Raw genomic sequence first — 115,343 nt, forward strand, 5'->3', positions numbered from 1 at the left:
AAAAACAAAGCAGGTGAGCATAGCAGTGTGACCATGAATGAACTAGCCCGCAGCTTAAAGCGAGCCAATGTTCTAGTGACTAACCTGCTCAATACTAAAGAATTTAAAGCTGTCTTGCAGAACGATAGAGGGGTACTGAATGACAGTGCTAACAATCGTGAATTGCTCGGCTATGCTCGAATTTTTAGTTTGTGCCAACAAGCTAATCATCTGCGTCATATTGAAAAACTAGCAAAAGCCGTTCATTCCAAAGAAGGTAAAATGGAAACCATCAAGGCAATGATCGCGGCTATTTTAGAAGAAGACGGTGTGCAACCACCAAGCTCTAGCCTGAGTCGAAATCGGGTGGAAGATTGGATTAAGGAATGCCATCTTATTAAAGAATTTGACGTTATTCGTCCAGAGTTCGCAAAATTGGAACAAGCCGAACATCAGTTAAATCAAACTGAACATCGTTTGTCGCAGTTGCAACATCAATTTGAATTAGATACCAGCGCATTAGCCGCAAGTGTGGTTCAAAATGAAAGTCAATTGGACGAGATTCAGCTTACTAGTAAAAAACTAGATGCAGATTGGACGCAACAACGAGATGAATTGAATCAAAGTTTGTCGGTTGCAAAAGCGGATACAGAAAAATTCGAATCCGACCTCGAACAAATAGAAAATGAATACGACGATTGGCAATCACAGGATATTGAAACTCTACAGAGTAATTTACAACAATTACCGCAGTGGGAAAGTGAGCTGGAGACATCGTCGAGTCGATACGCGTTGTTAACTGAAAAGCATCAGGATGTAGAAGCCAGTTTTAACAAGCGCATGGCGCAAATAAGTGAAAAACTGAATCTTGAATTAGAAGATTACTCTGAACAAAAAGCTCAATTACAAGAGACACTTGGCGCACAAAAAAATCAAGAACAACAAACCTTAGCGCAAATCCGCGAAGATTATCAAAGTCAGCTCAGTGCAGTTGATGCTGAGTACCGTCAACGTGCAGATGAATTGAAGGTGCAATATACCGAAGTTGCAGCTTCGCTAAAAAATGCAGGGTTTGATGAATTTGAACAAAGTCAGCTAGATATTCTTGATGCAACGGTGAAAGAGGCCGGTATCGCAGAAGATGCAGCGCGAGAAAAACATCGAAAATCTCAACAAGATTTCAATCATGCAGTGCAATTACGAAATAAAGCCAATGGGGTGTTGGAAGAGTCGCGACGTGCTCAATTAGAAGCGCAACATCAATTGGACAAAATTGATGGCATGCTTTATCCGGGAGAAAACAGCCTGTTAGAATTCTTGCGCAAAGAGCGACCGGATTGGCAAAATAATTTAGGCAAAGTGTTACACCCTGAATTGTTTAAACGCAAAGATTTGAAACCAACGATGGACAAGGCGTCAGACAGTTTATTCGGCGTGAAATTGGATTTGCATGCGGTTGATATGTCGGAGTTCGCGGAATCAGAAATACAGCTTCAACAAAAATTAACCGAAGCTCAACAAGTACTCGATAAAACTCTAAGCAAACAAAATGAAGCAGAGCTTGAATTAGCCAAAGCCAGTGAAGAAGTCCGCAATAAAGAGTTGGCTCAAGCGAAAACAGAAAGTGCCTGTAAAACTGCTGAGGCAAGCCGTCGAAGAGCGCAACAGGATAAAGATCAGGTCCAGCAAGAATATGCGCATGCATTGTCACAGCGCAAACTACAAAACAAAAAACGTTTGAGTAGTATCGAGTCTGAACAAACAAAGTGTACTTCACAACATACCCAAGCTATCGCTGAAGTAAAAGATCAGCAGCGTGAATCTGAGACTGAACATCAGTTTCATTGGCAACAACTTATTCAAGACTTGCAGGCCAAAATCGATGTTGTCGACAGTCACATAAAGAAAGCCAAAGAAATAGCAGTCGAAGACAAACAGAAAATAGAGCAATGGAAAGAAGATGAGTTAAACAATCGCGGGGTTGATGTCGACGATATTGGCAGCTTGCAAAAACGCATCAAACAATTGCAGAAAGATATTACTTATACAGATACCCATCGTCATAAAGTCAAAGACTACGAACGTTGGTATAACACCTATTTTGTTGGTTACAAAGTTACCTGGCAACAAAGTTTAACCGCTGCCAAAAAGGCAGCCAGTAAAGCAGAACGTGCACTAAATCAAAAGCACGCTGATTTCAAAGAGCAACGTCAGAAATGCAAAGATCAACAGGTTCAACTTGAACAGGATTTGCGTACTGCACGTGAGCAAAATATTGACGTTCAAAGCATTATTCGGAGTCTTGTTAAACTAAAACTGGCAAAGTCGGACAATAATGAGAATGCGGGTGTCAATACCAAACCTGATACTGTCAATATAGGCCAGCGTATATCAGAGGGGCAGGAACTTTTGCAAACCCGTGATCGCTTGCTTGGTGATATCAAAGTGTATGTGGAACATTTTGATCAACTGATAGCGGCTCAATCCGGTACTGGTTTAGCAGATATATGGGAGCGTTCTCGCGACGAGTGTGCGGTCGTCAATGACCAAGGTATTCGAAACATAGATCACAGGCGTATGGTGGTGCACTTATCTCAACTTCTTAATGAAGTGGTACCGCAGAAACTTCACGGATTACGAGAACAGGGTCGAATATTTGGGGCAGACCTTACTCAGTATTACAATGTTCTGGAAGATATTGATAAGCGAATTGCCAGTCAAAGCAAGCGCATTAGTAGGGAAGTCGATGAAGAGTTATTCCTTGATGGAGTATCAGATTCGGCGGTGAAGATTCGCTCTCGAATTTCAGAATTGGAGTTTTGGCCTGAATTAGCACAATTTAACAAGCTTTATCAAAGTTGGATGAAAGGTGGAGCGGTTGAGTTACCTGACGATGAATATGCCTTGAGCATGCGCAAAGTACTAGACATTTTAGGGCGCGCAGCCCTAAGTGGTGGGATAAGCAAGTTGTTGGATATTGAGCTACACATCAAAGAAGGGAATTCTAATCTTATAATTCGTACTGACCGACAATTGAACGAATCTTCCAGCCACGGTATGGCTTACCTAATTTTATGTAAGTTTTTATTGGCATTTACGCGCCTGCTACGAGGCGATGCCGATGCCACCATCCATTGGCCAATTGATGAATTAGGTACGCTTCATCAAAGTAATGTGAAGAAAATTTTTGATGCCTGCCAAAACAATAACATCAGTGTGGTTGGCGCATTTCCTAATCCTGAATCTGAAGTGCTGACGTTATTTGACAATCGTTATTTGATCGACAAAAACACGCGAAAATTGCAGGTAGTGCAGCCTAAAGTCAGTGCCATTGCTGAACATATTCAAAAACGAAAGCAAGCAGAGCAGGAGGTTAGCGCATGATTAGTGAACAAGGGCGTATACTCGAAAGCTTATTATCTGGTGCATTCATATGTCAGGTTAGTGATGAGGATGGATGGCGATTTCTTAAAACAACAGGTAATAGCGATAAGATTGAGTCTCAACTGAATATGCTCAATCGTACCTTAGCGAGTGCCGCGGAAGGTGAGGTGTATTACGCTGCCTATCAAACGCTAGGTGACAGCGAACGTAAAGTGCTAACTAGCCAGTTTCAAGATATTTCGGGTCACTTAGTGCCACTGGTTGAATGGCTATTGTTGGTACAGCAAGCGGGTGGAACGGATGTGCCGGTTACACAAGGGACGGCGATTCGCTTAGCTGAAATGCAACTTACTATCGAAGACACGCCGGCGTTTGCAGAACAGTTGGCAAAAATTTCCCATTACAAACTTTTTGGTTCCACCAGTGTGACGGTAGATGGCCAAATAAAACAAGTTTTTAAGCGGTTAACGGATTTAGGTTATATGTTGCGTCCCAATCAAGATAAACAAATTTATATTGCTACTGGTAAAGTGGAATATTTATACGAGGTAATTAAGTTTATTGACGAAACCGAGTCACTTTCATTGGCGGAGCAAGCGGATAGCGCCGTTAAGCAAGGTAGTCTGATATGAACCAGAACCTGCATCAGGCTGGGGTCAAGCTTCTTAATGCACTAAGTAGGCATGCCGACTTACTTATGCAAGTGTATCTTTCAGGCACAGTTGATGAAGCGAAGTTCAGCCCCAAAGTAATCGACAGTTTGGTGCAAATGGGCATTCTCTGGCGTCCGGATGCCGATGCTGATTTACGCTTAAAAAATGCCGTACGACAATTACTTGAAGGTAGTTTGCACGACGAGCGGAATCGCCAAATTGATGCGAATATAGGCTCTGCTTTAGCCGGCCTCAAAACACTGGCTGGTCATTATAAAGAAGCACTCCAAAATCAACGTTTTACAGAGTCGCATGCGCATTTGTCCGATTTGACCGAACACGTTTATGCGCTGACTGAATCGCTGGAAAACAATGTGAGAGTGTTGTTTAGTCGGATCAATAACGAATTCGGTTATGTCTCTTCAATTGATGCAAAGATTCGCGAGAATCAATTAGCGCAATCTCAAGTTTCAGAACTGCTGACTCAGTTGGAAATGTTTAGGTTCGACGAATTGAGCGACATTGCTGCTAGCAATCGCGAGTTACGTCACTTGTTAATTGTCACCTTGCAACACAGCTTTTCACGTGTAACCCAAGAGTTGTCAATTGTGCAGGCGCGATTGTTGTCTTTGTTAGGCCGTTTCAGAGAGTTACGTGGCCGAACTCGCCTGTTAAAAGGGTTTCTGCTGCATATGGAACATTCGCCTAGCTTTGTGCCTGTGAATTACTGCGGTCTTTCACAAGTTCCTATGCTGTTTAATCAAGCCAGTCCGGTAATTAAACCTGCGTCTGTTGATGTCACTCGCATAGAACATGAACAAGAATTGCAAAATTTAGTCAGCGCGATAAAAACCTTGAATCGTCCTGTTAAAGCCTATCAACCAGAGCGTGCAGCACATCAAATTCATGTTGAAAAACAAAGTGAAGTCGAATTTGCGGAAGATAAACTTAAAAAAGCAGTTGAAGCGTACTTCTGTCAGATAATTGATACGGGTGAACGCTTAACGGCGCTTGACTATTATCAACAACAAAACTTGGATTTTGATACTGAGGCGTGGCTATATCAAGTCATTGGAGGATATCAGGGCTTAACCTCCGAAGAACAATCTTATTTTGCTATTGAGCAAACCGGCGAACCTCATCCCATCTACAATGGTAATTTCATTATTCGAGATGTTGAGCTGGGGTTAAGATAATAAAGTAACAGTAAGGCAGCATAAACCATGGTGCCTTACCGACTATGTCCTCCAATCTTCGTTTAAGGCATAACTTTCATAAAATTATTGAATTTGTCTTGCCCCTTGACGACCCATTCAGGCGTTGACTCTCCCGTTCCTGCCAACTCAAGATTAGCGTGCAGGCTTGCTACTTGTTCTACAATTTCAAGTTGTTCGTCGGTCGCATCGACAAAGAAAATGTGTTTCCCATCTTGGAGCAATTTTTGAAATTGTTTAAACTGGTAGTTGGGGACTTGGATGCCAATCAATCCACCTTCCCAAGTACAAAAACCTAAAATAATTGCAGCAAGAAAACCAAAAGGAATCCAGCCTGCCGGGGATTGATGCCATTGCATGCTATAGGCCAGCAGTAAAACCAAAGCTGCGCCAATAACGCCGACTAAAGCGCCTAACTCAGTTGATCGCACCACGTCTTTTTTTAAAACAGATTCTATTGCATGTAAATGATGTTTTTCGACTTCAGCATCGTTTTCACTTAGCACATGGAGTTGTGGTGAGCTAAAGCCTCTTTGTTCGAGTTCGTTTTGAATGATTTTCAGGTCATTTAAGTCATCACTTATATAGTATTGTCTTTTCATCTCAAGTACCCTTTGGCTGTCTTACAAATGTTTTCGTGCTAATACAAGACTAGTACAAAAAGTAAAAAGTTGATTAATTTTTATTCAGTTTGGGTGTTGAAGAGAACATGTTAATCGTCAGGCATTGATGCGAAGTTTGCCATTCAAGTAGATAACCCAAAAAAGTTGTCGTTTTATGAACTAAGTGAGAAATAAATGAGTGTGTTGGGTTCAACAATGATCTTTTTAGCGGCAGCCGTGGTTGCCGTCCCGATATTCAAACGTTTGAAGTTGGGTGCAATACTGGGCTATTTAGTCGCTGGTATGGTCATTGGTCCATCCGTTATGGATTGGGTATCAGAACCTGAGACTATATTGCATTTTGCAGAGTTGGGGGTGGTATTGCTGCTCTTTATCATTGGCTTGGAATTAGAGCCTGAAAAGCTATGGAAAATGCGTGACCAAATCATTTTTACGGGCGGTGGCCAGTTGTTTCTCAGCGCCACTGTTATTGCCTTTTCAGTTAAATATATTATCGGTATCGATTGGACCGCAGCGATTGTTATTGGTCTTGCGGTCGCACTCTCTTCTACAGCGTTCGCCATCCAGTTAATGGATGAGCAAAATATTCTCAAAACCACGCCAGGACAAAAAGGGTTCTCTATTTTATTAATGCAGGATTTGGCGGTAATCCCGATTCTACTTTTGGTGCAAGGTTTATCAACCGTATCCACAGTTGATTCACCTGAATGGTGGATTAGTGTTTTAGCTATTATCGCGGTGTTGATCATCGGCAAGTTTCTGATAAATCCATTTTTGCGTTTAATTTCCCACTACGGTAGTTCAGAAATTATGACCTCGTCAGCCTTACTTATCGTAATTGCCACTGCCTTGGGTATGCAAGAAGCGGGATTGTCCATGGGCATGGGCGCATTTGTTGCGGGCATGCTGTTAGCCAACTCTAGCTTTAAACATCAATTAGAAGCCGAGATCGAACCTTTCAAAGGCTTATTATTAGGCTTGTTTTTTATCGCTATCGGGATGAATTTGGATTTGGCTCTATTTATGGAGCAGCCGTTACTCATCATTGGTGCGGCATTAGCGTTGATCGTCATTAAAAGTGTGATTATTTTTGCCATTCTTAAATTATCGAAACAGTCCAAAACGGATTCTGTACGTATTGCCCTGATGCTATCACAAGGAGGGGAGTTTGCGTTTGTGGTAATGGGCGCGGCTAGCGTAGGCAACCTACTCGAGCCGATAATTGCAAGCCACGTGACGCTGATTGTAGGAGTGTCGATGGCGTTAACCTCGCCACTGGTTATATTGCATAGTATTTGGTTTAACAGTCGTAATTGTCCGCCAGTATACGATTCGCAAAGCGACATGTCTGAGCCAAGGGTTATTATTGCGGGCTTCGGACGATTTGGACAAGTAACAGGGCGTATTCTAGCGGCTAACAAAATTCCGTTTACTGCACTAGATAAAGACGCGGAGCATATTGAATTCGTGAAAAAGTTTGGTAATAAAATTTTTTACGGTGATGCGACCCGTTTGGATATATTAAAAATCTCAGGCATCGAACAAGCGTCGATACTGCTGGTTGCTATAGATAATGAACAAGATACCTTAAAAATTGTTTCCCTTGTGAGTGAACATTTTCCGCATGTGAAAATGGTGGCTAGAGCGCGCAATAGAGATGCGGTTACGCGCTTATCCAAAGTTAAAAACCTACATTTTGTTAGAGAGCTATTTTGGGGTGGATTAAAGGCGGCGAAGCAAGTGTTACAGGATTTCGGTATTGAAGAAAAACAAGCTACTAAAATGTGCGAAATGTTCGAACAGCATGATGAAAAGATATTACGAGAAGTGATAGAAGCCGATTCTGATTTGACTGAGATGATCGCGTTGAGTAAAAGAGGCAGAGCAGATTTGGAAACATTATTCGCAAACGACATAAAAGAAATTGGTCGTTAGTCATTTATGAGTTACCTAAAAGGCAGAAATCTTAGGAGATTAATAGTTTCTTTGAATCGATTTAGATGTCAGGATTGAACAAAAGCAGCTAGTTTGACTTTAAATGATGCAATATTGAGCAGTCTTCTATTTTATGATTTGCACAAGATGTAGCCAGCGCAGATAGGGTTTTTTCTAATATGGCAAGTTCTCGTTGAGTTTGTTGAATTCGGTTCAATTGTTTTGCAATCATGTCATCTATAAACGCACAAGATGCATTGGGATTTTGTTGTGCATCTAGAAGCTGTTTTATATCACCAATGGCAATATTCAGTTCTCTACAACGGCGTATAAATACCAGTGTATCTATATCCTTGATTCGATATTGACGATAGCCGTTATCGTTTCTGCGAGCAGGTTTTAACAAACCCACTTGTTCATAATAGCGAATTGTTTTCGCGGGGACATTTGACGCTATTGCGAGTTCACTTATTTTCATCTTGACCTTCCAGTGACTGTAAGCTTTAGACTAAGTATATCATTTATTTAATCTGTAAAAATCAATCTATGTTTCCATTTTCCCGCTTAGCTCTACTGTTTTTAGCTTTCTCCCCTGTTGCCGTGAGTTACGCCAATCAAGATGATTCTTCACATCCCGAACATGAAAAGGGAGTAAATCCGCAACATAATCAACATTCAGAACAAGATAATCACGAACACGAACATGCCGAAGAAGTTGAGAAAATTGTTGTTCAGGCAACTCGCTCTGGGCGAATTGCAGATGAACAACCTATTCGAGTTGAACTTATCAATCGTGAAGAAATTCTGGAAAAAGCCACCATGCGTCCGGGAAATATATCAATGCTTGTGGCAGAAACGGGCGGAGTTCGAGTACAAACCACATCTCCTGCTTTAGGCAGCGCTAATATCAGACTCCAAGGAATGTATGGAAGATATACGCAATTATTGGCTGACGGTTTGCCGCTCTATGGAAATCAGGCTGCATCGATAGGTTTGCTACAAATCCCCCCGACTGATCTAGGCAGAGTAGAAATTATTAAAGGTTCAGCATCTTCGCTTTATGGTGGCTCGGCATTAGGTGGAGTGATCAACTTAGTATCAAGACGTCCCGGCGATGAATTTAATGGTGAGGCGTTAATTAACTTAACTACCCGCGATGGGCAGGATTTTACTACTTATGTTGAATCACCGTTATCGGATGCATGGAAAGGATCAGTAACCGCTGGTGCACACCATCAAAAAAGTGAAGATATCGATAATGACAACTGGATCGATTTGGCCGGATACGAGAGATATACCGTTCGTCCTCGACTTTTCTGGCAAGGAGAAAATGGCGAGAGTCTCTATGTAACCGCAGGTTACATGACTGAAGATCGCACAGGTGGAACAGTTACAGGAGCTGTTGTCGCAGATGGTAATCCTTTCCAGCAATCTCAAGAATCTGAGCGCACCGATGCTGGGCTGGTGTTTTCCATGCCAGTATCTGATGTATTTACCTTGTCTACCAGAGCATCGGCAATGGTACAGCAGCATGATCATATTTACGGTAACACCGTTGAAGATGATAAACATGAAAGTTATCTGCTTGAAAGTAGTTTGTCTGGATATAGTGAAAAAAGTGATTGGGTTGTAGGTGTGGCTTATCAATCTGATAAGTATCAATCCAATACGTTTCCAGAGTTTGATTATTCTTATGAAGTGCCGGGCATATTTGCTCAATTAGACTATGAATTAACTACCAAATTAACGACTTCTTATAGTATTCGCATCGATGATCATAACGAATATGGCACGCAGGCAAGTCCGCGAGTCTCAGTGTTATACCGCCCCGGGGATTTGACTATAAGAGGCTCATACGGTCAGGGTTTTTATGCGCCTACGCCATTTGTCGAGGAGATAGAAGCCGCAGGACTTTCCAGACTTGAGCCAATTCAGCAACTACGTGAAGAACAAGCTGAGACAGCGTCGCTGGATTTCACCTATAGATTTGACAGTATTGAAACCAGCCTGACCTTATTTGGTTCTGACGTAGACAATGCCACAGAGTTAGAAGCGTTTTCATCAACCGAAAATGGAACGCTAGACAGGGTAAGGTTGATCAATGCTGATGGAGTCAGTCAAATACGCGGTTCTGAAGTTTTGCTGCGCTACTATTGGAAAGATATTAAGCTAACCGCGAGCTATTTGTATTTGGATGCGACCGAAGAGTCCATGGATAACGGAAGCAGGAAAAAGATTGCGCTTACCCCACAACACTCTGCCGGATTGGTGGCTATGTGGGAACAACATGATAGTTTTCGTTTGGGATTTGAAGCCTATTATACCGGTTCGCAGCAGTTGAATAATAATCCGTATTTAGAAGAATCTAACCCTTATTGGCACTTAGGTTTAATGGGCGAAATTACCCTCGGACGGGTAAGTTGGTTTATAAACCTGGAAAACCTTTTAGATGTGAAGCAAAGTGATGAACATCCTCTGCTTCTGCCTGCTAGAGCCCCAAGCGGCCAGTGGACAACAGATATCTGGTCTAGAAACGATGGATTTATTGCTAACGCGGGAGTGCGAATCAAGTTTAGTGATTAAACGTTCCACTAAAGACATTTAAAAGTGGTTGGTATTTTCATCATACCGCCACTTTTAGTTGCTTATCAGCTTCGCGTTATTATTCTTATTCTAGATCGTTTAAATAGTTGACAAGGATTTCACCTGCATCCCTGATGTGAGCTTTAAGAATGGCTTGCGCATGTGAGATATTTTTTTCGCTTATGGCATTTAATATTTGATAATGCTCGTCTTGGCTGGTGTTGGAATATTGTAGCTTTTGGCTGTGGTAACCAATATATCTGCCGCATTGTTGATGTAAACTTGCAATAGTTCCGAATAAAGTAGGACGATTTGCTGGTTCATATAAACAGGCATGGAATTGCCAATTTAATTCACCGTTTTCTTCGATGCTTAAGTCTTTATTGTTATCAAGCTTTGTTAATATATCAGCAGCTTTGCCTAACATTTGCTGGTTTAAATTGGGTATCGACTGAGCCAAAATCAGCGGCTCCAAATACATTCTCATCAAATATAAATCTTCTGCTTCTGTGGCGTTTAGCTGCGGAATCATAACGCCCCTTTTACCGCAGGGTATTAGCCACCCCTCGCTTTTGAGCCGATGTAGTACGTCTCTGACGGGGATTCTGCTGACATTATAGCGCTGTGACAGCATTTCCTGTTTTAGCGCTTGACCGACAGGCAAGCGATTTTCTTGAATATCCGTTTTGATTTGGCTATACAGGAGTTGCGCGGGTTGTTTAGGCATATCGTTACACTCTCTTACTAAGGTACATTGCTGTCATACCTATAATTACACCCCAAAACGCGGATGCGATTCCAAAAAAGCTAATGCCTGAAGCTGTCATTAAGAAGGTTAACATAGCGGCTTCTTTTTCCGAATCTATATTTAGTGCAGCTTTTAAACTCGCTCCTATGGTAGTTAATAGCGCCAACCCCGCCAATCCAGCAATTAAAGCTTGAGGAAAGGCTGCGAATAAACTCACCACTGCAGTACCAAATACACCGGCAAGGATGTTGAATACGCCAACCGAAACGCCAGCGATATAACGCTTTTCCGGATTCGGATGAGATTCGTCACTGGTGCAGATAGCCGCAGTAATCGCTGCTAAATTAAAGGTAAAACCGCCAAATGGCGCAAATAATAGCGTAGTTACACCGGTAGTAGTGATAACGGGCGAAATTGGTTGATCTTGGTAACCACTGCTTTTAAGAATGGCAACACCGGGTAGGTTTTGCGATGTCATGGTGACAATAAACAAGGGTAATCCAATGCCGATGATTGATGACCATGAAAAAGTTGGAGTTACCCATTCAGGTGAAGCCAAAGCAAGAGATAGATTTTGAGTTTGAATTGTTTGATTAAACAAACAGAAGGTCACACCGCATGATAATACCAACGGAATGGCGTATCTAGGAACGAGACGTTTAGCTATCAGATAAATCAAAATCATCGATATGATCAAAAACGGTTGTGTTTGCATCGCGCCAAACAAACTAAGTCCAAACTGTACTAAAATTCCGGCCAACATGGCAGATGCTATCGATAGAGGGATAAGGCGCACTAATCGATTGAAAACGCCTGTCACACCAACCAAAGTAATCAGCACCCCCACGGTTAAAAATGTGCCTGTTGCTGTGGCTAAATCTGCATCTGCAGTGCCTGTCGCAAGTAACGCTGCACCTGGTGTAGACCAAGCAATAATAAGTGGACGCTTGTACCACAATGAAAGACCTAATGAACTAAGCCCCATCCCTAGCCCTAAAGCCCACACCCAGGATTCTATTTGCTGACTATTGGCACCGGAGGACACAGCCGCTTGAAATACGATTGCCATGGCACTGGCAAACCCAACTAGAACCGCAATAAAACCTGCAGCAATGGCTGAAAGCGAGCTATCTCTAATGATTGAGTTAAACATAAATGTATACATAAATTAATTTGTATACATTTTACTGGTTTTCAGTGAATAAGGAAGATGTTTTTTGTAACAATGCTTATGGATTAAAGTGAAGCCTTTAGGCTAATCAGCGCAAAATGTCTTTTGAGTGATTCTTTACTAATAATCTATCGCGCTTTTTAGTAAAGTCACAGACATACCAAATGTTGAGGAAAATCAGGTTATGCAAATTCTAAAAGAGGTTGTCGATTTAGACACGGTGACCGGAAAAATGCGCTGTTACATTTATCGCCCAAATAGGGAAGGGGCGTTCCCTGCGATCATTTTTTATTCAGAGATTTTTCAACAAACGTCACCTATAAGTCGCTCTGCTGCGATGATGGCTAGCCACGGATTGGTAGTCATTGTTCCAGAGATATTTCATGAACTTAATCCAATGGGTACTGTTTTAGCTTATGATGATGAAGGTAAGGATAAAGGGAATGACGATAAGTTGTGTAAGCCGTTAATCGATCACGATAGTGATACTGTGGCACTGATTGATTTTATTCAATCCGCTACTTATTGTTCCGGCAAAGCAGGTGCTATGGGTGTATGCATTGGTGGACATTTAGCATATCGTGCTGCGTTGAACCCCAATATAAAAGCGGCTTTTTGTTTATATGCTACTGATATTCATAGCAATACGCTGACTGCTGAAGCCAGCCAACAGAGTCTTGCGCGTATGTCTGACATCAAAGGTGAAATACACTTTGTGTGGGGAAAACAAGATCCTCATGTTCCAAAAGAAGGTAGGTTGGCTATTTACCAGAAATGCTTGGAAACAGGCATAAATTACCACTGGATTGAAGTGAATGCAGTGCATGCATTCATGCGTGATGAAGGTGATCGATTTGATGGCGCGCTTGCCATACAAATGTATCAACAAGCGGTCGCGCTGTTTCAGCGGGTATTATCATAATCGCACAACAGGAAGTAGCGGTTTAGCGGTCGATGCCCAATGATATTTTTATGGCAGCATCAATATGTTGCCAGTCTTTTAACCCCTTATTTGGGTTTAATTGGGTTAGGTATACGACTGCTACTTTGTCTTCTGGTCTTACGTAGTATTGAGAGTGATACGCTCCGCCCCATTCGTATTGCACAACTGTATCGGAGTTTGGTTGTTTAGTCAGCGCAAAAGCGTAGCCGAAACCATCATTCCAATCCATTTCGATATACGGAATTTGATCCCTTGTCATAGCCGATACTGACTCAGCTGAAATAATACGTTGGCCATCTAATATCCCCATATTCAACAACATACGTAAAAATTGTGCATAATCTTGAGCCGTTGATACTAAGCCTGCGCCTCCCGAAAACGCCTTTTTAGGTCCTTTTGCATAGTGTCCCTGACTGACCATGAAATTTGTAGTTTGATTTGTATCTGGGGCTCTGACAATGCGTTTGTCAGTCGCAGAGTAAACGGTGGCTAATCGTGACAGCTTAGAGTCAGGCACATAAAAATGTGTATCTTGCATGTGAAGTGGGTCAAAAATAAATTGCTTAAAAAATACATCCAACGTTTGAGCTGACACTTTTTCTACAATTGCGCCGAGTAAATCTGTGCTATGACCGTAGACAAAGCTTTCCCCCGGATGTGCAAGGTGAGGAATATCGGTTATCCCAACAAGCGCTTCTCCTACAGATTGTGTTTTATCTGCAAAATACCAACCGAACATATTGGCATCTTTCCATTCCTGTTCATTTGGTCCCCATCCATAACCAATGCCTGATGAGTGAGTCAACAAATCGTGTATGGTGATTTCTCGCTTAGCTTCGACAACTTTCGCATTCTTATTTTCGTCTAATTCGAGTACTGTGGTCGTGCTAAAAGACGGTATGAATTTAGAAACCGGATCGGTTACTTTCAGCTTACCTTGTTCTTGCAAAATCATTATCGCTACTGAGGTGATTGCTTTGGTTTGAGACGCAATACGAAACATGCTGTTTGTTTGCATGGGTATGCCGGCTTCTACGTCTTGTTGACCAGTCGCATAATGCAGTACGGTTTTGTCGTCTTTTAATACCAACACCACGGCACCTGCCAATTTCCCCTCATTAACATAACCATTGAGTATACTTTTCGCTGCAGTAAAGTCGTATTCTGTTGCTTGTAAAGCGGTGCTAAATACTAATGGAAGCAGATACCAATAGAGTGACTTAATAAAACGATGGTTGAACATAGCGCAATTGATCCTCGAGAAGGATGTCTAATAGTGGTGATTTTAGATTAGCGGCGCGCTATTGGCAAAATTGACAAGCGCCCAACTTAATCAGCTCATGTTTTTTAACCATGAAAGAGGAGCAACGCGCAGAATTGGTTGTAGCACTGCCCACGGCCAGCGCGGAACATAGCTGTTAGCGCCTTCTTTTTCGATTGCTTTGACGATAGCTTTGCATCCTGTTTCGGTGTCCACAATAAAAGGGACTTTTTTGACTTTTTCATTGATTTCGCTGCGAATAAACCCCGGATGTACGGTAGAAACCTTAATTGGTGTATCTAAAACGTCAATTCTTAACCCTTCGCTTAGTGAGCTTAGTCCTGCTTTGGTAGCCGCGTATACGTTGATCGCTCTTCTGCCACCACGGATTGCACTTATCGAAGAGATCGTGACTAAATGACCTGCGTTTTGTTGTCTGAAGATTTCCATCGCGGCTTCGCACTGCGCCAATGCTGATACAAAATTGGTCACAGCGGTTTGCTTATTAGCATAGAAGTAACCCGTGCCTATCGAAGCACCTTTGCCCATACCTGCATTTACTATCACTCTATCGAGATGCCCAAACTCTTGCTGAAATTCTTTAAAGACTTCGAACACTAGGTCGTGGTTGTCGACGTCTAGTGATTTAATCACTACCTTGATCTCGGGGTTAATCTTGAGTAATTCGATCTTCAGCTCTTGCAGGCGTTCCATACGCCGTGCGCAAAGCGCTAAATTTCTGCCCATTTTAGCGAATTCAATGGCCATGCCTTTGCCTAAACCTGAGCTGGCACCGGTAATTAATATGTTTTTTCTTATCATTGTAGATTTCATCTCTTTTTGGTTGGCGTAAACATGCTTATTTGTATGTAATTAAGGCTTTATCTTCACTCTCAAAATGACTGTGTTCATTTAAGGTTGATAAAAATACTCGAGATTGAGTGGCAACTAATTTAGTCACACTACAATTTACTAAGGTCCAATTAACTTGCATTACGTTTTTCGCAGCTATCCCTAACAAATATTGGCTGACAACAGAAATCGGCCCCCCTGAGGTGAAGACTGCTACTTTTTTAGCGCCTTTGCAGTTGGTAATTACATTTTCCAAGGCGACTTTAATTCGTGTTTGATACACATCCCACGATTCAATATAGTCGCTACAGTGCATTGCAGACATCCATCTATTCATAGCATCGTTAAACAGCTTTTCAAATGCTGCTTTAGGGTTAGGTTGAGTTAATAACCAATTTTTGACCGATGGTGCATCGGCAAACTGAGGTCCCATTTGCGCAATGATGTCATTGTGATCATATTCGTTCCAAGCTGAGTCAATATGCCAACTGGTTTCGTCATATTCTACTGCCATGCCAGTAAGACAATTTTCTAACGTTTGTTTATGTCTTAACATGCTGCCTAGATAGACTTTGTCAAATTTTCCAATTCGAGCTCCTAACGCTTTACCCAACAAAAGGGCTTGTTGGTGCCCCATATTAGACAACATGTCGTAGTTTTGCTGTCCAAACGAAGCTTGACCGTGTCTAATTAAATAAATCGCTGTCACATCTCATCCTTTAACTCTAGTAAGCATAATTTTTTGCAGTTTGGGTAATAAGTGTAAGTTTAAAGTGCTAAAAGCTGGGTCATAATCCTGAATCAATAATTATATGTTTTAGTGATACAGGACTATTTTTTTATTACTCGTATTATTCCAAACTGCTATCCATGTCAGTTGGTTTAATTATTCGCATACTTTTTGAGTTCGATACGCGTCACCATGCCCTGATGCACCTCATCCGGACCATCCGCTAATCTAAGTGCACGAGCGCCGGCGGCAAATCGCGCAAGCGGGAAATCGCTGCACATGCCTGCACCACCATGAAATTGGATTGCCATGTCTACCACATTTTGTAACATTCTTGGCACAACAACCTTGATCGCGGAAATTTCCGTCATTGCATTCTTCACACCCACCGCATCAATCTTCCACGCCGCGTTTAAGGTAAGCAACCGAGCTTGGTCAATTGCCATACGTGCTTCGGCAATGCGTTCTTGGTTACCGCCTAATTTTATCAAAGGTTTACCAAAGGCTTGGCGAGATTGGCCTCGCAGAATAGCCAGTTCAAGGGCTTTTTCGGCCATGCCAATTGCGCGCATGCAGTGGTGGATACGACCTGGGCCTAATCTGCCTTGTGCAATTGCAAACCCTTTGCCCAAGCCCATGATGATATTTTCTTTTGGTACTCTAACATCAGTGAAATGCATTTCTCCATGACCATATGGCGCATCAAAATCGCCATAGGCAGTCAACATGCGTTTTATTTCGATACCTTTACTATCTAAGGGAACTAGTACCATGCTGTGTTGTGCATGTCTGTCATTTTCAGGATTAGACAATCCCATAAAAATAGTCACTTTTGCATTTGGATGTCCTAGTCCAGTACTCCACCATTTTTTCCCGTTGATAACAGCTTCGTCACCATCGATTTCAATAGTGGCCGCCATATTGGTCGCATCAGAGGAGGCTACATCAGGCTCTGTCATGCCAAAAACTGAACGGATTTCACCAGCCAATAAGGGGTCAAGCCACTGCTGTTTCTGGGCATCTGAACCAAAGTGATAGAGAACTTCCATATTGCCCGTGTCGGGTGCGTTACAATTAAATATTTCGGGAGAAAAAGGCACGCGTCCCATTTCTTCAGCCAAAGGTGCATATTCCAAACAGCTTAAACCTTTTCCTAACTTGGCATCAGGTAAGAATAAATTCCATAAGCCTTGTTCGCGCGCTTTGTGTTTTAACTTTTCAACATCAGGATGCAATTTCCATTTTTGCCACTCCCCAGTAGGATTGATCTCTTCCATTTCGGCATAGATTTTTCGCTCAATTGGGTAAATGTTTTCTTGCATAAACTTTTTAAGACGTGCGAGATAGTCCTGGGCTTTTTGGCTATGTTCGAAATGCATGGTTAAATCCTTCTCGTTTTAAATTAACAAGCAGCATATACACAGTTGCTCATTGAATAAAATGAAATATACTTCAAGTCTAGTATGAATTTAGTTCATGGTGAGAGATTGGCTGAGATTAAACAGATCCAAAGGTTAGATTTGAACCTTCTTAAAGTATTTGAAAGTCTATACTTGGAACAAAATATGACCCGAACGGCAGAAAGGCTGAATATTACGCCATCTGCAGTAAGTCATGCTGTGAAAAGGTTGCGAGACTGTTTGCAGGATCCATTGTTTGAGCGCAGTCAGAACAAAATGCTGCCTACCCCAGCTTGCAAGCGTATGGCACCACTGATTATTGATAATTTGAGTCGCCTTAGGCAAATTCTGCAGCAATGGGGAGACTTTGATCCAGCGACTAGTCAGCATCACTTTCGAATCGCTATGCATGACGCTCTTGAACCAGCAATTTTACCCAGTATTGCCAAGATGCTGTTCGAAACTGCACCAAATGCTACTTTTGCAAGTGTAAAAGTAGAGCGAAACCAGTTATCTAGAGCGTTGGCATCTGGACAATTTGATTTGGCTTTCGATGTGGCTATGCCGCTTAAGCCGCCGATTCGTCATCTCAATGTACGTAACGATAATTTCGTGATTTTGTTAGACCGTCAGCATGCTTTGAGCGATGCTATTGGGCAAGCACAGGGCGACTTTTCAGGTAACAAGATAAGCCGGGAAACCTATTTTACATCTGAACATATCAGTGTTTCACATCGTCCTACCGGTGCGGCTTTAGAGGATATCATGCTGCAACAGCAAGGTTTTACCCGGAACGTTGCGGTACGTTGTCAAAATTATTATGCAGCGAAAGAAATGCTAAAAGGCTCGCCATTTTTGCTCACGTTACCCCGCTCTTTGGCAATTCAGTTATTGGATACTAGTTTGGTATCTGTGCCAATTCCTTTTGAAATGCCGTTAATCTCTACACATATGTACTGGCATCAAAATACGGAAGATGATCTTGCTTTACGTTGGTTTAGAGAGGCAGTGAAGCAAATAATGATAGATAATAATCAATTCAAAAACTGATTCAGTAATGTGGAAAAGACGTGCCAGAACCGCTCAAAAATTTATTTAGTATCGAACTTATTACTTCAATGGCTAATCATTTTGCAATCCATCATGCTGCTTTTGATCGCGAAGCATTTTTATCTTTTGCTTGTGCTAACTTGGCGAAGTTGGAATTAAAACAACGTTCTAATCAAATTTTAGAAGCGATAAAACGCGGTATGCCTGATGACTTTGAGCAAACCGCCGAAATTATGCTAAAAAGCTTGGCCGAAGAGGAAGTCTGCGAAAAAAAACAAGATCCAGATATGGCAATTGGATTAAAAGGGTGGGCAATCATGCCAATGGCTGAATTTGTCGGTTTATACGGACAAGCACACTTTGACACCTCCATGACTTTGTTGCACGCCTTTACCAAGCGATTTACGTCAGAATTTGCTATCCGGCACTTTTTCTTAGCGTGTCCGGAAAAAACGCTTAATAAATTTCAGCAATGGAAAGGAGATAAAAATTACCATGTGAGACGCTTAGTCTCAGAAGGCTGTCGGCCACGACTACCTTGGGGAATGCAACTTCCAATTTTTATTCAGCAACCTCAACTGATAATGCCGTTATTGGAACATCTTAAAGATGATAGCGAAGATTACGTTAGACGGTCAGTGGCAAACAATCTTAATGACATTGCTAAAGATCACCCTGATGTTGTAGCTCAGGTAATGGCTGATTGGTCGCAAGGAGCTAGCACTAAGCGGCAAAAATTAATTCGTCATGCCGGCCGCACGTTACTCAAACAAGGCCACCCGCTGGCATTACAAAGCCAAGGGTATTTGCCGCCCAAACTAAAAAAGGTCGCGCTTTCTATCGCAGAAAATGTGCTAGAACTGGGCTCAAAGTTGCACTTTTCGCTACAAATAGAGACTTGTTCGCAACAGGAACAATTACTAATGATCGATTTTGCCGTACACCATTTAAAAGCGAACGGGAAATTATCTGCAAAGGTATTTAAATGGAAGCGTGTTACTTTGCAAAGTGGAGAGGTGTTATTATTGACTAAATCCCATGGGATTAAACCTATCACAACGCGCACTTATTATCCGGGGACACATAAACTTGAGGTGATCATTAATGGCGTGAGTGTGGCAATCAAGAACTTCGAACTCCAAATGAATATAAGCAGCTCGTGATGGATTAGGAAATTCGATATGCTGGCACATCCACGTTTTCGACACTAAGACCGCGCATTTTTAACGTGCCTAAATACCGCTCTTCTCCGGTGCTGGAAAATTCAAACGAAAACTCTGTATACCAATCCAGTTTAGCTTTAAATAGGATTACTCTGGTTTTGCTTCGAGCGATACTTATCAATTGCAACCCATTGAGTTCACAGTAATTTTCTAAATAAACTTTTGCTTGTTCTGATATCGCTCGAATTCGCCAAAATTGAAACATAATTGCCGCAATAATGAATAACACGAGTATGTCGGTAAGATTGATATTCATTTACTAATCCTGATTTTTATGGCTCGAAAATAAATGACCTACCGCGGCAGATAATTGTTTCGATTTATTCGGGTACCTTAACATTGCTAAAACGTCGTCTCTGATATCAGGTAGTTGCACTAAATCCTGGAAAATGCCTTGGAATAGCGCGAAACTAGGATCTGCCGCTGCAACTTTTTCAAAAAATGATATTCGTATTGCTTCTGAGTCTAGGTAATGCCAAAGGCGCCCAGAAATAATAACCAATAGGTTGCTATTGTCAGATAATGTGCTGTTTAACACCAATTCAATCGCCTCAGAAACCGCCTTTTTTCCTGTAGTTTGAGCAAACGCTCTTAGCCCATGTTGCCATTTAATGGCGTCGTCTTGATGCTCATGCATCCATGCCATAATGCAATTTGTGCATGAGTCAGGGACGGGATGATTCTCCATGCTTATCAACAATTGATACTGTACTTGCACCGGAAACACATGAAAATACTCACTGATGTTGTTTTGGATATCGTTATTATCAAGATCGGCAACGATGTCAGCTAACCCTTGTAATGCAATGGTTTGCCAATCTATTACCATGGGAGATGCAATATAGGTTTTAGCTGCGTCATAATATTGAGAAAAACCTAATGATATCGCTTTTCTACTCTTACTATTAAAATCAGCCAATTGATTTTGATTGGGTAGAAATGAATAGGGATTTTCAGGTAGTTGACCATTCTTTTTATCCGCATCTTGCAGCTCAGATCCTAGTGCATCAACAATAATCTGCAAGAAATGGTTGCGACAGGCTGAAACGACCAGCCCAGTTTCATCAATTGGTAATTTAACAAACCAAATATATTGTTGTTCCGAACGCGTTTTATCCCAGAAAATAATGCCATACCAAGCGTGTTGAGCTCTCGTGAATGAAGGCTTCGCTTGTGCATTTTCTTGCTCTAAGAATTGCTGACTCGATATTTCGCGAATTGTTCTGCCCATATCAAACACGCGATAATTTGTTCCTGCGTGTAATAAAAATTCACTAATTGATGATATTTGGTTTTTGCTCATAATCAGGTTGCGGTAATATGCTCTGTATACAAAATGTAAGGCCGCAGAGTATAGCGTTTTGCGTAAGCTTTAAAAAGAAATCGACAACGAAATCCTCAATTTTTACTAACCCTAAATAATATTTTAACTAAGGTGTTCCAGTTGCATGCATTTAGATATTCTGTATCAAGATGAATATATTGTCGCAGTAGATAAACCTGCTGGTCTACTAGTTCATCGAAGCATGATTGACAGACATGAAACCCAATTTGCAATGCAATTGTTACGTGATCAATTAGGGCAACACGTATTTCCCGTCCATCGATTAGATAAACCAACTTCCGGTGTGTTGCTATTTGCGCTGTCTTCAGAAATTGCCAAAACATTAAATCAACAATTTGCGGATAAGCATGTCAGTAAGACCTACTTCGCGATTGTCCGAGGTTATTCTCCAGAAGCGGGGCAAATTGATTATCCACTAAAAGAGAAGCTGGATAAAATTGCAGACAAAAAGGCACAGCAAGACAAACCTGCACAAGATGCGGTGACTGATTATCAATGTTTACAGCAATTTGAGTTGCCTTTTGCCGTAGGGCGGTATCAAACCTCACGCTTTTCACTTGTAAAGCTACAGCCGCTTACGGGACGAAAACATCAATTACGTCGGCATATGGCACATATTAGACATCCTATTCTAGGTGATACAACTCATGGTGATGGCAAGCAGAACGCATTTCTGCGCCATCAATTTAACTTACAGGGTTTAGCACTTAGTTGTTCTGAAATGGTGATAAGCCACCCGGTAACACAATTACGGCTGAAATTGGCAGCTCAATTTGATATAAGACTGGCTGTCCTTTTAGAACAATGGGGCTTGAGCCTCAAGCAAATACAGAATCTTACTAATTTAAATAATGATTAATCAATCTTAGGAACAATTCATAATGGTAGACGTGGGAATTTTTGTTGGCTCTGTTTACGGTAATGCTCAGCATGTTGCCGAGCAAGTGGAAGAAATGTTGGCTGAAAAAGGCCACAATGTAGAGCTATTTACAGAGGCAACAATTGATGATTTTAAACAGACCAAGTCTGTGCTGTTTATCAGCTCGACTACTGGTCAGGGGGATATTCCACCTAATTTAGAGTTTTTGATCATGGATATGCGCGATACTATGCCTCTTATGGAACAAAAACCATTTGCCGTTATTGGCTTAGGTGATAGTAGTTATGGCGACAGTTATTGTGGCGCAGGAAAGCAAATATTTGAATTGCTTGTCGAATTACAAGGGCGGCCAGTTTCGGATCTTTTGATTATTGATGCTATGGAGACGTTAGAGCCTGAATTAGAAGCAGTACCATGGGTAGAAAAGGTATTGCCAAAGTTGATTATCACCCAGTAACGTTGCGTCTAGAAGTTTGCCTCAACATAGAGATAAATGCGAAAGAATAGCTAATTGAAAAGTGCATGGTTATTTTTTCCGCTATCTTTTTGGCGGGAAATCACCGTATACTAAAAATCGATATATTAATATTTGCGCTTTAACTCTATATTTACAGTCAATTAAGACGTCAAACTTTGTGGGAGTAAATCACGCGTACATGATAAAAAAAGCAAGAGACTTCGCAATTGAATCTCACGGCGATCAAAAATATGGTAAGCATCCATACTCATTTCATTTAGATCAAGTAGCTGAAAAGGCTAGGGCATTTGGTGAAGAAGCCGAAGTTATTGCTTATTTGCATGACGTTGTTGAAGATACTTCCGTTACCATTGAAGATATTGAAAGTCAGTTTGGTAAATTAGTCGCTATTTGTGTGTCAGTGATTACTGACGAAACAGGCAATAATAGACAAGAGCGTAAAGCAAAAACCTATCGAAAAATGGCAGAGGTGAAAGGCGACGCTGAACTGGGACTAATCGTTAAGGTGTGCGACCGATTGGCTAATGTAAGCACTAGTATCAAAAACCACAATGCTAAAATGTTCAATATTTATTGCCAAGAACATCCGGTTTTTAAGAAGTCTGCTTTTCGGCAGGGGTTATGTGACGATTTATGGCTAGAATTAGACAACCTTATAGACACATCTAACAAAATCTAAACGCGTTTCAATCTAGGTGGCCGTTCTGTTTTGTTTATAAATAAGAAAACCCTGTAAAAACAAATGTTTTACAGGGTTTTATTGACTCAACAATTGAATTTTCTGTTGCTACTCAGCGGCACGTAATAATGCGTTAATACCAACTTTAGAACGTGTTTGAGCGTCTACCTTTTTCACAATTACAGCAGCGTAAAGACTGTACTTACCGTCTTTACTTGGCAGGCTTCCTGATACAACTACTGAACCCGCTGGCACTCGGCCGTAATGTACTTCGCCGGTTTCACGATCGTAAATTCGCGTGCTTTGTCCAATATATACGCCCATTGAGATAACACTGCCTTCTTCAACCACAACGCCTTCTACAATTTCTGAACGCGCGCCGATAAAACAGTTATCTTCAATAATGGTTGGATTTGCTTGTAACGGTTCTAGAACACCACCAATACCAACACCACCTGATAAATGCACATTTTTACCTATTTGCGCACAAGAGCCAACAGTGGCCCAGGTGTCAACCATAGTGCCTTCGTCTACAAACGCGCCTATGTTGACATAAGATGGCATAACTACCACATTTTTGCCTACAAACGAGCCGGTTCTTACCGCTGCTGGTGGCACTATTCGAACGCCTTCCGCTTCAAATTGTGCTTTAGTGTAGTCAGCATATTTAAGCGGAACTTTGTCGAAAAAGCGGCTCTCAGCTCCATCCATTACATCATTATCATTAATCCGAAAATACAGTAACACGGCCTTTTTCAGCCATTGATGTACAACCCATTCACCGGCTATTTTTTCTGCGACCCGGGCTTTACCCGAATTTAATAATTCAATCGCATTTATTACTGCTTGTTTCGTTGCATCGTCAACTGAGGCGGCTGTAATCGACGCCCTATTTTCAAATGCTGCTTCTATTTGGTTTTTTAACTCTGACATGCTTCACCGCTAGTTGGAGGTTGATCTAATAATTGGATTAATCGTTTTTTAAGTTGAACTTGTTGCTCAGTGGTTAATGCATGCTCTTGTTCATTGGCAATAATGAACAAATCCTCAGCACGCTCACCGATAGTAGAAATTTTTGCCATATGTAACGTAAAGTTAAGCTCTACAAATAGATGACCCACTTTGGCCAGTAAGCCAGGAGCGTCTAAGGCTTCAAGCTCCACCATAGTGACATCTGAGCTACTTTGATAGAAACGCACTTTAGTGGTGACATCTAGTTGCTTCATACGGCGTGACATTTTACGTCTATTATTGTGCTCTCGACCTGGCTTAGCAAGCTGATCTTCTATAGCTTCTAGCAAACTTTTCAAGCGGCTAGGGGAAGAAATGCGAGACCCATCTTGTTCTAACAGAATAAAACTATCGAATACATAGCCGTCGTTAGTAATAGTAATTTGCGCGTCATGAATGGAACAGTTTCGGCTGTCTAACACCGAGGCAATTTGTGCAAATAGTGCAGGACGATTTTTCCCATAAACGAGTAATTCTGTCCCCGCTTTTGCGGTTGAATCATTTAGTGCAATAGTTAATGCGTTTTCATCTTTGGTGGCGGCTTTTGCGACTTCTTTGGCGTGCCAAGCTAGTTGCATCGGACTAAACCTAGCAAAATAGTCATTATTTAAGCGGTGCCAAAAATGGTCAATATCGGCAGCGCTAATACCATGTTTATTCAACATTTCGCGGGCTTCAATTTGGTGCTTGTTGACCCTTTCCAATAAAGTCACGCCGCATTGTAAGCCGTTATCTAAGGCTTTTTGAGTTAACAAATATAATTCGCGAATTAATGATGCTTTCCAATCATTCCAAAGATTATTATTGGTGGCGCGAATATCTGCCAAGGTAAGCGCATACAAATGCTTGAGATGATTTAGACTTTTAACTGCACGTGCAAAGTCACCGATAATTTCCGGATCATAAATATCTCTGCGTTGTGCCACTACGGACATCAACAAATGGTTCTCCACTAGCCATCGAATCAGTTCGGCATCTTCTCCATCAATACCGTGTGCTTCACAAAATGTGACGACATCTGCCGCACCTAATACTGAGTGATCGCCATTACGACCCTTACCGATATCATGAAAAATAGCTGCCAAATAAAGTAGTTCAGGCTTATCTGTTTCTTTCACGATTTTTTTACAGCGTGGAAACTCGATATTGTCGTCGCAATGATAACTATGAACATATTTAACCAAGCGATGGGTGTGCTCATCCACAGTATAGGCATGGAAAAGATCGAATTGCATCATGCCCACAATGTGGTCCCATTGGGGTAAGTAGGATTGCAAAATACCGTGCTTATGCATTAAATCCCAACCGAGTCCAAAAAAGTTTGGATGCCGCATTAGTTGCATAAACAACTCGCGACATTCGGGAATTTCACAATAATATTGAGTATTGAACTTCCTGCGAGCATTACGCAATTGTCGTAAGCAGCCAGAATGTAATCCAGTGCAATCTGGTGTGTCAGCAATCAATAGTAGAAATGACAGAATATCTTTTGGAGATTTAAAAACATCTTCTTCCCGCGGGTTAATCAAACCATCGGATAACTCAAAATTATCATCGATAACCTGCAGGTTTTTCACCTTCAACTCGAGAATATCTTGCTTGAAATACTGAAGAAGCATGACATTTAGTTCTGACACACGACGCACGGTTCGGAAAAATGATTTCATCATTTTTTCAACAGCTTCTTTGCCTTCACCGTAACCAAGTCGTTCAGCTACATCGGTCTGATAATCGAATAAAAGTCTATTCTCACTGCGTCCCGAGATTAAATGCAGTGCAAATCTAATTTGCCATAAATGTGAACGACACTCGATTAACTCCGCCCATTCACTTTCAGTAAAGTAGCCATGTTCAACTAGTTCGTGTCCGTTCCACACATTAAAATGCTGTTTTGCTACCCAGCCAATAGATTGAATATCGCGAAGACAGCCAGGATTTTCTTTGACATTCGGTTCGAGATTATAAGATGTATCGTTAAATTTGCTGTGGCGTTCTTTTTGTTCTTCATATTTGGCCGTGAAAAAGTCTTTACTAGACCAATAACTTTTACTTTTGATTTTGCTTTGTAAGGTTGCAAAACTATCTGAGCAACCCACCAACAATCGTGATTCAACTAGATTTGTTGCAATAGTGGTATCGGATTTGGCTAAACTAAACGTTTCTTTAATGGTTCGAACAGACTGTCCAATATCTAATTTGATGTCCCATAATAGGGTAATGAATAAACTAATTTTTTCTTGAACTTTTGCATTAATGGTTTTGTGACTAAGAATCAGTAGGTCTACGTCAGAATGGGGTTGTAGTTGACCTCGGCCATAGCCTCCCACCGCCACTAGTGCTAGCCCTTTTTGTTCGTTTAGCCCACCTAAATCCCATGCTTTAATTAATAACTTGTCAATGAAAACAGCCCTATCATGTACCAGCTTATCTACCGGTACTTTAGTGAATTCTTGCGACAACCAATCATAACTGTCACTCACACACTTTTTGAAACTGCGAATGTCATTGATATCAGTAATTTTTTGGATATTTTCTATGAGCTGGTCTAATGACAAACGAGATACCTCAAAAACAAGCTAGTAAAGGACAATGAAACTTGAATCTATCTATTCGGTGTTACTTTGAATCTACAAAGTGTCTAATAACCTAAAGTGCTTAGCAAATAACTAAATCACGTTAGTCATAATCATTCATAATAAGTAAAACAATGAGATCTAGTGCGATATCACTCTGTCGATCGTTTCATCATCTCGCAGAGTCAAGATTTCAACTCCGTCTTTTGTGACTAATAACGTGTGTTCCCATTGTGCACTTAAACTGCGATCTTTGGTGACGACAGTCCATTGGTCAGGCAGTATTTTGGAGTAGCGTTTTCCTGCATTGACCATAGGTTCAATGGTTAAGCACATGCCTTCTAATAGCTCTACACCGGTATTTGGACGTCCATAATGCACAACTTGCGGCTCTTCATGGAAGTTTGCTCCAATGCCATGCCCACAATACTCGCGAACAATCGAATAATTGTGTTTCTCGGCATGCTGCTGGATCACATGACCAATATCGCCTAAGCGCGCGCCAGGCTTTACCAGTTGAATGCCTTTATACAAACTTTCCTGAGTCACTCTGATTAAACGTTCTGCCAAAATGCTTGGTTTACCGACCACAAACATTTTTGATGTATCACCGTGATACCCGTCTTTAATGACTGTTACATCAATATTTACAATGTCACCATCTTTAAGTTTTTTATCTGATGGTATGCCATGACAAATCACATGATTGACTGACGTACAAATCGATTTAGGGAAAGGGGGGTGTCCATAATTTAAAGGTGCAGGAATACCTTGCTGTTCATTGACAATATAATCATGACAAATTTGGTTTAGCTCATCAGTGGTCACCCCTTTTTTCACATGGGGACCAATCATTTGCAACACGTCGGCAGCTAAACGGCCGGCTACACGCATTTTCTCAATTTCGTCTGGGGTTTTTATCGTAATTGTCAATTTTGCTTCCTAATAAAACACGGCTTAATGCATTAATGCGCGGAATTGTAACTTTTCAGCCTAAAAATGTATAGCTACTAGCAATAATTGCCATTTGCAAAGTATCGAAAGTAGTTAGGTATAAATCTGCCCATTTAAGCGTTTTTACTTGCGCATGACTGGGCTGCGTGGTATAAAGCGCACCGCAAATTCAATAGCGTCAATTTTGGCCTATGGATTCTTGCGAAATTAACTAAATAACACACATACATCGACACATTTGTCGGGGTGTCTGTTTCGGGTTTGCCGCCTGAACGGATCGATAGATGGGATGTATGGAGGCCTAACCCCAATTTGAGGAAATTAATAATGGCAAACGTATCTATGCGTGACATGCTCCAGGCGGGCGTGCACTTCGGACACCAGACTCGTTACTGGAACCCAAAAATGAAACCTTTCATCTTTGGTGCTCGTAACCGAGTTCATATCATCAACCTTGAAAAAACTGTTCCTTTGTTCAATGAAGCATTGAACTATATTAGCGGTGTATCTGCTAAAAAAGGTAAAGTTCTTTTTGTTGGTACAAAACGCGCAGCAAGCGACGCAGTTAAAGAAGCAGCACAGAAATGTGACCAATTCTATGTTAACAAGCGCTGGTTGGGTGGTATGTTGACTAACTGGAAAACAGTTCGTCAGTCTATCAAACGTTTGAAAGAACTAGAGCAACAGTCTCAAGACGGTACTTTCGATAAGTTGACCAAAAAAGAAGTGTTGATGTTACAACGTGAAATGACCAAGTTAGAAAGCAGCTTGGGTGGAATCAAGGACATGGGCGGACTTCCAGACTGCTTATTCGTAATTGATGCAGATCACGAACACATTGCAATCACTGAAGCACGTAATTTGGGTATCCCAGTTATCTCTGTTGTTGATACTAACTCAAACCCAGATGGTGTTGATTACATCATTCCAGGTAACGACGATGCAATTCGTGCTGTTCAATTGTACTTGAACGCTGCAGCTGACGCTGTAAGTCAAGGCCGTGAACAAAATCTTGAAGTACAAGCTGAGCAAGACGATTTCGTTGAAGCAGCTGAGTAATTAAAGTTCGCGACTGTCAGGTCGCGACCTTGTCATTTTTCTGTGACCTTGGTCAGGTAAAATGACATCTATCTCATCAGGGGCGGTAAGTTTTTTACGGCCCCTGTTTCATAAGTTAAGAACTATTTATAAATGCTGAGGAAACCAAAATGGCAGTGACAGCAGCCCTAGTAAAAGAACTTCGCGAGCGCACAGGCGCAGGCATGTTGGATTGTAAAAAAGCATTGGTAGAAACCGACGGTGATGTCGAGCTAGCAATTGAAAATATGCGTAAATCTGGCCAAGCTAAAGCCGCTAAAAAAGCGGGTCGTATCGCAGCTGAAGGTGTGATTATGACTAAAGTTGCTAATGGCGTAGCAACTATGATGGAAATTAATAGTGAAACTGACTTCGTAGCACGTGATGAAGGTTTCTTAGCTTTTGCCAACAAACTTGTTGATCTTGCTTCAGCTAATAAAATCAATGATATTGATACCTTGAACGACAGTGAAATCGACGGTGTTAAAGTATCTGATGCACGCGATACGCTAGTTGCTAAAATTGGTGAAAACATTTCAGCTCGTCGTGTCATCTCAGTTGAAGGTGACAACCTAGGTGCATACGTGCACGGTGGCCGCATTGGTGTTATCGCAATACTGAATGGCGGTAATGAAGAATTGGCAAAAGATGTTGCTATGCATATCGCAGCAGCAAGCCCTCAATTCGTTAAGCCTGAAGATGTACCAGCTGAAGTTGTTGCAAAAGAAAAAGAAATTCAACTTGAAATCGCGATGCAATCTGGCAAGCCAGCTGATATCGCAGAGAAAATGGTTTCTGGTCGTATGAAGAAGTTCACTGGCGAAGTTAGCCTAACAGGTCAACCGTTTGTGAAAGATCCTTCAGTTACTGTTGGTCAACTTTTAAAATCTAAAGATGCTGATGTTATCAACTTCGTTCGTTTCGAAGTAGGTGAAGGTATCGAGAAGAAAGAAGAAGATTTTGCTGCAGAAGTTGCAGCTCAAATGGCCGCAGCCAAGAAATAATTGAGCCTTTCGCTTTTGCGTAAAGCCAATGTCATATAAACTAACGGCACCTCAAATTGAGGTGCCTTTTTATATGTACTATTTACGTGGATAAAAACAAGGGTTTAACCCTGCATCCCATAACGAAGGAATAGCCAATAAATGAGTATTGCCCCAAAATCTGCATATCGAAGAATTCTGTTAAAATTAAGCGGTGAGGCCCTAATGGGTGACGAAGGATTCGGAATCGATCCTAAAGTGCTTGATAGAATGGCCCAAGAAATTAAAGAGCTGGTTGAAATGGGCGTGCAGGTAGGGTTGGTGATCGGCGGCGGAAATTTATTTCGTGGCGAAGGTCTCGCAAAAGCAGGTATGAATCGCGTTGTGGGTGACCACATGGGAATGTTAGCCACCGTTATGAATGGCTTAGCGATGCGCGATGCCTTGCATAGAGCGTTTGTAAACGCCCGATTAATGTCAGCGATACCGCTTAATGGTGTGTGTGATGCTTATAATTGGACGGAAGCCATTAGCTTATTGAAATCAGGGCGTGTTGTTATTTTCTCAGCAGGCACTGGAAATCCATTTTTTACGACCGATTCAGCAGCCTGTTTACGTGGCATTGAAATTGAAGCTGATGCAGTATTAAAAGGGACTAAAGTTGACGGAGTCTATAATGATGATCCGGTCAAAAATCCAGATGCAGTTTTACTTAAAAACGTAAGCTACCAAGAAGTACTGGAAAAAGAATTAAAAGTAATGGACTTAGCAGCCTTTACCTTGGCTCGAGACCATAGCTTGCCCATCCGTGTTTATAACATGAATACACCAGGCGTGTTGCGTCGTGTAGTGATGGGTGAAGATGAAGGAACCACGATTTCTCATCAAGGCACCAACAATCAATAATAATTATCTAAAAAACGATTAGTAAAAAGAATTAGGGAGATTGCAGTGATAAATGACATTCATGATGATGCAAAACAACGCATGGAAAAAAGCATTAGTGCACTGAAAAGCCAATTAAGTAAAATTAGAACGGGTCGCGCACATCCTGCGCTTTTAGACAGTATCATGGTGCCGTATTACGGTGCAGATACGCCATTGAAACAATTAGCCAATATTTTTGCTGAAGATGCAAGAACCTTAGCCCTCACTGTATTTGATAAGAGCGCTGCGGGTGCTGTCGAAAAAGCCATTATGCAGTCAGATCTTGGGCTTAATCCAATGAGTTCAGGTACAGCAATTCGCATACCTTTGCCGGCATTGACGGAAGAGCGTCGTAAAGATCTTATTAAAGTGGTAAGAAATGAAGCTGAGCAAGGCCGCGTAGCAGTACGTAATATTCGCCGTGATGCAAACGCGGATATAAAAGAGTTGGTTAAAGAAAAAGAGTTAAGCGAAGATGAAGGTCACAAGGGTGAAGAGTTAATCCAAAAATTGACCGACGAGTTCGTAAAAACAATAGATAGTGCATTACAAGATAAAGAAAAAGAGTTGATGGAAATTTAACCTGTCTTCGGTTAATTCCTTTTACCTTATGAGTAAACTAAATATCCCCAAGCATGTTGCCATCATTATGGATGGCAACGGTCGTTGGGCAAAAAAGAAAGGCAAGATTCGAACATTCGGGCATAAAGCTGGTGTCGAATCAGTGCGCTCTGCCGTTCGTTTTGCCCGTCAAAATGGTATTGAATCCCTGACGTTGTTTGCGTTTAGCAGTGAAAACTGGAATCGTCCTGCTGAAGAAGTAGGGGTGTTAATGGATTTGTTTAATTTTGTATTAAACAGCGAAGCCAAAAAACTCAACAAAAATGACGTACGTCTCAAGGTTATTGGAGATACCTCTCGTTTTGATAGTAAATTGGTTGAAAAAATTAATAAAGCCGAACAACTAACAGAAAATAACAACGCGTTGATCCTCAATATTGCAGCCAACTATGGTGGGCGCTGGGATATCTTGAATGCGGCTAAATCGTTCGCAAAACAGGCAGCAGCTGGAAGTTTGGATGTTGATAATGCAGAAGAAGCCGACTTAAATCAGTTTATGTCTCTTGCAGAGCAACCTGAATTAGATTTGCTTATCCGCACAGGTGGGGAACATCGAATCAGTAACTTTCTTATGTGGCAATGCGCATATGCAGAACTGTATTTTACCGATACCCTGTGGCCAGATTTCGACGAACAAGCATTTCAGCTTGCCGTGAATGATTATTCCGACCGTCAACGTCGGTTTGGTATGACTGGTGAGCAGGTGGAAACTAAATGATAAAGTTCTCCATTGGGTTCAAAGGCACCTTATGTTAAAACAGCGAATAATTACTGCAGTTATATTAGCTCCAATAGCACTTATCTGTATTTTGTTTCTACCTTTGTTTGGGTTTGAGCTATTTATTGCCTTGGTGGTCGGTTTGGGTGGCTACGAATGGGCGAATATGTCAGGTATTCAACCACGACCACAAAAAGCCATTTACGCGTTATTTGTGCTTTTTTGTTGTCTGTTTCTGGTCTATTGGGTTCCCACAGATGTCATATGGTATCAAGGCGCATTAAATAGTTTGTATATATACATTCTTGGTGTGGCGGCTATTTGGTGGTTTGTATCATTATTGATGATTCTCGCTTATCCGCGCTTTAATAATTTCTGGAAAAATAGTAAAGCAATTCGTTGTTTATTTGGGTTGTTTACCCTTATACCAACCTTTGTATCCGTGGTTTCGTTACGCTCCCACATGTATGATATTGACCCCTTATACGGCGTATCTCTTATTTTTTATGTGTTGGGTATTGTGTGGGCGGCAGATATTGGCGCATTTTTCGTTGGCGTAAAGTTTGGTCGTCATAAATTGCGTCCAAATGTGTCTCCAGGAAAAACCCTAGAAGGGTTGGCCGGAGGGATTGCGGCCTCAACTGCCATTATCGCGTTTGCTGCACTGCACTATCAGGTTGATCCCGGCAGAATATGGATGCACGTGTTAATCGGTGGATTGACCGTTGGTGTGTCTGCTTTGGGTGACTTGAATGAAAGTATGTTTAAGCGCTGTGCGGGAATTAAAGATAGCGGTAAAATACTCCCGGGACATGGCGGCTTGCTGGACAGAATTGACAGCCTAACCGCGGCATTCCCAATATTCGCTTATTGTTATGTTTTGTGGATGGCATAATGCAGAACATTGCAATTTTGGGCGCAACGGGATCGATTGGCCAAAGCACGTTAGATGTTATTAGCCTGCATCCTGATAAATACAATGTGGTGGCATTAACCGCCCACTCAAATGTGGAAAAGCTAATTACCCAGGCGATACAATTTCAGCCTGACTATTTGGTAATGTCCGACCTAAATAACTACTCCGTTATTAAACAAGCTGTTCAATCTGCCAATCTAAGTTGTGAAATTTTGGTTGGCGAAGCAGGTTTATGTCAGGTTGCCTCCGCTCCAAACGTGGATAGTGTGATGGCCGCTATAGTGGGTGGGGCTGGTTTAATGCCAACTTTATCGGCTGTTAAAGCAGGTAAAAAAGTCATGCTTGCGAATAAAGAATCATTGGTGATGTGTGGTGATATTTTTATTCAAGAAGTGAATAAAACCGGAGCTCAGTTATTACCAATTGATAGTGAACATAACGCCATTTTTCAATGCTTACCCAATCAGTTTGAATATGGCAATTTAGCCGCGTCGGGCATTTCTAAAATTCTTCTAACTGGTTCTGGCGGACCTTTTTTAACCCGCTCATTAGATAGCTTTGACGAGATCACACCTGATCAGGCCTGCGCGCATCCTAATTGGGATATGGGGCGCAAGATTTCAGTCGATTCAGCTACGATGATGAACAAAGGTTTAGAATTTATCGAAGCTAAATGGTTGTTTGGGTTGAACTCTGAAGATATTCAAATAGTCCTCCATCCGCAAAGCATTATTCATTCAATGGTGCAGTACGCCGATGGTTCTGTGTTAGCACAAATGGGCAATCCGGATATGAAAACGCCAATAGCGCATTGTTTGGCGTACCCCAATCGTATACATTCGGGGGTTAAGCCTTTAGATTTCTCGCAACTAGCTGACTTTAGTTTCCAGGTTCCTGATTTATTGCGTTATCCAAACTTAAAAATTGCAATAAATGCTTGTGAAGCAGGACAATATGCAACCACTACGCTTAATGCCGCTAACGAAATTGCCGTAGAGGCTTTTTTATCTAATCGCATTGCTTTTTCGCAAATTGCACACGTTAATGATGAAATGTTACAAGCGGTTGAGTCGCAGAATTTGCACGACATCGAAGGCGTGTTGGCATTGGATAAGCAGGTAAGAGCCCAAGCCAAAAAGTTTATAGGAATGTTAGTTTGATTTTTGAGTTTATTCGTAACCTATCTGCATTTGTTGTTGCTCTAGGAATTTTAGTTGCTGTACATGAATGGGGACATTTTTGGGTTGCACGCAGATGCGGTGTCAAAGTTGAAAAGTTTTCTATCGGCTTTGGTAAAGCATTGTGGTCACGCAAAGATAAACTAGGCACGGAATATGTTGTTGCTGCCATTCCTTTGGGCGGTTATGTGAAAATGCTAGATGAACGGGTTGAGCAGGTCAGTGAAGCTGATCTACCTTACGCGTTTAATCGTCAACACGTACTTAAACGCATTGCGATTGTAGCCGCCGGGCCCATCGTCAACTTTCTCTTTGCCATTCTTGCCCTGTATATCATGTTGCTCATAGGCCAACAAACGGTTAAGCCTATTGTCGGTAACATTGAAGCCGACTCAATTGCCGCTCGGGCGGGTTTTGCTGAGCAGGACCAAATTATTCAAATCGCCGGTCATCAAACTAATGACTGGCAAGCGGTTAACTATGAAGTGATGCGGTTAATTGGTAATGACAGCGCTGATGTGCAAGTTGTGAGTAAGGAGGGTTACAAAAAAGCGCTTGAGCTTGACTTAACAGACTGGCAATTTGACCCTGAAACCACTTCGCCACTGGCGAGTTTAGGCTTTGCCCCGTATCGTACAAACCCGACAAAACAGCTCGCTTTCGTGAGTGAATCTTCACCCGCAGCGGAAGCTGGACTGCAAGTAAACGATATTATTCTGCAGTTTAATGGAACTACTGTGGGAAATTGGGAACAAATAGTGGAGCTGATTGAGCAGCAGCCTAAACAAAATGTTACTATCACCATCGAAAGAGACGGAATAGAACAACAGGTTGTGGCCACAATTGGCGTGAAGCCAGATGATCCCGAAAAAGGTTTGCTCGGAGTCGTCACTTATTTAGAACCTTATCCGGAAGCATATTTATTTAATAAACAATATGGTCCGATTGATGGTCTTGTTGAAGGAATAAATGAGACTTGGCGTTTAATCACATTAAGTTTTGACATGATCGGTAAACTGTTTACCGGTGATGTATCGGTGAAAAGCTTGAGTGGGCCTATTTCAATCGCGCAAGGTGCGGGTATGACAGCCAGTGCTGGAATTGTCGCATTTTTGAGCTTTTTAGCGCTGATTAGTGTGAATTTAGGGATTATTAACCTTTTCCCGCTTCCAGTGCTTGATGGCGGGCACTTACTCTATTATTTTATAGAGCTTTTGACTGGACGGCCGGTCCCCGAGTCAGTACAGGAAGTCGGTTTTAAAATTGGTGGAATCATCTTGTTGCTGTTAATGACAGTGGCTTTTTACAATGACATTGCGCGTTTATAGTGTGGATGACACAAGTTACATTGCCGAAATCGGCTATGAGTGCTTAGGAAGAATATTAATAAATGAAGTTTAAACAGTTAGTTGTAGCCGGATTTATGTGGTCCAGTGCTAGCTTAGCCTTAGCTGCTACAGACCAAGAATTTGTCGTTTCTGACATCAAAGTTGAAGGCTTACAAAGGGTAGCATTAGGTGCGGCTCTAACGTATTTGCCTGTTCAAGTTGGTGACAGCATGAATAGTTTCCGCACGGCACAGTTAATTCGAAGCCTTTATTCATCTACCCACTTTGAAAGTATTGAAATACTGCGAGACGGCACGACTTTGGTGATCAAAGTCAAAGAGCGTCCAACCATTAGTAATATCATTTTTGATGGCAATGACGATATTAAAGACGAGCAATTGCAAGAAAGCTTGGACGGCAACAATATTCGTGTTGGTGAGCCACTTGATAAAACCGTTTTAACCGGTATCGAAAATGGACTAAAAGACTTCTTTTATAGCATTGGTAAATACAATGCTGATGTTAGTGCTATCGTAACGCCTCTTCCACGTAATCGGGTTGATTTGAAATTACTTTTTGAAGAGGGTGATTCAGCAAAAATTCAACAAATAAATATTGTGGGTAACGAAGTGTTTTCTGATGCTGAATTACTTAACCAAATGGAATTGAAATTTGATACGCCTTGGTGGGACTTTTTATCTGAAACTCGCTATCAGAAGCAAACGCTTTCCGGTGATATTGAAACCTTACGTAGTTATTATTTAGATCGTGGTTATTTACGTTATCAAGTGGATTCAACTCAGGTATCAATGACACCAGAAAAAGATGGTATTTATGTCACCTTAAATATTACCGAAGGTGAACAATATACGATCTCTGAGGTGGACTTGATTGGTGACCTTTTGGGCAACGAAGAATACATGCGTGCAGTGCTTCCATTGACTCCTGGAGAACTTTACAATCAGGCAGAAGTAACTTACACCGAAGAGTTTTTCAGTAAATATTTGGGACGCTTTGGCTATGCTTATCCTACCGTCACCACTATTCCAGAAATTAATGATGAAGACAAAACCGTTAAATTAACCTTGTCAGTTGATCCCGGTAGACGAATTTATGTTAACCGGATTACCTTTGAAGGAAATACCGTTACCGCTGATGAAGTCCTTCGACAATCGGTTAGCCAAATGGAAGGTACGTGGCTATCAAACAGTTCTCTGGAATCATCAAAAAATAACTTGTCACGTTTAACCTATATGGAGGAAGTTGATTTTGAAACAGTTCGACTTCCAGGCGAAGACGATAAAGTAGACGTAATATATAAGGTTAAAGAACAGCCATCAGGCTCATTTAATGCTGGTGTAGGTTACGGCGACAGAACAAAGTTAAGTTTGCAAGCAGGTATACAACAAGACAACTTCTTGGGTACTGGTAAGCGATTAGCATTCAATGTAAGTACAGTTTCATTCCAAAAGAGTGTGCAACTCTCCTATACCGACCCCTATTTCACCATAGATGGAATCAGTTTAGGTGGAACTATATCTTACAGTGAGTTTGATGCGGGAAGTGCAAACTTAGTCCAATATAACAGTAAGCAATATACAATAGGTGTCAATGCTGGTTATCCTATTGATGAATTTAACCGTATTAATTTTGGAATTAGTTACAGTGACGTCGAATTGTCGCGTCGTAGTAACTTTGAACAAACCGACAGATTTTACAATCAATTTATTGATCCAAATAATCCAGATGCGCCAATTGATTACTCAAGTTTCTTGACTTCGATATCTTGGTCCCGTAGTACCTTGAACCGTGGTATTTTCCCTACAGCAGGGTCGTCACAAAACGCTTCATTTAGTATTACCACGCCGAACTCTGATGTTAATTATTTTAAATCAATTTTTGATACTAAATTTTACTTCCCGCTTAGCCGAGATCAACGTTGGTCTGTCTTAACGCGTCTTCGTGCGGGCTACGGAAATGGTTACGGTGAAACTAATGGCATAGAACAGATATTGCCATTTACGCAAAACTTTACAGCGGGTGGTAGTGATACTCTTCGTGGTTTTGAAAACAATACGGTAGGGCCGCGTGGTGTGCAGTTATCTCCACAGAGCATTATTGGACCAGATGGCGACACTATTTTACTCGGACCTGAGTCGGATCGTGTGGCAGTATCTTCACGTTCTCTTGGTGGTAATGCCATGTTACTTGGTGGCGTAGAGTTAATCGTGCCCACGCCGTTTGTAGGTGAAGAGTTCGACAATTCAGTACGTTCTAGTGTATTCATTGATGCTGGTAACGTGTGGGATACCGAATTTGATTATGATCTTTATCGAGATTTAGATTCGATTAGTGAAGACCCAGTAGCAGATTATGGTGATTGGACACGCTATAGAGCTTCCTATGGAGTTTCTGTACAATGGCTTTCACCTATGGGACCAATGGTGTTCAGTTTCTCTAGAGCATTACAAGATCGTGTTGGAGATGATGTGAAATTCTTCTCATTCAACATTGGACAAACATTTTAAACATAAGTTAGCTTGAGCTAATTAGCAAAATAAAACAGGAAGGAGTATCCCTTGAAACAAGTATTAAAAACTTTAGTCGTTACAGCACTTTTAAGCAGCGCATTATTGAGTTCGGTTGCCTATGCTGAACAAAAAATTGCCGTTGTAAGTCGCGAAGCGGTTATCCAGCAGATGCCTCAGGCCATTGCTAGTCAGCAAGCATTGCAAATTGAATTTAAAGATGAAGGTTCGAAAGTTGATGCAATGCGTCAACAGATTGCAACTGATTTGGAATCGTTGAAGAAAAATGCACCGACAATGAGTGAAGCTCAAATTAAGGCAGAGCAAGAACGTTTACAAGCAGCAAATGCTGAATTTGAAGCATTAGCTAAGCCTTTACAAGAAAAGCTTCAGCAACGTAGACAAGAAGAGAATTCTAAAATCGTAACTATGCTACAACAAGCTATTCAAGCGGTTGTGACGGAAGAAAAAATTGATTTGGTGCTAGATAGACAAGCTGTTGTGTTTGCCTCTCCTCAGTACGATATATCTGAAAAAGTATTGAAAAAAGTTAGCCAAATGAAGTAACAAACCGGAGCCTGTATGCAGTCACTCAGTTTACAACAATTAGCAGATTTAATTGGAGCTAGTCTCCATTTGTCTGGTAACGACTCTGAAGATACTCAAATACATAGCATGAGTACTTTGGCGAATGCAGGCATTGGTCAGATTTCCTTTTTGTCAAATAGCAAGTATCGTAGTCAACTCTCTGACACGAGAGCACAAGCTGTTATTTTACATCCAGATGAGTTATCACATTGCCCAACTACGGCACTTGTTCATGCAAACCCGTATGTCGGGTTTGCGTTGGTGGCTCAAGCGCTCGACACGACACCAGATGCGGCTACCGGTATTCACCCAACCGCTGTTATCGCCGAAGATGTCAGTATGGGCGAAAACGTGAGTGTAGGAGCTAATGCGGTCGTCGAAACTGGGGTAGAGCTAGGCGATAATGTACAGATTGGAGCCGGCTCGTTTGTGGGCAAGAATTGTCAAATAGGCAGGCATACTAAACTTTGGGCTAACGTCACCGTTTATCATAATTCGGTAATAGGTGAACATTGTTTGGTGCAATCGGCTACTGTTATCGGTAGTGATGGTTTTGGCTATGCAAATGACAAAGGCAAATGGATTAAAATCCCTCAATTGGGACGTGTTGTTATTGGTGACCGTGTAGAAATTGGTGCGAGCACAACTATAGATCGCGGCGCTCTTGAAGATACGGTTATCGCTGATGGCGTAATAATAGATAATCAGGTGCAAATTGCTCATAACGTAGAAATAGGTGAAAACTCAGCTATGGCAGCTTGCTCAGTAATTGCTGGCAGCTCAAAGTTGGGGAAAAATTGCAGTGTTGCAGGCTTATGCGGATTTAATGGTCATATTGAGATATGCGATAATTCTCATTTTACCGGAATGAGCATGGTGACCAAGAGCATTACGGAACCCGGTTTATATTCCTCAGGTATGCCAGCAATATCCAATTTAGAGTGGCGTAAAAATGCGGTGCAACTCAGAAAAATTTCGTCTATTGCTCAACGTGTCAAAGATTTAGAGAAACAACAATCTAAAAAGTGATTGGGTTGGTTCCCGTCATTTATTAAAGGAGATCAGCCGTTGGCCGACAATTTGAACACCATTGAAATCGAAGAAATCATGGAGCTTTTGCCCCATAGATACCCATTTCTATTGATCGATAGAGTTACCGAGTGCACCTTAGGTGAATCGATAAAAGCGTTTAAAAATATTACGTTCAATGAACCCTGTTTTACCGGACATTTTCCTGGAAAACCTATATTCCCTGGAGTTTTGATTCTTGAAGCAATGGCCCAAGCTGCCGGTGTTTTAGGTTTTAAAACGGCAGGTAATAGTGATGAGTTATATTTGTATGCAGGAATAGATAATGCGCGTTTCAAACGACCTGTTGTGCCTGGCGATAGACTAGATTTCGATGTTTGTGTTGTCAAAGAAAAGCGTGGAATATGGAAGTTTAAAGGTGTTGCAAGTGTCGAAGGTCAAGAGGCATGTGTTGCCGAATTTATGTGTGCCATGAGGAAAATGTAAATCGTGATCCATGCTACTGCGATTGTCCATCCGTCTGCAAAATTAGCAGATGACGTACAAGTAGGCCCTTATTCTATTATCGGCGAAGATGTCGAGTTGGATAGTGGTTGTGTCGTCGAATCTCATGTTGTTATCAAAGGCCCAACTAAAATTGGTAAAAATAATCGTTTTTTCCAATTTTCTTCAATTGGTGAAGAATGCCAAGATAAAAAATATGCAGGTGAAAGAACCCATTTAGAAATTGGTGATAATAACGTTTTTCGTGAGTGTGTTACTGTGCACAGAGGAACTATACAAGATCAATCTCTTACACAAATTGGTTCTAACAACTTACTGATGGCGTACGTTCATGTAGCCCACGATTGTGTTATCGGTAATGATAATATTCTAGCTAACAACGCGACGCTAGCCGGTCATGTACATGTTGGAAACTGTGTTATTTTAGGTGGCACTACAGCCGTTCATCAGTTTTGCCATATTGGCTCTCACAGTTTTACTGGGGGAGGGTGTATCGTGTTGCGTGATATACCGCCATTTGTGATGGTCAATGGTATTGACCATACACCTGCTGGAATTAATGCCGAAGGACTAAGGCGCCGCGGTTTTGATAAAGACGTTATCATGGATATCAAACGCGCATATAAAGTGCTTTACCGTAGCGGAAATCGTGCGGAGGAAGCAGTAGAAGAGTTACGTAAAATGGCTGAAACCACAAAAGAAGTGGGCATGATGGCTGAATTCGTAGCTTCTTCTAAACGAGGAATAATTCGCTAAAATTTTTTAGCCATATTCGCTAACAGCGAGCCAATCTGATATGTCCAAGCGTCCACTTAAAATTGCTATCGTTGCCGGAGAAGCCTCAGGTGACGTATTGGCGGCTGGCATGATGAAACAAATCTTAGCCATTCATCCCGATGCTCAATTTGAAGGTATCGCTGGTCCAAACATGCTCAAGCAAGGATGCACTACATTATTCGATATGGAAGAGTTGTCGGTAATGGGGTTAGTCGAAGTCTTGTCTCGAATTCGTCGATTATTATTTATCCGCAAGACTGTATTGCAGCACTTCACCGATAATCCACCAGATGTTTACATTGGTGTCGATGCTCCCGATTTTAATTTACCTTTAGAAAAGAAATTAAAAAAGCGCGGCATTAAAACTGTGCATTACGTAAGTCCAACCGTGTGGGCGTGGCGTGAAAATAGAATTTACGGAATTGCTGAAGCGACGAATCTAGTCCTTAGCATCTTCCCATTTGAGAAAGCAGTATACGACAAGCATGGTTTCCCCTGTCAGTATGTCGGGCATACTATGGCTGACTCGATTGCGATTTATCCTGATCAGTTGTTAGCACGACAAGAACTTGATGGCGTGCAGTTAGACAAGAATGCAAAAGTGCTAGCACTGCTGCCCGGTAGTCGTGGGGGTGAAGTCAACATGTTGCTGGAGGTTTTTTTGCAAAGTGCAAGTAAACTCTGTGCAACGCTCGACGAGTTACACGTGGTTATCCCTGCGGTAAATAAAGTAAGAAAAGCGCAAATAGAAGAGATAGTCGCAAACTTTGTTGATTCTGCAAGCTACGCTTCCAACATGCGAATATCTGTACTGATGGGGCAATCTCGTAATGTAATGATTGCTGCTGATGCAATATTACTCGCCTCTGGCACTGCGTCACTTGAAGCTATGTTATGCAAACGACCTATGGTCGTCGCCTATCGATTAAAGTGGTTAACCCATCAGATCATGAAAAAGATGTATAAACCGGCTTATTTTTCATTACCCAATGTGTTGGCAGACAAACCGATTGTGCCTGAATTGCTGCAAGAAGATGTTAATCCAGTCACTATATCTGAATATCTTATCCCCATGTTTGCAACCGATGCTGTAAAAGTACCGCAAGAATTTGTAGCATTGCATGAAGTGCTCAAACAGGATGCGGATAAACAATCGGCAACTGCGGTATTGAATTTAATTGGAGCAAGTAGTGAGTAATGCGTATTTGATTGCTGGAGTTGACGAAGTAGGGCGCGGTCCACTGGTTGGGGACGTCGTTACAGCAGCTGTGATACTCGATCCTGCTCATCCCATTGTTGGTCTCACAGATTCAAAAAAATTGAGTGAAAAGAAACGCGATTTACTGTTTGATGAAATCAAAAAAAATGCACTGAGTTGGTCTATCGGACGAGCCAGTCCTAAAGAAATTGACGAACTCAACATTCTGCACGCCACTATGTTAGCAATGAAGCGCGCGGTTGAAGGATTAACGATTCAGCCCGACTTAGTTCAGGTGGACGGTAATCGTTGTCCTGATTGGTCATATAAAAGCGAGGCTATCGTCAAAGGTGATGGCAGTATTGCCGAAATTTCAGCTGCGTCAATCATTGCTAAAGTCACCCGTGACAGAGAAATGGCTGATTTACATTTACAATACCCAGAGTACGGTTTTAACCAGCACAAAGGCTATCCGACCAAGGCACATCTGCAACGCTTAGCCGAGCTTGGACCAACCAAAGAATATCGAATGAGTTTTAAACCCGTGCAACACGTTTTGTTGCAGCATAATGGAGTTATCCATGCAGTCTGAATCCACAGAGTCGTCTGTGAAGTTTATACATTTGCGCGTCCACAGCGACTACTCGATGATGGATGGCTTAAATAAAGTTAAACCCATTCTGAGTAAAGTAAAAGAAATGGGAATGCCAGCCTTAGCCATTACAGATCAGATGAATATGTGTGGTTTGGTCAAATATTATGATGCGGCCCATGCCAATGGAATAAAACCAATAATCGGTGCAGATTTTTGGGTGCAAAGTGACGAGCTAGGAAATGAAATTTTCAGGCTTACATTATTGGCAATGAATAATCAGGGTTATAAAAACATAACGTTACTTATATCCAAAGCATATCAACGTGGGCATGTACAAAATAGAGCCGTTATAGACAAACAATGGTTAGTTGAACATAAAGCTGGAGTGATTATTTTGTCCGGTGGCCTATCTGGTGACCTTGGACAGGTGTTAACCAAAGGTAATATGCCGTTAGCCGCACAAATATCCCAGTTCTATCAAACTCACTTCGCAGATTGCTATTATTTGGAGCTTAATCGCACCGGTAGGCCAGGAGAACAAGAGTATATTCAGCGCGCTACCGACTGGGCGATGCAAAATGAACTGCCGGTAGTGGCAACAAATGAAGTCTGCTTTATCGATAAGGAAGGTTTTGATGCCCATGAAATACGCGTTTGTATTCATGATGGCTATACATTAGATGATAAGCGTCGTCCTAAACGATATAGCGAACAACAATATCTGCGTAGTACAGAAGAAATGTGCGAACTTTTCTCTGATATTCCAGAAGCGCTTCAAAATTCAGTCGAGATTGCTAAACGGTGCAACGTTACAGTGACATTAGGAGAGTACTTCCTGCCTAAGTTTCCTACTGGCGGAATGTCTGATGCAGACTATTTAGTCAAAGTGTCTTGGGAAGGTTTAGAGCGACGCTTAAAGTTTTTATTTCCTGATGAACAAGTACGTGCCGAGAAGCGTCCGGAATATGATGAACGGTTGGAAATAGAATTAACGGTTATCAATCAAATGGGGTTTCCTGGATACTTCCTGATCGTTATGGAGTTTATTCAGTGGAGTAAAGACCACGGTATTCCTGTTGGGCCGGGAAGGGGGTCAGGTGCCGGTTCGTTGGTCGCTTATGCGCTGGATATCACCGACTTAGATCCATTGGAATTCGACTTACTATTCGAACGATTTTTGAACCCTGAGCGGGTATCCATGCCCGACTTCGATGTTGATTTTTGTATGGATAGGCGTGATGAAGTTATCGATCACGTTGCTGATATGTATGGAAGGCAAGCCGTATCACAAATTATCACCTTCGGTACTATGGCAGCTAAAGCTGTTGTTCGGGATGTGGGACGAGTGTTGGGTCACCCTTATGGTTTCGTCGATCGTATTTCCAAACTTATTCCATCAGATCCAGGCATGACCTTAGAAAAAGCGTTTGCCGTAGAACCAAGGTTACCCGAGCTGTATCAGCAAGATGAAGATGTCAAAGACCTAATCGACATGGCCCGTATCCTTGAGGGGGTGACTCGAAACGCAGGTAAGCACGCGGGGGGAGTGGTAATTTCTCCTACCGAAATCACAGATTTTGCACCTTTATATTGTGACGATGAAGGTAAAAACCCGGTTACCCAGTTCGATAAAAACGATGTTGAAACTGCAGGGCTAGTGAAATTCGATTTCTTGGGCCTGCGCACGCTGACAATCATTCAGTGGGCAATTGATATGATTGCCGAAGGCCGTGGTAAGCAGATTGATATCACCACTATTCCCCTTGAGGATCCTAAAAGTTTTCGAACGCTATTAAATGCAGAAACGACTGCGGTATTCCAATTGGAATCCCGCGGTATGAAGGATTTGATAAAACGTCTTAAACCGGATTGTTTCGAAGATATTATCGCATTAGTAGCGCTATTCAGACCAGGACCTTTGCAATCAGGCATGGTTGACAACTTTATTGACCGAAAGCATGGTCGTGAAGCTATTTCATATCCTGATGCTGAATATCAACACGAATGTTTGCAGGAAATTCTAGAACCCACTTACGGCATTATTCTTTATCAAGAACAGGTTATGCAAATCGCGCAGGCGATGGCGGGTTATAGCCTCGGAGGTGCAGACATGCTGCGTCGTGCCATGGGTAAGAAAAAACCAGAAGAGATGGCCAAACAGCGTAGTGTGTTTGCAGAAGGATCAAAAGGGAATGATATTGATCCGGAATTGGCGATGAAAATCTTCGATCTGGTAGAAAAGTTTGCGGGTTATGGGTTCAACAAATCTCACTCTGCGGCATATGCATTGGTGTCGTATCAGACGTTGTGGTTAAAAGCCCATTACCCAGCAGAGTTTATGGCTGCGGTTATGTCAGCAGATATGGACAATACCGATAAAATTGTTACCTTGGTAGACGAGTGTAATCGTATGGGACTCACCATACTGCCGCCCGATTTAAACGCTGGTCAATATAAATTTACAGTAGATGAACAGGGACGAATTGTTTACGGCATTGGCGCGATTAAGGGAGTAGGTGAAGGGCCTATTGAAGCGATAATAGCGGCACGTAAAAAGCACACTAAGTTTACTGATTTATTTGATTTTTGTGCCAAAGTGGATTTAAAGAAAATAAATAAACGGGTGCTTGAAAAACTCGTTATGGCCGGTGCCATGGATAATTTAGGTCCACACCGTGCTTGCATTATGGCAACGCTACCCGAAGCACTAGCCGCGGCAGATCAGCATGCTAAAGCGGAATCCCATGGGCAGTCAGATATGTTTGGGTTGCTAACTACAGAACCCGAACAAGTAGTACAAGCGTTCTCTAATGTACCTGAATGGCCGGAAAAAGTGTGGTTAGACGGAGAAAAAGAAACTCTTGGCCTATACTTAACTGGACATCCAATAAATCAGTATGAACAAGAACTTAAACATTATAGTTCTGCAAGGTTGGTGGATTTAAAACCAACGAATAAAGATACCACTTCAGTTGCCGTAGGATTGGTCATTGGAGTAAGAGTGATGACCAACAAAAAGGGACGTCGCTGGGCAATTGTGACATTGGATGATAAAAGCGCACGCATGGATGCTAGGTTCTTCCCTGATATGTATGAAAAATACGAAGAACTTCTGCAACCTGATCGAATATTGCTTATTTCTGGACAGGTCAGCTTTGATGATTTCTCAGGGGGCAATACAATATCGGGTCGTGATGCTATGGATATAGTGCAGGCGCGAGAGAAAAATGTAAAATGCTTAGGTTTGGAAGTAGAATCTGACTGGTGTAACGACGAAAGAGTGGCTAAACTGCAAGCAATTCTACAGAATTACCAAGGCGGAAGCTGCCCGGTGAATATGCGGGTTGTGCATCCAGATGCAGAAATGGTCTTAGCATTTGGCGCACAATGGTATGTGACACCAGAAGACCAGTTAATTTATGAATTGCAACAAATGTTACCCAAACAAGCGGTAGAGTTGCAGTTTAGTTGACACCAATAGTGTGTTTGAAAAACAAATATAAGGTTTGGAATGAGTTTGAATTATCTTGATTTCGAGAAACCTATCGCTGACTTAGAAGCAAAAATTGAAGAATTGCGTCTAGTGAATCAAGGCGGTGAGTTTGATGTCGGTATTGAAGAGTCGATTACTAAATTACGTGAAAAAAGTGCGGAATTGACCGCTAAAATTTTTTCTGATTTAGGCGCTTGGCAAGTTTCGCAAATAGCCAGACATCCGATGCGACCTTACACACTCGATTACATCCCACGTCTTTTTGAAGAGTTTGATGAGTTAGCTGGTGACCGTGCCTTCGCAAACGATAAAGCGATAGTGGGCGGTTTAGCTGACTTCGATGGTCAGCCAGTGATGGTGATTGGCCATCAAAAAGGCCGAGATACCCACGAGAAAATTCGTCGTAACTTTGGTATGCCAAAACCTGAAGGTTATCGTAAAGCATTGCGTTTAATGCACATGGCTGAGCGTTTCAATATTCCGATTATTACCTTTATTGATACTCCAGGGGCCTATCCGGGAGTGGGAGCGGAAGAGCGTGGTCAAAGTGAAGCGATTGCTCGCAACTTAAAAGAAATGGCAGATTTAAGCGTACCTATAATCTGTACTGTTATCGGTGAAGGTGGTTCAGGTGGAGCACTTGCGATAGGGGTTGGTGACCGTGTCAACATGCTGCAATACAGTACTTATTCTGTAATCTCTCCTGAAGGTTGTGCATCCATTTTATGGAAAAGTGCTGAAAAAGCGCCACTAGCTGCCGAAGCTATGGGAGTGAGCGCTGGCCAGATTAAAGAGTTAGGGCTTATTAATAACATTATTGAAGAGCCTCTAGGTGGCGCACATCGCAATCATGATGCAATGGCAGCCAACCTTAAAGCGACACTTAAGCAGCAACTGTCACAATTGTTGAGCTTGTCAAAAGACGAGTTATTGGAGCAGCGTTACGAACGTATCATGTCGTTTGGTTATTGCTAAGTTAGTATTACAACCACTTCAACAGCCGCTTTGTTATTGCAAGGCGGTTTTTTCGTTATGAATCTACAACAAACTGTTACCAATTCTGTTCGAGCATTTCTTGAAGGCAAGCCAAAACAGGTGGTTGTCGCATACAGTGGCGGCGTTGATTCCCACCTAATGTTGGCTACCGTAGCTGAATTAGCAACTGAATATCCTGCCAATCAATATCTTGCCGTACATGTTAACCATGGTTTAAGTCCTAATGCTGATAAATGGCAACAACATTGCCAAAAGGTATGTGAAGAATACCGTTTCCCGCTGAAAATTCAGCAGGTCAAAGTACAAGCAAGTGGCAATGGCGGAGTCGAAGCTGCTGCTCGTAAAGTGCGATATCAAGCAATAGAGTCTGTCACTCAACACAAAGGGGTGATTTTATTGGCGCAACATGTTCAGGATCAACTGGAAACTGTATTACTGCAACTTAAGCGTGGAGCAGGACCGAAAGGCTTATCAGCTATGGGGCAAACCCTAGAAAAAGAAAATGGAATTATCCTTGCGCGCCCATTTCTGCAAATTGAAAAACAACACATTTTGCAATTAGCCAAACACAAAAATTTGCAATGGATTGAAGACGAATCTAACCAAGACAGTCGTTTTGATCGGAATTTTTTGCGAACTCAAATTGTACCTAGTTTAATTGCTCGATGGCCTAATTTGGCTGAAGCAGCGCATAGAACGGCAAAGCTGTGTGCGGAACAGCAACGTCTACTAGATGAAGTTAACGAACAACACTTACAAGGCATGATTAATCAACGATTCGCAATTGATATACCTAAGTTGCTCAGTTTATCGCAGGCGTGGCAGAATCAAATTGTTCGATATTGGTTAGCCCAACAGCAACTAACCATGCCTTCATACTCAGTGCTAGATGAACTGCCTAAGTTGTTTCATGCGAAGCAAGATGCAAATCCGTCAATTGAGATAGACGATTATCAACTACGTCGCTTTAGGGATCATTTGTATTGCGTTAGGAAAAAAAACGTCGAGGTATTCAGTGAGCGTAAGTTAATTGCACGAAATACTATTTTGCCTAACTTCCTGGGGCAGCTAAGAATCGCCGATAATTTGATTGGCGAATTGACGATTAAATCGCGCGACAATAGTCTTACCTTTAAACCAAAAGCTGCACGCCACTCTAAACCGTTAAAGCAGTGGTTCAAAGAATGGAATGTGCCTGTCTGGGAAAGAGAACGTAGTTTAGTTGTGTATCTGCATGAGCAGGTTATTGCCATAGTGTGCGACCAACAGATATTTTTCGCTGACAATGTCTCAGATGATGTGGCGTCTTCAATCCATTTCGAAGCGAGCCCTCCTAAACTCTAATTATGCTGGCTGGGGTAGGAGCAGTTAACTTCTTTTATAACTAATTCATGAAAACCACATTTTTATCCTTACAAGGCTAGTGTTTGACTATGCTTCTAGCGTAAAATCCTCAGATAATTCAAATTTGGATTTTAAAATAATCCTCTTTGGTTGAATGACCTTATTCGTATTTTGGAGATTTAAGACTGTTATGGCTGCATTTGGAACCGTTTTTATGCCTGAGATGGCGCTTACTACCTTTGAAAATAATCAGTGGAGTGAGGCTAAGTTTGTCAGTGCGGATAGTATTCAAATGCACCCAGGTGCCCACGTCTTACACTATTCAAGCACCTGTTTTGAAGGATTAAAAGCGTTTCGTCACGCTGATGGCAGCGTCAATATATTTCGCATGGACGAAAATATTAAACGTATGGCGCAAAGTTCTGAATTATTGTTTTTACCTAAATTCGACTCAGAACAGTTGAGTCAAATGATCAAAGATATCGTGAAAAAATATGTCGATGAAGTACCTGCGCCTCCGGGCTCTATGTATATTCGGCCAACACATATAGGTACTGAAGCGTCAATTGGCAAAGCTGCGGCTCCTTCTGGCACTTCAATGCTGTATGTTTTGTTATCTCCGGTAGGCGATTATTTTGCTGGTGGTGCGCGCCCTTTGCGTCTACTCTTAGCTGAAGACGGTATGCGCTGTGCAGCGCATATGGGGATGATTAAAAGTGGTGGAAATTATGCCAGTGCATTAGGGCCGATTTTAGCCGCCAAAGCTAACGTCAACGCGGATCAAATTCTGTTTTGTCCAAATGGAGACGTACAAGAAACTGGCGCTGCTAATTTTATTCTTATTGATGGCAATGAAATTATCACCAAAGCGTTAGATAGTTCTTTCTTACACGGTATTACCCGTGCATCTTTACTGACCTTAGCGGCCGACTTAGGCATGACAGTCAGTGAGCGTGAGTTATCAGTAACGGAATTATTAGAGCGTGCTGCTAAGCCAGAAACAGAAGCTGCGTTATCTGGTACCGCTGCCGTGTTAACCTCGGTGGGTACGCTGATTCACAATGATAAAGAAATCAAAGTAGGCAGTGGCGAAGCCGGGCCTAAAGCAACGCGGTTACGCCAAGCACTAAATCAAATTCAGTGGGGGCAAGTGCCAGATACCCATGGTTGGTTAACCAAAGTTTAATTGTAGCAAAGTTCAGGTTAACTAACCTGAACTTGATAAGCATTCATCTTGTGCAGCTGTAACCAGGCTGCATTTTCATTTAAGGCCTCTATGCCAATGATTTTGATAACTCGTTGGTAACTTTCTATATTGTCTGTTTCAGAGTCGTGGGTTTCATCTAATAACGACATTCTATTCATCGCTTGTTGGAAGAAATAGCCAGTCCGCAAATAACGCTGACTAAGCTCTTCAAAGCCCATTTGCACTGCAAAGGTTTTTAGCAACGCAGAGCTGATAAACGACATCGCGATAATAATGAACAAAATTGATGTAGAGAAAGCCGGAATAAGGTTAAATTGGATTTTCGCCACACTAAAAAACATCAATGCAATTGCTAAACAAAACAGAAAAATTGAATTGCGTTGATATTGTTTTGACTTGTTAAGTAAAGCAAATGCTCGGCCTCGTTCACCCCTTTGGCCATAAAAGTAATTTCGTTGATCTAATATCCAAACTTTACGCACATAATGAATATGTTGTTTGTTGGGTTTTGGCACTTGTAACATGAGCTTATTCAGATTATCCACAATCCAATCCATCTCATATAATTTTGTTGTGCGATAGTTATTTGCGCTGTGATCGGGAATACCGGACAAATGCCAGAAAATTTGCACTCGTAGATCTTCTGCAAATACTCGCCATTCTACATACTGTTCTTCTTTTGATTCTGATCCCACGAAAAAGAGCCAATATATGCTTACAACCACCCCGACCAAAAACACATGGATTAAAAACCAACTTACTGTGGCATAAAGGCCTACATAAATTTGCTGGGCGAAGATGGCAAAGAAGGATAGGGTAGTGATCCATTTCAACGATTTTAACCTTTGCTGTTGACGGATTTGTGCCAGACAATCGGCGACACAGTAGGCGTCAACTAGGTGTTTAATCGCAGCCAACGATTCCGTTGGCGGTTGTTCCCCAATAAGGTGAGCCAAACTCTCAGCTTTGTCTTTCTTTTTGATACGAAGCGCACCCGTATTAAAGCGCTCCGTTTTCGCTAAAATTTCATTAAACAAGTCAACATTTTGCACACCATAAGCATCTATTGTCTTCCAACTGCCAATGTCTTTTTTGCTGCCCACACTTACAGGTAAACTTGCATGACGACTTCGTGTACTGACCAACCATTTACAATAGGTTTTGTTGGGTTTAGAAAATAACAGGCTGCTTTCGTCTACTAATCCTTCAATACACATTCTTACTACGTCGGCAGTGCCTCCGGGTTTTACTGCATAGGAACTTGAACCTTTATTGTGGTCTATTACACCATCCCATATGGCGATCAAATAATCAGAGCAACCGACTAATGTTTTGCCTAGTGCAGTATACCCTTCCACTCTTGGTGAATTGGCTTCACGTTGGCAAATCTTCACTTCGGAACATTGTTCAAAGAGTCTGCGAAAGGTTTCTAACGATTGAGGAGACCTAAAGTCTTTTTCATATTCTTGTACGTCAAAGGGCAATACAGCTGTCACTTTCAATTTGAGTTTCAAAGCGACTTTAACCATTAATTGGTCAGCTCCCTCTGCAAGCCCAGATAAAATTTGAATTGTACTTCTAGGACATTTTTTTTGCAGCGAGGTAAGTTCTTCAAGCAAGGCTTTTTCTAGAATGGGAATATCATGTTCTGGAATATCGCGATGACCAGTAACCCCTATGTTAATTGTGAGAGCTGAAGACATCAGTCGTTATTCCTTAACACTAAAACCCATGAATAGTATAAATTATCATCAATAACCCATTTGTTAAACCTGATTTTTATCTCAATGGATAGAGATTATCGGCTTGATAAAATCCATGTTCCCTTTTCTTTCATAAGCTAGTTGTATACTATTTGAACACATGTTGCTGTTGTAAATGTTATGTTCGCTCTTTCAATCTGACTCTGAGGAATAAAATGCAATACAGCGCATTTATTAGTTACAGCCACAAAGATGAAAAGTCGGCTCGTTGGCTTATGCGTAAATTAGAAGCTTATCGAGTGCCAGCTAAAATAATTGGCCAACCGAGTGAGTTTGGTATTGTTCCGCGTCGAATCGGAAAAATTTTTCGTGACCGTGATGAACTTCCAACAGCAGGTAATTTGAGCCGAACGGTCAATCGAGCGTTACAAAATTCTGCAGCGTTGATTGTCGTATGCTCTCCTGCGTCTGCTAAATCTAAATGGGTGAATTCCGAAATCGCCGAATTTCGAAAAATGGGTCGTGAAGACCGTATTCTATGTTTCATTGTAAGTGGCAATCCTCTCAGTACTGATCCTGACACTGCCTGTTTTCCCCCTGCTTTGTTGAAACCTGATGTCAGCGGTGAACCCGAACACGAACCACTTGCAGCAGACGCTAGGGCTGATGGGGATGGTAAAGACCGAGCGTTTTTGAAACTGGTTGCAGGTTTATTAGGCGTAGGATTTGATAGCCTAGCTCAGCGAGATGCTCAGCGCAGAAATAAACGTTTAGCATTAATTAGCGTAGGCTCTTTTACAGGGATGGCTTTTGCCACTGCATTGGCGATAACTGCTGTCATTGCCCGTAACGATGCGCAACGTCGTCAAGACCAGGCTGAAGATATTGTCGGCTTTATGTTAGGTGATTTACGTGAGCGCTTACAAACTGTAGGACGTTTGGATTTAATGCGTTCGGTGGATGATAAAGCGACTAGCTATTTTTCAAAGCTTAACAAGCGGGATTTATCGGACCGCGCATTAGCAGAGCAAGCGCGTTCACTAACAGGTATTGGCGAAGTACGATTAAATGAAGGTGACTATCAATTGGCTATGGCCGCCTTTCGTGAAGCTTATGAACGCTCTAAGGCTTTGTATGAAAGAGATACCTCAAATGCAAAACGATTGTTCGATTTATCACAAGCTGAGTATTGGCTTGGTAACGTGGCTTGGCAGCAAGGGCGCTTAGATGATGCTGAAACATGGCTAAGTCATTACCGAGATAGCGCGATTAGATTGGCAGCAATGGACACGAGTAATCTAGATTGGCAAATTGAGGCTGCATATGGTTATCAAAATCTGGCGATATTAGATAAAAGCCGTGGCAAATTTGAAAAAGCGGAAATAGCTATGGGGGAAGTGCGTGACCTTTATATCACTTGGTCAGAGCAAAACCCAAAAGACCTCAATTTGCGCTATGAGGCAGCTAATGCAGCGTCTTGGTTAGGGAGTTTAGCCATGCAGCAAGGAAATTTGCGGCAAGCTAAAATCTATTTCTTGGAACAACATGCTGCGATTAAAAAGAACCTTGAAGATGACCCCGATAATACAATTTGGCGGGAGGACTATTTATATGCCAATATTTTATTGGCCAATGTAAAAATCCAGCTTGGTGAAACTCAAAGTGCTAATCGCTTATTTCTAGAAGCAACGAACATTGCTGAAGCCCTGTATCTGCAAGATCCGGAGAATGCTTATTGGATGTTGGATTATGGTCGCTGCTTATGGTATCTGGCATTAATTACGCCCAGCAATGCGGAGAAGCATTTAAAACAAGCGGAAAACTTGATTGGAAAAGCGTTCTCGCTTAAACAAAGAGAAGGCAGAACGTTACATTTCTACGGCGATTTAAAAATCGCTCAAAGCGAATATGCGCTATTAAATAATCAGTTAGATTTAGCTACGAATTACATGCAACAATTTGAACAGAGTATCGTTCCAGCCTGGCAAGATTTAGACATGGAAAAAACCGAAGACTTTCGTTTAGTGTATTCTCGTGGACTTATTTTGAAGGGCAAGCTCGCGTCATTTGCATCTCAACCGGATACTGCTCAGAGTTTGTGGAAACAAGCATTGGGCGTGCTTATGGAGGATGAGTCCGATAACCTACCTTTTATTCGCCTATATGAGTTAACTAAAGTGCTAAACCTTCTTGGCGAAGAACAGCAACGAAAAGTACATCAACAACGACTCGACGAATCCGGATTTATTGCTTTTAATGCATTTTCATTTGATTAATATTTGTACTATTTGAATTTGCGATTAGACTAATAATTGAACAATTATGTTCTCAAAAGGCTCGTACTCTTTGAAAATATACTACTTTCATTGTGCGGGAGATTAATCTAAATCAAGGAAATGGACTATGGATGTTACAGTTACGTTAGATGTGAGAAACTTTCCAAGCGCTGAAGGCAGCGGTTACACCAATATCGAAGCATCAAATAAAAATACCTATAGCTATCGCTTCACGGGGGGGCCGACTAATGACGGTAATGTTAGTGAAATTACAGGGACCGGCCCTGCAAATATTACCGTCCAGGTGCAAGCCGATCCCAGATACCATATTAATAATATTACTTTTGCTAATAATCAAGCGAATGATTTGTCATGGAATTTAACCAATCCTCCTTATATTGCAACTATAACGGATACCAATGTAGACAATATTGATTCGGAGTATTCGGTTAATATATTAGATACGGTGGCGAATGCGACTGTGTTATGTGATCCCTCAATTAAGAATCGACCTAATCGGTAGCCAAAATTAGGTTTAATGCCCTTCTAATAGAAAATGTTCAATGCGTTCAACCCGGCGAGGTTTGCCGGAAATCACAATAACATCATTAGGCTGTAAGGGCTCTGTATAGTCAGGTTCTGCAATTTCTAGGTTTTTGCGACGTAAGCCATGAACGCTAATTCTGCGTTTTATCAAATCTAATTGTTCCAAAGTTTTACCGACAGCGAATGCATCTTTGGTTAGCAAAATAGCATGCATAAACTCTAATTTATCTTTAGTACCATGGCTTATCAAGGTTGTTTCGCCGGGAAAAAATCCGTGCATATGGCGGTAGTGATCTTTTCGTTCAGACCGGACTCGTTTTAAGATTCGCGCCATAGGAATTCCGGATAGATGTAATATCTGTGAAACCAACATTAGGCTGCCTTCCAGAATTTCCGGAACGACTTGGCTTGCGCCTGCGGCATATAATTCTTCAAGGTGATAGTCTTTTCTGGTGCGTACAACAATCGGTAAGTGCGGATGCATCTCTGCTATGATCTTAATGACGTTTAGTGCGCGTTGATGTTCATCAAATGTAATTAATACCAGTTTAGCCGAATCAATGCCCGCCGCTTTTAGAATATCAGGCTGAGTCACATCGCCAAACACCACAGGTTGCCCTGCGTTTCGACTTTCATTTACGCGAACGGGGTCGAAATCGACCACAATGAAAGGAATAGCTTCGATTGTGAGTAAGCGGCTTACCGATTGTCCAACACGGCCAAACCCTAGAATCAACACATGATCTTGCATTTCTGGATGGTAATTATCTTCATCCATCGGATCTAAGCTTAATTGTGGATTTTTAATTATGTGTTTTGCTAAATTCAGGCTATTTTCAACCAGCCATGGAGTAAGTGCCATACTTAAAACGCCGATGGCCATCAGTACCGAACCTTGCTCCGCAGTTAATAGTTGGTGATTAACTGCTAACGCGGCAATGATAAAACTGAATTCACCTATTTGACAAAGCTTCAAACCAGCGGACCAACCATCGAGTTTGTCGGCTTTGAAAACCCATGCACATGCGCGAATTATCAGGGTTTTGACTAGCATAATAATGGCTAGCCCAAGCACTATCCAATGTAAATGTGACCACAGAGTTTGCATCTCTAAACGCATGCCAACGGTAATAAAAAATAGCCCCATTAGAATATCTCTAAAAGGTCTAATATCCGCTTCAAGCTGATGACGGTATTGGCTTTCACTTAACATCATGCCTGCCAAAAATGCGCCTAAAGCCATAGACAGTCCAAATGAATAAGTTAAACCCGCCGCAATTAACGCCACCAATATCGTTGTCAGTACAAATAACTCGTCAGTGCGCGTGCGTGCGACCTCATTAAATATTTTAGGCAGAAGCCATTTGCCAACCGACATCAATATGCCGACCACAACCGTTCCTTTTAGCAACGCCATGACAATGGCTAGCCACAAACTATTGTGAGATTGGTCTGATAATAATGGTACTAAAATTAATATTGGGACAACCGCAAGATCTTGAAACAGCAAGATACTTACTACCATTTGTGCGCGAGTGGTGTTGAGCGTACCTTGCTCGCTCATTTGTTTGATTACTATAGCGGTTGAAGACAGCGCGATCATGCCTCCGATAACCACTGCTGCTTTAACGTCAAAACCGAAAAGACTCGCCAGCGCTGTGAATATCAGGGTGGTGACCAACATTTGCCCCAGGCCTATACCAAACACTAAATGGCGCATTGCCAATACTTTAGGTAAAGAAAACTCTAATCCTAAGGAAAACAAGAGAAACACAATTCCCAACTCTGCTATGAAATGAATTTCTTCTGGATTATCAATGATTGCCAACATATGTGGCCCTGCGACTACGCCACAGGCTAAGTAAGCTAAGATGGGGGGTAAATTTACGCGTTTAAAAATCCATACCGTAAAAACGGCAACGGTCATCAATATTAAAATACTGGCGAAACTCACGTGCATAAATTTTCATTTCCGTTGTTCAACAGTGTCTAATCAATCCACTATTAATAATAGCAGTAATCAATGGCACAGGGATTGCTAATTAAATACTCATAAAATCATTTTTATCTTATTTATACACATATTCGCCAAAATTTTGGCAGGAGCATGCGCTTTGGAACACATGACACAGCTATATGATACTGCGTTAAACGACAGTAATTTGTTTAGCACCGACCCATACAAGGGTGGCTTAAGCCAACATGAGTCTCATCAAGTAATGCAACAATTAGCGTCAAGTATTGATTTGCACAAACTTTCAAGTGTGTTTTATCGTCAATTAAAAGCTAAGTTAAATCTGGATGCTCTGACGATCAACTTTTCAGATGGACTCGTGTCGCTTGGAGAAGCTGCTTCTTCCAATAATATAAAAACACTTGATCAGGTTAATCAGCATACTATTTTCGCTACCTTAGTGTACTCATTTTCTAAAGTACTCAGTTTGCGGGAAGCCGCTATTCTCAACGAGTTACATCGATTGTTTAAATATCCGCTTAAAAATGCGTTGGAATTTCATAGTATTAAACAATTAGCACTGAAAGATCATCTTACTTCTTTGGGAAATCGTGCACATTATCAAGAATCGGTTGCGCGATTGCTAAGTCAGGCCAAACGAAATGGGGAAGGGTTTGGTTTGCTCGTTATTGATATGGATAAGTTTAAAAACATTAATGATACCTATGGTCATCAGGAAGGCGACAAGGTGCTTATGGCGACTGCGGATGTGTTACGACAATCTTTACGAGATACAGACTATGCATTTCGCTTTGGTGGGGATGAATTTTGTTGTTTGTTGCCAGGAGGCGACAGTGCGACCAATGGTCTAATCGCAAAACGTATTCAAAGACTGATGACTGAGTGCTCAATATTAGCTAAGCACCATATCTCTTGTAGCATTGGTAGTGCCGTTTACCAGTTTTCTGATTGCGAAAATAGCATATTTAATCGCGCTGATAAGGCGCTGTATATCGCTAAGCAAAATGGAAAGAACTGTTACAATGCGGCTTAACTTAGTCGTAAGCGGCAAATAATTGCAGTCCTAACCGTTCTTAATCGGATGTTAAAACTCGATTTGCATGCCTTCTGCGGCCGCAAATACCGTTAGGTTGTCTTCAGCAATAGCGATGACTTCTTGGCAATGAGACTCTATTGCAGCAATATCATCGTCTGTTCTAATATGGTCGTGGCTATACAAAGCTAACCGTTGAGCTCTACTTGCCAGCGCTAATTTTACCGCTTCTTCTGCTACTGAATGTCCCCAACCGGATTTGGCTGGCATATCTGATAGCATGTACTGCGCGTCATGAATAACAATATCTGCATTCATGGAAAATTCTACCCACTGCAAAAAGTCTGTTTCTTTGCGGTATGGCGGGTAAAGTTCATTGTCAGTGATGTAGGCAATTTTGGCTCCGTCGGCTTCAATCAAATACGAGCTGCCACTGCCTGGATGGTTCATCGCATGTCTAGATATTTTAGCTGAGCCAATTTTCCAACTACTAATATGTTGCGGATAAGAGACTAATTCGATGTTGGATTGTAAAGATTTATAATGAACAGGGAAGTAACTTCCGGTCATTTGTTGCAGTATGGCGTCGTTTTCATCAAGGGTGGTCATGCCTGGAGTAATGAAAATATTCCTGCCCGGTTGATAAATAGGCGAAAAAAATGGAAAGCCTTGTATGTGATCCCAATGGTTGTGAGTCAAAAGTAGATGTACGTCGTTTTTTTTGGAAATTAACTTTTGACCGAGGTTTTTTATGCCTGTGCCGGCATCTAAAATTATATCCGTGCCATCATCCAATTCTACGTGTACACAGGCTGTATTCCCACCATACTTAACATAATCGGGACCCGGTGCGGGAATGGAGCCTCTAACACCGTAAAACGTTAATCGCATAAATCATCTCTTTATTCGGTATTTAGTCCGTGCGAACTTTTGGTTTACAGATATTAGCATAGCGTATCACCTGATAATTCAACAAATAAGATACTAAGTTATTCAAAGTTATTGAAAATCATATGGAAATAAAATAGAGCCTAGTTAAATACCAACCCAAAGGTTGGTATTTTTTCAGGTTTATATTTTTAGCAGTCTGCTACTAGACTTAGCACATTGTCAATTTCAACAAGTTGTTTTTCACCTGAACGGCGATTTTTATATTCAACTTTGTTTTCATCTAAATTACGCTCGCCAATCACAATAGTGTGCGGGATACCGATGAGTTCCATATCGTTGAACATAACACCAGGACGCTCTTTACGATCATCAAATAGCACTTCTATACCCGCAGATACTAATTGCTCATAGAGGGATTCGGCAACTTGCTGGATACGATGTGATTTGTGCATGTTCATGGGAATTAATGCAACTTTGAAAGGTGCAATTGCGTCTGGCCAGATAATGCCATATTTATCATGGTTTTGTTCAATTGCAGCAGCAACGATTCTAGAAACACCAATGCCATAGCAGCCCATAGTCAATATTTGATGTTTACCTTGCTCGTTTAGTACACCGCATCCCATGGCACTTGAATACTTTTCACCTAATTGGAATATATGACCCACTTCTATCCCACGTTTAATCTCAATCGTGCCTTGGCCATCAGGTGATGGATCGCCTGCTTCAATATTGCGGATGTCGGCAATTTGATAATCAGCGATATCTTTATCCCAATTAACACCGGTTAAATGGGATCCAGTTTCATTTGCTCCGCAAACGAAATCTGTTAAGTGGGCTGCGCTTCTGTCTACTATAATCGGAATTGGTAAACCAATCGGTCCAATTGAACCAACCTCACAGTTTATCTTTTCTAGGATTTGAGCATCTGTTGCCATCGTTAGAGGCGCATAAACCTCTGCTAATTTTTCGGCTTTAATATTATTTAATGAGTGATCACCACGTAAAACCAGTGCAACTAAATCTTGTTGACCTTTTTCATTCTCAGCACCTAAAACCACAATGGTTTTCACCGTTTTATCTGCAGTGATATTAAAATGTGAGCATACTTGTTGGATCGTTTTCACGTCAGGAGTTGCAACTTGGGTTTTAACCGACATCGCTGGAACCTGTTCGGTTACTGGCGCTATTGCCTCAGCCATCTCTACGTTAGCAGCGTAATCTGAACTATCACTGAAGGCGATAGCATCTTCTCCTGACTCTGCTAAAACATGGAATTCATGTGACACTGCGCCACCGATTGAACCCGAGTCAGCAATTACCGGTCTAAATTCAAGACCTAAACGTTCGAAAATATTACAATATGCTTGAAACATTCCTTGATAGGTTTGCTGTAAAGATTCGTCTGAAGTATGAAAAGAATAGGCGTCTTTCATGGTGAACTCACGACCACGCATAATGCCGAATCTAGGACGAACTTCATCCCGGAATTTTGTCTGGATTTGATATAGATTTATAGGTAGTTGTTTATAGCTACTGATTTCGTTTTTAACTAATGAAGTAATGACTTCTTCGTGTGTTGGACCCAATACAAAATCACGGTTATGGCGATCTTTTACGCGCAGCAATTCTGGGCCGTACTCGTCCCAACGTCCGCTCTCTTGCCAAAGATCTGCAGGTTGCACCACTGGCATCAACATTTCGATTGCACCGGCTTTGTTCATTTCTTGACGAACAATATCAGCCACTTTGTTCAACACTCGCAGTCCGCTGGGCAACCAGGTATACAAACCTGAAGCAAGTTTACGAACCATACCAGCTCGCAACATTAATTGATGACTCACTACTTCTGCATCAGCAGGAGTTTCTTTTTGAGTAGATAACAGATATTGGCTGGTACGCATCAGCTTTGTGGGTCCTTATTTTGCTCTTAAATCGTAAACGGCGGCCATTCTACCAGCCCCCTGTCAAAGGCAAAAGGGATATTTAATTAAGAAACAACCCCACTTAGGCAAACTATTACTGAGCGCGTAAATGTCACCCTAGAATGATTTATTGTCTAAAACGTAGCTATCTTCCTTTAGAAGATATTTTTGAAATATTTTCGACTACACAGGTTTGTAATGTTACTCGCCATTGAACATTAAATTCATAAAGCTCCACACCATATAAGCGCTCACTGGGCGTACCTTTGTGGTAAGCCGGCCGAGGATCTTGACTTAATATTTGTTCAATAAGTAAGCGTAGATCCGGATACTGATTCTGCAATGCTTTCATTTGCTGTGCTGCAGACTCGCAAAAGGTGACGCTTAACAGTTCTTCAGGCTTGTTTTGGGCATAGCCAGCGCTAGCATCAGGAACACAATCCGAATAGGGAACATAGGGTTTTATATCGATAATAGGTGTGTTGTCGAGTAGATCCATACCAGATACTTTTAAGGATAGTTTACCTGTGTCAGAATTTACCCCTTCGAGTTTCACTGCGCTCATTCCCAGATTGTTAGGTCTGTGAGTACTGCGTGATGCAAACACGCCAATTTTTTTATTACCGCCAAGTCGAGGGGGTCGAACAAGAGGAGAGGCTGATTTGTTAGCCGTTTGGTGGAACTGAAAAATCAACCAAAGATGGCTAAATTGTTCAATACCTCGAAAGAATTCTGCCGAGTTAAATTCGTCTACAAATTCGATATGCCCTTTTGCTGCTGTAGCTAACCCTGGTTGTCTGGGAATGGCAAACTTCTCTTTATATGGCGTTTTGATATAACCAATGGGTTTAATCTCAATGGGCATAAGGGCTACAACACATTTTCATAAGTTGATTGAATCATAAAACACATTTTGCAACAGTTTAGGTTCATTTTGAAAAGATTATGACACACCTTATTTGTTATGGTGAGGATGTTCATTTCCCGAACCAACTTTAGACTTAATTTCAGGATAACTGAGTTAAGTCTTTTTTTTGGGGGGAAGACTACAATACGTAGATAATGCTTATGCTAAAATGTATTGGCTTTAGTCTGGGATTTTAATAAACTTTCTTGGCAGTCTTTGCGAGCCGAACAATCGCTTATAATTCTTAAAAATTTCTAATTGTTCGTTTAAATTCTTGAATTCTTTTTTCTGAGTACCATATCCACTAGGAAACAGGTGAACTCACTGATCATAATGGGAATAACATGATCTATGTAAAAAATTTAACCAAAATTTTTGGTGATCACGTTGCTGTGAATCATCTAAATTTTGACATCCAACCCGGAGATGTAGTTGGTTTTTTAGGTCCCAATGGTGCGGGCAAATCAACCACAATGAAAATGCTAACTGGCTTTATTACGCCAGATGACGGCGAAATATTGATTGACGATTTATCGATCTTTGATGACCCTAAAAAGATTAAACAAAAGATTGGTTATTTGCCAGAGGGTGCACCGGCATATGGCGACATGACACCCTTACAGTTTTTAAATTTTATTGCCGCGATTCGGGGACTAAAAGGCGACCTGAAACGTCAACGCATTAGCCATGTTATTAATAAAATTGATTTGCAGTCTGTATTGGATAAACCGATTGATAACTTGTCTAAAGGGTTTAAGCGTCGAGTGGGGTTAGCGCAAGCGCTGCTACATGATCCGCAAATACTGATTTTAGACGAACCTACTGATGGTCTTGACCCAAATCAAAAGCATCAAGTAAGAGAACTGATTCAAAATCTAGCCAAAGATAAAATTGTTATTATTTCTACGCACATACTCGAAGAAGTGACGGCATTGTGTAACCGGGTGATGATAATCGCTGCAGGACAAATGAAATTTAATGGCACCCCGAAAGAGTTAATCGCTAAATCTAAATACCATAATGCCATCACGCTGCATCTTAGTTATCCCTCAGACACCTCTGGTTTTCTGGATGTACCAGGAATACTAGAAATTCTGCCTGATAGAGCAAATGGTAAGGTCACCTTAATCATACAACCTGGATACGATATTCTGCATGAGGTGAATAAACACATTCATGAACGCAAGTTACCGGTAGATACTCTGTTTGTAGAGCAAGGCCGCCTTGATCAAGTTTTTAGAGAGATGACCCAAGGAGCAGAGGTGTAATGGGCATGGTTTGGACTTTATTGAAACGCGAAATTGCTAGTTTTTTTGCTACGCCGGTCGCGTATGTTTTTATTACAATTTTCCTCATTTTATCAGCTGTATTCGCGTTTTTTATCGGCAGTTTATACGAGCGTGAACAAGCTGATTTATTGCCATTTTTTAACTTTCACCCATGGTTATATTTGTTTTTAGTGCCGGCTATTGCAATGCGTACATGGGCAGAAGAGCGTAAAAGCGGCAGTATCGAGCTGTTAATGACGTTACCCATTAGTACACTGCAAGCAGTGGTCGCAAAATTTTTAGCGGCTTGGGCGGTATTAGGCCTTTCGCTATTACTCACCTTCCCATTGTGGCTGACCATTAATTATCTGGGGAACCCAGATAACGGTGTGGTGGTAGCAGCTTACGTTGGAAGTTGGTTAATGTCTGGCGCATTTTTAGCGATTGGAATGTGTATGTCGGCGCTAACTAAGAATCAAGTGGTCGCCTTTATTCTAGCAGTCGTTGTTTGCTTTTTATTCGTGGTAAGCGGAAGCAATATTGTCTTAGATGCATTTAAAGGATGGGCTCCATCCATAGTCATCGACACTGTCGCTTCATTTAGTTTTTTAACCCATTTTGAATCGATAGCTAAAGGCGTAATAGCGCTTAATGACGTAGGCTATTTTTTAATTTCAATCGTAATTTGGCTGTATGCTAGTTTACTTATCATTGAACGTAAAAAGGCGGACTAGTAGCATGAGTAAGTTTTCCACCTCTTTAATTCTTATTTTGTTGGGCGTGTTATTTTTTGCGCTAACCGTTTTGAACAATCAGTTCTTGAGTCCCGTTCGTCTGGATTTAACTGAGAATCAAGTTTATTCGCTATCCACAGGTAGCAAAGAGATAGTGTCTAACATTGATGAGCCGATTAATTTATATTTTTTCTTTTCGGATAAATCTTCTAAAGGTATGACGTCTTTGCGCAACTACGCGAACCGCGTAGAAAGCATGTTGCAAGAGTATAGCAAAGTTGCTGATGGTAAAATTAACTTGCGTATTGTTGACCCTGAGCCGTTTTCAGAAGCCGAAGATCAGGCTGATGAGTTTGGCCTCACAGCTGCTTCTATTGGTGCAATGGGAGATTCCATTTATCTGGGCTTAGCCGCGACTAATTCGCTTGATGATCAGGAAGTTATTAGCTTTTTTGACCCACAAAAAGAAAAGTTTCTTGAGTATGAAATAAGTAAATTAATTCATAAGTTGTCTCAACCTCAATCGGTTAAAGTGACTTTGGTGAGTGATTTACCCCTTGCTGGTGGTCAAAACCCAATGACCGGCCAATTTGATCCTGCGTGGACGTTTTATATTCAGTTGCAACAATTGTATCAAGTTGAACAAATACCCAATGCAGCGGACGCTTTACCTGAGGATACTGATGTCCTCATGTTGGTTCACCCTAAATCGCTAAATGAATCTTTGCTTTATGCAGTCGATCAATACGTTATGCGTGGTGGAAAATTAATTGTTTTTGTTGATGCAAACAATGAATCAGATCCGATGGCGATGATGGCTGGCATGGGGGCAGCGACTGAAAACCATTCTAATCTACCTCGCCTATTTGAAGCTTGGGGATTGCAATTTAATGATAGCCAAGTGTTGCTTGATGCAGAGTTAGGTTTGGATATTCGAACTGCTGATGGGGGCGTTGCTAGGCACTTCGGATTTGTTGGTATACAGTCGCAACAGCTTGACCGGGATGACGTAACCACTGCAAGTTTGGAAATCATCAATGGCGCTTCTTTTGGAACCTTTTCTAAATCCCAAGGTAGTAAATTACGTTGGACGCCACTTATGCGCTCTTCGGCTAATTCGGATTTAATGGATGTGGCAAGCTACGCGACCCTGCGAGATCCTAATGCCTTAGCACGGGAATTCAATCAACAAAACCAGCAGCGTGTGTTGGCTGCTCGACTACATGGTAATGCGACGTCAGCATATACACAGGCCAATGCGGAAACAGACTCGAAATTCGTAACCTCGACTGATCAACTAAATGTGATAGTAGTAGGGGATACCGACCTATTAGCCGATAGATTTTGGGTCCAACAAGCTAACTTTTTTGGCGAAACTGTGTATACCCCTTTTGCCAATAATGGTGATTTTGTGACCAATGCGGTAGAAAATTTAGGTGGTAGCAATGCACTTATTAGCATTCGTAGTCGCGGCACATTTGCACGCCCTTTCAATACTGTAGATGCCTTAAAAGTTGAAGCTGAGCGCAAGTTTCGTGAACAAGAGCAGCTTTTACAGCAACAACTCGATGAAACTGAGCAGCAATTAGCACAATTGCAAAGTCAACAAGGGGAAGGCGCTGGGTTAGTAATGCTGCCTGAGCAACAGCAGGCGATCGACGAATTTGTTGAAAAACGTATAGAAATTCGCAAAGCATTACGTGAAGTGAGACATCAATTGGACAAGGATATTGAATCTCTGGGTAATTGGTTAAAATTCCTTAACATTGCGGTTGCGCCTATCCTGTTAATGCTTATTTTAATGTTACTAGCAAGATTGTTGCGTACTAAATCTAAAGGTGATGAGGGATTTGAGCAATGAATAAGCAATTGATTTCTCTGCTGGTCATCATTGTCGCTTTGGTTTCGGCTATCTATTTTCTAGTCATCAAAGCCGATCAGCAAAGCGATGAGAAAATGAAATTGTTTCCGGAACTTGCTAATCAAGCTTTGAAAATTCAACAAATTCAGCTTACTAGAGTAAATGGTGAATTGTTCAACGCACGCCAAATTGAAAATAATTGGGTGACTAGCTTAGCGGAACGTCAAATAGATTACCCTCTGGAGCAAAAAGCCCTAGCGGAACTCGTTGAAAGCTTATCCAAAGCAACATTGTTTGAAGCAAAAACGACAAAAAGCGAAAATTTTGAGCGTTTGGGTTTACGGGATATTGATCAAGTTGATAGTCAAGCAACCTTAGTTGAGTTACGCACGTCGACAAAAAACTATCGCGTACTAATTGGCTCTCAGGCAAGTTTAGGGCAAGGTTCCTACGTGCGACTGTTGGGTCAACAACAAACTTGGTTGTTAGATCGCGTCATTGCATTACCTTCTGATCAAAACGCGTGGCTAAAACAGCCAATATTAGACATTTCAGTTGACCAAGTTAGTTTTGTGCATCGTTTAGGTGAATCAGGTTTTGAAATTGTTCGCGATGCTGGAAAGCAGGGTGAATTTCAGTTAAAAAATATTAGTGTTAACCAGCAGCTTAAATATGACAGTATTTTAAGTGGATTTGTAGATAACCTAGTTAATCTCAAGTTTGAACAAATTGTTAAGCCAGAGGCTGCTGGATTTAGTCCTCAAGCTGTCACCGCAGAATACGAAATTGGTCTACAAGATGGGCGTATAATTAATCTCTGGCTTTGGCAAAATGAAGAGCAAATGTTTGTGCGTTTTGAAGGGGATTCTGGAAAATATTGGTATGATTTAAACTATCAACTATCCAGCTTTTCTTATGGCCAAATTTCGAAAGTATTCTCTGACTTTATTCAAGATAAAAATAGCCAGATTCAAGAACCACAGGATTTACCTATTGATGAAGGTGAATCTCCAAACTAGCGTATTGCGCATAGATTTGGATAAATAACTAGGCTCACACTAGATGGGCCTTGATGTTTTCTGCCGAGCCCTAAGAAATAGCCATTTTAACTAAGTCTGCGACTATCACCGTTAATATTGGTGAGGTAAACAGTAGTAGTGATTTAATATTTTCCAAGATGCCCCGTGCACCGCTCATTTTAGGAAATAATAATCCTAATTCATCTTCGGAAACATCAGGATCTTTTATTGACGCTTTTCTTATCACTAAGTGTTTTAAAACCTCTGAAGTTGGTATAAATAAGGCAACAACAATGCCCACATAAAAGACGCTCATAATTAACGGATATACAAATACGATATCTACAACCACATTTTTATTAGGTGAAATGAAAACCGAAAACCATTGATACTGGAAAAATAGTTGAGCAATGGTTGTCGATAAGAAAGTGACAGTAATGTAAAACAAGGCTTTGAAGGTTTTAAGTAGCTCTAAAATACCTAGGTATTGTAAATTACGTACTCTGAAACAAATGTAAGTTAACAAGATAGAAACGAGGTAAACCCCCACGAACCCAAGTCCAGCTGTCAGATCAATGGCCTTTTCAAATGAGACTAGCTCTGAAAACTTGTCTATAGAATTAATATGCTCATATAATTTTTGCGCTATGCCGCCCCCTAAGTCTGCATAAAAATAAATATAAATAAATAATGCGAAACTAGAAAACAGCACAGAATAAAAAACAATATTTCTACTTAAACCAGTGCTTTTAAACATGAAAATATTGAAAATGCAGAAAAACAGTAGATAAAAATTCACTACACTCGAAATGATAAGAGATATCCCCCAAGCTGATCGGTAAATCGTTTCTTTCACCGGCTCAAAGTGTTTCGCTTCGAAAAGCGTATCAGCTGTTGCAAATGTATGAGATATCCCTAATTTATTTTCAAATAATGCGTATAAAGCTAGGTAAAGAAAAAACAATAAAACCGGAGATAACAGAATAGGGAATTCTCGATATTGGGAAATACCTTTAGCTGAAAAACTATTTTCCATGAATTAAATCTTAGTTGATGTTTTTAAAAACCTAGATCATCGTCCGGAAAAGTCAAGTTGTTGACATAATTCAGAAATTTAGATTTTCATACAAGATGCAAGTAACACCTTTAGCTCGGCTTTTCCCATACTGTGGGCTTTGTCGATGTTATTCTCGGGGATTTGTTCTGGGTGTTTATAGGATTTAATTGCTCGTTCTAAACTTTGCTCTCTGAGAAGATGGAGGGTTGGGTGAGGGGAGCGATTGGTATAATTGGCCGCTGAATCTATCGATTCACCCTCGAAAACATATTCGGGATGGAAACTAGCAATTTGATATATACCCACATAATCGTTTTCTTCTAACCATTGTTGCGCTACATCAACTAAATCTAAGTAATCAAAAAAATGGTTAAATCCGTTGGTTAACACGATCAGAGTGGTTTCAGTTTTGCTGTGTTGATTGAGGTGTTCAATTTCAGCCTGTAATAAACTTAACACCGTCTTTTTGTTTTTTTTGTGGACAAGGCACATAACGAATACTGTTGCGTTGCACCTCTCGTTTGGCGAATGGGCAGAAATTTAAACCTATTACGAGTTTATTCACCCATTCTTTGGTTTGTTCTATATAAAGCGTACTATTCAGTTCACTATCGGACATTAATTAACTTCGATACTTTACATAAGCTTCTAACGTGTTTTCGATTAAGCTGGCGACCGTCATAGGGCCGACTCCGCCAGGAACAGGAGTAATCCAGCCTGCACGTTGTTTAGCTACCTCAAACTCCACATCGCCTACAAGCGTGCCATCTGTTTGGCGATTGATACCGACGTCAATCACTATTGCCCCCGGTTTAACCCAATCACCGGGTATAAATTCTGCTTTGCCCACTGCTACGACTAAAATATCGGCACGTTGGACGTGGCTTTTCAGGTCTTGCGTGAACTTATGGCAAGTGGTCACGGTGCAGCCTGCTAATAACAATTCTAGCGACATAGGTCGACCGACAATATTAGACGCTCCAACGATAACTGCGTCTAAGCCTTTTGCAGGACGTTTTGTGGATTCGATAAGGGTCATTATGCCTTTGGGCGTACAAGGCCTCAGAGCAGGCATACGTTGAACCAAACGGCCAATGTTGTAGGGATGGAAGCCATCTACGTCTTTGTCTGGTTGAATACGCTCAAGTACTTCTTCGGCATTTAATCCCGCAGGAAGTGGTAATTGGACCAAAATACCATCTACTTCAGGATCTGCATTGAGATCATCGACCAATTTTAATAGATCTTGCTGGCTCGTGTTGGCTGGTAAATCATGTGCTTTATCAACAAAGCCAACTTCCTCACAGGCTTTGCGTTTATTCGCTACATACACACCGGACGCAGGGTCGTGTCCGACTTTTATCACCGCCAGACCTGGCGGTCTTTTTCCTGCTGCAGTAATTGCTTCTACTTGAAAGGCGACATTTTCTCTCACCTGTTTGGCAATGGACTTTCCGTTTATAAGTTGTGCTGGCATTTACTTGGCTTTCAAATTATAGATTGGGCGTATTCTCCCACAAGCATGGTTAAGCTATCAATCTAGAGTTGCGATTAATTCCGAAATTGTTTGTTGATTTGCAGAGTCATTAAAACGACTTTTTGGATGAATTACCTAGTTATGACCATTTGATATCGACTTCGCATGGGGGAATTCGTTTTGAATTAACGTATAATCTTTAAATAATTTATTTTGGTTTTCACAACCACAACTACATTAGGAATACCCTTTTGCAATTATCTGCCGTTGAGATATTTGGCTATTGCGCTTCGGCGTTAATAGCATTTTCATTAACTCGAGACTCGATTGTGCGACTACGTTGGTACAACCTGTTTGGAGCTTCATCTTTTTGCGTTTATGGCATTATCATTGGCGCAGCCCCAGTTGCATTGCTAAATGGATTTATTGCCATCACCAATATTGTTTACTTGCGTAAAATGCTGTTGCAAGCCGAGCAACATTTTTCGGTGTTGGAGGTGAGTTTGCCTTCTAACTATGTTGATTTTTTTCTTGATTATCATCGTCAAGATGTACATTCCCACTTTCCACGCTTTTTCAAAAATATTCGGCAAGAGAATCGACGATTCTATTTTATGATGGAAAATACTGAAGTTGTCGGATTGCTTTCAGGTTATCCAGATGAGAATAATCACTTTATCGTTGATTTCGACTTTGTGATACCGGCATATCGAGACTGTCGACTTGGTCAATTTGTGTTGGGTGAAGGTCAAAGACTCAAGACACAATACGGTTATTCAGATGTTTTCGCCAAAGCAGATAGTATTGAGCACGAAAATTATCTACATCAACTTGGTTACTCTCCCGACAAGAATGGTATATGGTCATACTCTGAGTAGAATGAAGCTAACGTTGTTAAATCGCGCGTTTAAATTTTACGATTCGCAATACGCGTAAGCAGTAAAGGACAAAGTGTGAAAAAATTAAAGAATGAACAACAATTGTTGAAAATGGCGATCAGCGTAGGAGAAACCTATGCAAAAAATCGGGGTTATGATGGATTTAGTCAAACCATGGGGCAAAAAGAAAAAGTCGAAATAATTTATCGGTTATTAGTAAACGATAAACTAATAACTGCATTGGGAAACGATTCAGAAGATTTATTAAGTATGAAACATCGATTGGCTGTGTGGATAAAAAATAAATTACCAGCCAATCACGCGTTATTAAAATAAAATTCACTCGCAACGGATCACTTTCTAAAATCAAGCACTTAAATGGGTGTTTTTATGGTCGAATTGCTTCTAATTTGAGCATATAGAAATTTTGTCGAAAAAAGTGTTTGACGAGGTTAGGGCAAGTGGGTAATATGCGCCCCCCGTAGCGATGAGGTTTTTAGTTGCTACATTTGTTCGGTGAGTAGCGCAGCTTGGTAGCGCACTTGGTTTGGGTCCAAGGGGTCGCAGGTTCGAATCCTGTCTCACCGACCATTTTTTGCTTGTTCAGATTCGTCGAGCGTCCGTAGCTCAGCTGGATAGAGCACCCGCCTTCTAAGCGGGTGGTCGCAGGTTCGAATCCTGCCGGACGCGCCAGCGGAACGGTTGGAAGAGAATTTGAAGTTTGATACTTCTGGCAAGTAATAAAATCTTAGTGTAGAAATATGCTAATGTTAGAAAGTAAGTAGTAAAACACAGTGGTGGGCGTAGCTCAGTTGGTAGAGCCCCGGATTGTGATTCCGGTGGTCGTGGGTTCAAGCCCCATCGCCCACCCCACTTGCGGAAGTGGTGGAATTGGTAGACACGCTGGATTTAGGTTCCAGTGCTTCACGGCGTGAGAGTTCAAGTCTCTCCTTCCGCACCATCTTTAGAATTCAATTAATCTATTTTATTTAACGCATTAAATTTTGGTTTATCTGTCAGCCGAGAAATAGCCGTTACCCCAAATTTATACATTCTCACCTAGTTCAGTTCATTATCGTTCATGAGACTAAAAATCTTTGCCTATGTTTTTCAAGATGGCGCAATAAGTGTTTGCTCTGTCGTCATCAATAGCTAATGGTTTATATTAATTTTTATCCGCTACTTTATAACTGTTGTGTTTAATTATATTTAAAAGTATTCTTTACTGGTGTCTAATTAGCGCTTAAGGAACTAATTGTACTTAATTATATTGATGGTTCAGCAGAAACGTCTAAAATTTTAAATGTACTTTTATTTTCAGTGTTCTCTTTGTCGCTTATTTCTTGTTCAAGTCAAACAGACCTTAAAGCAAACACAGAAAGTAAGCCTAACGTCATAATCATCATGGCGGATGATTTAGGTTATGGTGATTTATCAAGTTACGGTGGTAAATACAATACACCCAATTTAGATAAAATGGCTGAAGGTGGTTTGCGTTTTACTGATTTTCATTCAAGTGGCACTCTTTGCAGTCCAACTCGGGCTGGATTAGTGACTGGTCTTTATCAGCAACGCACGACAGTAGATGGTGTGGTTAATGCTAATTCTAAACATCCTGCTCACCAATTAGGGGTCGACCCAGAAAAAATAATCTCTTATCCAAAGCTAATGAAAGCTAACGGTTATAAAAACGCGCTGTTTGGTAAATGGCATCTAGGATATCTTGATCGTTTTCATCCTATGAATTTTGGTTTTGATAAATTCGTAGGCTATTTAAGTGGCAATATAGATTACATCTCACACTATGATCGTATGGAAATCTTTGATTGGTGGCATGATCGAGAACAGGTTGTGGAAAATGGTTATTCAACCCATCTTATTACCGAACAAACGGTAAGCTTTATAGAAGAAAATAAACATTCACCATTTACCATTTTAGTTGCTCATGAAGCGGTTCATTCTCCCATTCAAGGCCCAAATGATCCCATCCAGCGAGGCCCTAATAAAGTAAAGCGAGTTAAATTAAGACCTGATCAAGAAACATTTGCTTTAATGTTGCGCGAATTAGATAAAAGTGTTGGTGAAATTCTTCAAGCCGTGCACAAAGCTGGTATTGGTGAAAATACCTTAATTATCTTTACATCTGATAATGGGCCAATGTCGCTCGCTTCAGCTGGCATTTTGCGCGGTAAAAAAGGAAGTATATATGAAGGAGGGCATCGTGTGCCCAGCATTGCATACTGGCCTAGCGTGATAGAAGCTAATACTACTACAGATCAAACCGTTATTAGTCTTGATTTAGTACCAACCATGTTATCTGTAACTAATACTAAACAGCCACCTGATTATCAGTTTGATGGGGTGAATATAATGCCAGTTTTTAAAGGTCAGGATTTACCCGAGAGAATGTTGTTTTGGCGTAACGGAGGGAGTTTTAAAACCTCGACAGGTTTGACAACGTTGGACTCTGCAAAAGCGATGCGTGATGGAAAATGGAAATTAGTGGCAGCTCCTTATTTTAAGCAGATAGAGCTGTTTGATTTGAGTAATGATTTACAAGAGAAAAATAATATTGCCAATAAACATCCGCAAAGAGTAGAGAGTATGCTGGGTTCACTCAAAGAATGGGAAAATGAAATGCTAACCTATTTGCCATATCAAATAATCCCAGAAAAAGCGGGTAGTGAGAATAAACGTTAAAGACGTTTATTCTCAAAACAATATCTGAACTGTTAGTATTTGCGGATACTCAAGTTGTCTGACGGGATATCCAAATATAAATTAATCACTTTGCCGCCTCTAAGCACGCTAAACATTAGGGTTTGTGCTGTAGGGATTAATTGTTGAACAGCTTCCATACCTTCTTCAGTGGTAATGTCATTACCATTAATTTTTTGCAGTATGTCGCCAGCTTTGAATTCAGCAGCTTTATATAATTTGGGATTCATCCCTGGAAATACTTCAAATCCAGCAGTTATATTATTTTGCACAATTGGCGAAATGTTAATGATGTGCTCAAGTAGTTTAGGGCGATTACCGATAGACTTAGCAATGTCTTCTGCGCTGGAGTGCTGGTCGTAGCCTCTTTCTTGATTTGGTGAGCGATTATCTAAATGCTTAGTGTCATCGCTTGAAGCTGTCCCTCGCAATAACAATACTTGTCGTTCTCCGTCATTGGACAAAATCACTCTGTCGTTTCTTATTTCCAATATAATCGCATTGGTATAAGCAATTTGGTCATCGATAAAATAAGTTCTAATTTGCAATCGAGATTGAATCGTTGCCGATGCTTCTGACTCATCATTACTCGCTACTACACCTATTAGTGAAATATCCAGAGGTGTAGAAGTTAATCCTTCTAAATCAATCTTTGAATTATTGTTTGTTGATTGTTGTGATGGATTTTGCTGTTCAAAATTAACTTCGTCAGATTCATCAAATAACTCATTTTTGACTTCTTCTGATAGCTCTACGGGATCATGGTTAGGAGTAGAAAACATAAAATAGCTGAGTACTGCTATAGCTATGATCAAAAGACCAAGAATAGTTTTATTATTGTTATTTTTATTGCTCATACTGACAACTCAGGGAGGTTTAAGTGCTGTTGATGCTAGCAGATTAACTTTCACAGACAAGACTCTATAGGGATATTTTTAGGATACATATTTCATTTCGCTAGAATAGAGGCTTCTAATTCTCAATTTTGTTATATAAAAACGTTGGTTCTATTAACAAAATTGGAAGGTAATTTATTTGCACCATCTAAAATGACTTAAAAAATGAATAAATTGGAGCATATATTACTTTATATTTTAAGTCTTTGTTTCATAATTTAAGTCTTCTATTTTCGAGATTTAAAATAATCCTTTAATATCAGTGTCTTGCTATTTTTTGAACAGTTGGCATAGTGTGTGCTTTATCCGTTTTAGAATTTAAAGTTTATCCGTAGTGGAGTGGTAATATGAGTTTTTTTACAGATAAGAAGACATTGTTAGTTGGAGCGATTTCTCTAATCAGTAGTGTTTCGGCAGTGATGCTGACAACTCAATCTAAAAGTAATAGCGTCCCTTTCTTTACGGAATCAGGTAGTACCCCGCAAATCGCAGTCAGTCAGCGCGTACGTCAAGAGCAATCATATATCCTTCAGGGGTTAAGTCGAGATGCATTGGTCGCAGCGGTGGAGAAGGTAGGTGGAGCAGTCGCTCGTGAGTTTCCTATCATTAACGCTATAAGCGCCTATTTATCCACTTCACAAGCCGATGAATTAGCCAGCATTTCTGGGCTACGCCTCACAGCAGACAGAAAGGTAATGACTACAGGGGTAGGGAACGGATTAACTTCTTTACTTGCACCGGGGCAAAACAAAAAATTTGCAATTGATAACGATATTACCACTCAAACCCAAGCTGACCAGTTACATGATATTGGCATAACGGGGAAAGGTGTGACGGTAGCTGTGCTAGACAGTGGCACTTTAATGAGTGGCGAAAAAGGTAAATACTTACTCCGCAATCAATATGACCGTTCTCGCGCATTTTATAAATATGACGCAATTAAAAGTAAAAAGAATCGTAAACTAAATGATGATCAAAACGGCCACGGTAGTCACGTGACGGGCATCATTGCCAGTAGCTTAAAAAGTGACAACGGTAAATTTAACGGCATGGCACCAGATGTGTACTTGTTGTCGGTAAAAGCGTTTGATGCGTCAGGTAACGGCAGCTATACAGATATTCTAGATGGATTGAATTATGTTTACCAAAACCGTAATCGTTATCGTATCCGTGTTTTGAATTTGTCGTTGGGTGCCAGTGTGCAGTCTAACTATTGGAGTGACCCTATTAACCAGGCAGTGATGCGTTTATGGGAAGCAGGTGTGGTGGTTGTAACGTCAGTGGGTAACACAGGCTCAGACTATGCAACAGTAACTGTACCGGGCAACAACCCTTATATCATTACCGTAGGTGCCTTAACAGACAGTTATACACCGGCTGATACAAGCGATGATCGTATGACGACCTTTTCATCAAAAGGGCCGACAGTGGAAGGGTTTGTGAAGCCCGAGATTGTGGCATTTGGTGGACATATTAGTTCAAAAATGGACAAGCGATTGCTGCAAAATAAGAACTACGTAGCGTCAGATACGGGTGAAGATTACCACATGGTATCGGGTACGTCGCAGGCAGCAGCGGTAGTCACAGGAACCGTTGCCTTGATGTTGCAGTACAATCCTTATTTATCACCGGATGATGTGAAATGTCGTTTAATTGATTCAGCGTCAAGTGTGACGAACCCCTCTACTGGAAAAGCTTACGGCCCTTTCACACAAGGAGCAGGTCTTATCAATGCCCATGCAGCGGTAGTGAGCACAGCATCAGGTTGTGCCAATGTGGGGTTAGATATTCAAGCAGATTTAAATGGCGTCGCTCACTTTAAAGGTCCAGCACGCGTGACAGCGCAAGGTCAACTATTGTTAGCATTAGGAAATGGTGATTTTGTAACGGAAGGTTCAGTGTGGGACGGTAGTACAGCACTTGAAGGTTCAGTGTGGGACGGTTTGACCTCTATTGAAGGTTCAGTATGGGATGGTTTGAGTGCGCTTGAAGGCTCAGTATGGGACGGCAGTACCATGATTGAAGGTTCGGTGTGGGATGGCTTATCGCGCATTGAAGGTTCAGTGTGGGATGGTTTGACGATATTAGAAGGTTCGGTATGGGACGGCAATTCGGTACTTGAAGGTTCAGTGTGGGACGGCCTGACTCAGCTTGAAGGCTCAGTGTGGGATGGCTTGTCTAGCCTTGAAGGTTCAGTCTGGGACGGCACTTCTAATCTGGAAGGGTCTGTGTGGGATACGCTATCACGCATCGAAGGCTCAGTTTGGGATACGTTGACGAGCTTGGAAGGTTCAGTATGGGATGGCAATGCCTCAATTGAGACGGTTGAGCAAACGTTACTGGATGAGAGTGTGGTCAATGATGAACAAGAATCTAATGCATTATTAGAGATTGTATTAGACGAGTAAGATTCGCCAATTTGAAATAAAAGCTGCATTCAATTTGGATGCAGCTTATTTATATAGAAGAGAAAAGTTCTTATTTGTGAATGAAAGAGTTATCAATTTAGGTTGAACAAGCGGTAGCTGGCGACTAATATGCTTCTGCCCTTATCAATTAGGACGAAAATAATTACATGAAGTCATTGATGCTAGTGAGTAAGTTAAAATTGCAAATGGTACTATTATTAATGGTATGCATTAGTGCTTTTAATGTTAAAGCAGACAATGAAAATATCAAATTCCAACGTATTACCCTTGATCAAGGGCTCTCACAAGAAAATATCCTGACAGCATTTCAAGACTCAGCCGGTTATATGTGGTTTGGTACTCAAGAAGGACTGAATCGCTACGACGGCTATCAATTTAAAGTTTATACTTATAGCTCACGAAATAAAGAATCATTAAGTTCTGATTGGATTTATTCAATCATTGAACCGCAAAAAGACGTATTGTGGATAGGCACTAGAAACGGCATAAACGTCTTTGATAAGAGTACGCAAGCGTTCAAACACTATCGGTACAATGCGGATAGCAAAAGTACTATTAATTCTGATACGGTGCGCGTGCTTTTCCACTCATCAAAAAATCAAATATGGGTCGGCAGTGATAACGGGTTAAATATTTACAACCCCTCTACTGACGACTTTACCAGTGTACCTTTAACGTCAAATGAAAAAGAGCGGGTGGTAATTCAAAGTATTGCTGAAGATAAACAAGGATATTTGTGGATAGCCGCGAATGGATTAGGCGTAGTTAAACTCGATCCACTTAGCAGACAGGTTTTAGTCGATGCAGCTGAAGTCGATATGCTCACAGGTACACAATCAAATCAGATCAAAACGCTGATTGTGGATAATCAACAACGTTTATGGTTGGGAAGTGCTAATGGCGTTTCAGTGATAACTCTTCCTGAGTCAGAAGAACAGGATTTTAGTGTTTGGCAACCAGAAGAACTTAAAAGCCAAAAAATTAGTCATATTTATCAAGACAGAAATAATAAAATTTGGTTAGCGACAGCTCAAGGGCTATTTAGATTAGAAAGTGACGGTGAATCTTTCTTGCACATTGAACAGGAAAAACAAAACCCATACAGTCTTTCTGATTCACAACTTACCTATTTATTCCAAGATCGCGGCAATGTATTTTGGGTTGGTAGTATTAAGGGGCTTAATAAATGGAATACGGCTACGTCAAATTTTGATCACATTCGCGAAGCGGCGGATAAATCTAAAAGTTTAAGTGGCAGCTATGTTAATTCATTCTACGAAGGCAAAGACAATCAAATTTGGATTGGTTCGTTAAGTGGTTTAGATTTGTTGGATGAAAAAACCCGTGATATCCAACATTTTAGGGCTGAAGAAAATAATACAAATTCATTGCGCAGCAATCGGGTGATGACTCTTTATTCCAAGAATGGAGATGAGTTATATATTGGTTATCAAGATAAAGGCATGAGTAAACTTGATACCCGAACAATGCAGTTTACTCATTACCCCAGCGACAAGTCTAATCCTGATGCTTTATCCGCCCAAGGTGTCACATCAATCGAACCTGCTGGCAACAATAAATTATGGATAACCACCTTTGGTGGAGGCTTAAACCTATTTGATACCAAAACAGAAACCTTTACCCGCTACTTGTCTGATGAAAAAGATTTGCAAACGTTAAGCAGCAATAAATTGATGACTGTGCACAAAGCAAGTGATGGGCTTATTTGGGTTGGGACTTGGGGAGCAGGATTAAATATTTTCAACCCGACCACCGGAACGGCTATGCGAATTCCGTCAAATCCTGATGATCCAAAGTCTCTTGGCAGTAAAGAAGTTTGGTCCATATATGAAGACTCTGAAGAGAATATATGGTTAGGTACAACTGGGGCAGGTTTAGCTAAGTTGTCTAAGGAAAATCGCAAGCTTGGCAAATTTGAGTTTGAGCGTATTTCACGGTACGAGGGATTACCAAGTAGCAACGTATTTGGCATCCTCGAAGATGACGAAGGCTTCTTGTGGTTAAGTACAAATCGTGGGATCAGTAAATTTAATCCGCAAACGTTAGAGTTATTAAATTACGATAGCTCACATGGTTTGCAAGGCAATGAGTTTAATGCGGGGGCCTTTTATCGCTCGCAGGCAGGTAAGCTATATTTTGGTGGAACCAATGGCGTAACGGCATTTTTCCCCGAAAAAATATCGCCAAATCAGCACGTACCGCCAGTAGTGCTCACGAAATTTCAAAAACTTAACGAAGTGTTTGCGATTGATTCCTCTGGAAAGCGCAGTAATAGTATTCAAATCTCACATAAAGATTATTTAATTGCATTTGAATTTGCTGGGCTAGATTTCTCTTCACCGACTAATAATCGTTATTTATATAAACTAGAAGGATTCGACAATAACTGGATTGAAGCCGGTGATATTCGTAAAGCTACTTACACCAATTTGCCTGCTGGAAGCTATTTATTCAGAGTTAAAGCGTCTAACAACGACGGAATTTGGAATGAACAAGGTGCAGATGTCGCACTGACAGTTTTACCTGCGCCTTGGTATTCTTGGTGGGCTTATACCATTTACATTCTAATTGCACTTGGTGTTGTTTACTGGATATATCGCTCTTATATTAACAAGCTTGAAAAAGAAGCTAATTATCGACATGAACTAGAATTAGAGGTAAAAAGTAGAACCGTCGAATTACGTGAAGCGAATGAACAACTACTTAATGCGAGTGTTACTGATCAGTTAACCGGATTACATAACCGCCGTTATTTAAACAGCATTGTAGAGCAACAGTGCGCAAGTGTGTTTCGTGATTTTGAACAATCACTTAGTGCTGGTAATTTTAGCGCCGAGAGTGGCCCCAGATTGTTTTTCTTAATGTTTGATTTGGACGGTTTTAAGCCGATAAACGATACCTATGGTCATGATGCTGGCGATAAAGTGATCTGCCAGGTAAGTGATTTATTGAGAGCTGTGTGTCGTAAATCTGATACCGTTATTCGTTGGGGAGGAGATGAGTTCCTCGTGATGGGACGGGTAGAAGAAGTTAAAGAAATCGAACTGTTAGCTGAACGTTTGCGTAGCAAAATTGCTGGATATGGATTTGATATAGATCTTAAACAAAAAATGCACTTATCGTGTTCCATTGGATATAGTATGTATCCGTTTTCTCATCACTACCCAGACTCATTGAGTTGGGAGCAAGTACACTTGCTTGCAGATAATGCTTTATATAAATCCAAAGAAGCTGGACGTAATCAATGGACAGGAATTTTACAATCAGTAGAAATGCCACCTGTCAGCATTATGAATACTTTAACTCAGAATATTGATAATGTGATTGACGAAGGTTACGTGCGAGTTAAGCAAGCAAATATTAGTCAAGATTCTAAAATCTTAAATATCAAAACTCGACGCAGATAAAGCATTGAAGAATAATTAAAAGATTCTTCTTAATTATTGGTTAATGAAATGTTGATGTGTTTTACCATGTATATATCGACATTTCATAGTTCAACTTATTCCTACTTAGCAACTCCTACCCAGCGACTAAATCCATAACTCATTGAAAAAAGGTAATTTATTTGCTCTTTTAAAAACGACTTAAAATATGAGCGTTTTTAAGCATATACTTATTCATATTTTAAGTCTGTATTTCATAATTTAAGTCTTCAATTTTTGAGATTTAAAATAATCCTTTAATATCAGTGGCTTGCTGTTTTTTGAACAGTTGGCATAGTGTGTGCTTTATCAGTTTTAGAATTTAAAATTTATCCGCAGTGGAGTGGTAAAATGAGTTTTTTTACAGATAAGAAGACATTGTTAGTTGGAGCGATTTCTCTAATCAGTAGTGTTTCGGCAGTGATGCTGACAACTCAAACCAAAAGTAATAGCGTCCCTTTCTTTACGGAGTCAGGTAGTACCCCGCAAATTGCAGTCAGTCAGCGCGTACGTCAAGAGCAATCATATATCCTTCAGGGGTTAAGTCGAGATGCATTGGTCGCAGCGGTGGAGAAAGTAGGTGGAGCAGTCGCTCGAGAGTTTCCTATCATTAACGCTATAAGCGCCTATTTATCCACATCACAAGCAGATGAATTAGCCAGTATTTCTGGGCTGCGCCTCATGGCAGACAGAAATGTAATGACCACAGGGTTTACCAGTGGATTAACGAATTTACTTGGCGGTAGCACAACTAAGCAATTTGCAATTGATAATGATATTACCACTCAAACCCAAGCTGACCAGCTACATGATATTGGCATTACTGGGAAAGGTGTAACGGTAGCGGTGCTAGATAGCGGTACCTTAATGAGTGGTGAACAGGGTAAATATTTATTACGTAATCAATATGATCGTTCTCGCGCATTTTATAAATATGACGCTATCAGTAGTCTTAAAAACAGAAAATTAAATGATGATCAAAATGGTCATGGTAGTCACGTAACAGGCATCATTGCCAGTAGCTTAAAAAGTGACAATGGTAAATTTAACGGCATGGCACCAGATGTGTACTTGTTGTCGGTAAAAGCGTTTGATGCGTCAGGTAACGGCAGCTATACAGATATTCTAGATGGATTGAATTATGTTTACCAAAACCGTAATCGTTATCGTATTCGTGTTTTGAATTTGTCGTTGGGTGCCAGTGTGCAGTCTAACTATTGGAGTGACCCAATTAACCAAGCAGTGATGCGTTTATGGGAAGCGGGAGTAGTGGTTGTGACGTCAGTGGGTAACACAGGCTCAGACTATGCAACAGTAACTGTACCGGGCAACAACCCTTATATCATTACCGTAGGTGCGTTAACAGATAGTTATACACCGGCTGATACAAGCGATGATCGTATGACGACCTTTTCATCAAAAGGGCCGACAGTGGAAGGGTTTGTGAAGCCTGAGATTGTGGCATTTGGTGGGCATCTCAGCTCTAAATTTAATAAAGACTTATTATGGAATAAGAACTACGTAGCGTCAGATACGGGTGAAGATTACCACATGGTATCGGGTACGTCGCAGGCAGCAGCGGTAGTCACAGGAACCGTTGCCTTAATGTTGCAGTACAATCCTTATTTATCACCGGATGAAGTGAAATGTCGTTTAATTGATTCAGCGTCAAGTGTGACGAACCCGTCTACTGGAAAAGCTTACGGTCCTTTCACACAAGGAGCAGGTCTTATCAATGCCCATGCAGCGGTAGTGAGCACAGCATCAGGTTGTGCCAATGTGGGGTTAGATATTCAAGCAGATTTAAATGGCGTCGCTCACTTTAAAGGTCCAGCACGCGTGACAGCGCAAGGTCAACTATTGTTAGCGTTAGGCAATGGTGACTTTGTAACGGAAGGTTCAGTGTGGGACGGTAGCACAGCACTTGAAGGTTCAGTATGGGATGGTTTGAGTGCGCTTGAAGGCTCAGTATGGGACGGCAGTACCATGATTGAAGGTTCGGTGTGGGATGGCTTATCGCGCATTGAAGGTTCAGTGTGGGATGGTTTGACGATATTAGAAGGTTCGGTATGGGACGGCAATTCGGTACTTGAAGGTTCAGTGTGGGACGGCTTGACTCAGCTTGAAGGCTCAGTGTGGGATGGCTTGTCTAGCCTTGAAGGTTCAGTCTGGGACGGCACTTCTAATCTGGAAGGGTCTGTGTGGGATACGCTATCACGCATCGAAGGCTCAGTTTGGGATACGTTGACGAGCTTGGAAGGTTCAGTATGGGATGGCAGTGCTTCAATTGAGACTGTGGAGCAAGCGCTTCTAGATGAGAGTGTGGTCAACGATGAACAGGAATCTAACGAGCTATTAGAGATAGCTTTAGACGAATAAACTTCAATCTTTATAAATGAAAGCCGCATATACCTTTGGTAATGCGGCTTTTTTGTGAGAGTTATAAAAGATTAATTAGAAAAACAATTATGAAACTGAGCTTTCCAGTTCGCGTTTTAATTTATAAAAAGTCGGTTCACTTACGCCTAACATTTCTGCAGCTTGAGCCATGCTATAAACAGGTGTACTGAGAATCCCTTCTAATACCAATAACTTGATCTTCGCAATACAGTTAGCAATCTGGATATTGCCAGTCGCGATGGGGATAAGGGCTTCAGTAAGTTCATTCCAATCTGAAGGGCGCTCAGTTATACCTGAATCAATTTCGTTTAGAATTTTTTCAACTTTGCGACGCGCAGTGCTTTGCGAAATGGACAGTCTGGCAGCAGTTAACCGCATTTTACGATCGGTAGCTAAATAAGTTTTAATAATAAGCTCTTCTTCAATCCATGTTCCGTAAGGGGCATTAAAAAACTGCGGGTGTTGCCCAGATTTAGCAAGTTGCTCCTTAAACACTATGAGTAACTGTTCAAGGTATTGTTCAGAATTGACATGACTAGAACGCAATTTTTGATTGTTGTTAATCGCTACCGGAGTGGGTGTCACGTATTGTTGGGGATGATGATGAGACAGTTCTTTGTCATGTTGACTAGCGGGATTTGCAACTTGAACATTTGGCTTAGACAGGTCGCTAGTTAAAGTTGATTGGTTGTCGATAGCTTCATGCTCAATATTTAATAAATCCCAATTGATTTCTGAGCCTTCGCAGAGCAGAGTCGCTTGCATTAAACGGTTTTCCAATTCTCGAATGTTACCAGGCCAGGAATATTCAAGCATCTTTTTAAGCGTGTCTGGTGTTATGGATGGTTTCGCTACTTTAAATTGCTCAGCAAACTTTTTCAAAAAATGGGTGGACAATAGTGCTATATCATCTGTTCTTTCACGCAAAGGGGGATTCTGCAAAGTTAATACATTCAAGCGGTAGTATAAGTCTTTTCGAAATGTACCAAGTTCTACCTCCTGAGCAAGATCGCGGTTAGTAACGGCAATAATTTTGACATCTACATTAATCACCTTGTTTCCGCCTACTGGGGTAAAATGTTTTTCTTGTACAAATCGCAGTAACTTGGTTTGCATATTCAGCGGTAACTCGCCAATCTCATCCAATACTATTACGCCGCCGTTTGCGTCTAAGACCTTGCCAGAAGAGGTGTTTTGAGCGCCAGTAAATGCACCTTTCACGTAGCCAAAGAGTTCTGATTCAATCAGAGTCTCAGGAATTGAACCACAGTCAACTATCACCAATGGTTTGTCATTGCGATTACTCATTTGATGTAATGCGTTGATTAGGCGTTCTTTCCCCGTACCACTCTCTCCGGTAACCAAAACTGTGGTATCGGTAAGGGCCGCCCGTTTTGCTTGTCGCATCAGGTTTTCCATTGCCGTTGACCGATAAACAATGCGGCTGACTTGTAACCCTTCTTTTAGCTGTGCTAATTCGATCTGTAGTTGTTCGTTTTGACTTTCTAATTTTCTATTTAATTCTTCTTCCAAGCGGCTACGGCGCAATGCTTTACCTAATTGACGAGTTAGCCCAGACAACAGTACTTTTGTATCATGCTTTACTTCAAAGCGTTCTGCATGACCACATATAAAGAAACAATCCTGAGTTTCTATCTCGAGTGGAAGCACTAATATAAGCGCACTTCCCATATATCGTTCCGAAGGCTTTTTAGTTTCGATAGCAACTTTTTGCATCTGTTTAATTTCAGCTAAAAAAGCGTGATCTTTCGTATTTAGCGGCGTCGCATTGTCATCTGAATCAATAGAATACTTGTACTCGGTCTCGTGACTTTCCTGTGCGCTTATAATTCCTGCACAGACGAAATCAAATGTTTGTGCTAGACGCTGCACGACGCTTTGACACAACTGGGAAAAGTCGAACTTATCAGCAATCAGGGAAGAAATATCCCACAGTAACAACATATTTCGATAATCAGTTACGGTATCTGCTGTAAATATACCGCCAAGATAATTAAATTGTTGTTGATACAGATTAAAATCATCTTTGTGCCAGGTAATTATAGAGGGCTGATTCTCTTGTTGAGCGACCTTTAACGCTTGGTCGGCGCGATTGATCAAGGTGTTAGCTCGCTCGCTCTCAGTATCGACGAATTCATCATGCTCAACGATTGCCGCACCTAAATCGAATTGTAAGTTTATCGCACCATCTAAATATTGTTTTTGCTGTAAAATACGCTGGAGCTTTTTAGCTAAACTGGCTACATCTGTTTTTTCATTGGCTGGAAAAGCGACGCCAAACAACGCCCCTCCAAAACGACTTAGTATATCCCCTTCACGAGTTATTTCTCTCAGGTTGCTAGCGATTTCGCGAATTACATTATCACCAAATTGATGACCAAACTTCTTATTAATCTGATGAAAGTCGATACAATGCACCATCACTAAACCGATTGAAAAAGCTTGGCTAAGCTGTGCTACTTTGCTTTGTAAAACGGGTCTTGGACACAGATTAGTGAGTGGATCAGATAATAGATTTAAAAAATCACTAATCAGTCGAATTTGCATTCCAGCAGAAAACAGCAGCTGCTCAGTAGTTGCACTGATGTTGGCATCTTGTTGGTTAGCTTTTGTTGGCTGCAGCAACCAGTTGGTAATAGATTGATTAAAGATTAGCTTTACGAAATAACTTTGCTCTGTTTTGAATGATTGGATAGGAGCACGGCGTGATTTCTGCTCACCGGTCGTTTTTACATTTTCAGTGTCTAGCGCAAGGTTTACGATTTCAGGTTGAATACATTCAGTTATGCGAATCAACAGGGTTGTCTGATTCACAGGATAATAATGGATAGCTTCATTTGCTGATGAGCGCAACTTTTCGGAAGAATCAAAATACCCTAACTCTTGCTCGGCAATTGCATAATCTGAAGAGTTTTCACCAACCCAAAACTGTTCCGACTGACCGGATATTTGAGGGTAAAACATACCGACATGTTTCGCACCAGAAATTGTCATAATGCACGTTAGATGATGCAGGAGTATATCTTTTGGGTTCAAATTAGGCTCAAATTCCAGTCCATTTCAGCAAATAATATTCCACATATTAAGCGGTTATGCAATTGAGCCAGTGAAGAGATTTTAAGCTAATTCTCATCAATATTACGCCAGAATAGTTTATCAATTTACAAATATGCCATTTCAGACGAACTAAAATTGATTTTTACCCTCGACTATGTAGCCCTCAGCCTGTATACTGCCGCGTCTTTTTTAACCGAGGTGGGCTAACAAAGTCCGCAAAATGTGGCGGTGTTGATACATTAAATAGCAACTTATTTTTTCTTTAGTTAAAAGCTATTTATCAATCGCTGCGAGTTCGAATTACGCGTTATGTGACGCATAGTTGAGGTATAATAATGCAAGTGTCAGTCGAGACGACTCAAGGCCTAGAACGCCGTTTAACTATTTCTGTTCCTGCTGATTCTATTGATTCAGCGGTAAAATCACGTTTACAACAGTTGGCTAAAACCCAGCGTATTAATGGATTCCGCCCTGGTAAAGTACCAGTAGCTGTAATCAAAAAACGCTTTGGTCAAGCTGTTCGCCAAGAAGTTGCTGGTGAAGCCATGCAACGTAATTTCTACGAAGCTGTAGTTCAAGAAAAATTGAATCCAGCTGGAATGCCCCGTTTTGAATTGAAAAAAGACGTGGACGGTGAAGATTTGGAGTTTGTTGCTTCTTTTGAAATCTATCCAGAATTAGAAGTTCAAGGTATCGACAAAATCAAAATTGAAAAACCAGTTGTAGAAATTAGTGATAAAGATCTCGACAACATGATGGACACACTTCGCAAGCAACACGCAGACTGGAAAGAAGTTAAGCGTAAAGCGAAGAAAGATGACCGCGTAACAATTAATTTCGTTGGTACTATTGATGGTGAAGAATTTGACGGTGGAAAAGCAGAAGACTTTCCCCTTGAATTAGGTAAAGATCGCATGATCCCTGGCTTCGAAAAACCGCTTGTAGGCGCGAAGAAAGGTGAAGAAGTGATTTCTGAAGTGACTTTCCCAGAAGATTATCATGCTGAAAATCTAAAAGGTAAGGAAGCTAAGTTCACAATTACTGTGACTAAAGTTGAAGGTTTAGAGTTACCTAAAGTAGACGAAGAATTTGCGAAATTATTCGGTATTCAAGATGGTGATATCGAAGCGCTTAAAACTGAAGTTCGCAAAAATATGCAACGTGAACTTGATCAAACACTAAAAGCTAAATTAAAAGAAGACGTGATTGCTGGTTTATTAGAGCAAAATAGCATTGATGTGCCTAAAGCGCTTCTTGATCAAGAAGTTGAAGCATTACGTGAACAAGCTAAGCAGCGTTTCCAACAGCAATCTGGCGGTAACAGCGCGAACATGCCTGAACTTCCAGCGGACTTGTTTGAAGAAAATGCTAAGCGCCGTGTATCTATTGGTCTAATTTTAGGCGAAATTATCAAAACCAATGAAATCAAAGTAGATGATGCAAAAGTTGAACAATTAATTGAAACAACAGCATCAGCCTATGAAGATCCAAGTGAAGTTATTGAATATTATAAAACCAATAACGAATTACTACAGCAAATTCAAAACGTTGCGCTTGAAGAACAAGCGGTTGAATGGGTTCTGACTCAAGCTAAAGTTAAAGATGTTAACAAAGCTTTTGACGACATCATGAACAAACAACAGTAATTTCCACCTTTGGTAATTGACTTCAATAGTCAGCTCCTGATTAAATGCTCGGTAACTACCGAGCATTTTCATTTTTAAAGAATTAAATTTATGTTGAATAATCCGATCGATCCACTCAATGCACTTGTCCCCATGGTTGTAGAACAAACGGCGAAGGGTGAGCGTTCTTACGATATCTATTCTAGACTACTAAAAGAAAATGTTATTTTCTTAGTGGGCCAGGTAGAAGATCACATGGCTAATCTAATTGTGGCGCAAATGTTATTTTTAGAAGCTGAAAACCCAGAAAAAGATATATTTTTATATATAAATTCACCAGGCGGTTCTGTTACGGCAGGAATGGCCATATATGATACAATGAACTTTATCAAACCAGATGTGAGTACTGTCTGTGTTGGTCAAGCGGCGAGTATGGGCGCATTTTTATTATCAGGTGGTGCGAAAGGAAAACGTTACTGTTTACCTAATTCGCGAGTAATGATCCATCAACCGTTAGGTGGTTTTCAAGGACAAGCATCTGATTTTGAAATTCATGCGAAAGAAATCCTGTCTATTAAAGAGAAGTTAAATCGTTTGATGGCAGAGCATACTGGACAGGACTATGAAAAAGTAGCTCGTGATACGGACAGAGATAACTTTTTAAGCGCTTCTGAGTCAAAAGAGTACGGGTTAATCGACCAAGTGTTGACAAATAGAGCTGATGCGCTAAAAACAAAATAGAAATTAAAGTAGTATATCGCTTAACTTTTGATGTAAGTTCGGGATTAAAGTGATTTAACCCCACGGCGATGTAACGAAATTGGAAGAGGCAATGGTTAAATGAGTGATAAGCAAAACACAGACGGCGACAATAAGTTATTGTATTGCTCGTTCTGCGGTAAGAGTCAGCACGAAGTGCGAAAACTTATTGCAGGACCTTCAGTGTTCATTTGCGACGAATGTGTCGAACTATGCAATGATATTATTCGTGAAGAAATTAAAGAAATTTCGCCTAAGAAAAAGCAAGACGCACTACCTAAGCCTAAAGAGATTCATGCTCATCTTGATGAGTATGTGATTGGGCAGGAACACGCCAAAAAAGTGTTGTCTGTTGCAGTTTATAATCATTACAAACGACTTAGAAGCGGCGATGTGCACGAAGGGATTGAATTAAGCAAAAGTAATATTTTGCTAATCGGCCCAACGGGTAGCGGTAAAACGTTGCTCGCAGAAACGCTTGCTAGGTTGTTGGACGTACCTTTCACCATGGCTGATGCCACAACGCTAACCGAAGCCGGTTATGTGGGTGAGGATGTTGAAAATATCATTCAGAAGTTACTGCAAAAATGTGATTATGACGTTGAAAAAGCGCAACGTGGTATTGTTTATATTGATGAAATAGACAAAATCTCAAGAAAATCTGATAACCCTTCAATTACCCGAGATGTTTCAGGTGAAGGTGTTCAACAGGCCTTGTTGAAGCTTATTGAAGGAACGATTGCTTCGGTACCTCCGCAAGGTGGACGTAAGCACCCGCAACAAGAGTTTTTGCAGGTAGATACGTCTAAAATCTTGTTTATTTGTGGTGGCGCATTCGCTGGCTTAGATAAAGTGATTGAACAACGCGCAGCGGTTGGTTCAGGTATCGGCTTTGGAGCGACTGTTAAAAACAAAGACGACAAAAAAGCGTCTAACGAATTATTTAAAAAAGTAGAGCCAGAAGATCTAGTAAAATACGGTTTGATTCCTGAGTTTATAGGTCGTTTACCTGTGTTAACTAGCTTAGAAGAACTCAGTGAAGATGCGTTGATTCAAATTCTTCAAGAACCGAAAAATGCGTTAACCAAGCAATATGGTGCGCTTTTCGCTATGGAAGATACAGAATTAGAATTCCGTGACGACGCTTTACACGCTATTGCTAACAAAGCAATGCAACGTAAAACGGGTGCTCGAGGATTACGCTCTATCGTTGAAGGGGTATTATTGGAAACCATGTATGACCTACCTTCTATGACGGGCGTAAGTAAAGTTGTCATTGATGAAACAGTGATCAAAGGCGAGTCTAATCCCATTTTGATTTACGACAGCAGCACTGATAAAAAAGCAGCGGCTGAATAAATTTTTGAAATATCTAAGGCTCTTCGGAGCCTTTTTTGTATCTAATGCTTCTTTATTTCGATATCCTAAAATTAGTCAATTTAATACGCTTGGCAACCTTGTCACAATCCTTTGATTATCAATTAGCAATTAATAAACGAATAAATTAACTTTGTTTAACCTATTGATAAATATAGATAATGATATAATCAGAACAACATTTTACGTTAGCTTGGTGTTATTTAATTGAACTTTACAGGGTTAGCCCCATATACATAAGCATTACCTTTCTAGCAGTTAACAAAAAACGAGATGTAGCATGACAGATGAGCGAGTTGATCGCATTGAAATGCCAGTATTGGCATTGCGTGATGTGGTGGTGTATCCCCACATGGTTATTCCATTGTTCGTTGGCAGAGAAAAGTCTATCCGTTGTCTTGAAGCGGCCATGGATAAAGATAAACAGATTTTTTTGGTTGCCCAGAAAGATGCAGGTGTAGATGAGCCTGAAACCGACGATGTATATGAAGTCGGCACCATCGCAACAATATTACAGCTTCTGAAATTGCCTGACGGTACCGTAAAGGTATTGGTTGAAGGGAATGTCAGAGGGAAAATACAAACGTTTTTACAGACAGAAGAATTCTTTGTAGCCGAAGTTTTACGCACGGACGAACAGGACGTGGCTGAAAACGAACAAGAAGTATTGATTCGTTCAGCTATTTCGCAGTTTGAAGGGTATGTAAAACTGAATAAAAAAATACCACCCGAAGTACTTACTTCACTAAGTGGTATTGAAGAAGCAGCAAGACTGGCTGATACCATGGCTGCACATATGCCATTAAAACTGTCTGAAAAACAAAAAGTTCTCGAAATGGAAAGCGTCAATGAGCGTTTAGAGTACTTAATGGCATTGATGGAAAATGAAATTGATTTGCTTCAAGTTGAGAAAAAAATCCGTACTCGGGTTAAGAAGCAAATGGAAAAAAGCCAGCGCGAGTATTATTTAAACGAGCAAATGAAAGCCATTCAAAAGGAGTTGGGTGAATTAGACGAAGCACCTGATGAGTTTGATGCGCTCGCTAAGAAAATTGATGAAGCTAAGATGCCTGAAGAGGCAAAAGAAAAAGCCACTGCGGAATTACGTAAGCTTAAAATGATGTCGCCGATGTCAGCTGAAGCAACCGTAGTGCGTAGTTATATTGATTGGTTAGCAAATGTGCCATGGCATAAACGCAGTGTGGTTAAAAAAGATTTAGCTAAAGCAGACGACATTCTTGATTCGGACCACTATGGTTTGGAAAAAGTAAAAGAAAGAATTATCGAATATTTAGCCGTTCAGCAACGAGTTAAAAAGCTCAAAGGACCTATTTTATGTTTAGTAGGACCGCCAGGTGTTGGTAAGACATCGCTTGGCCAGTCGATTGCAAAGGCTACTGGTCGTAAATACGTTAGGATGGCACTCGGTGGTGTTCGCGATGAAGCTGAAATTCGTGGTCATAGGCGGACTTACATCGGTTCAATGCCTGGTAAATTAATCCAGAAAATGGCAAAAGTGGGGGTTAAGAACCCGCTATTTTTACTCGACGAAATCGATAAAATGTCATCTGATATGCGAGGCGATCCGTCTTCAGCTTTGTTAGAAGTATTAGACCCAGAGCAAAATGGTACCTTTAGCGATCATTATCTAGAAGTTGATTATGATCTGTCTGATGTCATGTTCGTCGCTACGTCAAACAGCATGAATATTCCTGGTCCGTTATTAGACCGTATGGAAGTGATTCGTTTATCTGGCTATACCGAAGACGAAAAACTCAATATCGCAACGCGACATTTAGTTGAGAAACAAATGTCCAGAAACGGACTTAAAAAAGGTGAATTAGTTATCGAAGATTCCGCAATTATTGGAATTATTCGGTATTACACACGCGAAGCTGGCGTGCGTAGTTTGGAGCGTGAAATCTCTAAAATTTGCCGTAAAGCAGTAAAGAATATTTTGCTGGATAAATCCGTTAAACAAGTGCAGGCGAATCAGGAAAACTTAAAAGACTTCCTAGGAGTACAGCGCTTTGATTACGGTAAAGCGGAAGGAAATAATCAAATCGGTCAGGTCACCGGGTTAGCTTGGACCTCGGTTGGAGGTGATTTGTTAACCATTGAAACCACCTCTGTACCAGGAAAAGGCAAAACGACCTTTACGGGGTCTTTGGGTGATGTCATGCTTGAGTCGATTAAAACCGCGATGACGGTGGTAAGAAGTCGAGCTGAAAAATTACGTATTAATGAAGATTTCCATGAAAAACGTGATATCCATGTGCATGTTCCTGAAGGTGCGACACCAAAAGATGGGCCAAGTGCCGGTATTGCAATGTGTACAGCGTTGGTTTCGTCTCTAACCGGTAACCCGGTTAAAGCTGAAGTCGCAATGACTGGAGAAATCACGTTGCGCGGAGAAGTGTTAGCAATTGGTGGTCTAAAGGAAAAATTATTGGCTGCTCACCGTGGCGGAATAAAGACAGTTGTCATTCCAAAAGACAATGAAAGAGACTTAGAAGAGATTCCAGAAAACGTTAAGCAAGACCTCGATATTCATGCCGTGCAATGGATTGACGAAGTTTTGAACTTGGCTTTACAGGAAAATCCTGAAGGTTTTAGCACACAAACAGTGCAAGAGAAGAAAAAATAGCCAATTGCGGCTATTTTTTTTATTTTTTTTGGGGTTTGGGGCTTCACTAAGTTAAAAGATATGTTAGCCTTTATCACAGTTTCGTCAGAAGCCTTATCACAAAAGGGATTGCGACGATTCATTAATGTTAATTAATTGTAAAGCAATGCTTGAACTTAAATATCAGGCTTGTTATAACGTTACCGCAACAAATGGTTTGCGGAACAATAAATAAAAACAAATAAAGGGGATCTATTGTGAACAAGTCTCAACTAATCGATAGTATTGCTGCTGGTGCAGACATTTCTAAAGCAGCTGCTGGTCGTGCTCTTGATTCATTTACCGATGCAGTTACTGCAGCTCTTAAAGATGGCGATCAAGTAGCGCTAGTTGGCTTTGGTACATTCTCAGTTCGTGAGCGTTCAGCTCGCAGTGGTCGTAACCCGCAAACTGGTGAAACAATCCAGATTGCTGCAGCGAAAGTACCTTCTTTCAAAGCTGGTAAAGCACTGAAAGACTCTTGTAACTAAGAATTTTAGTAATTTGAAAAAGGGCGATGAGTGATCATCGCCCTTTTTGTTTGCATACAATATGTATTACTTGGGTATATCACTGGTGATCAACCCGTTTTTCACGGTATAATCCTGCCGCTTTATTCCCGTAGCTTAAGTTTTGCATACGGTTGAGTTCATTAGTCCGTCGGAGAGAAAAGACGCATATGTTGGAAAAAATTAGAGAAGGATCGCAGGGCACTTGGGCAATTGTGATCCTAGGGTTAGTTATTTTAAGTTTCGTCTTCGCGGGCGTGGGTGGTTACGTTTCTTCATCAGGCAATGCTGCTGCATCTGTTAATGGGAGTGAGATATCTCAATCTACATTTGATCGCGCTTATCAAAATGAACGTGCCAGAATGGAAGCTCAATATGGAGAGAGTTTTAGCATTCTAGCCGCTGATTCAAGTTACTTGAATCAGTTTCGTCGAAGCGTGTTGGACCGTTTAATTGCCGATAAATTGATGGAACAGGCTGCTGAAGAATTAGGCTTACGAGTAAGCGACGCACAAATACGCGAGCGTATTGCTAATATGCCAGAATTCCAGGTCGGACAATCATTCGATAATGAACGATTTAAAGCAACGTTACGTCAAGTTGGTTTTCAACCTAGTACATTTAAAGACTATTTACGTAGCGAAATGACTCGTCAACAAATCGTTGCTGCGTTATTAGGTAGCGAGTTTAGTCTTGAATCTGAAGCGTCAAAGGTATTGGCATTGCAGTTACAGACTAGAGATATTCAATATGTCACAGTGCCTTCAGAGGATTTTGTCTCTTCTGTCGTGATTACTGAGCAAGATATTGAAGTCTATTATCAGCAAAATTTAGCGCAGTTCGATACGCAGGAAAAAGTCAGTTTAGAATATATTGAACTAAATGCTGACGATCTAATGGCTGATATCGAAGTCACTGAACAAGAAATCGAAGATTTATATAACAATTCTTCAAATGATTTTCAGACTGATGAGCAAAGACGAGTATCTCTAATTCTTATCGAGTTTGGTGAAGATGAAGACGCGGCCCGTGCTAAAGCTAACGAGACCCTTGCACGTGTTAGAAGTGGAGAAGACTTTGCTGATGTGGCAGCAGAAGTGTCAGACGATGCTTTCTCCGCTGAAAATGGTGGGGATTTAAACTACATTGCTCGTGGTGATATGGATCCTGAATTTGAAGAAGCTGCGTTTGAACTTGAAAATGTCGGTGATGTTACTGATATTGTAGAGTCCGAGTTTGGTTTGCAAATTATTAAATTGACGGAAATTAAAGATCAACAAGTCATTGCATTTGATGAAGTTAAAGACGCTTTAGCAGAGCAAATCAAACGTGAAAAAGCGGTTGAAGAATTTTTTATCCTACAAAACAAAGCAGCTGAATTAGCGTTTGAAATGCCTAATGGGCTACAAGAGGTTGCCGAAGCTTTAAATACCACGGTTAAAACTACAGAGTTGTTTTCTGAAAATACAGCACCTGCTGCGGTATCTAATCCGTTAGTTTTGAATCAGGCTTTCTCGGCTGAACTCATTGAAGACAAAGTGAATAGTGAAGTCATATCAATTGGCGAAAACCATGCAATGATAATTAGAGTTAAGCAGCATGAACCTGAGCGTACTAAGTCTTTAGATGAAGTTAAGCCCGTAATAATCACACAACTTTCCGATGAGAAAGAGCAGGATTTGGCCAAAGCTTGGGCACAAACATTATTAACAGAACTAAACCAAGGTAATGATATTTCTGAGCAATTGTCTGAGAAAAACTTAGGTTGGGAACTGCAATCAGGCGTAGCTCGCTTTGGTGGTGAAATACCGGCTGCTATTGTCGAAAAAGTGTTTCAGTTATCCCCAAATTCTGACGCTAATAAAGCGGTAGTGGAGTTGGCAAATGGTGATGTTGCTTTAGTTCAACTAAACAATGTAAATCAATCAGACGACATGCCAGCTGACCAATTAGCAGCAATGCAACAACGATTAGGGCAGTTGCAATCTCAAACTGAAATTGCAAATCTTATCGAAGCGTTAAAAGTAGATGCTGATATACAGGTTTATATTCAATAACCTGAATGTCGAACTTTTAAAAAGCCAGCTTTGCTGGCTTTTTTTATGTGCCATTCTTAAACTCAACTATTAACCAATAGTCAGAAAATGAAGTTGACTGCACTGGCTGGGCTATTTCGAGCTCTGCTCCCATGATCATTTTCTTATCTTTATTCCTCCAAGAAAATGATACTTCTGAATCTAATTTTTCAGCATCGATTTGGATACTACCTTGCCAATTTTTAGGCAAGTCAGAGCAATTAATAAAACTTGTGTTTGGCGGAGTCAGTACTTCAACATTACAATTAGCCTGCTTATTTTGAATAAACACTTGTAGTCTAGTAAGTTGTGCATATTGCTGTTCACTACAAGCTTGCTGCAACTCGTTTTTAGTTGAGATACAGAAAATACTGATTACTAACCCTACTGTTGGCTTATTTGAGTTTCTATAGCTAATCTTCAATTCCAAAGAATCTTCCAATCGACGCTGTTTTAAATTATAGGGTGAAATAGGAGGGGTACCGATTAGTCCTTCATTACCGCTTATTAGATTGCTTGATATTTGACTACTGCCTACTTTTAATGCAATCAACCGGCCGCGGCTAAAAGAAGCAAATCTATCATTAAGCGGTTCAAATACCATGTCCGTGGGTTCATTTGAAATCCAGGCTAAATCACTGTCGTGACTACGCCAAGAAGCTTGTAACCTTGTATCGAGGTCGTAAAAGGGAATTAGCTCATACCATTGTGTATCGCCGTCTAGTATCCTTTGCGTAATTTTGGATTTGTCGTCGCTTCTAAGTGGCTCGATGTAAATACTCCGATGACTCAATTGAGTTGCTGCTGGAGACATTGATATGCTTTTTTCAAAAGGGGATTGCGGTAGTGTTTTTTGTAGAAAATGACTTTTAAGCACTTCTAACACAAAGCTTTGATATTGGGCTTTTTGATCTTGACCTAATTGACTGTCAGGCAAGACGATGGTTTTTATAGAATGGATATCAGCTAATATTTGGTAGTCACCATCAATGCGCTGGAATCGACATATTTCATCATATTTTTCTCCTGATCTTAAAGCCTGTATATAGCTTCCATCATTTTGTAACTTGTAGTGTTTATGGGCAGCATTACCTTCTTTTCTATAAAATTGTTGGCTTTCGAGCATGGCGTCATTGTCATGATGATCACGGCAGCAACTATCACACAAATTAGTTTGATTCGGTTCAGCGATACCAGTTATTTTATTTAGCCATTGTCCTTCACGCATTTCTATGGCGTTGTCTATTATCCCAATTTGAGTTGGCGTTTTTCCCATATCTACGCCAGCTAAAGAACATTTACATTGCACAATTGCTATCTCTTTTTTCTCAACTAATGTCTTTGCCTTGTTATTATCACGGTATTTAAACGTGTTGAATGAACTGAAATTTTGCTGCTGAGCAATTGTCAATGGCATGCTGGCTTGTACGATGCCGTCTGTTAATTTCTGTTTAAATGGGTTTTTATAAACCTCTTCAGGTGCGAGTACTTGCGCTGTTAATTCAATATCCGGTGATTGGTTAAAAGCGTGAATGCTTCTATTTAAGGAAATTGGCGCAATGACAGTGTGTAATTCGTAACGTTCCGTGTTTCCATTATCCGCTATCCATTCAACGCTAATATTGACCTCTTTTCTATCGGGTAAAAGTGATAAAGGAGTAGGTGCGTTTGGGTCATCTTTTGTCACCCATTTATCTGCTACTCCATCATCATCTGTATCGACAAAATATTGGTCAACAACCTGCCAATGTTGTTCAAATTTAAACTTGATTTCATGCTGTAAATTGTCAATTACTTCAATTTCACCCGCTTGAGATTTACCGCCCTGATCGTTAGCTATTTCCTGAAAGCTGTTACCGTTATCGTTTATTTGATTGTGTTCAAAATACCTGAGTTCCTCTATTTTTTGTTTGGCAATTTGCATAGCCATTTCACGTAACTTTAATGCTTGATCATTTTCTACAATTCGACTTTGCATAGTCGCAAAGCCAGTTATACCTATGATTAATATCAGCGATGCGATCATCACTTCAATCAGAGAAAAGCCATGTTGTCGTTTAGGGATTAAAATCATCAGAAATTACGCCAACTATTAGGAACATAAGCTGTGCGCCAATTGACAGACGCATTTTGTATATTTTCCAAAACCTTATGGTCAAACTGAATGTATAAAGGTTGCCCGTTGAAATTAACAGATTCTGTAGCGACTAGAGCGCCTCTTAACATGGCATTTTCGCTAACATTGACGTTGGCTGCCAGAATTGACTGGTAAGGTGTTAACAAGATCACTAGGCCGATCACTTGTGAGTTTTCAACAAGAGTCAAATTTCCATCTTCAACAACTAACATAACTGGGGTGTCTGATGAGCCCACAATTGTATCCTTTTCGATTTTACAGTCCCCACGAATCCAAATTAGAGATGAACTCATGTTATTTAGGCTCTGACAGTGAGAGAGTTGTTGCGCTTCATCGAAGAGTTGATTTCTATTGTTAACCGATAAATTAGTTAAATAAGCAAATATATCGTTAGGAAAAAGTGCAGGAGAATCAACGATATCTAAGCCTTTGTATTGCTGACTCCTCATACTAGATACTTCGCAATTACCTTGCTTATGTTCGTATTGCCCGCAACTGGTCAGGTTTAAGTCGTTTAAATTAATATTTTGCGAAGTCCAAAGTGAGACTGGCAGTCCTTGTCCTGCTCCATTAGGGTTTACCACTAGAATAAGATGGTTTTCAATTGAAATTGATTGTCCGACTAAAAGGGGAGAGCTGGGCAGTATACGAATGATGGGGTAGGTGATAACGTGCTGAGCAATAAAGTTGGAGGCAAGTTGATGCGCTGATTTCCCAGTAGATGCAATTTCGATGATTCGTAATTTATTGTCAAATCGGTCACTTTGAATTGCTTGCATGGTTGCTAAGTATTGGCCCCGATCTGGAATATTAGCGTTCAGTTGTTGAAAATTACCCTGCGGGTTTTGGCTTAGCTTAGTCAGCATTTGAAATGAACCTAAAGACGCCATGTTTTCAGCGTCTATTTTGTTTTGGATATTTGAACCTATGGTATGTTTAGTCAAACTAATCTTGGCAGAATAAAACGCCACCGTAGAGGTCAGTATCAGCAATAATGTCACGCTGAGCAGCATTATTGCACCGCGTTGATTTGTGCAATTGAAGTTAGTCATTTTTAGCCTGCGGACTATGCACAAAGACGACTCGATTCAGCTGTATAGAGTACTTTTTATGACGTTTTGCCTTGGCAATTATCTGGATTTCGATACCAATTGCGGTGGCAGATTTGAAGATAATATTGAATTCTAGCTGTTCAACATTAGTGACACTTGAGTCAGTTAAATCTTGCCATCCGCCAGCATTGCAACTTGCCCCATTCTGACGCATTTCAATGGCACTGTTATGTAACCGAAACCCATAATTTTCGTTATTTTCTGCTTGGTTAAATTGCCCATTTTGATCTTTGTCATACCTATACAGTATGCAACTGTTGGCTTTTTCCTGAGGGTGTTTTGAAATTTTAATTGGGGTTAAAAATGTGTCAGAAAAGAGTTTTGGTTGATTGACGGCAGTGGCAATATCGGCATTAAATCCGGCACGTTTTATATCATTACTAATCAAGTTAGCAACGGTATTGATTTCTTCATTCAGTCGCATGTTAATTGAATAGTGGCTGCTGTTGGCTGCGGCGGTGCCGACGAACGAGGTTAAACCCGCAATGGCGCTTAACCCTATCGCCATAGCAATTAGTAGTTCAATTAACGAAAATCCTGTAGAGAAAGCGCGTGAATTTAACATTTTTGGAAAGCACCTAGTTTACCTTGCTGCATGCAAATTCGAACTCGGCCTAAATTACTGACAATCAATTTTGCAGTTTCGTTTCCGTTGCTAAATACCCCTGTTCCGGCATTACCAATAGCTGTACCTCTGACGCCATCGAATACGATAGTTTGATCTTTGCCCATTGTAGTATCGGAAATCTTGACTTGGGGGTAGTCTAAAGCGGAAATACGATATTCTATATTATCTACAGTACAAGCAGATTTAACTTGGCAGTTGCAAGGGCCGGTATCACTAAGAGCAATGCACCAATCACTCCCTTTTTGAAACTGCGCGGTCACACTGTTATGTTGACTAATTGCCGTTGAACGCGCTTGTTGAAGTAAAAAGTAACTTGTCTGCAAGGTTCCTTTTAGTTGTTGGTGCTGCAACATCTGAATAATGGAAGGAGCGCCTAAGGTTGCAAGGAGCATTATGACTGACAGCACTATCATTATTTCAAGTAGCGTCAATCCACGCTGAAAAGACCCACTAAGATAGTTTGTAGCGCGTATAGTTTTGCTCACATTTCCGTCCTTTTTAAGTGATTTTTGCACTTTCAATACCTCTTGAAATTTTCCGTGTGCTTTACTGATACTGAGTATAAGAAATATTTTTAGTAATGGAGTACAGTTTTATGAGCAAGGGAATGAGCTTGATCGAACTCATGATATGTTTAGCAGTCGTTGCCATTTTGGCAGTGGTTTCCGGCAGCGTTTTTAGTGATAATATTTTAAAATCACGTAGGCAAAGTGCACAGAATGAATTGTTGCAGCATACGTTGTTGCAAGGACAGTACCGGTTAAGTCATGGTCGATATGGTAATGCAGAAGAACTAGGTTTAGAAAGCTCGGAGCATTATTTGTTTACTGTGGAAGTGGATAGAGGACGTACTTTTACTTTCTCTGCAATTGCACGAAATGATCAAATAAAAGATACACAATGCCGTAAATTTACGATCAATCAATCGATGCAGCGCTTTCCTAGAAAATGTTGGTAAAACAAAAGGATAAAGTGAACTTCGGTGTGCTAAAAGAGTAGCGTTAGGACAAAGTAAGTTGCCGCTATACCCACCGAAATGACAAGAATTTTTATAAACCCTTTTTTGCCGTCATCTAAACTATACCCATGGGTTTTTAAGTAAATAATCCATATTAAAAATAACGCAATGGGGATCAAAAATAAAAAACGCAGCAAACTATGACTCCTGATTTCGGCTGTGAGCTAGCTTAATGGATAAGATAGCTCAAGTTACCCGTAAAGATAAAGGGATTCAGAAGCAATATCAATGTTGAATTGATTAGTTAAGGTTCAATTGCCCAATTTAGCTGGCCTTTTTCAATTGTTGTTGTAGATACCGTTGTTGCTTTTTGGATTTCATTTTAGCTATATCTCCTAAAACTAATCCATCAATACAATCATTAAAATCAGGGTCAATATTGAAATCTAAAAACTGTAAACCGTTGTCGTCGTATGTTTCTGAGTACTGCTTATATAAAGTAGGTACCAGCATTCCCATGTTAGCTAAAAGAAGTTTCAGGGTGGTAAAGTCTTCTTTATAGTTTTTCCCGGTAAAGGGGGACATTAACTCTTCATTTACCTCATATGGCAATTTAGATTGCGCTAGGTTTTCCTGAGGGGGAAAGTACAGCTGATAAAATTGGACTATGATGCTCTTAGCGGCACTGGGATATGAATTGCTTAAACTTACAGGACCAAATAGATATCGGTATTGAGGGTTTTTTTGTATAAAAGCACCAATTCCATACCATAAATAATCGAGGCTACGTCTTCCCCAATATCGTGGCTGCACAAAACTCCGGCCAAGCTCTAAGCCTTGCTCGAAGTAGCTACTCATATTCTCATTATAATTGAATAAAGTGCTTGAATAGAGTCCGTTAACCCCATGCTCTTTAATGATCTTTTTAGCGTCACCAATACGATATGCACCCGCAATTTCCAAATCATCTGTATCCCACAAAATAAGTTGCAAGTAGTGATTGTCAAAGCGATCTATATCGCGTCGACGATTACTTCCTTCGCCTACCGCTCTAAAAGCTACTTCGCGTAGCCGTCCGATTTCACGCATAATTGGCGATGATTTACTGTATTGATATAAATAAATCAATTTACCATCGCTAGTTTCACCTAATAATTCACATTCTGTCTTTATCGCTTTTGATAAGGTTTTTCGGTCTTCAGGTAACGCTATGGCGGTTTGCGTTTTATACACGCCACGCTTTCCAGATGCGATTTTATATAGGTGTTTCTTGAACAACTTAACGTGTTGATTCTTTGAAAAAGTATTATTATTGTAAGATTCAACCGGTACAATCTCGCCTATTCTTATCGGCAAATGCTTGCGCCGTTGCTTAAACATTTCTTGCACTAATAAAGCCGTGGCTAATGGTTTGTAAAGCATCGAAACGCCGTAAAAAAGCGGTGAATTCTTAGCATCAATAAATGCCGGTAAAATAGGTGAATTGGTGGTTCGTGCTATTTTTAAGAAGCCTGAATTCCAACGTGTATCTCTAATGCCTTGGGGGCGTAAGCGTGACACTTCGCCCGCAGGGAAAATTAAAACTGCACCTTCTTGTTTAAGGTGTTGATGAATATTTTGCAAGTGCTCTTTCGGGGTACCACCTTGCATGTTGTTGACCGGTAAGAGCATATCTTGTAACGGACCCAACGTCATAAGCATTTGATTGGCTACAACTTTTACGTCAGGCCTAACTTCACATAATAATTTTAATAAAGCTAAAGCGTCGAGTGAACCTATGGGGTGGTTAGCGATAACAACTACGCGTCCAGAACTTGGAATTCTTTCTTTTTCAATGTCTCTTACAGAGTAGCTAATATTAAAATATTCCAGTACTTGTTCAATAAAATCAATGCCTTGAATATTTGGATAGGCTTGTCCAAATTCCAACATTTCTTTTTCATGGAGTAAATGTCTTAAGGCAAATTGAAGCGGTTTGGAAATCCAGGGTTTGTTTTCTGCTTGGGGATAATGTTTTTTTATTACTTCTTCAACAGTGAACATAATCACACCTTAATGTGTCTCATTTTGGCGGATTCTACGTTGTGAATGTGACACTTTAACGCCACATTGGTTGCAAAATTGTGACATGACTTTGTTAACAGCATATTCATCACAACCCGCTAAAATTTGTCCATCAAATACTATTTGATGGACATTCCTAGTCCGAATTTTTAACTTATGCAGCTTGAGTATTCTTTGACTTTTCGTGAGTTTTGAGTGGGATTACATTCACGGATTCACTTCGCTTAGCCCAATAAATGAGCTGCAATTTGCCATCTTCGTTTTCCGTTAATGCAGAGCAGTTTTCGATCCAGTCCCCGTCATTAAAATAAGTCACGTCGCGTTTATAACAAATTTCAGGATGATGGATATGGCCACAAATTACGCCATCAAGTTGCATGCTGATGGCTCTTTCACAACAGGCATTTTTATATCTTTCGATTGCAAGGTTGGCGCCTTTAATGTGTTTTTTGATGTGGCCTGCCAAAGACCAATAGGGCTTACCGCGCATGTTTTGAATTCGGTTAAACCAGCGGTTTAAAAACAGCAGTAAATCGTATCCCTTATCACCAATCCAAGCATGTACAGGGCCAAAACACACTTCCTGATCAAATTGATCACCATGTAAAATAAGCATTTTTCTATTATCTTTAGTCAGATGTATTGCTTCACGTTGCACTTTAATGTGGCCAAACTCCATACCATTATATTTCTGTAATGGCTGATCATGGTTGCCAGGAAGATAAATTACCTCGGTTTTAGTTTGTGATATTTGCCAGATTTTATGCAGTACCTGATTGTGCGCTTCTGGCCAACGAAATTGCTTACTCATCGCCCACATATCGATAATATCACCCACCAAATATATGGTTTCGAATTCATGATTGGAAAGAAAATCGAGTAGATATTCTGCTTTGCAGTCTTTATTGCCTAAGTGAATATCTGACAACCAAACGGTTTTGTATTGTTTTTTCATGTGCGCACCATAAACGTAATGGATAAACCAAGTTAAGCATCGAGTTAATTGAATTTTGTTTATGGGTCTTAGAAGTTAATTGATAGTATTGACAGATTGGTGACGTTTATTTGAATAAATAATGACAATACTTAACAGTTCGATAGCGATAAAAAGTAAATAATATTGAAAAGACTAAATTGTAGACACAAAAAAAGCGCTTAAAGCGCTTTTTCTAATGCATCATAAAAACGCGTAATTATAAAGCTTTGATCTGTGCAGCAAGGCGGCTCTTATGACGAGCAGCTTTGTTTTTGTGGATCAAACCTTTGGTTGCCATACGGTCAAGCAAAGGAGTAGCTGTAGTGTAAGCAGCAGTAGCCGCTTCTTTATCACCAGCAGCAATAGCAGCAATTACCTTTTTAAGATAAGTACGAACCATTGAACGACGGCTAGCGTTATGCTGGCGACGCTTCTCAGCTTGGATTGCGCGTTTCTTAGCAGACTTAATGTTAGCCAAGTTGAAACTCCCGAAAAAAATCTAGTCAAAATTCAAGGGCGCAGATTGTGCCTATTCAGCTAGCTTTTGTCAAACAGTTTTGTCGGAATTATTGTTTTTTCCAGTCTGCATGTCTATTTTGCTTGTAATGAGGTGTGAGTATAGACTCGCTTCCACTTCATCACGCATAATAGATGGCAAGAAATTGGCCGGATATAGTGTAAGGGAATCATTTTTGTCAAAAAAGCTGCTTAAGTCTGGTGTGATTGTGTCTTTTATGACGTTTGTGTCGCGGATATTGGGCTTAATTCGAGATGTGGTCGTCGCTAATATGCTGGGTGCAGGGGCTGCGGCGGACGTATTTTTGGTTGCTAACAAAATCCCGAATTTTCTGCGTCGTCTATTTGCTGAGGGAGCTTTCGCTCAAGCTTTTATTCCTGTTCTTTCAGAGGTCAAAAGTGAAGGGGATAAAGAGCATCTAAAAATGTTCATCGCTAAAGTTTCAGGCACTTTAGGTGTGATTGTGACGATAGTGACGGTATTTGGGGTGATTGGCTCACCTTTAGTTGCTGCGCTGTTTGGAGCAGGGTGGTTTGTCGATTATCTTAATGACGGGCCACAAGCGGACAAATTCGAACCCTTTGCGCTGATGTTAAAGATTACCTTCCCCTATTTATTTTTTGTATCTTTAACCGGATTATCTGGTGCTGTACTCAATACACTGAATAAATTTGCAGTGGCTGCGTTTACGCCGGTACTGCTTAATGTCGCTATTATTAGTTGTGCATTGTATCTCTCCCCCCATTTTGAAAACCCAGAATTTGCGTTGGCTTGGGGAGTATTCTTAGGTGGAATGTTACAGCTCTTATTTCAAATTCCGTTTTTGTATCGAGCTGGCGTTTTAGTCAAACCTAAGTGGGCGTGGTCAGATCCAAAAGTACGCAAAGTGAGAAAACTGATGATACCGGCATTATTTGGCGTCTCGGTTAGTCAAATAAACTTGCTAATAGATACCATGATAGCCACCACGTTAATGACGGGTTCAGTAAGTTGGCTTTATTATTCAGACAGGTTGTTAGAATTTCCGTTGGGATTATTTGGAATCGCAATCGCGACTGTGATTCTTCCCACGTTATCAAAACAACATGTCAGTCAAGATAGACAATCTTTTAGCAATAGCATGGACTGGGCAATCAAAGTGGTTGTGTTACTTGGGGCACCAGCGGCAGCAGGATTGTTTGTGTTGGCAGAGCCAATGTTACTTACCATTTTTTATGGTGGTGCTTTTACCTTAGAGGATGCCACTAAGGCGTCTTATAGTTTAATGGCTTATGCCACTGGTTTGTTAAGCTTTATGTTGGTAAAAGTGTTAGCACCCGGTTTTTATTCTCGGCAAGATTTAAAAACCCCCGTGCGATACGGCATTTACTGCATGGTAGCCAATATCTTTTTTAACATTGCGCTGGCAATACCTTATGGTTATGTCGGTCTTGCAATTGCAACTGCGTTGTCAGCTACGCTGAACGCGACTTTGTTGTATGTGCAGTTACATCGGCTTGGGGTCTTCCAAATTACTGCCAATACCGGACTTTACTTAGCTAAAATCTTGATAGGCTGTGTGGTGATGGTTTCAGTGATTCAGTTTTTCAATGTTGATATTGCTGTTTGGCAAAGTATGGATACCCTTAATAAAGCGTTCGAATTGGGAAAACTCATTTTATTGGGATTCGTTTCTTTCGTAGTTACGTTACTGGTTGTTGGGGTGCGGACTAGCAGCTTTATTGGTACTCACAAAGTACAATAATACTTAACCGCGGCGATTATAGTTTGATTTAAAAGTGATAAAAGTGCTGCATATCTTGAGTTTTATGCTCGAAAGCATACTTTTCCTGTGATATCACTCCGATTGACTTTCTTTACGTGTGTAGTTCGTTATAATTCCCGCCTTTGAATAATGCATATTAATCACAAAAGGTTGATTAGAGGAAAGCAGTGGAATTGATCCGAGGTTTACACAACATCCGTGAAAAACACAAAGGGTGTGTGTTAACAATTGGCAAGTTTGATGGTGTGCATTTAGGTCATCAAGCGGTTTTGCGGAACTTGGTAATTCAGGCTAAAAATCTTGGCCTGCCTTCAACAGTGATGGTGTTTGAACCTCAACCAGAAGAAGTCTTTACACCTAATGATGCGCCAGCTCGTCTAAGTCGTCTGCGTGATAAATATGAACAGCTTCGGTTGTTAGGTGTTGATCGTTTATTATGTATTAAATTTGATAAAGCGTTTGCTAGCCAATCTGCCCGCTATTTTATTGAACATTTATTAGTTGATAAATTAGGGATTAAGTTTTTGGTAGTAGGTGACGACTTTCGATTTGGCAAAGACCGCCAAGGAGATTTTGCATTATTGCAAAGAAAGTCTGAACAGTATGCATATCAAGTGGTCAGTACTCAGAGCTTTCGACGCAAAGATTGTCGAATTAGTTCTACAGAAATACGTGCAGCGTTGGCCAATGGCGATTTTAACGAGGCGCAAGCGATGTTAGGGCGACCTTTTGCTATTGCTGGTAAAGTTGTACATGGTGAGAAACGTGGGAGAACCATTGGATTTCCTACAGCCAATGTTTTGCTAAAACGTTGCAAAACGCCAATAAATGGAGTTTTTGCAGTGAAAGTTAGAACTGGTGACGCATATCTTAATGGTGTTGCCAATGTAGGCGTACGTCCAACTGTGGATGGAGTACGCTCTCAACTTGAAGTATATATATTTGATTTTAATAGCCAAATATATGGTCAGTACATTCAAGTAGAATTTTATAAGAAGTTAAGAAATGAAATAAAGTTCGCATCGTTCGAACAGTTGAAAAAACAAATTGAGCTTGATGCACATGACGCCCGCCAGCTTTTGTGTATCGAATAAACAGAATTTTAGAATTGGATTTTAGCCTTAATGAGCGACTATAAACATACGTTGAATTTACCTGAAACCGAATTCCCAATGCGCGGTAATTTGGCTAATCGGGAACCGCAAATGCTGAAACAATGGACACAGAAAAAACTGTACCATGTGATTCGCGAGGCCAAAAAAGGTAAAACTCCTTTTGTTTTGCATGATGGCCCTCCATACGCAAACGGCGATATACATATCGGACATGCGGTGAATAAAATTCTTAAAGACGTGATTGTTAAGTCTAAAACCTTATCCGATTTTGATGCGCCTTATGTTCCAGGTTGGGATTGCCACGGTCTTCCAATCGAACTGCAGGTTGAAAAAAAGGTTGGCAAACCTGGCAAAAAAGTAACTGCTGCAGAATTTCGTCAAAAGTGTCGGGATTACGCTGAGCGTCAGATCGCAGGTCAAAAAAGTGATTTTATTCGTCTTGGTGTGTTAGGCGAGTGGGATAAACCTTACAAAACCATGGATTTCAGTTCTGAGGCGGATATTATTCGTGCGTTGGGCGGCATTGTGCGTTCTGGACATATGGAAAAAGGCTTTAAACCTGTTCATTGGTGTACTGATTGTGGTTCGGCTTTGGCGGAAGCTGAAGTGGAATATCAAGACAAACAATCACCATCGATTGATGTGCGTTTTGGTGCTGAAGATCAAGAAGCTGTGGTTGAAGCATTTAAACATCCTGAAGGACATGTTGGAGAAGGGCCTGTATCAGTCATAATCTGGACTACCACGCCTTGGACTTTGCCAGCTAATAGAGCGGTTTGTGTTAGTCCTAAGCTTGAATACACATTAGTGCAGGTTGAAGGCGAGAATCCAGAACGCTTCGTGATTGCTTCGGACTTGGTCAAATCCTGTATGGATCGCTTTGGTATAGAACATTATCATGCATTGGGTTATTGCCACGGTGATGCGCTTGAGAATCAGCGTATTTGGCATCCTTTTTATGACTTTACCGTTCCGTTAATTTTGGGAGACCATGTTACTACTGAATCAGGTACTGGTTGTGTACATACCGCGCCAGGACATGGTGTTGACGATTTCAATGTAGGCGCAAAATATGGACTAGAGGTGGCCAGCCCAGTTTGCGCAAACGGTGTATATTTACCAGGCACTGAACTATTCGAAGGCGAACATGTATTAAAAGCTAATGCGCATATTGTTGATGTGTTAGTTGAACATAAAGCGTTGGTTCACCACCATGCTTATACACACAGTTACCCGCACTGCTGGCGACATAAAACCCCGATTATTTTCCGTGCAACCCCCCAGTGGTTTATCAGTATGGATAAAAATGGTTTACGTCAGCAATCGTTAGCAGAAATTGCCAAAACTCAATGGATCCCTGAATGGGGCCAAAATCGTATTGAAAGCATGGTCGAAGGACGTCCAGATTGGTGTATATCTCGACAACGTACTTGGGGCGTTCCTATTGCTTTGTTTGTTCACAAAGATACTGGCGCATTGCACCCCAACACCGATGAACTACTTGAAAAAGTAGCAAAACTGGTTGAACAACACGGAATTCAGGCTTGGTGGGATATCGATACACCAGCATTTTTAGAAGATGAAGATACCGAGTACGTAAAAGTATCTGATACCTTGGACGTTTGGTTTGACTCTGGTGTGACTCATCATTTCGTCGTTGATAGTCGAGACGATATTCCGGCATCAGCCGATTTGTATTTAGAAGGTTCAGACCAACACCGTGGATGGTTTATGTCGTCATTGATGACCAGTGTGGCTGAGAAAGGCCGCGCTCCATACAAGCAGGTGTTGACGCATGGCTTTACCGTAGACGGTGACGGCAAAAAGATGTCTAAATCGATTGGTAATACAGTAGCGCCGCAGGAAGTGATTAATAAACTTGGTGCAGATATTTTGCGTCTTTGGGTAGCATCTACTGATTATCGAAGCGAAATTGCTGTTTCAGATGAAATCTTAAAACGCTCAGCAGATTCTTATCGCCGTATTCGTAATACAGCTCGATTCTTATTGGCTAATTTGAATGGCTTTAACCCCGAAACAGATTTAGTCGCGTTTGATGAACTTGTAGAGTTAGACAAGTGGGCGGTCGGGCGCGCAGCTGAAATTCAAAAAGATATTATTCAGGCCTATGAAAAGTATGATTTATTGGTGGTTTGCCAAAAAATGATGCAGTTCTGCTCAATAGAAATGGGTAGTTTTTACCTTGATATTATCAAAGACAGACAATATACCGCCAAAGCCGACGGACATGCACGACGTTCTTGTCAAACAGCCTTGTACCATATTGTTGAAGCACTTGTGCGCTGGATGGCTCCAGTAACTAGCTTTACTGCACAGGAGCTTTGGCAAGAGATGCCGGGCAAACGAGATGAATTTGTGTTTACCGGTACTTGGTATGACGGTCTGCCTAAGCAGGCTGCGCAAGGCAGTTTCGATAATAGCTTTTGGCTAAAAGTACTGGCTGTAAAAGAACAGGTCAATCGAGCACTAGAACAGCAACGTAAAGATGGTAAGTTAGGTGCTTCACTGGAAGCAAAAGTGACCTTGTACGCTAGTAAAGAGCTCGCCGAAAAACTAACTCAGTTACAAGACGAATTACGCTTTGTTTTGATCACCTCTGCTGCGAAAGTGGTTGAAGTGACCGCTAAACCAGAAAATGCAATCGACACTGAAATTTCAGACTTATGGTTAGATATTGTTAAGTCAGAAGATGCGAAGTGTGTTCGTTGTTGGCATTACCGAGAAGATGTAGGCGCGGATGCCGAGCACCCTGAGCTATGTCATCGCTGTGTTGATAATGTTGAAGGTGCTGGTGAGTCAAGACAATATGCTTAATTTATTGACGCAAACAGGCTTACGCTTTTTATGGCTGGCGTTGCTGACATTGATATTAGATCAATGGAGTAAACATGCGGTTCTTGCTGGAATGGAATTGTACCAATCTATCCAGATTACGCCGTTCTTTAATTTAACACACACACGTAATTACGGGGCCGCCTTTAGCTTTTTAAATGATGCTAGTGGATGGCAACGATGGATGTTTACAGCAATAGCTGTGGTCGTCAGCGTAGTTATTCTACGTTGGTTAAAAGGGGCACCTAAACATCAAATTATGTTGCCCGTGGCTTTTAGTCTTATTTTAGGCGGCGCATTAGGCAATGTTTATGATCGTGTTGTATACGGTTATGTGGTTGATTTTTTGCACGTTTATTATCAACAATATGAATGGCCTGTATTTAATATTGCCGATAGTGCAATTTGTTTAGGAGCGTTTTTGTTGATTATCGACATGTTTAAAAACAAAGAACAAAATGGAGAGGCTGATAATGCTGGAAATTAATCAATCCAGTGTGGTTTTGATGCACTTTGATTTAAAGTTATCTGACGGTTCTGCTGCTGACAGTACGCGCGTCAATAATAAGCCGGCGAAGTTGCAAATGGGTGACGGTAGTTTAACAGCTAACTTTGAGGCGTGTTTGTTAGGATTAAAAGAAGGTGACAAAAAGTCATTTACCCTGCAAGCTGATGAAGCCTTCGGCATGCCAAATCCAGATAATATGCATCATATGGATAAGTCACGCTTTTCCGCTGAGACGCCTATTGAAGTCGGTACTATTATCGCATTTAGTCAACCAGATGGCAGTGAAATCCCCGGTATTATACGAGACATAGCGGGCGATTCAGTCACCGTAGACTTTAATCATCCTTTGGCCGGTCAAACCGTAATTTTTGATGTGGAGATCCTTAGCGTAAGCTAAGCATGTAACCTATGCAGATTCATTTAGCTAATCCAAGAGGTTTCTGTGCCGGTGTAGACCGTGCTATAACCATTGTAGAACGTGCATTAGAAATCTTTGCACCGCCAATTTATGTGCGTCACGAAGTGGTTCACAATAAATTCGTTGTCGATGGTTTGAAAAAGCGGGGCGCAAAATTTGTCGATGAGCTAAACGAAGTGCCCGATGACAGTATTGTTATTTTTTCTGCTCACGGGGTTTCTCAAGCGGTGCGAAATGAAGCAGACAAGCGTGGCTTGAAAGTGTTTGATGCGACTTGTCCCTTGGTAACTAAAGTGCATATGGAAGTCATGCGGGCTAGTAAAAAAGGTACCGAATGCATATTGATTGGCCATCAAGGGCACCCTGAAGTTGAAGGTACAATGGGGCAATACGATAATCCTGCTGGTGGCATTTATTTAGTTGAATCGGTTGCTGATGTAGCTAATGTCCCTGTGAAGAATCCACAAAAGTTATATTATTGTAGCCAGACAACCTTATCTGTAGATGATACTGCAGATGTTATTGATGCGCTTAGAGATAAATTTCCTGCCATTGAAGGGCCTCGCAAAGATGACATTTGTTATGCCACCCAAAATCGACAAGATGCGGTGCGTGAATTGTCTGCCGATTGTGACGTGTTGCTCGTGGTAGGCGCACAAAATAGTTCTAATTCCAACCGACTTAGGGAGTTGGCAGAAAAGATTGGGGCGCAAGCGCACCTTATCGATAGCGCCGAATGTATTCAGAAAGAATGGTTGGACGGCGCCGCAAATATTGGCGTAACAGCTGGGGCGTCAGCACCTGAAGTGCTGGTAAAAGAAGTGATTGATAAACTGCTAAGCTGGGGCGCTGAACATGCAACTGAACGTCCGGGTCGCGAAGAAAATATCGAGTTTGCCGTTCCAAAAGAATTAAGAGTTAAACAACTCTAATCCATCTTTTTAGAATTTAAATCGCTGGCAACGGTTAATAGCCGTTGCCAATTGTTTAAAACATCTTTCTAAGGTATTGATTAGCATAACGAAGGTGGAACTATAGGCTCTATCTTTTAGCTCGTCCTACATTGATTCTGCAGACATCCTATCCTCTAAGATTCATACTTAACTACCTTAATTTCATACCTAAGCTGTGTTGAAGATAACCAAAACTTGTCCTAAATAGGCTAAATTTACTACCATCATTAAAGTCTTTCCGTAGGAAGTAAAGCAACTCACTATACTAACAGTTGCTTTTGACTTAAATTTGAACCGGTTAATCAAGATTCGGGAGTGGCGGTGGCTATCAGCATTACTAATCAACATAAATCATTACGTCAACATGGCGTAGGAATGATTGAGGTATTAGTCACCTTATTTATATTGTCTATCGGCATATTGGGCGTTGCGTCATTACAATTTATTAGCTCATTTTCAAATTCGGATGCGTTGAACCGTTCTCAATCTGTTATGGTTGCCCAACAACTTAGCGAACGGTTACGTGCCAGCGCTAGAATGTCACTGATTGGAGATGGCTTAGTCGTCGATCCAAATTACTTCAATACCGATGTGTATAACTTTAACAATCTTTCTTGTAATTCATCTGCCACTGATTATAACTGCTTTTGTTTAACTCGACCGGCTGCAATCCCAAATTGTGCTGGTGGGCAGTGTTCTGCATCTCAATTTGCTGTTTACGATGGGTATGAAGCATCTTGCTCTGCCGTATCTTCAAATCCAACCGTTAAATTGAATGTGACTTGCCAAGATAACAATGTTCTTGATGCTGAAGCATGCAGCACAGGTTCGCGAGTTAGTATCTTACTGTCTTGGCCGGTTGAAAACTGGAAAAACATCGATCGAGCGCTTAATGCGGAATGTAACGTAGATGAAAGCGAACCTCATGACTGCGTAAAATTGGATGTTTTGTTATGAAATCCATTTTTCGCAACCAACGTGGCTTCAGTTTAGTCGAAATTATGATAACTCTCGCCCTTGGCTTGTTAATAACTGGGGCAATCATTCAGGTTTTAGTCAGTAATAGTTTAACCGAAAGATTGAATCGGTCGTTATCATCTACCCAAGAAAGTGGACGATTTATTATTTCTCGCCTGCGAAATGAGTTTTTAATGGCCGGTTTATATGACGTGTTGGATCCCGATTTAAATAGAGACCTCGATGTAGTTTTAGAAAATGCCTTTGTACGTAATCACCCAGTCATTCTACCTGGCGACTTTAATGCGTTTAATGATGTAGGCTCGGTGCAAGGGGCATCAGGTACTAACGACAAAGTAGCGATCGCTTTGCAGGCTAGAACAGACTGCCGTGGATACAAGTTAGGCTATGCTGAGCAAGAAGAATTCTTCGTGGTTAACGAGTATTTTGTTGATGGTAAGACTCTGAAGTGCCGAGGGTTTGATGGTCGCGTATTGCGCGGTCAAAAAGCCGCTGTCGGCCACGATTCACATGCGGCTGTTACATTACTTGACGAAGTCGAAAGCTTTCAAGTGCAATATGGTTATACCAATAATTTATTAACTGGAGATAACTCTGCACGCCCGGTGAGTTACGTCACCGCTGATCAGTTACCTGCTGTTTTAGATGATGATGGCCAGGTCGTTGCCATACGCATAGCTGTGCTGATAAAAGGTGATGCAGAAGTGTCTCTTATATCTGTTCCTAGTTTTAAATTACTCAATGAAACAGCAATTTCACCCTCAGAAAAACGTCTGTTTAAATTATTTGAAACGACAATCACATTACGCAATGTGAAGAACTTTATGCGAAGTAGAAAAGTATGAAACAACAAGGGCTAGTAATGGTGTTTGCTTTGTTGGTACTAATGAGTTTAACCGTGCTCGGTGTAGCTTCTGTATCAAGTAGTTTAATGCAAAACAAAATGGCAGTATCGATGGAGAAACAATCGTTAGCATTTGATGCTGCAGAGTCGGCAATTGCGGGCGTTGTATTTGAAGCCGAAGATGAAGTTTTGCTGTCAGATCCAGATCAACTCGATCCATTATCACAAGCCAGAATGGGTAATGCTGTAGATTTAGCAAATGACGATATGAGTTGTTTTAATGATGAAGATTGGACCAATCGCGCAGTTACAGCAGCCAACGGTTTGCAAACCAACACCGTTCATATAGCGGAAGGGCTTTACGACGATAACCCTGCGATTACAAGTTGGTCAAGAACGGCGTTTATTGCTGAGCGCGCTTGTCTTGGTTCAAGCAATGTCATCGGCGGTAGTAACATTAATTGTCATGTTTTTATTATTAAAGGTTGCGGTCGCATGGAAGGCTCAAAATTCGCCGTTGCCAACACGTTAAGTGCATCGGTCTTTGCGCCAGCGTCACAATAGAGAGGTTGTATTTATGTCTATTAAGAAGGCGTTACATGCTGGGGGAGCATTTTTGCTGTCAAGCATGGTCATGTTTTCGGCATTTGGCGATGATTTAGAAATTTATTTAGGTAACTCAGACGCTGCGGTTGAATATTATCCAAATGTTCTATTTATTATGGATACATCAGGCAGTATGGGGGCATACGATAATACCAGCCAAACGCGTATGCTGCGTGTCCAAAATGCCTTAAAAGAAACCTTAAGCAAAGTTACAAACGTCAATGCAGGGTTAATGCGTTTTTCTGATTATGGTGGCCCGATTCTATACCCTATTAGTCAGATAGATTCGAGCGTTTTGCCCGTTATTACCAAGACCGTATCGGCAGGTGATGATGATGCACATGAAATTTTAGGTAACGTTAATAGAGGCAGTGATGAAGTTAGACTTACTTACGGAACGACAACTGTCACTAGCGGTTTTCGTTTTCAGGAGCTCAATATTCCTCAGGGTGCGACGATTACCGATGCATATCTTCGTTTAACCTCTGCACAGTTAAATACTTCCGATGCCAAGTTGAAAATTCGCGCTGAATTAGTATCAGATGCAACTGAATTTTCAAATGACGATTACGATATATCTTCACGTACACTTACGGCTAATGAAGTTAATTGGGACAGCGATAACAGTTGGCCATTGTCGGGAGAAACGCTTGCAAGTCCTGATATAACAGAAGTTATCCAAGAAGTGGTTGATCAATCGGGTTGGTGTGGAGCCAATGACTTAAATATTATTATCGAAGGTACAAGTGTAGATAGCTCCAGTGATCGCAAAGCTGAATCTTATGACGATGGTTCAGGTTCAGGTGTTCAATTAGTTATTGCTTACGATAGTTCTTCAACACCAGGTTGTGTGAGAGGGGAGTTTAACTATCAAGTAGCATCAAACCACGACAATGCTGAAGAACGTGGAAATGGCTATGAATCCACCGGGACCGAACTGACATTTAACGACTATTACAATGATTATGTAGGTATCCGTTTTAGGGGCTTAACATTGCCTCCCAATGCAGTTATTACTAATGCTTATATCCGCTTTACTTCCTATTCAAATAAAACGGGTAGTGGTGCTTCATTTGTTATTCGCGGTATTGATGAAGGTAACCCAGATAACTTTAAAAACTATAATAGATATTTGTTACGCAATAAATCCAAAACCTCTGCGTCAGTAACCTGGGGCAACATTCCAAAATGGTATAAAAATTACACTTACGAAACGCCTGATATATCTGCCATTGTACAAGAAATTGTCAATCGCGGGGACTGGGAATCAGGTAATGATATGGGATTTGTATTGTCTGATTTTAATGGCGTTCGAGGTGGTTATTCTTATAAAGGTAAGCCGTCAGGGGCACCTGAGTTAATAATTGAGTATCAGGGATTGTCTACACCGGGTAGTACTTCTACCGTTCGTGATCATCTAATCAGTAAAGTAGAAGAATTATCAGAAAATGGTTATACACCTATTGTTGATACATTGCTGGAGGCGACTAACTACTTTGGCGGTCTAGCGGTCGATTATGGTTTACAAAGGGGAAATAGCTCAGTTTCAACGTCTGTGCGCAAAAGCACTAGGGTAAGCCACCGGTTATCTTATATCGGTGATAATTCCGTATTGCCATATGGTTGTGATAAAGATGATTTGAGTTCAAGTAATTGCGTTGGAGAATATATTCCTTCAGGTGCGGTGTACCAATCTCCCATCGTAGACCAACAATGTCAGACTAATAATCACATTGTATTGTTATCTGATGGTGAAGCTAACAATAACCACAGTGTATCTAAAATCCAAACCTTATTGAATAAGACCTGTTCAGGCAGTGGGGGAGAAAAGTGTGGTGTAGATTTGGTTGCCAATATAGGGGATTTGGGTGATTCAGTTATTAACTCACGGATCATCACTCATACAATTGGATTCGCAACTAACAACAATGCAAGTTCGTTTTTAAATCAGTTGGCCATCAATGGCGGTGGTGGATTCTACAAAGTGGACAACTCTGCCGATTTAGTAAAAGCATTTTCTTCAATTTTAAAAACGGTGAAAGATGTTAATACAACCTTTGTTTCACCAGGTGTAGCAGTAAACCAATTAAATCGTTTAACCCATAACGATGAACTCTATTTCGCATTATTTAAACCTTCTGAAGGCGCTATTTGGCCAGGGAATTTGAAGCGCTACCGCATCGATGGCGATCAAGTTTTAGATCAAAATGGTTTAAAAGCAGTAGATGAAGGAACTGGTTTCTTTTCAGAAAATGCACATAGTTTTTGGTCTGTTTTAGCTGATGGGAATGATGTAAGAGAAGGTGGTGCCGCCAGTCGAATGAGTTTGTCACGCAATATTTATACCTTTGATTCTCCAGGGAATATTGCCGTTAATGAAAATCAAATTCATGAAAACAATAGTAGTATTACCACAGGTGATTTGGCAATTTCTGCACTACCAGACGCTGATGTTTTACGCACCGATATTTTGAAGTGGGTACGCGGTGTCGATGTACGTGATGAGGACGGCGATAATGACTATACGGATGTGCGCTTGGCTATGGGTGATCCGATTCATTCTCAACCAATAATCGTCAACTATTCTGAAACCGAAAGCGCGATTTTAGTTGCTACAAATCATGGTCTTTTACACTCTTTTGATCCTTCATCGGGCAGTGAAAATTTCGCCGTAATGCCTAAAGAATTACTTACGAATCAGTACGATTTATATAAGGATGGTTCTTCATTTAACCACATATATGGTTTAGATGGCGATATGGTTTTACGCAATACAGATAACAAAATGTATTTGTATGTTGGCATGCGTAGAGGCGGTAGAAACTACTATGCATTTGATATAACAAGCAAAACTTCACCTTCATTAAAGTTTGAAATCCGAGGTGGAAGCACTGGTTTTGAAAAGCTAGGACAAAGCTGGTCGCGACCAACTGTTACTAAGGTGAAAATTGGCTCAACTACGAAAGATGTCTTAATTTTTGCTGGTGGCTATGATGAGACGCAAGACGATAAACAAATCCGTAGTGCCGATGCGGTAGGTAACGCAGTTTATATGGTAGACGCTGATACTGGGAGTTTGTTATGGACTGCCAGTAACTCTGATGCGGATTTAGTCTTAACTGATATGCAATACAGTATTCCGGCAAGAGTATCGGTCATTGATAGGGAAGGAGATGGCGTTGCTGACCACATGTATATTGCCGATATGGGTGGACAGTTGTTTAGATTAGATATTCATAACGGTAAAGGTGTTAATGAACTGGTAACCGGCGGTGTGATGGCTAAATTTGGTGGCGATGCGATTACGGACAATAGACGCTTCTTTTATGGCCCTGACGTGTCAGAAATTAATTTAGGTGATGAGCACTTTTATGCCGTAGCGGTTGGGTCTGGCTATCGCGCACGTCCTTTGAATAGTGAGATACAAGACCATTTTTATATGATTAAAGATGAAGGTGTATTTAATCTAGATGAAAACGGTCAGTTTACTTTACCCGCTACACCGTATTTGATTTCAGATTTGTTTGATGCAACTGCGCATACACTCACATCTAGTGATGAAACTGAAAGAGAAATAGCAACATCTGAATTTGCTAATAAACACGGTTGGTATTTAACTTTGGGTGCCGGTGGTGAAAAAGTTCTAGCTTCACCGCTTATCATAGATTACAAATTATTTTTTACGACTTACTTGCCTGCTAGTGCTAA

At 40.9% G+C, this 115,343-nt stretch carries 91 protein-coding genes and 4 tRNA genes (1 of these 95 running past the window's edge); 64 read left to right on the forward strand and 31 right to left on the reverse strand.

Going from position 1 to position 115,343, the window contains the following annotated elements:
* The 3 genes from GLIP_RS08225 to GLIP_RS08235 form a co-directional block, all read left to right on the forward strand.
* Positions 1-3,363 (forward strand): ATP-binding protein (locus GLIP_RS08225; RefSeq protein WP_040522432.1); only part of this gene is annotated, 3,363 nt, incomplete at its 5' end.
* Positions 3,360-3,995 carry a hypothetical protein gene (locus GLIP_RS08230; protein ID WP_008844149.1) on the forward strand — a complete coding sequence of 212 codons (636 nt, stop codon included), beginning with the start codon at positions 3,360-3,362 and terminating at the stop codon, positions 3,993-3,995. The genes GLIP_RS08225 and GLIP_RS08230, both read left to right, overlap by 4 nt.
* The gene (locus tag GLIP_RS08235; protein ID WP_008844150.1) at positions 3,992-5,212 is read left to right on the forward strand and encodes a hypothetical protein; all 1,221 of its coding nucleotides are present in this window, start codon (positions 3,992-3,994) and stop codon (positions 5,210-5,212) included. Before GLIP_RS08230 ends, GLIP_RS08235 begins: the two co-directional genes overlap by 4 nt.
* 62 nt (positions 5,213-5,274) lie before the next feature.
* Here GLIP_RS08235 and GLIP_RS08240 read toward each other — a convergent pair whose 3' ends face one another.
* Positions 5,275-5,832 (reverse strand): hypothetical protein, encoded by a 558-nt coding sequence (locus GLIP_RS08240; RefSeq protein WP_008844151.1) that lies wholly within the window; start codon positions 5,830-5,832, stop codon positions 5,275-5,277.
* A 195-nt stretch (positions 5,833-6,027) separates the two neighbouring features.
* Here GLIP_RS08240 and GLIP_RS08245 point away from each other — a divergent pair, with 195 nt between their 5' ends.
* Entirely contained in the window at positions 6,028-7,788 is a 1,761-nt protein-coding gene (locus GLIP_RS08245; RefSeq protein WP_040522434.1) for a monovalent cation:proton antiporter-2 (CPA2) family protein, read from the forward strand.
* Between the two features lie 88 nt (positions 7,789-7,876).
* Here GLIP_RS08245 and GLIP_RS08250 read toward each other — a convergent pair whose 3' ends face one another.
* A complete protein-coding gene (locus tag GLIP_RS08250; RefSeq protein ID WP_008844153.1) occupies positions 7,877-8,266 on the reverse strand; it encodes a MerR family transcriptional regulator in 390 nt (129 codons plus the stop codon).
* Between the two features lie 68 nt (positions 8,267-8,334).
* Here GLIP_RS08250 and GLIP_RS08255 point away from each other — a divergent pair, with 68 nt between their 5' ends.
* Complete coding sequence (locus GLIP_RS08255; RefSeq protein ID WP_008844154.1) at positions 8,335-10,371, forward strand: TonB-dependent receptor plug domain-containing protein; 2,037 nt, start codon at positions 8,335-8,337, stop codon at positions 10,369-10,371.
* A gap of 85 nt (positions 10,372-10,456) precedes the next feature.
* Here the strand turns inward: GLIP_RS08255 and GLIP_RS08260 are convergent, their stop codons facing one another.
* On the reverse strand, positions 10,457-11,098 hold the full coding sequence (locus GLIP_RS08260; protein WP_008844155.1) for a GntR family transcriptional regulator: 642 nt from the start codon (positions 11,096-11,098) through the stop codon (positions 10,457-10,459).
* Positions 11,099-11,102: 4 nt separating this feature from the next.
* Positions 11,103-12,272, reverse strand: a complete 1,170-nt coding sequence (locus GLIP_RS08265; protein WP_008844156.1) for a benzoate/H(+) symporter BenE family transporter — start codon at positions 12,270-12,272, stop codon at positions 11,103-11,105.
* Positions 12,273-12,474: 202 nt separating this feature from the next.
* Between GLIP_RS08265 and GLIP_RS08270 the strand changes: the two genes are divergently transcribed.
* Entirely contained in the window at positions 12,475-13,212 is a 738-nt protein-coding gene (locus GLIP_RS08270) for a dienelactone hydrolase family protein (RefSeq protein ID WP_008844157.1), read from the forward strand.
* 22 nt (positions 13,213-13,234) lie between these two features.
* Here GLIP_RS08270 and GLIP_RS08275 read toward each other — a convergent pair whose 3' ends face one another.
* From GLIP_RS08275 to GLIP_RS08290, 4 genes are all read right to left on the reverse strand, one after another.
* Complete coding sequence (locus tag GLIP_RS08275) at positions 13,235-14,476, reverse strand: serine hydrolase domain-containing protein (protein WP_008844158.1); 1,242 nt, start codon at positions 14,474-14,476, stop codon at positions 13,235-13,237.
* Positions 14,477-14,566: 90 nt separating this feature from the next.
* Positions 14,567-15,316 carry an SDR family oxidoreductase gene (locus tag GLIP_RS08280; protein WP_008844159.1) on the reverse strand — a complete coding sequence of 250 codons (750 nt, stop codon included), beginning with the start codon at positions 15,314-15,316 and terminating at the stop codon, positions 14,567-14,569.
* A gap of 37 nt (positions 15,317-15,353) precedes the next feature.
* Complete coding sequence (locus tag GLIP_RS08285; protein ID WP_008844160.1) at positions 15,354-16,055, reverse strand: histidine phosphatase family protein; 702 nt, start codon at positions 16,053-16,055, stop codon at positions 15,354-15,356.
* 173 nt (positions 16,056-16,228) lie between these two features.
* Positions 16,229-17,455: an acyl-CoA dehydrogenase family protein gene (locus GLIP_RS08290; protein ID WP_008844161.1), complete on the reverse strand. Its 1,227-nt coding sequence runs from the start codon at positions 17,453-17,455 to the stop codon at positions 16,229-16,231.
* A 108-nt stretch (positions 17,456-17,563) separates the two neighbouring features.
* On the opposite strand from GLIP_RS08290, the gene GLIP_RS08295 reads away from it, so the two are divergent.
* Positions 17,564-18,526 (forward strand): LysR family transcriptional regulator, encoded by a 963-nt coding sequence (locus GLIP_RS08295; protein WP_040522440.1) that lies wholly within the window; start codon positions 17,564-17,566, stop codon positions 18,524-18,526.
* Between the two features lie 20 nt (positions 18,527-18,546).
* Positions 18,547-19,689, forward strand: coding sequence for a hypothetical protein (locus GLIP_RS08300; protein ID WP_008844163.1), 1,143 nt, complete (start codon positions 18,547-18,549; stop codon positions 19,687-19,689).
* Between the two features lie 4 nt (positions 19,690-19,693).
* Here GLIP_RS08300 and GLIP_RS08305 read toward each other — a convergent pair whose 3' ends face one another.
* Positions 19,694-20,005 carry a DUF3301 domain-containing protein gene (locus GLIP_RS08305; protein ID WP_008844164.1) on the reverse strand — a complete coding sequence of 104 codons (312 nt, stop codon included), beginning with the start codon at positions 20,003-20,005 and terminating at the stop codon, positions 19,694-19,696.
* A 3-nt stretch (positions 20,006-20,008) separates the two neighbouring features.
* On the reverse strand, positions 20,009-21,052 hold the full coding sequence (locus GLIP_RS08310; protein WP_008844165.1) for a DUF3549 family protein: 1,044 nt from the start codon (positions 21,050-21,052) through the stop codon (positions 20,009-20,011).
* 145 nt (positions 21,053-21,197) lie between these two features.
* On the opposite strand from GLIP_RS08310, the gene truC reads away from it, so the two are divergent.
* The 3 genes from truC to GLIP_RS08325 all read left to right on the forward strand — a co-directional run bounded on the left by truC (position 21,198) and on the right by GLIP_RS08325 (position 23,131).
* On the forward strand, positions 21,198-21,953 hold the full coding sequence (gene truC / locus GLIP_RS08315; RefSeq protein WP_008844166.1) for a tRNA pseudouridine(65) synthase TruC: 756 nt from the start codon (positions 21,198-21,200) through the stop codon (positions 21,951-21,953).
* Positions 21,954-21,975: 22 nt separating this feature from the next.
* On the forward strand, positions 21,976-22,431 hold the full coding sequence (locus tag GLIP_RS08320; protein ID WP_008844167.1) for a flavodoxin: 456 nt from the start codon (positions 21,976-21,978) through the stop codon (positions 22,429-22,431).
* A 199-nt stretch (positions 22,432-22,630) separates the two neighbouring features.
* Positions 22,631-23,131: an HD domain-containing protein gene (locus GLIP_RS08325; protein ID WP_008844168.1), complete on the forward strand. Its 501-nt coding sequence runs from the start codon at positions 22,631-22,633 to the stop codon at positions 23,129-23,131.
* 108 nt (positions 23,132-23,239) lie between these two features.
* Here GLIP_RS08325 and dapD read toward each other — a convergent pair whose 3' ends face one another.
* The 3 genes from dapD to map all read right to left on the reverse strand — a co-directional run bounded on the left by dapD (position 23,240) and on the right by map (position 27,648).
* Positions 23,240-24,064 carry a 2,3,4,5-tetrahydropyridine-2,6-dicarboxylate N-succinyltransferase gene (dapD, locus tag GLIP_RS08330; RefSeq protein ID WP_008844169.1) on the reverse strand — a complete coding sequence of 275 codons (825 nt, stop codon included), beginning with the start codon at positions 24,062-24,064 and terminating at the stop codon, positions 23,240-23,242.
* Complete coding sequence (glnD, locus tag GLIP_RS08335) at positions 24,052-26,697, reverse strand: [protein-PII] uridylyltransferase (protein ID WP_008844170.1); 2,646 nt, start codon at positions 26,695-26,697, stop codon at positions 24,052-24,054. The genes dapD and glnD overlap by 13 nt, the downstream gene beginning before the upstream one ends.
* 159 nt (positions 26,698-26,856) lie before the next feature.
* Positions 26,857-27,648, reverse strand: a complete 792-nt coding sequence (map, locus tag GLIP_RS08340) for a type I methionyl aminopeptidase (protein ID WP_008844171.1) — start codon at positions 27,646-27,648, stop codon at positions 26,857-26,859.
* 348 nt (positions 27,649-27,996) lie between these two features.
* Here map and rpsB point away from each other — a divergent pair, with 348 nt between their 5' ends.
* The 19 genes from rpsB to GLIP_RS08435 all read left to right on the forward strand — a co-directional run bounded on the left by rpsB (position 27,997) and on the right by GLIP_RS08435 (position 49,655).
* Complete coding sequence (gene rpsB, locus GLIP_RS08345) at positions 27,997-28,728, forward strand: 30S ribosomal protein S2 (protein ID WP_008844172.1); 732 nt, start codon at positions 27,997-27,999, stop codon at positions 28,726-28,728.
* A 149-nt stretch (positions 28,729-28,877) separates the two neighbouring features.
* Complete coding sequence (gene tsf / locus GLIP_RS08350) at positions 28,878-29,750, forward strand: translation elongation factor Ts (protein WP_008844173.1); 873 nt, start codon at positions 28,878-28,880, stop codon at positions 29,748-29,750.
* A 141-nt stretch (positions 29,751-29,891) separates the two neighbouring features.
* A complete protein-coding gene (pyrH, locus tag GLIP_RS08355; RefSeq protein ID WP_008844174.1) occupies positions 29,892-30,635 on the forward strand; it encodes a UMP kinase in 744 nt (247 codons plus the stop codon).
* An 81-nt stretch (positions 30,636-30,716) separates the two neighbouring features.
* Entirely contained in the window at positions 30,717-31,238 is a 522-nt protein-coding gene (gene frr / locus GLIP_RS08360; protein WP_407638141.1) for a ribosome recycling factor, read from the forward strand.
* A 28-nt stretch (positions 31,239-31,266) separates the two neighbouring features.
* Positions 31,267-31,995: a polyprenyl diphosphate synthase gene (uppS, locus tag GLIP_RS08365; RefSeq protein WP_008844176.1), complete on the forward strand. Its 729-nt coding sequence runs from the start codon at positions 31,267-31,269 to the stop codon at positions 31,993-31,995.
* Positions 31,996-32,026: 31 nt separating this feature from the next.
* Positions 32,027-32,890, forward strand: a complete 864-nt coding sequence (locus tag GLIP_RS08370; RefSeq protein WP_008844177.1) for a phosphatidate cytidylyltransferase — start codon at positions 32,027-32,029, stop codon at positions 32,888-32,890.
* Positions 32,890-34,071, forward strand: a complete 1,182-nt coding sequence (gene ispC / locus GLIP_RS08375) for a 1-deoxy-D-xylulose-5-phosphate reductoisomerase (RefSeq protein WP_008844178.1) — start codon at positions 32,890-32,892, stop codon at positions 34,069-34,071. Before GLIP_RS08370 ends, ispC begins: the two co-directional genes overlap by 1 nt.
* A complete protein-coding gene (rseP, locus tag GLIP_RS08380; protein WP_040522458.1) occupies positions 34,071-35,417 on the forward strand; it encodes a sigma E protease regulator RseP in 1,347 nt (448 codons plus the stop codon). Before ispC ends, rseP begins: the two co-directional genes overlap by 1 nt.
* A 62-nt stretch (positions 35,418-35,479) precedes the next feature.
* The gene (gene bamA, locus GLIP_RS08385) at positions 35,480-37,945 is read left to right on the forward strand and encodes an outer membrane protein assembly factor BamA (RefSeq protein WP_008844180.1); all 2,466 of its coding nucleotides are present in this window, start codon (positions 35,480-35,482) and stop codon (positions 37,943-37,945) included.
* Positions 37,946-37,996: 51 nt separating this feature from the next.
* Complete coding sequence (locus tag GLIP_RS08390; RefSeq protein WP_008844181.1) at positions 37,997-38,512, forward strand: OmpH family outer membrane protein; 516 nt, start codon at positions 37,997-37,999, stop codon at positions 38,510-38,512.
* A gap of 15 nt (positions 38,513-38,527) precedes the next feature.
* Positions 38,528-39,562 (forward strand): UDP-3-O-(3-hydroxymyristoyl)glucosamine N-acyltransferase, encoded by a 1,035-nt coding sequence (lpxD, locus tag GLIP_RS08395; protein WP_008844182.1) that lies wholly within the window; start codon positions 38,528-38,530, stop codon positions 39,560-39,562.
* 39 nt (positions 39,563-39,601) lie between these two features.
* Complete coding sequence (gene fabZ, locus GLIP_RS08400) at positions 39,602-40,048, forward strand: 3-hydroxyacyl-ACP dehydratase FabZ (protein WP_008844183.1); 447 nt, start codon at positions 39,602-39,604, stop codon at positions 40,046-40,048.
* Between the two features lie 3 nt (positions 40,049-40,051).
* The gene (gene lpxA / locus GLIP_RS08405) at positions 40,052-40,822 is read left to right on the forward strand and encodes an acyl-ACP--UDP-N-acetylglucosamine O-acyltransferase (RefSeq protein WP_008844184.1); all 771 of its coding nucleotides are present in this window, start codon (positions 40,052-40,054) and stop codon (positions 40,820-40,822) included.
* Positions 40,823-40,862: 40 nt separating this feature from the next.
* A complete protein-coding gene (gene lpxB, locus GLIP_RS08410) occupies positions 40,863-42,041 on the forward strand; it encodes a lipid-A-disaccharide synthase (RefSeq protein WP_008844185.1) in 1,179 nt (392 codons plus the stop codon).
* Entirely contained in the window at positions 42,034-42,633 is a 600-nt protein-coding gene (rnhB, locus tag GLIP_RS08415; protein WP_008844186.1) for a ribonuclease HII, read from the forward strand. Before lpxB ends, rnhB begins: the two co-directional genes overlap by 8 nt.
* A gap of 55 nt (positions 42,634-42,688) precedes the next feature.
* Entirely contained in the window at positions 42,689-46,108 is a 3,420-nt protein-coding gene (gene dnaE / locus GLIP_RS08420) for a DNA polymerase III subunit alpha (RefSeq protein ID WP_040522460.1), read from the forward strand.
* 39 nt (positions 46,109-46,147) lie between these two features.
* Positions 46,148-47,104, forward strand: a complete 957-nt coding sequence (gene accA, locus GLIP_RS08425) for an acetyl-CoA carboxylase carboxyl transferase subunit alpha (protein ID WP_008844188.1) — start codon at positions 46,148-46,150, stop codon at positions 47,102-47,104.
* A gap of 57 nt (positions 47,105-47,161) precedes the next feature.
* The gene (gene tilS, locus GLIP_RS08430; RefSeq protein ID WP_008844189.1) at positions 47,162-48,469 is read left to right on the forward strand and encodes a tRNA lysidine(34) synthetase TilS; all 1,308 of its coding nucleotides are present in this window, start codon (positions 47,162-47,164) and stop codon (positions 48,467-48,469) included.
* Positions 48,470-48,659: 190 nt separating this feature from the next.
* The gene (locus GLIP_RS08435) at positions 48,660-49,655 is read left to right on the forward strand and encodes a branched-chain amino acid aminotransferase (RefSeq protein WP_008844190.1); all 996 of its coding nucleotides are present in this window, start codon (positions 48,660-48,662) and stop codon (positions 49,653-49,655) included.
* A gap of 17 nt (positions 49,656-49,672) precedes the next feature.
* Here GLIP_RS08435 and GLIP_RS08440 read toward each other — a convergent pair whose 3' ends face one another.
* Entirely contained in the window at positions 49,673-51,379 is a 1,707-nt protein-coding gene (locus tag GLIP_RS08440; RefSeq protein ID WP_008844191.1) for a hypothetical protein, read from the reverse strand.
* A gap of 215 nt (positions 51,380-51,594) precedes the next feature.
* Here GLIP_RS08440 and GLIP_RS21390 point away from each other — a divergent pair, with 215 nt between their 5' ends.
* Complete coding sequence (locus GLIP_RS21390) at positions 51,595-53,655, forward strand: toll/interleukin-1 receptor domain-containing protein (protein ID WP_008844192.1); 2,061 nt, start codon at positions 51,595-51,597, stop codon at positions 53,653-53,655.
* Between the two features lie 127 nt (positions 53,656-53,782).
* Complete coding sequence (locus tag GLIP_RS08450; protein WP_008844193.1) at positions 53,783-54,178, forward strand: hypothetical protein; 396 nt, start codon at positions 53,783-53,785, stop codon at positions 54,176-54,178.
* 12 nt (positions 54,179-54,190) lie between these two features.
* Here the strand turns inward: GLIP_RS08450 and GLIP_RS08455 are convergent, their stop codons facing one another.
* Entirely contained in the window at positions 54,191-56,161 is a 1,971-nt protein-coding gene (locus GLIP_RS08455; RefSeq protein ID WP_008844194.1) for a monovalent cation:proton antiporter-2 (CPA2) family protein, read from the reverse strand.
* 163 nt (positions 56,162-56,324) lie between these two features.
* On the opposite strand from GLIP_RS08455, the gene GLIP_RS08460 reads away from it, so the two are divergent.
* Positions 56,325-57,209, forward strand: a complete 885-nt coding sequence (locus GLIP_RS08460) for a GGDEF domain-containing protein (RefSeq protein WP_085949182.1) — start codon at positions 56,325-56,327, stop codon at positions 57,207-57,209.
* A 51-nt stretch (positions 57,210-57,260) separates the two neighbouring features.
* On the opposite strand, the gene GLIP_RS08465 is transcribed toward GLIP_RS08460, so the two are convergent.
* The 3 genes from GLIP_RS08465 to tsaA form a co-directional block, all read right to left on the reverse strand.
* On the reverse strand, positions 57,261-58,100 hold the full coding sequence (locus tag GLIP_RS08465) for an MBL fold metallo-hydrolase (protein ID WP_008844196.1): 840 nt from the start codon (positions 58,098-58,100) through the stop codon (positions 57,261-57,263).
* 188 nt (positions 58,101-58,288) lie between these two features.
* Entirely contained in the window at positions 58,289-60,004 is a 1,716-nt protein-coding gene (locus GLIP_RS08470) for a proline--tRNA ligase (protein ID WP_008844197.1), read from the reverse strand.
* Positions 60,005-60,170: 166 nt separating this feature from the next.
* The gene (tsaA, locus tag GLIP_RS08475) at positions 60,171-60,890 is read right to left on the reverse strand and encodes a tRNA (N6-threonylcarbamoyladenosine(37)-N6)-methyltransferase TrmO (protein WP_008844198.1); all 720 of its coding nucleotides are present in this window, start codon (positions 60,888-60,890) and stop codon (positions 60,171-60,173) included.
* 386 nt (positions 60,891-61,276) lie between these two features.
* Between tsaA and GLIP_RS08480 the strand changes: the two genes are divergently transcribed.
* The 4 genes from GLIP_RS08480 to GLIP_RS08495 are packed head-to-tail and all read left to right on the forward strand — an operon-like array spanning position 61,277 to position 65,814.
* Complete coding sequence (locus tag GLIP_RS08480) at positions 61,277-62,200, forward strand: ABC transporter ATP-binding protein (RefSeq protein WP_008844199.1); 924 nt, start codon at positions 61,277-61,279, stop codon at positions 62,198-62,200.
* Entirely contained in the window at positions 62,200-62,934 is a 735-nt protein-coding gene (locus GLIP_RS08485) for an ABC transporter permease subunit (protein ID WP_008844200.1), read from the forward strand. Before GLIP_RS08480 ends, GLIP_RS08485 begins: the two co-directional genes overlap by 1 nt.
* A gap of 4 nt (positions 62,935-62,938) precedes the next feature.
* Positions 62,939-64,795: a GldG family protein gene (locus GLIP_RS08490; protein WP_008844201.1), complete on the forward strand. Its 1,857-nt coding sequence runs from the start codon at positions 62,939-62,941 to the stop codon at positions 64,793-64,795.
* Complete coding sequence (locus GLIP_RS08495) at positions 64,792-65,814, forward strand: DUF4340 domain-containing protein (protein WP_008844202.1); 1,023 nt, start codon at positions 64,792-64,794, stop codon at positions 65,812-65,814. The genes GLIP_RS08490 and GLIP_RS08495 overlap by 4 nt, the downstream gene beginning before the upstream one ends.
* 70 nt (positions 65,815-65,884) lie before the next feature.
* On the opposite strand, the gene GLIP_RS08500 is transcribed toward GLIP_RS08495, so the two are convergent.
* The 4 genes from GLIP_RS08500 to folD form a co-directional block, all read right to left on the reverse strand.
* On the reverse strand, positions 65,885-66,850 hold the full coding sequence (locus GLIP_RS08500; protein WP_008844203.1) for a hypothetical protein: 966 nt from the start codon (positions 66,848-66,850) through the stop codon (positions 65,885-65,887).
* A 78-nt stretch (positions 66,851-66,928) separates the two neighbouring features.
* Positions 66,929-67,330 (reverse strand): DUF1415 family protein, encoded by a 402-nt coding sequence (locus GLIP_RS08505; protein ID WP_008844204.1) that lies wholly within the window; start codon positions 67,328-67,330, stop codon positions 66,929-66,931.
* On the reverse strand, positions 67,308-67,490 hold the full coding sequence (locus GLIP_RS22405) for a DUF1415 family protein (protein ID WP_008844205.1): 183 nt from the start codon (positions 67,488-67,490) through the stop codon (positions 67,308-67,310). The genes GLIP_RS08505 and GLIP_RS22405 overlap by 23 nt, the downstream gene beginning before the upstream one ends.
* A gap of 3 nt (positions 67,491-67,493) precedes the next feature.
* Positions 67,494-68,348, reverse strand: coding sequence for a bifunctional methylenetetrahydrofolate dehydrogenase/methenyltetrahydrofolate cyclohydrolase FolD (gene folD / locus GLIP_RS08510; RefSeq protein ID WP_008844206.1), 855 nt, complete (start codon positions 68,346-68,348; stop codon positions 67,494-67,496).
* Positions 68,349-68,599: 251 nt separating this feature from the next.
* Between folD and GLIP_RS08515 the strand changes: the two genes are divergently transcribed.
* The 7 genes from GLIP_RS08515 to GLIP_RS08545 all read left to right on the forward strand — a co-directional run bounded on the left by GLIP_RS08515 (position 68,600) and on the right by GLIP_RS08545 (position 71,926).
* On the forward strand, positions 68,600-69,226 hold the full coding sequence (locus GLIP_RS08515) for a GNAT family N-acetyltransferase (protein ID WP_008844207.1): 627 nt from the start codon (positions 68,600-68,602) through the stop codon (positions 69,224-69,226).
* Between the two features lie 75 nt (positions 69,227-69,301).
* Positions 69,302-69,562, forward strand: coding sequence for a DUF5062 family protein (locus GLIP_RS08520; RefSeq protein WP_008844208.1), 261 nt, complete (start codon positions 69,302-69,304; stop codon positions 69,560-69,562).
* A gap of 178 nt (positions 69,563-69,740) precedes the next feature.
* Positions 69,741-69,817 (forward strand) — tRNA-Pro (locus tag GLIP_RS08525).
* A gap of 25 nt (positions 69,818-69,842) precedes the next feature.
* Positions 69,843-69,919 (forward strand) — tRNA-Arg (locus GLIP_RS08530).
* Positions 69,920-70,023: 104 nt separating this feature from the next.
* Positions 70,024-70,099: transfer RNA gene (locus tag GLIP_RS08535), tRNA-His, on the forward strand.
* 3 nt (positions 70,100-70,102) lie between these two features.
* Positions 70,103-70,187 (forward strand) — tRNA-Leu (locus tag GLIP_RS08540).
* A 359-nt stretch (positions 70,188-70,546) separates the two neighbouring features.
* On the forward strand, positions 70,547-71,926 hold the full coding sequence (locus GLIP_RS08545) for a sulfatase-like hydrolase/transferase (RefSeq protein WP_040522443.1): 1,380 nt from the start codon (positions 70,547-70,549) through the stop codon (positions 71,924-71,926).
* 32 nt (positions 71,927-71,958) lie between these two features.
* On the opposite strand, the gene gspC is transcribed toward GLIP_RS08545, so the two are convergent.
* Positions 71,959-72,801, reverse strand: coding sequence for a type II secretion system protein GspC (gspC, locus tag GLIP_RS08550; RefSeq protein WP_040522444.1), 843 nt, complete (start codon positions 72,799-72,801; stop codon positions 71,959-71,961).
* A gap of 386 nt (positions 72,802-73,187) precedes the next feature.
* On the opposite strand from gspC, the gene GLIP_RS08555 reads away from it, so the two are divergent.
* The 3 genes from GLIP_RS08555 to GLIP_RS08565 all read left to right on the forward strand — a co-directional run bounded on the left by GLIP_RS08555 (position 73,188) and on the right by GLIP_RS08565 (position 81,094).
* Positions 73,188-75,248: a S8 family peptidase gene (locus tag GLIP_RS08555; RefSeq protein WP_008844211.1), complete on the forward strand. Its 2,061-nt coding sequence runs from the start codon at positions 73,188-73,190 to the stop codon at positions 75,246-75,248.
* A gap of 167 nt (positions 75,249-75,415) precedes the next feature.
* A complete protein-coding gene (locus GLIP_RS08560; RefSeq protein WP_008844212.1) occupies positions 75,416-78,697 on the forward strand; it encodes a ligand-binding sensor domain-containing diguanylate cyclase in 3,282 nt (1,093 codons plus the stop codon).
* Between the two features lie 369 nt (positions 78,698-79,066).
* Positions 79,067-81,094 (forward strand): S8 family peptidase, encoded by a 2,028-nt coding sequence (locus GLIP_RS08565; RefSeq protein ID WP_008844213.1) that lies wholly within the window; start codon positions 79,067-79,069, stop codon positions 81,092-81,094.
* A gap of 87 nt (positions 81,095-81,181) precedes the next feature.
* Here GLIP_RS08565 and GLIP_RS21395 read toward each other — a convergent pair whose 3' ends face one another.
* On the reverse strand, positions 81,182-84,130 hold the full coding sequence (locus tag GLIP_RS21395; protein WP_008844214.1) for a sigma 54-interacting transcriptional regulator: 2,949 nt from the start codon (positions 84,128-84,130) through the stop codon (positions 81,182-81,184).
* Between the two features lie 398 nt (positions 84,131-84,528).
* Here GLIP_RS21395 and tig point away from each other — a divergent pair, with 398 nt between their 5' ends.
* From tig to GLIP_RS08600, 6 genes are all read left to right on the forward strand, one after another.
* Positions 84,529-85,839 carry a trigger factor gene (tig, locus tag GLIP_RS08575; RefSeq protein WP_008844215.1) on the forward strand — a complete coding sequence of 437 codons (1,311 nt, stop codon included), beginning with the start codon at positions 84,529-84,531 and terminating at the stop codon, positions 85,837-85,839.
* A 90-nt stretch (positions 85,840-85,929) separates the two neighbouring features.
* On the forward strand, positions 85,930-86,559 hold the full coding sequence (gene clpP / locus GLIP_RS08580) for an ATP-dependent Clp endopeptidase proteolytic subunit ClpP (RefSeq protein ID WP_008844216.1): 630 nt from the start codon (positions 85,930-85,932) through the stop codon (positions 86,557-86,559).
* A 99-nt stretch (positions 86,560-86,658) separates the two neighbouring features.
* Positions 86,659-87,936 (forward strand): ATP-dependent protease ATP-binding subunit ClpX, encoded by a 1,278-nt coding sequence (gene clpX / locus GLIP_RS08585; RefSeq protein WP_008844217.1) that lies wholly within the window; start codon positions 86,659-86,661, stop codon positions 87,934-87,936.
* 298 nt (positions 87,937-88,234) lie between these two features.
* The gene (gene lon / locus GLIP_RS08590; protein ID WP_008844219.1) at positions 88,235-90,601 is read left to right on the forward strand and encodes an endopeptidase La; all 2,367 of its coding nucleotides are present in this window, start codon (positions 88,235-88,237) and stop codon (positions 90,599-90,601) included.
* Between the two features lie 236 nt (positions 90,602-90,837).
* On the forward strand, positions 90,838-91,110 hold the full coding sequence (gene hupB, locus GLIP_RS08595; protein WP_008844220.1) for a nucleoid-associated protein HU-beta: 273 nt from the start codon (positions 90,838-90,840) through the stop codon (positions 91,108-91,110).
* 188 nt (positions 91,111-91,298) lie between these two features.
* Positions 91,299-93,185, forward strand: coding sequence for a SurA N-terminal domain-containing protein (locus GLIP_RS08600; protein ID WP_008844221.1), 1,887 nt, complete (start codon positions 91,299-91,301; stop codon positions 93,183-93,185).
* A 43-nt stretch (positions 93,186-93,228) separates the two neighbouring features.
* On the opposite strand, the gene GLIP_RS21400 is transcribed toward GLIP_RS08600, so the two are convergent.
* Genes GLIP_RS21400 through GLIP_RS08620 form a run of 4 tightly spaced genes read right to left on the reverse strand, consistent with a single transcriptional unit; the run spans position 93,229 to position 97,565 of the window.
* Positions 93,229-95,277: a type IV pilus modification PilV family protein gene (locus GLIP_RS21400; RefSeq protein WP_008844222.1), complete on the reverse strand. Its 2,049-nt coding sequence runs from the start codon at positions 95,275-95,277 to the stop codon at positions 93,229-93,231.
* Complete coding sequence (locus GLIP_RS08610) at positions 95,277-96,353, reverse strand: hypothetical protein (RefSeq protein ID WP_153886302.1); 1,077 nt, start codon at positions 96,351-96,353, stop codon at positions 95,277-95,279. Before GLIP_RS08610 ends, GLIP_RS21400 begins: the two co-directional genes overlap by 1 nt.
* A gap of 31 nt (positions 96,354-96,384) precedes the next feature.
* On the reverse strand, positions 96,385-97,017 hold the full coding sequence (locus GLIP_RS08615; protein WP_008844224.1) for a prepilin-type N-terminal cleavage/methylation domain-containing protein: 633 nt from the start codon (positions 97,015-97,017) through the stop codon (positions 96,385-96,387).
* A complete protein-coding gene (locus GLIP_RS08620) occupies positions 97,011-97,565 on the reverse strand; it encodes a GspH/FimT family pseudopilin (protein ID WP_161602044.1) in 555 nt (184 codons plus the stop codon). Before GLIP_RS08620 ends, GLIP_RS08615 begins: the two co-directional genes overlap by 7 nt.
* A gap of 110 nt (positions 97,566-97,675) precedes the next feature.
* On the opposite strand from GLIP_RS08620, the gene GLIP_RS08625 reads away from it, so the two are divergent.
* Entirely contained in the window at positions 97,676-98,038 is a 363-nt protein-coding gene (locus tag GLIP_RS08625) for a type IV pilin protein (RefSeq protein ID WP_008844226.1), read from the forward strand.
* Between the two features lie 324 nt (positions 98,039-98,362).
* On the opposite strand, the gene GLIP_RS08635 is transcribed toward GLIP_RS08625, so the two are convergent.
* The 3 genes from GLIP_RS08635 to rpsT all read right to left on the reverse strand — a co-directional run bounded on the left by GLIP_RS08635 (position 98,363) and on the right by rpsT (position 101,556).
* Positions 98,363-100,081: a GNAT family N-acyltransferase gene (locus GLIP_RS08635; RefSeq protein ID WP_008844228.1), complete on the reverse strand. Its 1,719-nt coding sequence runs from the start codon at positions 100,079-100,081 to the stop codon at positions 98,363-98,365.
* A gap of 175 nt (positions 100,082-100,256) precedes the next feature.
* On the reverse strand, positions 100,257-101,057 hold the full coding sequence (locus GLIP_RS08640) for a UDP-2,3-diacylglucosamine diphosphatase (RefSeq protein WP_008844229.1): 801 nt from the start codon (positions 101,055-101,057) through the stop codon (positions 100,257-100,259).
* 238 nt (positions 101,058-101,295) lie between these two features.
* Positions 101,296-101,556: a 30S ribosomal protein S20 gene (gene rpsT / locus GLIP_RS08645; RefSeq protein ID WP_008844230.1), complete on the reverse strand. Its 261-nt coding sequence runs from the start codon at positions 101,554-101,556 to the stop codon at positions 101,296-101,298.
* A 214-nt stretch (positions 101,557-101,770) separates the two neighbouring features.
* On the opposite strand from rpsT, the gene murJ reads away from it, so the two are divergent.
* The 10 genes from murJ to GLIP_RS08695 form a co-directional block, all read left to right on the forward strand.
* The gene (gene murJ / locus GLIP_RS08650) at positions 101,771-103,339 is read left to right on the forward strand and encodes a murein biosynthesis integral membrane protein MurJ (protein WP_008844231.1); all 1,569 of its coding nucleotides are present in this window, start codon (positions 101,771-101,773) and stop codon (positions 103,337-103,339) included.
* A gap of 188 nt (positions 103,340-103,527) precedes the next feature.
* On the forward strand, positions 103,528-104,454 hold the full coding sequence (gene ribF / locus GLIP_RS08655; RefSeq protein WP_008844232.1) for a bifunctional riboflavin kinase/FAD synthetase: 927 nt from the start codon (positions 103,528-103,530) through the stop codon (positions 104,452-104,454).
* 30 nt (positions 104,455-104,484) lie between these two features.
* Positions 104,485-107,310 (forward strand): isoleucine--tRNA ligase, encoded by a 2,826-nt coding sequence (gene ileS / locus GLIP_RS08660; protein ID WP_008844233.1) that lies wholly within the window; start codon positions 104,485-104,487, stop codon positions 107,308-107,310.
* Complete coding sequence (lspA, locus tag GLIP_RS08665) at positions 107,303-107,815, forward strand: signal peptidase II (RefSeq protein WP_040522451.1); 513 nt, start codon at positions 107,303-107,305, stop codon at positions 107,813-107,815. Before ileS ends, lspA begins: the two co-directional genes overlap by 8 nt.
* Positions 107,802-108,233: an FKBP-type peptidyl-prolyl cis-trans isomerase gene (gene fkpB, locus GLIP_RS08670; protein ID WP_008844235.1), complete on the forward strand. Its 432-nt coding sequence runs from the start codon at positions 107,802-107,804 to the stop codon at positions 108,231-108,233. Before lspA ends, fkpB begins: the two co-directional genes overlap by 14 nt.
* 11 nt (positions 108,234-108,244) lie before the next feature.
* Positions 108,245-109,186 (forward strand): 4-hydroxy-3-methylbut-2-enyl diphosphate reductase, encoded by a 942-nt coding sequence (ispH, locus tag GLIP_RS08675; protein WP_008844236.1) that lies wholly within the window; start codon positions 108,245-108,247, stop codon positions 109,184-109,186.
* Positions 109,187-109,528: 342 nt separating this feature from the next.
* A complete protein-coding gene (gene pilV / locus GLIP_RS08680) occupies positions 109,529-110,164 on the forward strand; it encodes a type IV pilus modification protein PilV (RefSeq protein WP_008844237.1) in 636 nt (211 codons plus the stop codon).
* Positions 110,161-111,030 carry a PilW family protein gene (locus tag GLIP_RS08685; protein ID WP_008844238.1) on the forward strand — a complete coding sequence of 290 codons (870 nt, stop codon included), beginning with the start codon at positions 110,161-110,163 and terminating at the stop codon, positions 111,028-111,030. Before pilV ends, GLIP_RS08685 begins: the two co-directional genes overlap by 4 nt.
* Positions 111,027-111,593: a pilus assembly PilX family protein gene (locus GLIP_RS08690; RefSeq protein ID WP_008844239.1), complete on the forward strand. Its 567-nt coding sequence runs from the start codon at positions 111,027-111,029 to the stop codon at positions 111,591-111,593. The genes GLIP_RS08685 and GLIP_RS08690 overlap by 4 nt, the downstream gene beginning before the upstream one ends.
* A 13-nt stretch (positions 111,594-111,606) precedes the next feature.
* Positions 111,607-115,343, forward strand: the 5' portion of a protein-coding gene (locus tag GLIP_RS08695; protein WP_008844240.1) for a PilC/PilY family type IV pilus protein. The gene runs 349 nt beyond the window's last position; the window shows 3,737 of its 4,086 coding nt (coding positions 1-3,737); its start codon is at positions 111,607-111,609; the stop codon falls past the right edge of the window.

Origin of the sequence: Aliiglaciecola lipolytica E3 (assembly GCF_000314975.1) — a bacterium.
Classification (GTDB): Bacteria; Pseudomonadota; Gammaproteobacteria; order Enterobacterales; family Alteromonadaceae; genus Aliiglaciecola; species Aliiglaciecola lipolytica.

Excerpts from the sequence above, each read along its gene's own strand:
- folD (WP_008844206.1), bottom strand. The coding sequence starts at position 68,348 with ATGCCAGCACAACTTATAAACGGAAAGTCCATTGCCAAACAGGTGAGA.
- GLIP_RS08250 (WP_008844153.1), bottom strand. The coding sequence starts at position 8,266 with ATGAAAATAAGTGAACTCGCAATAGCGTCAAATGTCCCCGCGAAAACA.
- lpxD (WP_008844182.1), top strand. The coding sequence starts at position 38,528 with ATGCAGTCACTCAGTTTACAACAATTAGCAGATTTAATTGGAGCTAGT.
- GLIP_RS08310 (WP_008844165.1), bottom strand. The coding sequence starts at position 21,052 with ATGAGCAAAAACCAAATATCATCAATTAGTGAATTTTTATTACACGCA.
- GLIP_RS08255 (WP_008844154.1), top strand. The coding sequence starts at position 8,335 with ATGTTTCCATTTTCCCGCTTAGCTCTACTGTTTTTAGCTTTCTCCCCT.
- rpsB (WP_008844172.1), top strand. The coding sequence starts at position 27,997 with ATGGCAAACGTATCTATGCGTGACATGCTCCAGGCGGGCGTGCACTTC.
- tsaA (WP_008844198.1), bottom strand. The coding sequence starts at position 60,890 with ATGCCCATTGAGATTAAACCCATTGGTTATATCAAAACGCCATATAAA.
- tilS (WP_008844189.1), top strand. The coding sequence starts at position 47,162 with ATGAATCTACAACAAACTGTTACCAATTCTGTTCGAGCATTTCTTGAA.
- GLIP_RS21400 (WP_008844222.1), bottom strand. The coding sequence starts at position 95,277 with ATGATTTTAATCCCTAAACGACAACATGGCTTTTCTCTGATTGAAGTG.
- uppS (WP_008844176.1), top strand. The coding sequence starts at position 31,267 with ATGAGTAAACTAAATATCCCCAAGCATGTTGCCATCATTATGGATGGC.
- GLIP_RS08600 (WP_008844221.1), top strand. The coding sequence starts at position 91,299 with ATGTTGGAAAAAATTAGAGAAGGATCGCAGGGCACTTGGGCAATTGTG.
- GLIP_RS08460 (WP_085949182.1), top strand. The coding sequence starts at position 56,325 with ATGACACAGCTATATGATACTGCGTTAAACGACAGTAATTTGTTTAGC.
- GLIP_RS08260 (WP_008844155.1), bottom strand. The coding sequence starts at position 11,098 with ATGCCTAAACAACCCGCGCAACTCCTGTATAGCCAAATCAAAACGGAT.
- GLIP_RS08240 (WP_008844151.1), bottom strand. The coding sequence starts at position 5,832 with ATGAAAAGACAATACTATATAAGTGATGACTTAAATGACCTGAAAATC.
- lpxB (WP_008844185.1), top strand. The coding sequence starts at position 40,863 with ATGTCCAAGCGTCCACTTAAAATTGCTATCGTTGCCGGAGAAGCCTCA.
- ispH (WP_008844236.1), top strand. The coding sequence starts at position 108,245 with ATGCAGATTCATTTAGCTAATCCAAGAGGTTTCTGTGCCGGTGTAGAC.
- GLIP_RS21395 (WP_008844214.1), bottom strand. The coding sequence starts at position 84,130 with ATGACAATTTCTGGTGCGAAACATGTCGGTATGTTTTACCCTCAAATA.
- GLIP_RS08690 (WP_008844239.1), top strand. The coding sequence starts at position 111,027 with ATGAAACAACAAGGGCTAGTAATGGTGTTTGCTTTGTTGGTACTAATG.
- fkpB (WP_008844235.1), top strand. The coding sequence starts at position 107,802 with ATGCTGGAAATTAATCAATCCAGTGTGGTTTTGATGCACTTTGATTTA.
- GLIP_RS08560 (WP_008844212.1), top strand. The coding sequence starts at position 75,416 with ATGAAGTCATTGATGCTAGTGAGTAAGTTAAAATTGCAAATGGTACTA.
- GLIP_RS08490 (WP_008844201.1), top strand. The coding sequence starts at position 62,939 with ATGAGTAAGTTTTCCACCTCTTTAATTCTTATTTTGTTGGGCGTGTTA.
- GLIP_RS08465 (WP_008844196.1), bottom strand. The coding sequence starts at position 58,100 with ATGCGATTAACGTTTTACGGTGTTAGAGGCTCCATTCCCGCACCGGGT.
- GLIP_RS08565 (WP_008844213.1), top strand. The coding sequence starts at position 79,067 with ATGAGTTTTTTTACAGATAAGAAGACATTGTTAGTTGGAGCGATTTCT.
- GLIP_RS08610 (WP_153886302.1), bottom strand. The coding sequence starts at position 96,353 with ATGCTGCTCAGCGTGACATTATTGCTGATACTGACCTCTACGGTGGCG.
- GLIP_RS08290 (WP_008844161.1), bottom strand. The coding sequence starts at position 17,455 with ATGCATTTCGAACATAGCCAAAAAGCCCAGGACTATCTCGCACGTCTT.
- GLIP_RS08635 (WP_008844228.1), bottom strand. The coding sequence starts at position 100,081 with ATGTTCACTGTTGAAGAAGTAATAAAAAAACATTATCCCCAAGCAGAA.
- GLIP_RS08470 (WP_008844197.1), bottom strand. The coding sequence starts at position 60,004 with ATGCGTACCAGCCAATATCTGTTATCTACTCAAAAAGAAACTCCTGCT.
- GLIP_RS08325 (WP_008844168.1), top strand. The coding sequence starts at position 22,631 with ATGATAAAAAAAGCAAGAGACTTCGCAATTGAATCTCACGGCGATCAA.
- accA (WP_008844188.1), top strand. The coding sequence starts at position 46,148 with ATGAGTTTGAATTATCTTGATTTCGAGAAACCTATCGCTGACTTAGAA.
- GLIP_RS08485 (WP_008844200.1), top strand. The coding sequence starts at position 62,200 with ATGGGCATGGTTTGGACTTTATTGAAACGCGAAATTGCTAGTTTTTTT.
- GLIP_RS08450 (WP_008844193.1), top strand. The coding sequence starts at position 53,783 with ATGGATGTTACAGTTACGTTAGATGTGAGAAACTTTCCAAGCGCTGAA.
- GLIP_RS08640 (WP_008844229.1), bottom strand. The coding sequence starts at position 101,057 with ATGAAAAAACAATACAAAACCGTTTGGTTGTCAGATATTCACTTAGGC.
- GLIP_RS08320 (WP_008844167.1), top strand. The coding sequence starts at position 21,976 with ATGGTAGACGTGGGAATTTTTGTTGGCTCTGTTTACGGTAATGCTCAG.
- lon (WP_008844219.1), top strand. The coding sequence starts at position 88,235 with ATGACAGATGAGCGAGTTGATCGCATTGAAATGCCAGTATTGGCATTG.
- GLIP_RS08440 (WP_008844191.1), bottom strand. The coding sequence starts at position 51,379 with ATGTCTTCAGCTCTCACAATTAACATAGGGGTTACTGGTCATCGCGAT.
- gspC (WP_040522444.1), bottom strand. The coding sequence starts at position 72,801 with ATGAGCAATAAAAATAACAATAATAAAACTATTCTTGGTCTTTTGATC.
- GLIP_RS08235 (WP_008844150.1), top strand. The coding sequence starts at position 3,992 with ATGAACCAGAACCTGCATCAGGCTGGGGTCAAGCTTCTTAATGCACTA.
- GLIP_RS08370 (WP_008844177.1), top strand. The coding sequence starts at position 32,027 with ATGTTAAAACAGCGAATAATTACTGCAGTTATATTAGCTCCAATAGCA.
- lspA (WP_040522451.1), top strand. The coding sequence starts at position 107,303 with ATGCTTAATTTATTGACGCAAACAGGCTTACGCTTTTTATGGCTGGCG.
- GLIP_RS22405 (WP_008844205.1), bottom strand. The coding sequence starts at position 67,490 with ATGTCCGATAGTGAACTGAATAGTACGCTTTATATAGAACAAACCAAA.
- clpX (WP_008844217.1), top strand. The coding sequence starts at position 86,659 with ATGAGTGATAAGCAAAACACAGACGGCGACAATAAGTTATTGTATTGC.
- GLIP_RS08500 (WP_008844203.1), bottom strand. The coding sequence starts at position 66,850 with ATGGAAAATAGTTTTTCAGCTAAAGGTATTTCCCAATATCGAGAATTC.
- GLIP_RS08270 (WP_008844157.1), top strand. The coding sequence starts at position 12,475 with ATGCAAATTCTAAAAGAGGTTGTCGATTTAGACACGGTGACCGGAAAA.
- GLIP_RS08685 (WP_008844238.1), top strand. The coding sequence starts at position 110,161 with ATGAAATCCATTTTTCGCAACCAACGTGGCTTCAGTTTAGTCGAAATT.
- GLIP_RS08435 (WP_008844190.1), top strand. The coding sequence starts at position 48,660 with ATGGCTGCATTTGGAACCGTTTTTATGCCTGAGATGGCGCTTACTACC.
- GLIP_RS08280 (WP_008844159.1), bottom strand. The coding sequence starts at position 15,316 with ATGATAAGAAAAAACATATTAATTACCGGTGCCAGCTCAGGTTTAGGC.
- truC (WP_008844166.1), top strand. The coding sequence starts at position 21,198 with ATGCATTTAGATATTCTGTATCAAGATGAATATATTGTCGCAGTAGAT.
- GLIP_RS08265 (WP_008844156.1), bottom strand. The coding sequence starts at position 12,272 with ATGTTTAACTCAATCATTAGAGATAGCTCGCTTTCAGCCATTGCTGCA.
- GLIP_RS08275 (WP_008844158.1), bottom strand. The coding sequence starts at position 14,476 with ATGTTCAACCATCGTTTTATTAAGTCACTCTATTGGTATCTGCTTCCA.
- GLIP_RS08615 (WP_008844224.1), bottom strand. The coding sequence starts at position 97,017 with ATGTTAAATTCACGCGCTTTCTCTACAGGATTTTCGTTAATTGAACTA.
- GLIP_RS08555 (WP_008844211.1), top strand. The coding sequence starts at position 73,188 with ATGAGTTTTTTTACAGATAAGAAGACATTGTTAGTTGGAGCGATTTCT.
- GLIP_RS08305 (WP_008844164.1), bottom strand. The coding sequence starts at position 20,005 with ATGAATATCAATCTTACCGACATACTCGTGTTATTCATTATTGCGGCA.
- tig (WP_008844215.1), top strand. The coding sequence starts at position 84,529 with ATGCAAGTGTCAGTCGAGACGACTCAAGGCCTAGAACGCCGTTTAACT.
- GLIP_RS08495 (WP_008844202.1), top strand. The coding sequence starts at position 64,792 with ATGAATAAGCAATTGATTTCTCTGCTGGTCATCATTGTCGCTTTGGTT.
- tsf (WP_008844173.1), top strand. The coding sequence starts at position 28,878 with ATGGCAGTGACAGCAGCCCTAGTAAAAGAACTTCGCGAGCGCACAGGC.
- dnaE (WP_040522460.1), top strand. The coding sequence starts at position 42,689 with ATGATGGATGGCTTAAATAAAGTTAAACCCATTCTGAGTAAAGTAAAA.
- GLIP_RS08625 (WP_008844226.1), top strand. The coding sequence starts at position 97,676 with ATGAGCAAGGGAATGAGCTTGATCGAACTCATGATATGTTTAGCAGTC.
- clpP (WP_008844216.1), top strand. The coding sequence starts at position 85,930 with ATGTTGAATAATCCGATCGATCCACTCAATGCACTTGTCCCCATGGTT.
- frr (WP_407638141.1), top strand. The coding sequence starts at position 30,717 with ATGGAAAAAAGCATTAGTGCACTGAAAAGCCAATTAAGTAAAATTAGA.
- GLIP_RS08245 (WP_040522434.1), top strand. The coding sequence starts at position 6,028 with ATGAGTGTGTTGGGTTCAACAATGATCTTTTTAGCGGCAGCCGTGGTT.
- ispC (WP_008844178.1), top strand. The coding sequence starts at position 32,890 with ATGCAGAACATTGCAATTTTGGGCGCAACGGGATCGATTGGCCAAAGC.
- GLIP_RS21390 (WP_008844192.1), top strand. The coding sequence starts at position 51,595 with ATGCAATACAGCGCATTTATTAGTTACAGCCACAAAGATGAAAAGTCG.
- ileS (WP_008844233.1), top strand. The coding sequence starts at position 104,485 with ATGAGCGACTATAAACATACGTTGAATTTACCTGAAACCGAATTCCCA.
- GLIP_RS08480 (WP_008844199.1), top strand. The coding sequence starts at position 61,277 with ATGATCTATGTAAAAAATTTAACCAAAATTTTTGGTGATCACGTTGCT.
- dapD (WP_008844169.1), bottom strand. The coding sequence starts at position 24,064 with ATGTCAGAGTTAAAAAACCAAATAGAAGCAGCATTTGAAAATAGGGCG.
- GLIP_RS08230 (WP_008844149.1), top strand. The coding sequence starts at position 3,360 with ATGATTAGTGAACAAGGGCGTATACTCGAAAGCTTATTATCTGGTGCA.
- GLIP_RS08455 (WP_008844194.1), bottom strand. The coding sequence starts at position 56,161 with ATGCACGTGAGTTTCGCCAGTATTTTAATATTGATGACCGTTGCCGTT.
- pyrH (WP_008844174.1), top strand. The coding sequence starts at position 29,892 with ATGAGTATTGCCCCAAAATCTGCATATCGAAGAATTCTGTTAAAATTA.
- bamA (WP_008844180.1), top strand. The coding sequence starts at position 35,480 with ATGAAGTTTAAACAGTTAGTTGTAGCCGGATTTATGTGGTCCAGTGCT.